Raw genomic sequence first — 109,541 nt, 5'->3', positions numbered from 1 at the left:
ATCAAGCGGCGATGCGCCGGAGCATCATTTGCGACATGGCTGCCTGGATCATGGCTTCCCCTGTTTCCGGCAGCCGTTCGTGGTCACGTCCTAGCAACGAATTGGGTCGTCGGCTTCGTGCAGATCAGCGACTGCCGTATCCGCTGCGCCGCCGCGCCGAACACCGACACGCCCGGCACGCTGCGCGAGGCGATCGGCCTCGTCGCCGTGCAGAAGCGGCAAGGTGCCGCGCTGATACTGCACACCGGCGACGTCAGCCAGCTTCCAAAGCCTGCGCAGGTCGACACCGCGCAGCAGATCATCCGCGAGGTCGGGCTCGACGCGCATCACGTCCCGGGCGAGCACGACGTGCTCATCGATGACCGTGCCGAGTTCTTCCAGCGCTTCACCCCGGGCGCGCCGCGCGGCTGGTACAGCTTCGGCCAGCAGGGCGCGCGTTTCATCGGCCTCAACAACGTGCAGGACCTCAAGGCGGGTGGTCTCGGCAACCTCGGCGCCGAGCAACTGGCCTGGCTGGAGCGCGACCCGGCCGGCCGCGCGGCGAGCCAGCCGATCGTGGTCTTTGCCCATGTGCCGCTCTGGCTGGTCAGCGCGGAATGGGGCTGGGGCACCGATGACGGCGCCCAGGCCCTGGGTTTCCTGCGTCGCTTCGACCCGGTGACGGTACTGAACGGGCATATCCACCAAGTCATGCAAAAGGTGGAGGGCAACCTGGCCTTCCACACCGCCTTCCCGCAGCCGGCGCTGGGGACTGCCCCGTCGCCTGGGCCGATCCGCGACCTGCCCGCCGGGCGGTTGCGCGCGACCCTCGGCGTGACGCGGATCGCCCGCGTCGAGGGACGCGCAGGCCTGGCCATCGCCGACACCCCGCTCGGCGCCTGACGCCGGCATCGCGGAGAGCCGAAATGCAACGACGCATCCTCCTCGCCGTCCTTGGTGGCGCCTCCAGCCTGGCTGTGACCGGCGCGCGTGCCGCCGGCGAGGCGCTGGTCACCATCGACAACTTCGCCTTCGCGCCCGCGGAACTCACGATATCGACGGGCAGCTGCGTCACCTGGATCATCGGGACGACATCCCGCACACGGTCATGGGAAGCGACGCGCCGCGCCTGATCCGCTCGCCGCCGCTCGACACCGGCGACAGCTTCGCCTTCGTTTTCCTGCAGCCCGGCACCTATCGCTGCTTCTGCTCCCTGCATCCGCACATGCAGGGCATGGTGGTGGTGCGATGAGTGCCGGCGGCAATCCTGGCTTTTCCGCCCCGATGCGGACGATGCACTGGGCGACCGTTGCGCTGCTGCTCGGCACCTATGCCCTCGCCTGGACGATCGAGGATGCCGCGACGACGGACGGAGCCTCCACCGACCAGCATACCATGAAGCCCTGGTTCGATGGCCGGCTCGACGATGCGCCGCCGGTGAAGGACCTGAAGGAGGCGGGGCTCCCGCTCGCCGGGGGCGGCCCGACTACCTTGCCGGCCGGCCGGCCGCCGCCCTGGTCTACCAGCGCCGGCAGCATGTCATCGGCCTGTTTGTCTGGCCGGATGGCGGCCGCTTCGACCGCTCCCCGGGCGCGGGCAGCCGCCGCGGCTACAACTCGGTGCGCTGGAGCCGGGGCGGCACGACCTTCTGGGCCGCTTCCGACCGCAGCGCCGAGGAACCGGCCGATTTCGCCCGACGCTGGCAGGAAGGCTGATGAACGGGTTCGCGGTCGGCGCCTGTTGCAAGCGCCTTGAGGCCTGGCCGACCCGATGCGGCCGATCCAATCCCAGACCGACCTGCGAACCGGCTCGCGTGGGTCGCTGAGGCCGCAGCCCCGGGCGGACGGTCGGTGGTGATGATAGCAGGGTTCCCTGGACATCCTTTTCGTTCGGCAAAGTGCCTTGTCGGACCTATGGCGGCGTCAGGGCCCGAGTATTGGATGACCCGCGACAAGCCCCGCCGGCCGCGGATTGGAAGAGGCTTGCCGCAATGGCAGGGAGCCGCCAGAGTCACAGTCACCAGGTGCGGGGGAGCGGAGGTCAGGATCCAGCCGGCGACCGTGAACCTCGCTTCGAGGTCGCCCCACCTGCTGTAGCGTGAGAGCCGCCGTGCGGCAGAAGAACGCATCCCGCCAACGCAACGCCGCGGCCGCAAGGAGTGGAGGACGCGATGATCGAAGCGTCAAAAAATGGCTTTGGTCGGCGGGCCTTGTCTGCACTTCTGGCACCAGCACTGCCCGGTCCGCGCGCCGCACGCGCCCAGGCTTGGCCCGACCGACCGATCCGCTTGATTTACCCATTCGGCGGCGGCGCACCGACTGAGGTCCTTGCGCGCATGGTAGCGGAGCAGATGCGGCTTGCGCTCGGCGTACCGGTCGTCTTCGATAACCGGCCCGGCGCTGGTGGGTTGATTGCAGCAGAGGCTGTGGCGCGGGCGCCGAAGGACGGGCTGACGCTGGGTTGGCTGACCTCCAGCATCCTCACCATAAACCCGCATATTTATCCGTCCCTGCCCTACCGTCCGGAGGACTTCGCGCCGCTCAGCGTTACCTATCGTGGGCCCTTGGTCCTGGCCGCGGCGAGAACGCTGCCCGGCGGCGACCTGCGCGGCACCGTCGCCACGCTGCGGACGCAGCGCGGCCTGGCCTATGCCACGGCTGGCATTGCCACGAGCCCGCATCTGATGATGGAGATGTTCCAGAGCGAGATGGGCGTGGAACTCGTGCACCTGCCCTTCCGCGGCGAGCAGCCGATCGTGACGGAGCTACTGGCAGGGCGCGTACCGCTCTTCGCGGGCTCGCTCGCCACGTTGCTGCCGCATCTGGACAGCGGCACCTTCAGAGTCCTGGCGATCTCGACGCCGGAACGCCTGGCGGCTGCGCCCGGCATCCCGACCTTTGTCGAGCAGGGCGTATCAGGCTTCGTCTGGCGCTATTGGCACGGCATGGTCGCACCGGTCGGCACGCCGGAGCCAATGCTGCAGCGGCTGAGCGAGGTGCTGACGCCGGCCATCCGCAGCGAGGCGGTGCAGGCGCGCGCCATGGCCGACATGCAGGTGGAGCCGACGACGCGCGAGGAGTTCGCCGCTCTGATCGGGCGCGACCTCGATACCTACGGACGGCTGATCCGCAGCCGGGGCATCACGCTGAACTAACAGCATCCCTCAGATCGGCGGGATGGCGCGCTTCTTCGGCGGCATCCCGCCATGCTCGCGGCCCTCGGCCTGCCGAAGCACCTCGATAATTCGGGCGCGGGTGTCGCGCGGGTCGATCACGTCATCTAGGCCGAAGCCTTCCGCCGCACGCAGCGCACCGGTGCGGGCGCGGATACCGTCGATCAGTTCCTGCCGCCGCGCTGCCGGGTCGGGCGCCGCCGCATAGTCGCGGCGATAGGCGACATCGACCGATCCCTCGATCGACATGGCGCAGATCTCGGCATTCGGCCAGGCGAAAGCCGCATCCGCTTGCATGCTGCGGCCGCCGGCCATGGCAATATAGCCAAGCCCGTAACCCTTGCGCAGCACCACTGAGATACGCGGCACCGTTGCATGCGCCCATTCGAAAGGCAGCTTGGCGCTGCGCCGGCCGAGCCCGCTGCGTTCGGCGCCGGAGCCGATCAGGAAGCCGGGCACATCGATGAGGGACACGAGCGGGATGCTGTAGGCATCGCAAAAGGCGATGAAGCGCGCGCCCTTCTCCGCCGCCGCGGCATCGATGATGCCGCCCAGCCGCAGCGACTGGTTGGCGAGGATGCCGACCGGGCGCCCGTCCAGTCGCGCCAGCGCGGTCACCATATTGGCGGCGTAGCGCGGCTTCAGTTCGAAGACGCTGTTGCGATCGGCGATGCCGGCAATGGCCAGGCGGACATCGAAGCCGCGGCGGCGGTCTTCGGGCACGAGGTGCAGCAAGGCCTCGTCGCGCCGGTCGGCGGGGTCCACGCAGGGCCGAACAGCCTGCGGCGCCCGCGCACTGGCCGGCAGGTAGGACAGGAAGCGCCGTGCTGTCTCGAAGGCCGCGGCCTCGTCCTCGACCGCGAGATCGGCCAGGCCATGCGCATGCGCCTGGGCGTCGGCGCCGCCCAGCGCGTCCTGGTCGATGTCCTCCCCGGTCGCGGCCTTGACCAGCGCGGGTCCCGCCATGCCCATGGCGGAGATGCCGCGTACCATGACCACCAGGTCGGACAGGCCGGCAAAGTTGGTTGGGCCGGCGAAGCCGGGGCCGAGCATCAGCGAGACCAGCGGGACCCAGCCGGAGGCGCGCGCCAGCGTCCGGATCAGCGGGCTGGCATGGGCGAAGCTGCGCGCATCCTGGCCGTCCTGGATGCGGTGGCCGCCGCCATCCAGCAGCATGACCAGCGGCAGGCCGCGGGCGACGGCCGTCTCGACCGCATGAACCGTCTTCGCCGTGCCCAGCCGGCCGATGCTGCCGCCCGCCACGCTGAAATCCTGCGCCACCACCACCGCCGCGCGGCCTTCGATCCGGCCGGTGCCGGTGACGACGCCATCGGCCGGCGACTGGCGGCGCCCCGCCTCGCCGTCCGGCTCGGCGGTGGCGAAGCCGCCGACCTCAAGGAAGCTGCCGGCGTCCAGCAACGCGGCGACGCGTTCGCGCGCGGTCAGCTTGCCCCGGTCGCGCTGGCGGGCGAGGGCGGCCTCGCGCGCGGCGTCCTGCAGCGAGGCGCGCGCTGCTTCCACCGCGGTCATCGCGGCGGCTCCGCCCGCAGCGACCTGCGGCAGGCCTCCAGGGCCGCGCGGGTCGCCCGCTGCAGGTCGATTGACTCGCGGTCGAGCAGCCATTGCGTCACCAGGCCGCGGATCATGCCGAGCACGACGGTGGCCTCGACTGCCGGGTCAAGTTCCGCGCGGATCTCGCCCTTCGCCTGGCCGCTGCGGATATGGTGCTCGAATGCGCGGCGATAGCCCTGGAAATAGGCGGCAAGGCGCGGGCGCAATTCGGGTACCACGGTCAGCGATTCCATCGACAGGATGTAAAGCGCGCCGACCGCCTCGGGCCCATCCATGCAGCCGCGGAAATGCGCCTCGACCCGCGCGAGAAGCCCGTCCAGGCCGCTTTCCGCCGGCATCCCGGCGAAGACATTGTCCTCCGCCCAGGCCTCCATGGCGTCGATCAGCGCCAGCAGCAGAGCGGCCTTGCTGCCGAAGCGCTCCGCCGGAAGGCCGCGGCTGAAGCCGGCTTCCAGCCCGATCGAGGCAAGGCTGGTCCCGGCCGAGCCGCCGCGGGCAACCAGGCGCAGCGCCGCCGCGAGCAGCCGTCCATCGGAGGCGGTGCGGCGGGCGAGCTGGGTGCGGCGCAGCGGCGCGTTCATTGCGGCGCGCCAAGCGGGGCGGCATCCAGCCTGTCGCGGCGGATGCGGATGCCGGCGGCCTCCCGGTCCCAGGTATCCGGCGTCAGGCCCTGCTCACGCAGCAGGTGCTTCTGCACTTTCTGGGTCGGCGTCATCGGCAGGCCATCGACGAAGCGGATGAAGCGCGGGACCATGAAATGCGCCAGCCGCGGGCGGAGGAACTCGATCAGCTCGGTGGGGGCGACGCGGCGCCCTGGCACGCAGGAGACGACGGCCAGTATCTCGTCCTCGCCATGCTCGCCCGGGACCGGCACCACCGCTGCCTCGCGGATATCGGGGTGGGCCGCGATCTCGCGCTCCACCTCGAAGGAGGAGACATTCTCGCCGCGGCGGCGAATGGCGTCCTTGATGCGGTCGACGAAGAAGAACTCGCCCGCCGCATCGCGGCGGAAGGCGTCGCCGGTATGGAACCACCCGTTGCGCCAGGCCCGCGCGGTGGCGTCCGGGTTGCCGTGGTAGCCGTGGTTCAGCGCCCAGGGCATGTCGCTCCGCAGCACCAGCTCCCCCACCTCGCCGGCTAGCAGCTCGCAGTCGTTCGCGTCCACCACGCGTGCTTGGTAGCCCGGGCGCGGCCGGCCGCAGGTGCCGGGCGTCCTGGGGTTGCGCTCGGTGAAGATCGGGCAGGACAGCTCAGTCATGTTGTAGGTGCTGTACCAGTCGACGCCGAAGCGGCGGCCGAAGTCCAGCGCTGCCTGGTTCAGCGGGATGATGACGCATTTCCGCAGGGGGTGATCGCGGTCGCGCGGCGAGGCCGGTTGGCTGGCGAGGAAGGACGCCATGGTGCCGAGCACCGTCATCGCCGTGGTGCCGGTGCGTCGCACGCTGTCCCAGAAGCTGGCGGTGTCGAAGGCGCCGACGATGGCGACGGAGCCGCCGCGCACCAGCGCGTTGAAGCAGGGCGAGGTGCCGCCGACATGGAACAGCGGCAAGGTTACCATCTGCCGGTCGTCGGCATCGAGATAGGTATGCCCTTTCGCGGCCGCCCACCATTGCGCGTAGGAACACAGCACGGCCTTGGACGGGCCAGTGGTGCCCGAGGTGAGGATGGCCGCCTGTGTGTCCCAGGGATTGATCGGCAGCGGCGGCGGCGTGGACTCCTCGCCCGCCCCGGTTAGCGCTGCCTCCGCCAGCAGCTCCAGCCCGGCGATAGGCGGCGGCGATTCGCCGACCGCCACCACCTGCCGCAGCTTCGCCGTGTCGATCTCCGCCAGCCTCGGCAGGAGCCTTGAATCGGCGACCATCAGCCTGGCGCCCGACAGCGCCACAACATGCTGCAGCAGCGCCCCGCGATAGGCGGTGTTCACCGGCATATAAACGGCGCCGAGGTAGTTCAGTCCGAACCAGGCGGCCAGGGCATGCGGCCCGTTCGGCAGCCAGCACGGCACGAAGTCGCCCTGCTTCACCCCCAATCGTTGGAAGCCGGCGGCGAAGCGCCGCGTCCAGCGGGCGAGCTCGGCATAGGTCCAGGTCGTGCCGTCGACGTCGAACAGCGCGTAGGGCCGGTCCGGCGTCGCCGCGGCGCGGCGGTCGACCAGCGCGCGGACCACGCAATCCTCCGGCGCGGGCAGCCTGGCGTCCGGCATCAGCCGGCCAGGACCAGCAGGCACTGGCCCTCCGCCACCGTCTCGCCTTCCTCCACGCGGATCTCGGCGACCTTGCCGGATCTCGGCGCAGCCACGGGGATTTCCATCTTCATCGATTCCAGGAGCAGGAGGTCGGCGCCTTCCGCCACCTCGTCGCCCACCGCGACCAGCAGCTTCCAGATGCTGCCGGCCATCTCGGAATTCACGCGGATCGCTGCCAAGGTCGGCTCCTCTCTAGTCGTCGTGCCAGGTAACGGCCTGGTCCAGCCCGGCGCGGCCGGTGCGGAAAGCGTTGGCGGGGTGGTCGGGATCGGCGAAGCCGAAGGCGATGCCGCAGACCAGCTGGCGATCCGCTGGCAGGCCGAGCTGCGCGCGGACGAAGCCGGCATGCGCGGCGATCGCCGCCTGGGCAATGCTGGCGACGCCGAGCGATTCTGCCGCCAGCATGAAATTGGCCACCCAGCCGCCGCAGTCGACGGCGCCGTAGGTGCCCAGCGCCTCCTCCGTGGTGACCAGCGCCAGATGCGGCGCGCCGAACAGGCGGAAATTCTCCAGCGCCTGGCGGGTGCGGCCCGCCATGTCGTCGCGGGCGATGCCGAGCCTGGCATAGAGGCCAAAGCCGGTTTCCCGCCGGCGGTCGCGGTAGACGCCGCGGTACTCGCGCGGGAATGGGATGTCCGGCGTCGGCTCGGCGCCGCAGGCGGCGTGGGCATGCAGCGCCGCGCGGAATCGTTCCAGCGCCGCGCCGCCGAGGATCTCGATCTGCCAGGGTTGGCTGTTGGTCCAGGACGCGGTGCGCTGCGCCATCTCCAGGATGCGGGTGATCACGCGGCGCGGCACCGGCTCCGGCCGGAAGCCGCGGCAGCTGAAGCGCCGGCGCAGCAGCGCCTCCAACGTCTCGGCCTCACTCGGCACGGATATTCGCCTCCCGGATCACCTTGCCCCATTTGGCGCGGTCGGCCGCCATGGTGCGGGCGAGGCCGGCGGCATCCTCGTAGCGCGGCGTCATGCCGCCGTCGCGCAGGCGGGCGAGGATGGTCGGGTCTTCCAGCGCCTGGGCCACCGCCGCGGCCCAACGGGCGACCACCGGCTCGGGCAGGCCGCGTGGGCCGCAAAGGCCGATCCAGCCGCTGACCTCGAAGCCCGGCACGATCTCGCCCAGCAACGGCGCCCGGGGATAGAGCGGCGAGCCGCCGGCACTCGCCACCGCCAGCAGGCGCAACTCGCCGCTGGCGACCTGACCGGCGACATCGCCGATATTGGTGATGGCGAAGCCGGTGCGGCCGGCGATGATGTCGGGCATCGCCGGCGCCATGCCGCGATAGGGCACCGGCGTCATCTCCGTCCCGGTCAGCCGCGCCAGCCAGGCCCCGGACAGTTGCTGACCGGATCCGGCGCCGGCGGTGGCGTAGCTGACCGTGCCCGGCCCGGCGCGCGCGGCGGCGACGAGCTCTGCCACGCTGTGCCAGGGCGCGTTGCCCGCCACCACCATCGCGTGCTGCGCGGCAATCATGGTCGCGACCGGAACCAGATCCTTGGGCGGATCGATCGGCAGCGCGGCGCCGGGCAACTGCGGGCTGATGGTCATGGTACCCATCGGACAGACCAGCAGGGCGTAGCCGTCGGCCGGGCCGCGCGCCACCCCTTCGGCGGCGATCAAGCCGTTGGCGCCCGGCCGGTTCTCCACCACCACGCGCTGGCCCAACAGCGGTGACATGGCCTCCGCCATCAACCGCGCGACGATGTCGAGCGTGCCACCGGCGGCGAAGCCGGCGACCAGGCGCGGCGGCCGCGCGGGAAAGTCCTGCGCCTGCGCGGCGCCGCTCAGCAGCATCAGGAACAGCAGCAGCGCGCGCATCATCCGGTCTCCCCGCCTAGGCGCTCCCGCCGCAACCGGATGCCGGCCTTGTCGCGGTCCCATGTGTCGGGGCCAAGCCCCTCGGCCCGCAGCAGATGCTTTTCCACCTTCGCGGTCAGAGTCTTCGGCAGTTCCGGCAGGATGCGGAGGTAGCGAGGCACCATGAAATGCGGCAGGCGCGGCGCGAGGAATTCGATCAGCGCGACGGGGTCGATCTGCGCGCCCGGGATCGGCGCCACTACCGCCAGTACCTCGTCCTCGGCGAACTCGCTCGGCACCGCCACCACCGCGGCTTCCCGCACCAAAGGGTAAGCGCAGATCTCCGCCTCGACCTCGAAGGAGGAGATGTTCTCGCCGCGTCGGCGGATCGCGTCCTTCATGCGGTCGACGAAGAAGAACTCACCGGCCTCGTCGCGGCGGAAGGCGTCGCCGGTATGGAACCAGCCATTGCGCCAGGCGCGGGCGGTCGCCTCCGGGTTGCGGTGATAGCCGTGATTCATGGACCAGGGTATGTCGCTGCGCAGCGCCAATTCGCCCACCGTGCCGACCGGCACCTCGCAGTCGTTCTCGTCGACGATGCGGGCGGTGATGCCGGGGCGCGGCCGGCCGCAACCGCCGATGCGGGTCGGGTTGACCTCGCTGAATATGGCGCAGGCGATCTCCGTCATGTTGAAGGTGGTCCAGACCTCGACGCCGAAGCGCTCGCGGAAGACCGCCGCTTCCTCGGTCAGCGGCACGATGGTCAGGGCGCGCAGCGTATGGTCGCGGTCCTGCGGCGTTGGCGGCGCCTTCACCAGGAAGGAGGTCATGGCGCCGAGCAGCGAGGCGCAGGTGATGCGGTGGCGCCGGACCACCTCCCAGAATGTTTGAGTACGGAATGATTCCGCGATGACGATGGAAGCGCCGCGCAGCAGGTAGCGGTAGACCGACCCCGTGCCGCCCATGTGGAACAGCGGCAGCGTCACCAAGCCGCAGTCGCCTTCCCGCACGAAGGGGAAGGCCATGCCGCTGCTGGTGTAGTGCATGTAGGAACAGAGCACCCCCTTCGACGGGCCGGTGGTGCCGGAGGTGTAGATCATGCTCTGGGTGTCCCAGGGCAGGATCGGGCGCTCGGGTGGTTCTGGCTCGCCCTCTGCCTGCAGGATCGCGGCGGCGTCGATCACCTCGAGGCCGGCAACCAGTCGCGGTGCCCCGCCGACCACGGCGATGCGGCGCAGCGTGTCCGGCAGTGCCACGTCCCGCAGCCGGTCCAGCAGGCCAGCATCGGCCACCATCAGGGCGGCGTCGGCGATGCTCAGCACATGTTCCAGGATGCGGCCGCGATAGCTGATGTTCAGCGGCACCTGCACCGCGCCGAGCCAGTTGGCGGCGAACCAGACCAGCAGTGCCTCCGGCCCGTTCGGCAACCAGACCAGGACATGGTCGCCCTGACGCACGCCCTGGCGCTGCAGTCCTGCCGCCACGGCGGCGACGCGGTCGCGCAGCGCCCGGTAGGTCCATCTGGGGCCGTTCTCGAATGTCACGCAGTCCTTGTCCGGTCGCTCCCGCACATGACGGTCCAGCAGCGGGCGGAGCACGCAACGGTCGAGCGGCGGCATGCGGCGGTCGAGCCGGATTTCAGGCAATTCGTCGGGCCAGCATGGCGCTGCACTCCTCCCGCACGGTCCGCTTGCCGCGGCCGCCTTGCCCCGAGCCTAGGCATTTTGCTGGTCGGATAGCAAGTATCTCTTGGCGCCATCGCCACGGGGCGGCAGGATGCGGCGGAACGAGAAGCCCGTCCGAAGGCGGACAAGGGAGGAAAGCGCATGCGAGGCTTCCTGCGTGTGGCCGCGGCATTGGTGCTGCTGGCCGCCGGCACCGCCCGGGCGGAATTCCCCGACCGGCCGGTGCGCATGCTCTACGGCTTCGCCCCTGCCGGGTCGGGCGACATCGCGGCGCGATTGCTGGCGGATACGGTGTCGCCCATGCTCGGCCAGCGGGTGATAGTGGAAAACCGCACCGGCGCGAACGGCATGGTCGCGGCAGAGGCTGCGGCGACCAGCCCGCCGGATGGCCACACTGTGCTGTTCTGCACGACCGGCAACATGACCATCATCACCGAGTTGCCAGATACCAGGCTGCCGGTGAACCCGGCAAAGGACCTGATGGGGATCGGCATGATGGCGCGCACCACCTTCGGGCTGGTCGTCGCACCGAACAGCCCCTGGGAAGGCGTGCGCGACATCGTCAAGGACGCACGTCGGCGTCCCGGACAGATCAGCTACGCCTCGCCCGGCGTCGGCTCGGTCCAGCACTTGGCGGGAGAACTGCTGAAGCAGAAGACGGGCACGGACATGATCCATGTGTCCTATCGCGGCTCGCAGCCCGCGCTGCTCGACCTGGTCAGCGGGCGGATCGGCTTCACCGTCACCAATCTGGGCGACACGATCGGGCAGATCCGCAATGGCGGGCTGAAGCTGATCGGCCTCGGCGACCCGCTGGCTCAAACCTTCTTCCCTGAGACGCCGCTGATCTCCCGCGACGTGCCGGGCTTCGAGACCTATGCCTGGTTCGGCCTCTGTGCCCCGCGCGGCATGCCGGCGAACGTGGTGGGGCAATGGGAAGCGGCGTTGCGCCGGGCGGTGGAGGATCCGCACGTGCGGGACAAGCTGATGGAAAACGGGCTGGTGCCGAGCTTCGCGGATTCTGCCGGGCTGAACCGGCTGATGGAGCAGAATCGCGCGACTTTCCGCGAGGTGATCCGCGCCGCGAATATACGGGCACAATGAAAAGGCAGGACAGCATGGCGGACGCAGACCAGGGTGCACCGCGCGCTACGCTGCAGGCGGTGCTCGATGCCCGCGCTGCGCTACTGGATCCGGCACGGCCGGAGGCGGTGGCGCGGCAGCGCAAGCGCGGCCGCTGGACGGTGCGGGAAGCTGTGGCAGCGCTCGCCGATCCCGGCAGCTTCGTCGAATATGGCGGGTTGGTGCGGCCGGCACTGCCCGGCATGGCCGGTGCCGCCGATGGTATGGTCATGGGCCATGCCCAGGTGGGCGGCCGTGCCGCAGATGTCGTCGGCTATGACTACACCGTCTATGCCGGCACGCAGAGTGCCAACAACCACGCCAAGATCAGCCGCATGCTGGCGCATGCCGAGCAGCACCGGTTGCCGGTGATCTGCTGGCTGGATGGCGGCGGGGCGCGGCCGCATGACATGAGGGTGGAGGGTCGTGGCGCGTCTTCGACCTTCGTGACCTTCGCGCGGCTGTCCGGCCTGGTGCCGACCATCGGCATCGTCCCCGGCCGTGCCTTCGCGGGCCATGCCAACCTGGCCGGCATGTGCGATCTGCTGATCATGACCAAGGATGGCTGCATGGGCATGGCCGGCCCGCCGCTGGTCGAAGCCGCGCTGGGGCTGAAGCTGACGCCGGAGGAGATCGGGCCCGCCGCGGTGCACGTCGCCTCCGGCGCCGTCGACGTGCTGGTGGAGGACGAGGCGGCAGCGATCGAGACGGCACGGCGCTACCTTGCCTTCTTTGGGCCCGCTACGGAGGCAGGTGAGGCACCGGATGGCGCTGCGTTGCGTGACCTGGTGCCGGAGAACCCGCGCCGAGCCTATGACGTGCGCAAGGTCATCGCCGGTATCGCCGACCGCGGCAGCGTGCTGGAACTGAAAGCGGGCTTCGGCCGTGCCATGGTCACGGCGCTGGCGCGGATCGAGGGCCGTGCGATCGGCGTCATCGCCAACCAGCCGATGTTCCTCGCCGGTGCGATCGACGGACCGGCAGCGGAGAAGGCGGCGCGCTTCGTGCAGATCTGCGACGCTTTCGACATCCCCCTGCTGGTGCTGTGCGACACGCCCGGGCTGATGGTCGGACCGGAGGTGGAGAGGACCAACCTGGTCCGCCGCAGCGCTCGGCTGCTGACCGCGCTGGCCAACGCGACGGTGCCAATTCTGACGGTGGTGCTGCGCAAGGCCTATGGTCTTGGCTACTACATCATGGGCTCCCGTCCGCTGCACCCGAGCATCCTTCTGGCCTGGCCCACTGCCGAGTTCGGCGGCATGGGACTGGAAGGCGCGGCAAGCATTATCCACCGGCAGGAACTGGAGGCGATCGAGGATCCAACGGAGCGCGCCGGGGTGCACCGCGAGCGCACCGCAGAGCTGCGCGCCTACAACACGGCCCTTGAGGTCGCGGGACGTTTCGCCTACGACGATGTGGTCGATCCGGCCGATACGCGCGGCATCCTCGGCAGGGTGTTGCGTGGTTTGCCGACAGCGCCGCACCGCACCGGCCGCAAACGGCTGATCGACCCGTGCTGAACCGCAGGAGCCATCCGAAGCCCGCCATCACGCCCGCGGGCAACCAAGCCAACTCAGGCCGAGTTCGTCAACGGTCCATGAGCAGGGCTGGCCGGTGACCAGTCCCCATCGAGTGATCCGGGTGGAGTTTTCGCGGGCCATTGCCGTGGTCCTGGTCCTGCTCTGGTCCGGAGGGCTACGCAACTCGTCTGGCTTGTTCAGCCTGATCGGCGAACGCCCGTGGGGTCAGGTTCCGCAGTGACCCATGCGGCCGTTCGTCGTTGTACTCCCCGCGCCATGCTTCCAACCTGTCATGGGGATCAGCCAGCGACAGGAACCAGGAGGCATTGAGGCACTCCGCCCGCAGCCGGTTGTTGAAGGCCTCAAGTTTGCCGATCTCATCCGCGACCTGGGCGACACCGCGGCGGACCTCGCCGAGGTGGATCGGACTCCCCCCGGCGCGCAACTGCGTGGTCGCGGGCGCCGCATTGCGGTCCTTCATGTCGCGGTATTGCCGCGGGGAGACCGGCAGGACATGATTGCGCTCTTCGCCACCTCCTGTTCAAGTTCCAGCCGCCGCATCCGTCGCCCGAGCGAGCCGCGTCAGGAAGCTACGCACGGCGGCGGCGCCATGTCCGGCAGGATCATTGCCCAGTACGGGATGGCCGATGCCAGGCAGCAACACGAACTCGGCCGGGCCGCCCGCTGCGGCAGCAACCCGTCGCCCGTGCTCGGGCGGGATGAGCGGATCCGCCTCGCCATGCACCACGAGCAGCGGCGCTCGAACCAGGGGCAGACAGGACAGGGTGTCGAAGGGGTGACGCAGCAGGGCGCGTGCGGGCAGCCAACGGTACATCGCGGCAGCCAGATCGGCGACCGACGTGTATGGTGCATCCAGCATGATCGCACGCACCGACTGCTCCATGGCCATCCGCACCGCGACGCCTGAGCCGATGCTTTCGCCACACAGGATCGGTGACGGCTCCTGCCAGGTCGAAGCGACCCATCCGAGGTAGGCCCGCGCATCCCGGAGAAAGCCTGTCTCGGATGGACAGCCTGGATTGCCGGCATAGCCGCGGTACTCCGCCAGGACCACGCCGTAGCCGGCGGCCGCGAAAGGCGCGAGAGCCGGAGCACGGTCGGCCGCATTGCCGGCATTGCCGTGAAACAGCACCAGAGTGGGCATGCCAAGCAGCGGTTCGGCTGCCCAGAAGGCGAGTTCAAGCCCGTCGCGGGTCCAAACGCGAGCCCGCCTGAACCGAACTGCGGCGAGTTCTGCGGGAATCTCGCCGAGTGGGCGCGCATCCGGTCGAAAGATCAGCTTCTCCTGCCGGCCCCAAACGGCCGCCACGGCGCATAGCCAGAGCACGGCAGCGACCAAGGCGAGGGCCAGCATGCCATCCAGCAGCGAGCGGGGGCCGAGGGCGGAAAATGCATCGGACGGCACGCGGGCGGGCCTCCTGCCCGCGGGCATATGCAGCAGCCGTGGCCAGAGCGGACGGCTTGCCGGCCAGTGTGCCAGCGCGGGCTCGCGGCAACACTGAGCTCGGGACTAACGAAGCCCGCGGCGAGCCGTTCTGGCTATGCAAATGCTTTTGATGCGGTTTGCCCCATGTCTTTCAACGCCATTCGCGGTCGGGCAAGCCGGCCCGAGGTGCTGGGCATCAGCCCGGTCGAGGCCGCAGTTCTCCCGAGCCGCGTGCTATCAGCCCTGCCGCCCGTGGCAGCGCAACATAACACCGCGGCCGGCAAGCAGCCGCTCCATGTAGCGGGTTGGCACGGCCGGTGCCTCGCAACCTTCAGCTCGCACCATCTCTGCGACGTTTGTCAGGCCTTGATGAAGGGGCAGCCGCCCTCGCTCAGCGGACGGAAGGCTTGGTCGGGCGGCACGGTCGCCAGCAGCTTCAACACGTCGTGCCGCTCCCGGCTTTCGGCCGGCGTCTTCACCTGCATCAGATGGGCCGGGTGCAGCTTGCGGCCGTCTTCGCGGATCCGGCCGGGGCCGAAGCAGTCGTCATCCGTCGGCATGGCCTTCATCCGCGCGATCACCGCCGCGCCGTCGGCCCTGGCAGCCGGCACGCCCATGTCGGCCACGGCCTTCAGGTAGTGCAGGGTCTGCGCGTAGATGCCGGCATTGGCCATGTTCGGCCAGAGCTCCGGCGATTTCGGCTTGACCCGGGCGTTGAAGGCACGGGTGCGGTCATTGAGATCCCAGTAGTAGGCCTGGGTGGTGATGAGGTTCTGAGCAACCTCAAGTCCCAGTACGCGCACGTCCGTGTCGTAGGTCAGCAGGCTGACGATGGTCATACTGCGGTTAAGGCCGAATTCTTGCGCCTGCTTGATGCAGTTCTGCAGGTCGGCCCCGGCATTGCCGAGCGCGAGTACCTTCGCGCCGGACGATTTGGCGCGGACCAGCATGGAGGAGAAGTCGGTGGTGGTGGGGAACGGGTAGAAGGTGCTGCCCAGCACCTTGCCACCGGTCGCCTCGACCACGGAGGAAGCATCCTTCACCAGCTGCTGGCCGAAGGAGTAGTCGGCGGCCACGAAGTACCAGCTCGCTCCACCGCGCTGCACGACGGCTGCACCACTGGAACGCGCCAGCATGTAGGTGTCCCAGGTCCAATGGATGTGGTTGGGCGAGCACTGTCGTCCCGTCAGCTCCGTCGTGCCGGGACCAGAAAGGAGCAGGGGCTTGTTCTTCTCCCGCGCCACGGCCGCAACGGCGAGCGAGGTGGCGGAGGTATTCACGTCCAACAGGGCGTCGACGCCTTCCCGGTCGAACCATTGCCGAGCGATGGTGACGGCGTTGTCGGCTTTGTCGAAGTGCTGGCCCAGCAGGATCTCCACGTCCCAGCCGCGGCCGGCGACGTCAAAATCCTCAAGCGCCTGCTGAGCGCAGGCCATGGATGGGCGGTTCAGATCGGCATAGGGGCCGGCAAGGTCGGTGATGATGCCGAGCTTCAGCTTCGGCCGCGCCCCGCTGCCGCCGGTCTGCGCCCAGGTCCGGGTGATGCCGCCGCTCGCCATAGCGCCGATGGACGTGCCGAGGGCGCGGCGCCTGGTAAGGGCCATGGTGGTTTCCTCCGGTGCTGTTGTGGCTCGGATGCGAAATCGTAGGGGTGGTTGGCCGGCTGGGACAAGCCAGAACCCGAGGCCTCGCAGCTCGGGGTCAAGGATTGTCGATCCAGTGCAGTGGCCGACTTGCAGCCGACAGGGTGCATTCGTCCGCGCAGTGCGGGCGGTTCCCTCTCTTCGGCATTCCTGCTTCGATCGGCGGAACACGGGAGAGGAAACACCCATGCACCTGCCGCGTCGCACGGCGCTCGGGCTGCTCGCCGCATTTCCGGCCGCCGCCCAGACCCGACCCTGGCCCAGCCGCGCCCTCCGCTGCATCGTGCCGAGCGCCCCCGGCGGCTACGAGGTCTATGCCCGCATCCTGGCGCCGCGGCTGTCGGAGCTGCTCGGGCAACCGGTGGTGGTGGACAACAAGCCGGGCGCCAACGGCACGATCGGCATGCAGGAACTGCAGCGCAGCCCGCCCGATGGTTACACCTTCATGTTCGCCCATGTCGGTGCCATCTCCATAGGGACGAGTGTCTATCCCAACATGCCTCTCGACCCGGTGGAGGACCTGGCATCCATCGCCGTCGCGGTAACCTCGCCGCTGGTCTGGCTGGTGAACCCCGCCACGCCTTTCCGCAGCCTGCCGGACATGGTCGCCCGCGTGCAGGCGGAACCGGGGATCTGGCGCTACGCCCTGCCGGCCTCGGGCAGCATCCCGCACCTGGTGATGGAGGATTTCAAGCGACGCCACCGGCTGGACCTGCCGGCGGTGCCCTATCGCAGCACGCCGCAATCGCTGCTGGCGGTTATCGCGGGCGAGGTGCCGATCGTCCTTGACAGCCTGGGCGCCAGCTCCGGTCACGTTGCAGGTGGTCGGTTGCGCGCGCTCGCGGTCACCTCGCGCGATAGGACGGAGCGGTTGCCGGAGGTGCCGACGGTGTTGGAAACCGGCCTCGATGAGCGGGAATGGGTTGCCTGGTATGCCTTCATGGCACCGAAAGGCACTCCGCCCGAGGCGATTCAGCGTTTGAACGAGGTGATCAACCGCGCCTTGCAGGAGGCACCCACCGTCGCCCGTTTCCGCGACCTTGGCGCCTTACCCCGCATCACGACCCCGGCGGAGACGCTGGAGTTCATCCGCGCGGAAAAGTCGGATTTCAGTGCCATCGCCCGTGCCGGGAAGATCCGCGTCGAATAGCGGTGCGGCGAGGTAGGCCAGGGACCGGTCGCATGCAGTAACCAAGGCGCAGGCCCGGCGAAGGGTTCACGCGACACTTGACCGAGGTCGGATCGACGCCTTGGCCTAGACCGATGCCGCGCCGCCGATTCCCCTCCCGCGCGTGTCGCCCCGGGACGATCGCGGGCCGGCGCCGCGCAACCCGCCGCCTCGGCAGGCCGTTGCCCGGGGAACGCCATGCCGGAGATGCCCTGCCGATGCCCCGCCGTCACCTCGTTCCCGCCCTGCTCCTCGCCCTGGCCGGCTGCACCGGCTCCGGCGCCAGCGGGCCGGCAACCCAGCCGCCCGGTGCGCCCGAGACGGCGCGCACCAGTGCGCTGGCCACCGCTGCCTCGGCCCTGCAGCGGGACGCGCCGGTCACGAACCTCGACGTCTATCTCGTCGGCTTCCACCCGATGCGCGACCACCCGGAGCAGCAGATGGAGGCGCACCACTTCTGCCACGTGGTGAACGAGGACCTGATGCAATGCGCGCTGTTCGACGGCAACACGCGCAACGCCAACCTGACGGGCATCGAGTTCATCATCGCCGAGCGGCTCTTCGCCACCCTGCCGCCGCAGGAGAGGCAATACTGGCACCCGCACAACGCCGAGATCCTTTCCGGCCAGCTGGTCGCGCCCGGCATCCCGGCAGCGGCCGAGCACGCGCTGATGGCCGGCAAGATGAACAGCTACGGCAAGACCTGGCATGTCTGGGACACCGCGGCGGACAGCCTGCCGCTCGGCCCGCCGCACCTCGCCTGGTCCTTCAACCGGGAAGGCGAGGCGAAGCCCGGCCTGGTCGAGGCGCGCGACCGCCGCATGGGCATCGACACCGCCGAACGCCGCCGGGCGCGGGAGGACCTGCGCCCGCTGGCGCATCCGCAGCACGGGGTCGACCTGCTGCGCGGCCGTTTCGGCCGGCCGACCCAGCCGATCCCGGGGGTCGAGGCGGCGCGGTAGGTGATGGCGCGGCGACACGACCCATCACCCCCCGTCGTCGGGAGAGCAGATTCACGCGTCCGGGCCTTCGCACCCTCCTGCGATCTGCTCTAGCCTGACGCCCAAGCAACAAGGCTGGGGAGGACGGCGTGCCGCGGATCGGACATCTCATCGGGCGGCGCGGGGCGCTGCTGGGGGCGCCGGCGCTGCTGGCCACGGCCGGCCTCCGGCCGGCGGCCGCGCAGGCCTGGCCGGGGCGGCAGGTCCGCATCGTCGTCGGCTTCGCCGCCGGCGGCGCCAACGACATCATGGCGCGGCTCATCGCCGGCAAGCTCGGCGAACGCATCCCCGGCACCGCCTTCGTGGTCGAGAACCGGCCCGGCGCCGGCACCCTGCTCGCGGCCGAGAACGTCGCGCGCTCGGCGCCGGACGGGACCAGCTTCCTTTATGCCTCGACCTCCACGCTGATCACGCTGATGGTCAACCGCGGCAGCGGGCTGGACCCGGTGCGCGACTTCGCCGCGGTGACCATGGCGCAGTCCTCGCCGCTGCTGATGGTCTCCCGCCCCGACTTCCCGGCGAGGACGCTGCCGGAGCTGCTGGCCCTCGCGCGGCAGCGGCCGGTCACCGTGTCCCATCCCGGCACCGGAGGCATCAACCACCTGGCCATGGCGCTGCTGACCCAGCGCACCGGCGTCGACTTCACCCTGGTGCCCTATACCGGCAACCAGCCGTCCCTCACCGCCCTGGTGCGAGGCGATGTCGACGTCGCGCATGACAGCTTCTTCGCCACCAAGGGCCTGCTGGCCAACGGCAGCATCCGGCCGATCGCGGTGACCAGCGCGCAGCCCGCCGCCGCCATGCCGGCGGTGCCGACCGTGGCCGCGACGGTGCCGGGCTACGAGGTGCTGTTCTGGGGCGGCGTGATGGCGCCGCGCGGGGTGCCGGAGCCGATCCTCGACCGCATGGCGGCCGAGGTGGACGCGATCCTGCACCTGCCCGATGTGGTCGAGCGGGTGAGCAGCTTCGGCGCCGATGCGGTCGGCCGCGGCCGCGCGCAGTATGCCCGGACGATCGCCGAGGACTGGGCGCGCTGGGGCGCGGTGGTGCGGGAGATCGGGCTGAAGGGCGACTGAGAAGGCCAGGGCGGCGGTGTCCTCCCTGGTCCCATCCCACGTCTGGGGGCCTGGCAATTGCCGCACGGCGGCAGCCGGCCGTCCTACTTCGGCGCTGTCGCCACCGCCTGAAAATTCGCCAGGCTGTCCTCCGCCACGCGGAACCACTGCACCTGCTCCACCCGGAAGCGGTCCCAGTGCTCGTGGACCTTCTTGAAGCGCGCGTTCTGCGCGCCGATCTCGGCATAGAGCTCCTGCGACGCCCTGTAGAGCGCCTGCATGATCTCCCGCGGATAGGCGCGCAGCTGGGTGCCCTGCGCCACCAGCCGGCGCAGCGCCGGCGGGTTGGCCACGTCGTATTTCGCGGCCGTCGCGTGGTAGGCCTCGGCGCAGGCGGTCTCCAGCATGCCCTGGTAAGCCTTGGGCAGCGCTTCCCAGACCTTCAGGTTCACCATGAAGTCGGTGTTCGGCCCGGCCTCCTGGAAGCCGGGGTAGTAGTAGAATTTCGCCACCCGGCCGAAGCCCAGCTTCTCGTCGTCATAGGGGCCGATGTATTCGGCGCCGTCGATCACCCCGCGCTCCAGCGCCGGGTAGATGTCGGACGGGGCGATCTGCTGGGGCACCACGCCGAGCTTCTGCATCACGCTGCCGCCGAGCCCGGCGATGCGGAATTTCAGCCCCTTCATGTCCTCCAGCGTGCGGAGTTCCTTCTTCGCCCAGCCGCCCATCTGCGCCCCGGTGCAGCCGGCCGGGATCTGCCAGATATTGGCCTCGGCGAAGACGTCCTTCAGCAGGTCGCGCCCGCCCGCATAGTTCAGCCAGGCGAAATTCTGCCGGCTGTTCAGCCCGAAGGGCAGCGCCGAGCCGAAGGCGAAGCTCGGGTCCTTGCCGAAGTAGAACAGCGCCGAGGTGAAGCCGCACTCGACCGAGCCCTGGCCGACCGCGTCCAGGATCTGCAGCGCCGGCACCACCTCGCCGGGGCCGGAGACGGTGATCTCGAAGGCGCCGTCCGACATCTCCCGCACCCGGCGGGCGACGATCTCGGCCGCGCCGTAGAGGGTATCGAGCGTGCGGGGGAAGCTGTTCGGGCAGCGCCAGCGGAGCTTCGGCTGGGCCGAGGCAAGCAGCGGCGCGGCGAGGGCGGCGGCGCCGGCGGCGCCGGCGACGAGATGACGACGGTTCATCGGGTGAGGATTCTCCCTGGCGCGCCCTGCCGGGCGCTTGCCGCGGAGCCTGCCGGGACCGGTGCGCTTCGGCAAGGGTCCGCGTGCGCTCAGGCAGCCGCGGCAGCGACCGTGCGCTCCCCCAGCACCAGCGCGCCGAGCAGCGCCGCGGTCGCCGGCACCGCCAGCGCGGCATCGCCCCAGGCGCCCTGCAGCAGCGCGCCCGACAGGGCGCCGGTCGCCATCGCCGCCCAGCATGCGGCCTGCTGCGCCCAGGCGCCGTGCCGGGCCCGGCCGAGCAGGGCCTGCACCAGCCCCTCCATCGCCCGTGACAGCGCGCCGGTGACGAAGGTGATGCCGCCGACGCCGGGCAGGGCGGTGTTCAGCATGCCCATGGCCGGGACCATGGCCCAGGCGGCCGGCGGCAATTCCCAGGTGCCGGCCGGAGGCGCCAGCAGGGCGGCGGTCAGCAGCGCCGCGACCAGGCCGAGCACCGCCGGGCTGCGCCAGCGGCCGGCGGCGGCGCCCAGCACCGCCCCCAGCAGCGCGCCCCCGGCGAACAGGCCGATCACGGCCGCCAGCGCCGCGGCGCGTCCGGCATGTCCCTCGGCCGCGGCGATCCCCAGCATGGTGCTGGTGCCGCTGATGAAACTGACGAAAAGCTGGTCGAAGCGCAGCCAGCCGATCGCATCGACGCAGCCGGCGAGCGCCACGAAGGGCACGGCTGCCCAAGGGTTGATGGCGGCGAGCGGCGGCACCGGAACGACAGGCTTTTCCCCACCCGGCATCCGCATTACACCGCCGCTCCTTCCGGGAGATAAGCCATGCACCGTCGCATCCTTCTCGGCGCCGCGGGCGCCGGCCTTGCCGCCACGGGCCTTGCCGCCCCCGCCCTCGCCCAATCGGCGCCGGAGGTGCGCTGGCGCATCGCCTCCGCCTTCCCGCGCAACCTCGATGTCCTTTACGGCACCGGGGAGCGGATCACCCAGCGGGTGGCGGCGCTGACCGACAACAAATTCCAGATCCGCTTCTTCGCGGCCGGCGAGATCGTCCCCGGCCTGCAGGTGCTGGACGCGGTGCAGGCCGGCACGATCGAGGGCGGCCATACCCCAGTCTACTACTACACCGGCAAGGACCCCTCCTTCGCCTTCTTCACCGCCCTGCCCTTCGGCCTGAACGCCCGGCAGAACCTGGCCTGGCTGAGCCATGGCGGCGGCGGGGAGCTCGCGGCGGAGCTGCTGCGCGACTACAACATCATCGGCTTCCCGGCCGGCGACACCGGCGCGCAGATGGGCGGCTGGTTCCGCAACGAGGTCAAGTCGGTGGACGACCTCAAGGGGCTGAAGTTCCGCGTCGCCGGCCTGGCGGGCGAGATCTTCCGCCGCATGGGCGCGGTGCCGACGCAGATCGCGGCCGCCGACATCTATCCCTCGCTCGAGCGCGGCACCTTGGATGCCGTGGAGTTCGTCGGGCCGCATGACGACGAGAAGCTCGGCTTCGTGCGGGTGGCGAAGTACTACTATGCGCCGGGCTTCTGGGAGGCGGGCGCCCACCTGCACCTGATCACCAACCAGGCCGCCTTCGAGGCGCTGCCCGCCCCCTACAAGGCGGCGATCGAGGTCGCCTGCGGCGAGGCCAATGCCGACATGCTGGCGCGCTACGACCACCTGAACCCGCAGGCGCTGCGGCGGCTGGTGGTGGCGGGCGCGCAGCTCCGCTTCTGGCCGCGCGACATCATGCAGGCGGCCTGGAAGGAGGCGCACGCCCTTTATGACGAGATGGGGGCGAAGAACCCGCGCTTTGGCAAGATCTGGGCGTCGTACAAGGCCTACCGGGACGAGGAGTACCAGTGGTTCCGGGTGGCCGAGAGCAGCTTCGACAACTTCGCCTTCCCCGCGGCGGCGCAGCCGCCGCGGTAGCCACCGAGCCGGGGCGGCGCAGCCGCCGCGGCGACCGCAGGACCCGGGGTGGCAGGGGCGCCGCGGCAACGGTCAAGGCCGGGGCGGCACGGCGGCCCCGCGAAGAACGCAGGGGCGCGCGGCGTCGGCGCGATGGACGCCGCGCCCCGCGCTCCGGTACATGGGCGCCTCCTGCCTTCGGGACCCCATCGCCTCATGGACATCGCCGCGCTGCTCTCCGCCCTCGCCATGGGGGTGCTTGAAGGGCTGACCGAATTCCTGCCGATCTCCTCGACCGGCCACCTCATCCTGCTGGGCGAGCTGATCGGCTTCCAGGGACCGCCCGGGAAGGTCTTCGAGATCTCGATCCAGCTCGGCGCCATCTGCGCCGTCATCTGGGTCTTCCGCGACACGCTGCTCGGCCTGGCCCGCGGCATGTGGCGGCCGGGGCGGGAAAGGTTCTACGTCACCAACCTGCTGCTCGCCTTCCTGCCGGCCGCCGTTATCGGCGCGACCCTGCACAAGACGATCACCGAGCGGCTGTTCAGCCCCTACGTGGTCTGCACCACGCTGATCGCGGGCGGCATCGCCATCATCCTGATCGAGCGGCTGCGGAAGGTGCCGAGCATCCGCTCGGTGCCGGAGATCGGCCCGGTGCCGGCCCTGCTGATCGGCTTCGGTCAGGCCCTGGCGATGATCCCCGGCACCTCGCGGTCCGGCGCCACCATCATCACCGCCCTGCTGCTGGGGGTCGAGCGCAAGACGGCGGCCGAGTTCAGCTTCGTGCTCGCCATCCCGACCATGCTGGCGGCCACCGCCTACAGCCTGCTGAAGGTCCGGGACCAGATCGCGCTGGAGGGCCTCGGCCAGATCGCGGTCGGCTTCGTCGCCGCCTTCGTCGTGGCGCTGGTGACGGTGCGCTGGGTGCTCTCGGTGATCGGGCGGATCGGCTTCACGCCCTTCGGCTGGTACCGGATCGTGCTCGGCGTGGTGATGCTGGCCTTCCTGCTGTCGCGCTGAAGGCAGGGCGGCCGGGCCTTCCCGGGCGGCCGCGCCGTTCCGCCCTACCCGGCGACGCTGCCCGGGTCGCAATTGCCGCCGCAGACCAGCACGCCGACCTGCGCCCCGGCCGGCGGCACCCAGGCGCCGCACAGCAGGGCGGCCAGCGCCGTCGCCCCGCCCGGCTCGGCGACCAGCCGCGCCGCCTCCCACAGCAGGCGCTGGGCGGCGCGGATGGCGGCGTCCGGCACCAGCACCGCCTTCGCCACATGATCCCTGGCCACCGCGAACATCAGCGCGCCGACCTGCCGGGCGCCCAGGCTGTCGGCCGCCAGGCCGCCGACCGGGGCCGGAACCGGGCGGCCTTCCCGCAGCGCGGTGGCCAGGGTCGGGCAGCCCTCGGGCTCCACGCTCACCACGCCTACACCGCTGCCGGCATACCATGCGGCCATGCCGCCGATCAGGCCGCCACCGCCGGTTGCCACCAGCACATGCGTCAGCCCCGGCGCATCGGCCTGGAGTTCCATGGCCACGGTGCCCTGGCCCGCCAGCACCTCCGGCTGGTCATAGGCATGGACCTGCAGCGCCCCGGTCTCCGCCGCCCGCGCCTCGCTGGCCTGGCGGGCCGCGTCGTAGGCCTCCCCGCCCACCACCAGCCGGGCGCCATAGGCCTCGATCCGCGCCCGCTTGGCCGGGCCGGTGATCTCGGGGACGAAGATCTCCGCCCTGACGCCCAGGGCGCGGGCGGCATAGGCGACCGCGGCACCGTGATTGCCGCCGGACGCCGCGATGACGCCGGCTTGCGGCAACTCGCGCGAAAGCATGCGGTTGAAGGCGCCGCGCGGCTTGAAGGAACCGCTGGCCTGCAGCAATTCCAGCTTCAATACGATATCCTGCGGCAGGCCGAGATCGCCCCCGGCCAGGCGCAGCAGCGGCGTGCGACGGATGTAGGGAGCGATACGGTGGGCAGCGGCACGGATCGCCGCCTGGTCGGGATGGCTCGACATGATGGGTCAGGGGTGGCATGCCCGATGCTGCGACGCAACCGCGGGTGCCCTTGGAACCGCCGGGGGTTTCTGCCAAGGTCGGCCGCCTGTTTGGTGGCGACCGGGATGCTGCTCCATGCCAGTTCAGTCGCCCGTGAGGCGGAAGCCGTGCTGCTGCTCGGCCCTCCGGGGTCCGGAAAGTCCGATCTCGTGCTGCGCCTGATCGACCGGGGCTGGCGGCTGGTGGCCGACGACCAAGTGGCGGTTTCGGCCGAGGCTGAGACGCTGCGCGCCGCGCCGCCGCCGGCGCTGCACGGCATGCTGGAAGTGCGGGGCCTCGGCATCTTCCGCGACCTCGCGGTCGCCGCCCCGGCGACGCTGCGGCTGGTCGCCCGGCTGGTGCCGCGGGAGGCGATCGACCGGCTGCCGGAGCCCGAGGGCTGGACCGAGGCGGGGATCACCCTGCCCGTCATCCGGCTGGATGCCTTCGCCGCCTCGGCCACCGCCCGGCTCGGCCTCGCGCTCGACGCCGCGCTCGGCCTGGCCCGGCAGCAGGCCGGCGCCTTCGAACCGCGGATGGGCGCATGAGCGAGGGGCAGCCCGGCCCGCATGCCCCCGGCGCCCGGCCGGTGGTGCTGGTCACCGGGCTTTCGGGCGCCGGCAAGGCCTCCATCCTCCGGGTGCTGGAGGACCTCGGCTTCGAGACGGTGGACAACCCGCCGCTGAAGGTCCTTGAAGAACTGGTCGAGGACGGCGAGGAGCCGATCGCCGCCGGCATCGACACCCGCACCCGCGGCTTCGTGCCGACCCAGGCGCTGGTCACCCTGGCGCGCCTCCGCCGCAACCCGGCCATCGCCGTCACCCTGGTCTACGTGACCGCCGAGGATGCCATCCTGCTGCGCCGTTACACCGAGACTCGGCGGCGCCACCCGCTGGCGCCGGGCGGATCGCTCGGCAACCGGGTGATCGACGGCATCACCCGGGAATCGGCGCTGCTGACCCCGCTGCGGGAGGCGGCGGACCTGGTGATCGATACCTCAGACCTGCCGCTGCCCAGCCTGCGCCAGATGATCGAGCAGCGCTTCCGGCCGGAGGGGACGCCGGGCCTTTCGATCCAGGTGATGTCCTTCGGCTTCCCCAAGGGCCTGCCGCGCGAGGCCGACCTGGTCTTCGACGTCCGCTTCCTGCGCAACCCGCACTACGTCCCGGCGCTGCGGCCGCAGACCGGGCGGGACGCGCCGGTCGCCGCCTATGTCGAGGGCGACCCGGATTTCCCGGGATTCTGGACCCGGCTTGTGGGCTTCATCGATCCGCTCTTGCCGCGCTACGTGGCGGAGGGCAAGAAGTACCTCACGGTCGCGTTAGGCTGCACCGGCGGCAAGCACCGCTCGGTCCTTGTGGCCGAACGCTTGGCCGCCCATCTCAGGGGCGCGGGCTGGCGCGCCGATGTGACGCACCGGGAACTTGTCCAGCGGGAGCTTGCCGGGATGGACCCGGCGGGTGATCCCGGCCACCGCACCGCGGCGCCCGAGGAGGGCCCCGACGGAGATGACGTCCCCGCAGCACAGGCCGGGACGGGGGGTCGGGAGGCCCTGACACGCACCCCATGATTGGATTGGTTCTCGTCACCCATGGCCGCCTCGCGGATGAACTCCGCCTCGCCATGGAACATGTGGTCGGCCCGCAACGGGCCGTGGCCACCGTCTGCATCGGTCCCGACGACGACATGGAACAGCGCCGGCAGGATATCCGCGACAGCGTCGCGGCGGTCGACCAGGGCGACGGCGTCGTCGTGCTGACCGACATCATGGGCGGCACGCCCTGCAACCTGGCGGTCTCGATCGCCGACCGGAAGCAGGTCGAGGTGATCGCCGGGGTGAACCTGCCGCTGCTGGTCAAGCTGGCCAAGATCCGCTCGTCCGAACCCCTGGCCGAGGCGGTCGACCACGCCGCCGCGGCCGGCCGCAAATACATCGCCGCCGCCGGCGACATCCCGAACGGGATAGCGCGGGTCAATGGCAGCGCCACCGGAGGGAACAAGCCGTGAGCCACACCGCAACCCAATCGATCGATGCCGCCACCACCCCCGGCTGCGGCGAGGGGGAGATGGTGCTGCGGCAGACGCTGACCATCACCAACAGCCGCGGCCTGCATGCGCGCGCCGCCGCCAAGCTGGTCACCCTGGCGGAGCGCTTCTCCGCCTGCGTCCAGGTCTCCCGCGAGGGCCAGAAGGTTCCGGCCTGCTCCATCATGGGGCTGATGATGCTGGGCGCCGGCAAGGGCAGCACGGTCGAGATCGAAGCCGAGGGCTGGGATGCCAAGGAGGCGCTCGAGGCGGTGGCCGGCCTGGTCGAGGCCGGTTTCCATGAAGAATGACAAGGTCGAGGCGCCCGAGGGGCTGAGCGCGAAGGGGCCGGACAAGTCCCCCGACCGCGCCGCCGAGCGCGGCCAGGAGGCGCCGCGCAAGCCATCCGCCCGGAAGACCAAGGAACAGGCGATCCGCGGCCTGCCCATTGCCCCCGGCATCGCCATCGGCCCGGTCTACGACACCACCGAGATCCCCGCCGAGGCGCCCCGCCGGACCATCCCGGCCGGGCAGGTCGAGGCCGAGCGGCAGCGCCTGGTGGATGCCACCGCGCTGTCGCGCAAGCAGCTGAACAAGCTGAAGACCCGGCTCGGCATCCTGCCCGAGGAGGCGCAGGAGGAGCTGGCGCCGCTGCTGGATGCCTATGTGCTGATGCTGGGCAATTCCCGGCTGCTGCGCGGCGCCCGCAAGCGGATCGAGCAGGGCCTGCTGGCGGCCGAGACCGCGGTGCAGGACGAGGCCGAGGCGATCGCCGCGGCGATCATGGCCAACAAGGACGACGACCGCGCCGGCCTCAAGCGCCGCGCCGACGAGGTGCGGGAGATCGCCCGCCGCCTCACCCGCAACCTGACCGCGACGCCCTTCCGCAGCCTGAAGGAGGTGCCGGAAGGCGCCATCCTGGTGGCGGAGGAGCTGACGCCGGCGGATGCCGCGCTGCTCGACCCCTCCCGCATCGCCGGGGTCGCCACCGCCGAGGGCGGCGCCGACGGCCATACCGCCATCATGCTGCGGGCGCTCGGCATCCCCTCGGTGCTCGGCTGCGTCGGGCTGACCGAGAGCGTCACCCGCGGCGACCAGGCGGTGCTGGACGGCTTGGCCGGCACCATCGTGCTGCGTCCCGGCCAGGCGGCGCTGGACAAGGGCAGGGAGGCCCTGACCGCCTTCGCCAAGGAACGCGCCAAGCTGGCCAAGCTGCGCCGCCTGCCGGCGGTGACCACGGACGGCGAGCCGGTGGAGCTGCAGGCCAACCTCGAGATCCCGGCCGAGCTGCCGCTGATCGCCCAGGCCGGCGCCCAGGGGATCGGCCTGTTGCGCACCGAGTTCCTCTTCATGAACCGCGAGGACCTGCCGGGCGAGGAGGCGCAGACTGACGCCTATGCCCAGATCCTCGAGGCCATGGGCGGCGACCCCGTGACCATCCGGGTGCTCGACTGGGGCGGCGAGAAGGACATGGAGGCGCTGGGCGAGGGCATCGCGCCGACCCATGCCGGGCCGAACCCGGCGCTGGGGCTGCGCGGCCTCCGGCTGCTGCTGAAGCGGCCGGAGCTGCTGGAGGCGCAGTTCGCCGCCATCCTGCGGGTCGCCGACCGCGGCCAGGTCCGTGTCCTGCTGCCGATGGTGACCAACCCGTCCGAGGTGAAGCAGGCGCGCGAAATCTACGAGCGCGTCGCCAAGCGGCTGAAGCGGAAGGGCGTCCACCTGCCGGACAAGCTGCCCGACCTCGGCGTGATGATCGAGACGCCGGGCGCCGCGCTGGCGGCGGACGCCATCGCGCTGGAGGCTGATTTCTTTGCGATCGGCACCAACGACCTCGCCATGTACACCCTGGCAGTGGACCGGGCGGAGGCGGAGGTCAGCCATCTGTACGACCCGCTGCACCCCGCGGTGCTGCGGCTGATGCAATTCGCCACGGAGGCCGCGCTGCGGCTGCGCATGCCGGTCTCGGTCTGCGGCGAGATGGCGGGCAACCCGCGGCTGGTGCCGCTGCTGCTCGGCCTCGGCATCCGTTCGCTGTCGATGAATGCCAGCGCGATCCCCCGCGTCAAGCAGGCGGTGCGGTCGCTCGACATTTCCGACTGCGCCCGCTTCGCCCGGCGGGTGATGGAGCAGTCGGACCCGGCGCGGATCCATGAGCTGGTCATGGGCTTCGGGACGGAGAAGCCGTAGGGCCCTGCGCCGCTGCGCCCGGCCCGCAGTCCCGGTGCGGTCGAAGGCCGCAACCATGGTTGGGCCGGTTCCGCTGCGGCGCCCGTCTCGACGGCCGGCGGCCGGCACCGGGTCGGCCCCGGGGCCGCTGCGGTCAGCGCTTCCGGGCCGGCGGCTTCGGCCGGGCCGCCGCCTTCACCCCGGCCGCCATCTGCCGCTTCGCCGCCGCCGTCATCGCCCCGCGCGCCGCCCCGCCCCAGGCATTGGCGGCGCTGAGCCAGAGGCTGAGGAAAGGGTTCTTCTTCGTCCAGGGGTTTGCCATGCCGGGGAAACGTACCGCGGCGGCCGTCGTTGCGTCGCGGCGCCTGGAAGCGCGGCAGGCTTCCGCGCAGGATGCACCACACCCTCGGCGACGGGCACGGCATGGCCAAGGACGAGCTGGACGAATTGCGCGGCGAGATCGTTGCGCTGGAAACCGCGCTGGCCTCGGCCTTCGGCGAGATCGCGGTGCTGCGCGCGGCGATCGGCGGTGGCGGCACCCCGGCCGCGCTGGCCGCCATGGAGGAGATGGCGACCCAGCTGGAGGGCTCGATGCTCCGCGGGGTGATCGGCGCGGAACAGGAAGGCCGGCCACAGGCGTCGGCGGGCTTCGAGCGGCGCATGGAGCAGATCGCCCATGCGCTGCGCAACGCCATCGCCTTCCGCGAGACGTAGCCGGCCTACCCCCCCGCCAGCATCGTGTCGGCGATCTTCTCCGCCGTCATCAGCACCGGGAAGTTGGTGTTCGCACACGGCACCACCGGGAAGATCGAGGCATCGACCACCCGCAGCCCCTCCATCCCGCGCACCCGGCCCTGGTTGTCCACCACCGCCATCGGGTCGTCGTCCCGCCCCATCCGGCAGGAACAGCTGGCATGCCAGACGCCGATCGTCGCCTTGCGGATGAAGGCCTCCAGCGCCTCCTCGTCCTCCATCACCTGGCGGAAGGTGAAGCCCTCCACCACGTAGCGGTCGATGATCCAGCTGCGCAGCGCCGGCGGCCCGTCGAGCAGGGCCGCCACTGCCTTGGTCAGCCAGCGGTTCCGTTCGTTCACCACGCCGATGGCGCGGACCTTGTCGCTATAGGCCGCCGGGAAGGGGTCGGTGGTCACCGCGGCCAGCGGGGCGGAGAGCTGCATCGCCGCCAGCATGCGGAAGCCGCTCATCAGCCGGTCCAGGTCGCGGCGGTCGGACAGCAGGTTGAACTCCACCACCGGCTCCTCCTGCCAGTCGGTGGAGGCCAGCCGCACCTGCCCGGCCTCGGAGTAGGTCTTGTTGACGAAGGCGAGCAGCGAGGCGACCTGCTGCCCCACCGCGTGCCAGGCCGACTTGCTGGCGACGGCGACGAACATGTCGCCCTTCGGCGTCTCCGGCAGCCCCGACGAATAGCGCAGTCCCAGCAGGATGTGCCGGCGCGAATGCGCATCCGTCAGCCGCGCCGGGCGGCGAATGAAGGAGGACAGCGAGATGGACGGATGGTCCATCAGCCGCTGGCCGACGCCGGGCAGCGCCGAGCGCACCTCGATTCCCATCTCCCGCAGGTGGCCGACGGGCCCGATCCCGTTGCGCAGCAGGATGGCCGGCGAATGGATGGCGCCGGAGGAGAGGATCACCTCTGCCCCGCGGAACTCCCGCGGCTGCCCCTTCACCATGGCGGAGACGCCGACGCAGCGGTTGCCCTCGAAGAGCAGGCCACTGACCTGGGTCTCGGTCGAGATGGTCAGGTTCTCCCGCGCCCGCACCTGCGCGTTCAGGTAGCCGACCGCGGCCGAGACCCGCTTCCTGCCGTCGATCGAGGCGGTGACAGGAAAGTAGCCGTCCTCGAACCTGCCGTTCTGGTCGGGCAGGTACTTGAAGCCGGCCAGGCGGAAGGCCTCGCCGGCGGCCTTGGTGTGGTCGCACCAGCGCTCGGCCGGGATGCGGGTGACGGTGATGTGGCCCTCCCGGCCGTGCCACTCATCGGCGAAGTCGAGGTCGTGCTCGACCTTCTTGAAGAAGGGCAGCACGCCGTCCCAGTTCCAGCCGGCGGCGCCGCGCGCCTCCCACTCGTCGAAATCGGTCGGCGCGCCGCGATTGGCCATCTGCCCGTTGATCGAGGACCCGCCGCCGAGCACCCGCGCCTGCTCGTACTTGCGCAGCGGCGGCGGGGCGGCGTCGGGGTTGTTGTGGGAGACGACCTGGGTGCGGACCTTGAGCTTCGTCCAGTGGAAGCGCGGGTCGAAATAGGCGGTGCCGGGATAGGTGTCCTCGATCTCCTTCGGCACCTGGCCCGGCGGCGTGTCCTGCCCGGCTTCCAGCAGCAGCACGCGGTTGGCGGACCGCGCCGAGAGCCGGTTGGCGAGCACCGAGCCGGCGGAGCCGCCGCCGACGATGATGTGGCTGTAGTCCACGCGTTTCCCCTCGAACGTCGTCCCTGGGGAATCCCTAGCATGCGCGGCGCAAGACGCCCAAGCGGCCGGCCGGCGGCATGGATCACCACCTCAGGGCGGCTGCCCGCCGGGCGGCGCCTTCGGCGGGGGCGCCTGCGGCTGGAGCTTGCTGATGATGGCGCCTATGGCGGCATCGAGCTGACGGAGCACCGCTTCCAGCGAATAGCCGAGGAAGAAGGCCCAGGCAGCAAGCGAGAGGCTGAAGCCACCGAGGTGCACCGGCACGTCCGTGCCGAACACCAGCCCGAGCAATCCGCCGAGCGTGGCCGCGAGCATCACGCGCATGAGCCCGTGCTTGCCGTCGTTCATGGCCAGGGTGTGGGTGGCGACCCGGTCGGCGATCCGCCGCAGCACGTAGACGCAGCCGCCGATGCCCCCCAGCAGCACCGGCAGGATGTAGCCACTGATCATCGCCATGCTGGCAATGGTGCGCAGCTCGGTCCGGGACCAGTCTTTCAGGCTCAAGGTCTTGTGCAGCTCGACCGGCGGCCAGGCGCAATAGGCGGGAACGGGCTTGCCGGAGGCCGCGTCCTGCTTGGGCCGGGTCGCCGAGAGCAGGTCGAACGGATTGAAGAACAGCATCTGGCAGTTCCAGGCGGCCAGGCGGGTGAAGACGAGTTCCTCCCGCAGCTTCAGCTGGGCTAGGTGGCTGCAGCTCTGCTCCGCCTGTTGCGTCCTGGCACGGCGCCACTGCGCGTTCGTCGGGTAGGACGCCAGTGCCTCCTTGTCTTCCCCCTTGGTGTCTTCGTCGAGCGTTGGAGGGTCGCAGTAAGGCACGAAGACCGGCGCATCCGGAGCGGCCGGGGCGTCGCCGGCAGCGGCCGGCGCCTCCAAGGCTACGGGCTTGCCGCCCTTGCCCTGCACGACGACCCAGTCGGTCTTCAAATTGAGCTTGGCCAGGTCGCCATAGGCGGTGGCCAGTTCCAGGCGCAGCGCGTCCAGCTGTCCGACCGTGCGGCGACCGTCGTCGAGCCCCATGAGGAGCAGGATCGACAGCAGCATCGCCACCACCAGAAGCACCACGACGCCGCCGACGCCGACGCGCAGGCACCGCCGCGTGCGCCTTGCCCCGGGCGTCGCGGCCGGGCCCGTGGCCATGAAGTCGCGGGTGACTCGGATCGTCTCGACGGTGGCAGGGAAGGCGGCCCGGCTCAGGCATTCGACGGTCGCCACCAGGTCGCGCTCCAGGCCGGCATTGGCGAGGATCGCGGCGGCGCCCTGGTTCAGGATGTCGGGCCCGGACCCGCCGAGCGGCAGTCCGGTGCCGCAGGGCACCTGCGGATTGGGGTGGCGGGCGAGGTACGCGCGCAGGATGCGGCCAGCCGCCTGCAACTCCAGGATCTGCTGAGCGGCCGTGCCCGAGGGCTGGGCGGGTGCTGTTGCGGTGCCCGACATGGCAGCCTCCCCGTGTACGACGCCGGCGTCCTGCATGCCGCTCGATCGGATCGCTCCGCCGGTTCCACCGTCCGGGTCGATCGCCGAAGCATTGGCGCCCGACGTCCTTGCATCCTATGCTGTGGCGCACATGCCGCCGGCCCAGCCCGCCCGCGCGCGCCGCCCCGCCGCCCCCGCGGCGCCGCGGTCGCCGCGTCCGGCACCAGTCGCACCTCCCCGCCCCGATGCCGCCCGGCCGCCGCGCCGCCGTGGCCGATCGCTGCTGGGCTGGCTGGTGCAGGGGCTGGTCTGGGGCGCGATCGCGCTGTTCCTGCTGCTGCTCTTCTTCGCCTGGGACCTGCCGCGGGTGGACGGCATCCCGGCCGCCACCCGCCGCCCCTCGGTCACCCTGCTCTCGGCCGACGGCGCCATGCTGGCGACCCAGGGCGACCTCTATGGGGAAACGGTGCGGCTGCGCGACCTGCCGCCCACCCTGCCCGCCGCCCTGATGGCGGTGGAGGACCGCCGCTTCCGCAGCCATTGGGGGATCGACCCGATCGGCCTGGCGCGCGCCGCACTCGCCAACTGGAGGGCGGGGGAGGTGGTGCAGGGCGGCTCCACCCTGACCCAGCAGCTCGCCAAGAACCTTTTCCTGACGACCGAGCGCACCACCCGCCGCAAGGTGCAGGAAGCCCTGCTGGCGCTGTGGCTGGAGCGCCGCTTCGGCAAGGACCAGCTGCTCGAGATCTATCTCAACCGGGTTTATCTCGGCGCCGGAGCCTATGGGGTCGATGCCGCGGCGCGGCTCTTCTTCGGCGTCCCGGCGCGGCGGGTGAACCTTTGGCAGGCGGCGATGCTGGCCGGGCTGCCGAAGGCGCCGTCGCGGCTGAACCCCCGCGCCTCGCCCGACCTCGCCGTCGCCCGCGCCTCCGAGGTGCTGGAGGCGATGGTCGAGACCGGCGCCATCACCAAGGCGCAGATGGAGGCCGAGCTCGGCCGCATGCGGATCCCGCCGCCGGCCTCCCGCCAGGCCGGCTGGTTCGCCGACTGGGCGCTCGAGGACCTGGCCGAGACCTTTCCCGGCAATGCCGACCTGGTGCTGCGGGCGACACTGAGCGCGAAGCTGCAGGCGGTGGTGGAGGCTCGGCTCGAGGCGCTGCTGGCCGGGCCCGGGGCGCGGGCCGGAGTCAGCCAGGGCGCCGTGGTGGTGCTGGACGCGAATACGGGTGCGATCCGCGCCATGGCCGGCGGGCGGGACTTCCGCGCCAGCCAGTTCAACCGCGCGACCGCCGCCCGGCGCCAGCCCGGCTCCGCCTTCAAGCCCTTCGTCTTCCTGGCGGCGCTCGAGAAGGGCATGCGGCCCGAGGACGACGTCTCCGACGCGCCGCTCAGCCTCGGCGGCTGGTCGCCCGGCAACGGCACCTGGAAGCCGCGGGGCGAGATCAGCATGGAGGAAGCCCTGGCGCAGTCGGTGAACACCGCGGCCGTCCGGGTGCTGTTCCGCGCCGGCGGCCCGCGCGCGGCGGCCGAGGCAGCGCGGCGCCTCGGGCTCGACGGCCGCTTCCCGAACGACGCCTCGATCGCCCTCGGCACCGGGGAAGTGACGCTGCTGGACCTGACTGCGGCCTATGCCGGCTTCGCCAATGGCGGGATGCGGATCACGCCCTTCGGCATCGCCGGCGCGCAGGCGACCGGCGCCGCCCTGCCGGTCCCGCGCGCGGCGCCGCGGCGGGCGATCGCGGCGGAGGACGCGGCGGCGATGCGGCGGATGCTGGAAGCGGCCGTGTCGCACGGCACCGGCCGGGCCGCTGCCGTCGGGGGCCGCAGCGTGGCCGGCAAGACCGGCACCACCCAGGATTTCCGCGACGCCTGGTTCATCGGCCTCACCGGCGGCGGTGCTGCCGGCGGCGGCAGCGTGGTCGGCATCTGGCTCGGCAACGACGATGCGCGGCCGATGGACAGCGTCAGCGGCGGCAGCCTGCCGGCGCGGCTCTTCCACGACATCACGGAGTCCGGATTATAATCCCGGTGTCGCAATCCGGCAGGAATTCCGCGCCACGCGTGGGTGCCGGTCGCGCCGCGACGCGTTAGATGCCACGTGGTAGATGGACCTGGGGCCAGGGGCGGGACCGGACGATGCAGTCGGAGGACCAGGCGCTGCGGCGCAAGGCGGAGCGGGGCATGGCGGCCGCCAGGCTGGCGCGCACCGTGCAGCACGACATCAACAACCTGCTGACCGTGATCTTCGCCAACCTCGAGATGCTGAAGCGCAGCGCGGCCGAGGGCGCGCCGCAACGCCAGCTCGGCCGGGTGGAGGAAGCCGCCCGCCGCTTCGAGGGCACCAGCCGCGCCATCCTGGCCTTCATCCGCCGCCCGGCCGGGGAAGTCGCGCCGATCCGGCTGAGCGAGGCGCTGGCGGCGCTGCAGCCGCTGCTGCAGATGATCCTGTCCGGTCCCGGCGCGCTCTCCGTCACCCTGGCCGATGCCGACCCGCCGGTGCTGCTGGAACGCACCGCGCTGGAGGAGGCGCTGCTGGCCCTGGCGGCGCAGATCGCCGAGACCCAGCCGCGCGGCCTGGCGCTGACGCTGACCGTGGCGGCCGAGGCGGATGGCGGGCAGCTGACGCTGGCCCTGCCCGCCGGCCCGGCCCCGCCCGCGCTGGAGGCGGTGGCCGAGGCCTTCCGCGCCGCTGGCGGGTCGGCGGCGGCGGAGGGGACCGGGCTGCGGCTCCGCCTGCCGCGGCACGTCCCGCCCGGCTAAAGCATTTTCCGCTCACATGCGTTCACGGCCAATGCTCTAGGTCATTGTGTTCAGAGCATCTTCACCCGATCAGGTGATCCCACCTGATCGGGATCTGCTCTAGCGCGGAGGGCGGGAGAGCGTGGACGCCGGGATCCGCCCTGACAACAAGATGCTACGGCGGCGCCGCGGTCATGTCTGAACGCAGGCCGCGGTAGCGCAGGCCGCCGCAGGGCGGCCCCCCGAAGGCATCGACCCGTCCTGCAGGCGGCAGGCCGGGACGGCCTGCCGGACCGGACACCCGGCATGCCGCCCTGGCCCGGACGACGGCGAAGCGCCTGCACCGCCCCGGCTTTGGGCAGGGCCCGCCTGTTTCCCTCGCACCCGGTTTCCCGCGCACCCCTGGCCAAACCCCCGGTTCTGCGGCCTGCTTCGCATGCGCCCCGCGCTCTGCTATCGGCGTTGGTCCCGGCGGGGCCGGGGACGCAGCGGGGCAATGCCGCATTGCGTTCCCCGGCCCTGCTGGCGCAGCATTTGCTGGACAGAACCAACAGGGACAGCCGCCCAAGGCGGCAGGAACGGGAGACAACACTATATGCAGCCCTTCGGGCTTTCCTTCGCGCGCGCCCTCGGCACCGTGGCGCTCGGCCTCGGCCTCGTCCTGCCCGGGCTTGCCCGGGCGCAGGCGCCGGCCGGCGCCGCCAATACCTTCGATGCGGTCAAGTCGCGCGGCCAGCTGGTCTGCGGCGTGAATACCGGCCTCGCCGGCTTCGCCCAGCCGGACAGCCAGGGCGTCTGGCGCGGCTTCGATGCCGAATATTGCCGCGCCATCGCCGCCGCCATCTTCGGCGACGCGACCAAGGTGCGCTTCGTCCCGACCACGGCGCAGGTGCGCTTCACCGCGCTGCAGTCGGGCGAGGTGGACGTGCTGTCCCGCAACACCACCTGGACGCTGTCGCGCGACACCTCGCTCGGCCTCGACTTCGCCGCGACCAACTTCTTCGACGGCCAGGGCTTCATGGTGAAGACCAGCCTCGGCGTGAAGTCGGCCAAGGAGCTGGAAGGCGCGACGATCTGCGTGCAGCCCGGCACCACGACCGAGCAGAACCTGAGCGACTGGTCGCGCGCCAACAGGATCAAGTTCACCCCGGTCGTGATCGAGCGGCTCGAGGAGATCGTCGGCGCCTACATCTCCGGCCGCTGCGACGCCTATACCACCGACGTCTCCGGCCTTGCCGCCACCCGCTCGGCCCAGCCGAAGCCGGACGACCACCTGATCCTGCCCGAGGTCATCAGCAAGGAGCCGCTGGCCCTCGGCGTGCGGCAGGGCGATGCCCGCTTCGCCGATGTCGTCCGCTGGACCCACTTCCTGCTGCTGAGTGCCGAGGAGTTCGGCGTCACCCAGGCCAACGTGGACAAGATGGCGAACGACCCGCGGCCCGAGGTGAAGCGCATGTTCAGCAAGGATGGCGGGCTCGGCCCGATGCTCGGCCTGCCCGAGCTCTGGGCGGTCAACGTCGTCAAGGCGGTGGGCAACTACGGGGAGCTGTTCGACCGCACCCTGAAGCCGATCGGCATCCAGCGCGGGCCGAACGCGCTCTGGACCACCGGCGGGCTGCAATACTCGCCGCCGTTCCGCTGAGAGCCTGCGGGGCCGGCCCGCGCCGGCCCCGCATCCGAGAAGCCTGACCAGGACAGAAGGGCGCGCCATGTCGCAGACCACCATCGACCCGAGGTCGCTGCGGGCCCCGCCCAGGCGGCCGCTGCGCCTGTCCTGGTCGGACGAACGCGTGCGCGCCATCGTCTGGCAGGTGCTGGTCGTCGGCGTCATCGGCGCCATCGTCTGGTGGCTCTGGTCGAATACCGTCCACAACCTCGAGGTCCGGCGCATCGCCACCGGCTTCGGCTTCCTCGGCCGCGAAGCCGGGCTGCCGATCGCCGAGAGCCTGATCGAGTACAGCCCGACCGACACCTACCTGCGGGCGCTGACCGTCGGCCTGCTGAACACGCTGAAGGTCGCCGTGGTCGGCATCGTCCTGGCGACCATCCTCGGCACCGTGATCGGCATCGCCCGGCTGTCGAAGAACTGGCTGCTGGCCAAGATCGCCGCGGTCTACGTCGAGGTCATCCGCGACCTGCCGCTGCTGCTGCAGCTGCTGTTCTGGTACGCGCTGCTGCAGGGCCTGCCCGGGCCGCGCCAGGCGCTGAACCCGGTGCAGGGCGTCTTCCTGTCCAACCGCGGGCTCAAGCTGCCCTGGATCGAATGGCAGGACGCGCATTCCTTCGCCCTGATCGCCTTCCTGCTCGGCGCCGCCGGCACCTGGCTGTACCGCCGCGCGGCGATCGCCAAGCGGATGCAGGACGGCCGGCCGCGCGCGGTCTGGCCGGTGGCGGTGGGCGCCATGCTGGTGCTGCCGGTCGCGGTCTGGGCGGCGCTCGGCGCGCCCTGGGTGGTGGACTGGCCGGCGCTGCGCGGCTTCAACTTCCGGGGCGGCCTGAACATGTCGCCGGAATACTTTGCCCTGCTGCTGGGCCTGACGCTCTACACCGCCGGCTTCATCGCCGAGATCGTCCGCGCCGGCATCCTCGCGGTCCCGGGCGGGCAGTGGGAGGCGGCGCAGGCCTTGGGCCTGCATCCCGGTCAGGTGCTGCGGCAGATCGTGCTGCCCCAGGCGCTCAGGGTGATCGTCCCGCCGATGACCAGCCAGTACCTCAACATCACCAAGAACAGCTCGCTGGCGGTGGCGATCGGCTACCAGGACATCGTCTCGATCGCCAATACCACGCTGAACCAGACGGGCCAGGCGATCGAGGGCATCGCCATCATCATGCTGGTGTACCTCACCATCAGCCTGTCGATCTCGTTCTTCATGAACTGGTACAACGCGCGCATCGCGCTGGTGGAGAGGTGACGGTGATGCGCGCATTGTCGTCGTTTGCCCTCGCTGGCCCGAGGGCCAGCCACGCTGCTGAAATCGCCTTGGTGGAGCGCTGAGCCATGAGCGACATCACGCTGGACACCGCCGCCGCCAAGGTGCCCAAGGCCGCGCCGCGCACCCCGCCGGCCAGCCAGATCGGGCTGCCGGCCTGGCTGCGGGCCAACCTCTTCTCCTCCTGGATCAACACCGCGGTCACGCTGGTGGTGGCCTATTTCCTGGTGCGCTGGGCGATTGGCTTCGTCGAATGGGGCATCGTCAACGCCGTCTGGTCGGTGCCGGACAACCAGACCCAGGCCTGCCGCGACCTGCGCGGGATTGGCGCCTGCTGGGCGGTGATCACGGAGAAGCACCGCTTCATCCTGTTCGGCACCTACCCGTATGAGGAACACTGGCGCCCCGCGCTCTGCGTCCTGCTCTTCGTCGGGCTCTACATCGTCTCGGCGATGCGGCGCTTCTGGCGCAAGGAGCTGGCCTTGGTCTGGATTGGCGTGCTGACGCTGATCGGCGTGCTGATGTGGGGCGGCGTCGCCGGCCTCACCTACGTGCCGCAGGAACGCTGGGGCGGCCTTGTCATCACCCTGATCCTGGCGACCTTCGGGCTCGCCTTCGCCTTCCCGCTGGCGATCGTCGTGGCACTCGGGCGGCGGTCCTCCCTGCCGGCGATCAAGGCGCTCTGCGTCCTTTACGTCGAGCTGATCCGCGGCGTGCCGCTGATCTCGCTGTTGTTCATGGCCAGCGTGATGTTCCCGCTCTTCCTGCCGGAGGGGATGAACATCGACAAGCTGCTGCGCGCCCAGCTCGCCATCATCCTCTTCGCCGGCGCCTACCTGGCCGAGGTCGTCCGCGGCGGCCTGCAGTCGCTGTCGAAGGGCCAGTACGAGGCGGCCGACGCGCTCGGCCTGTCCTACTGGCAGAAGACCGGCTTCATCATCCTCCCCCAGGCGTTGCGGATGGTGATCCCGCCGCTGGTGAACACCTTCATCGGCTTCTTCAAGGATACCAGCCTCGTCCTCATCATCGGCATCTTCGACCTGCTGACCGCCGGCAAGACCGCGATCATCGAACCGGCCTGGCAGGGCTTCGGCATCGAGGTCTACCTGACGGTCGGCGCCATCTACTTCGTCTTCTGCTTCGCCATGTCGAAATACAGCCAGGGCCTGGAGGCGGAGCTGAACCGCCACCGCGCGCGCTGAAGGGGATACACGATGAGCGAGACCCTGGAACACGTCGCCTCCCGCGCCCGCACGGATGCCCCGCCGGCCATCCTGCTGGACAAGGTCAACAAGTGGTTCGGCGCCCTGCACGTGCTGCGCGACGTGTCGCTGAACGTGGCGCTCGGCGAACGCGTGGTGATCTGCGGCCCGTCCGGGTCCGGCAAGTCCACCACCATCCGCTGCATCAACCGGCTGGAGACGCACCAGGAAGGCCGCATCGTCGTCAACGGCATCGAGCTGTCGGACGACGTCAAGGCGCTGGACGACATCCGCCGCGAGGTCGGCATGGTCTTCCAGTCCTTCAACCTCTTCCCGCACCTGACGATCCTCGAGAACTGCACCCTGGCGCCGATCTGGGTCCGCCGCATGCCGAAGAAGCAGGCGGAGGAGCTGGCGATGGAATACCTGGCCCGGGTCCGTATCCCGGAACAGGCGAAGAAGTATCCCGGCCAGCTTTCCGGCGGGCAGCAGCAGCGCGTCGCCATCGCCCGGGCGCTCTGCATGAAGCCGAAGATCATGCTGTTCGACGAGCCCACCTCGGCGCTCGACCCGGAGATGATCAAGGAGGTGCTGGATACCATGGTCAGCCTGGCCGAGGACGGCATGACCATGATCTGCGTGACGCACGAGATGGGCTTCGCCCGGACCGTCGCCGACCGCGTCGTCTTCATGGACCGCGGCGAGATCGTCGAGATGGGCACCCCGACCCAGGTCTTCGAGAACCCGCAGACCGAGCGGCTGCAGCTCTTCCTCAGCCAGATCCTGCGGGGGCACTGACCCCGTCCCGGGAAGCGCCGGGGACGGCAGCCTTGCAAGGCCACAGGCGGAAGCCTAAGCCTTCGCGCCGTCCTCCCCCCGGAGCGCCCGCTTGACCGCCTCCCCCTCCGCCGCCCATGCCAAGGCGGTCTCGCTTCCCCTGCTGCTCGGCGTGCTCGGCGTCGTCTACGGGGACATCGGCACCAGCCCGCTCTATGCGCTGCGCGCCGCGCTGCTGCATTTCTCCGCCGACGGGATCGAGCGCTGGGAGATCCTCGGGATCCTCTCGCTCATCATCTGGTCGCTGATCCTGACGGTCACGGTGAAGTACGTGACCTTCATCCTGAAGGCCGACAACAAGGGCGAAGGCGGCATCCTGGCGCTGATGGCCCTGGCCCAGCGGGTCGCCGGCAGCGACCGGTCGCGGCAGATCGTCATGCTGCTCGGCATCATCGGCGCCTGCCTGTTCTTCGGCGACGGCGTCATCACCCCGGCGATCTCGGTGCTCTCGGCGATGGAGGGGCTGAAGGTCATCTCCCCCGCCTTCGACCCGCTGATCATCCCCGGCTCCGTCGTCATCCTGATCGCGCTCTTCCTGGTGCAGTACCGCGGCACCCACAGCATCGGCCGGATCTTCGGCCCGGTCATGGCGCTCTGGTTCGGCTCGCTTGGCCTGCTCGGGCTGATCGAGGTGGTCCGCGAGCCCGAGGTGCTGAGCGCCATCTCGCCGCACCACGCCATCACCTTCTGCGTCCACTACAAGCTGGCCGCCTTCATCGCCTTCGGCTCGGTCGTGCTGTCGGTGACGGGGGCGGAGGCGCTCTATGCCGACATGGGGCATTTCGGCCGCCGGCCCATCCAGCTCGCCTGGACCTTCTACGTCCTGCCGGCGCTGGCGCTGAACTACATGGGCCAGGGCGCCCTGCTGCTCGGCGACGCGGCCGCGCTCGAGAACCCCTTCTTCCTGCTGGCGCCGGAGATGCTGCGGCTGCCGCTGGTGGTGCTGGCGACCGTGGCGACGGTCATCGCGTCCCAGTCGATGATATCGGGTGCTTTTTCTATTGCCCGGCAATGCGTCCAGCTCGGCTTCCTGCCGCGGCTGGTGGTGCACCATACATCGGAGACCGAGGAGGGGCAGATCTACCTGCCGCAGGTCAACTTCGCCCTGCTGGCCGGGGTGCTGGTGCTGGTGCTGTCCTTCCATACCTCGGATAACCTGGCGGCCGCCTACGGCATCGCGGTGACCGGCACCTTTGTCTGCACCAGCTCCCTGGCGATCCTGGTCTTCCGCCGGCAGTTCCGCTGGCCGGCGGCGCTGGTCGCCCTGGTTTTCGTGCCGCTGCTGATGATCGACGCGGCCTTCTTCGCCTCCAACGTGCTGAAGATCCCGGAAGGCGGCTACGTCCCGCTGGTGCTCGGCGCCGGGCTCTTCATCCTGATGCATACCTGGAAGCGCGGGCGGGACCTGCTCTTCTCCCGCTTCCGGCAGGACAGCCTGCCGCTGAAGTCCTTCCTGGCCCGGCTGCCGCAGAGCCGCACCATCCGCGTCCCCGGCATCGCCATCTTCATGACCGGCCAGGCCGACTACGTCCCCGGCGCGCTGCTGCACAACCTGAAGCACAACAAGGTCCTGCATGAGCGCGTGATCTTCGTCACCGTCCTGAACGAGGACATCCCCCAGGTCGGTCCCGACCGGCGGCGGGAGGTGACGGAACTGGCGCCCGCCATCTACCGGGTGATCCTGCGCTACGGCTTCCAGGAAAGCCCGCACATCCCGCGCGAGCTGGAGGCACTGAAGCAGGACGGCGTGCCCTACGAGGCCATGCAGGCCAGCTACTTCCTCGGCCGGGAGACGCTGGTGGCCGCCGTGGTGCCGAAGATGTCGCACTGGCGGCAATGGCTCTTCACCCTGATGTCGCGCAATGCCGTCCCGGCGACCGAGTTCTTCCGCATCCCGTCCGACCGGGTGGTGGAACTGGGCGTCCGCGTGGCGATCTGAACCGCCGCGGTCCGCGAGCGTTGCTCCGGCAGTTCGATGGTCCGCAGTCCGCCGGCTGGCGGCGCGACGGCATGGGGGGGATTGCGACGGGATGCCGATGGTGACGCTGGTCGTGGCGGCTGGCCCCGGCTTCCCGCAGGGCAGCCCCAACCACCGCTACGAGATTGCCGTGGCGCTGACCCCGGGTGGGCACCTGGACGTCGAGGCCTGGCTGGCCGACCCGAAGCCCTGGCATGCCCGGCGCATCTGGCCCGGCGGCCCGGCCCGCGACGGCGACATGCTGTTCGACCCCGATACCGAAAGCTGGTCCATCCGGCTCTTCCCCGCCCCGGGCGAGGCGGCGGACGCGCCACTGCATGCCACGATCCGCAATGCCGGGCAGCTGCGCCCCGGGGAATACGTGACCATCCGCGAGCCGGACGGGACCGAATTCTCCTACCGCGTCGTCTCGGTGGCCTGACCGCCGGCCGCCAGCCCTGCGACGGCCCCGCGCAGCAGGCGCAACCTAGCCTCGGCCGCCGCCGCCGGCCGGGCGCCGAGCGGTTCCGTCACGTGCAGGATGAAGCCTGCGGCCAGCGGCGCGGCCTCGACCGTCGCCTGGCTGGGCGGCGGGGCGGCGCGGCCCCCGAGCGCCAGCCAGCGGCCGAAGCCGGGACGGGTCCCCGCCGTCACCGCCTTTACCAGATGCCCGCCGGGCTGCAGCGCTGCCGGCGCCGCGCCGGCCCGCAGCGGCGCCATCCGCGCGGCCAGCAACGGGTCGTACTGCTGCACCGCCGATCAGGCGCCGCTCTGCCGGGCCGGGCCTGGGATCAGATCCCCTGATACGCAAAAGGCCTGGCCGCTTCCGCGGTCAGGCCTTTCGGTGAACTGGTGGAGCCAATCGGGATCGAACCGACGACCTCTTGAATGCCATTCAAGCGCTCTCCCAACTGAGCTATGGCCCCCCAGGAAGGAGGCGGCTTTTAACCCTGGCCCGGCGGGTCTGCAAGGGGCCCGGGGCCTCTTTTGCAGGGACTTTCGCAGCAGCCCCCGCGTGACTAGTTTGCCCCCCCGGCGGTTCGGCCGAAACCAGGAGAGGTGCGCATGGGCAAGGTGTTTCCGGACGCGAAGGCAGCCCTCGCGGGCCTGCTGCGCGACGGCATGATGATCCATTCCGGCGGCTTCGGCCTCTGCGGCATCCCGTCCCTGCTGATCGAGGCGATCCGCGACAGCGGGGTGCGCGACCTCACCATCGTCTCGAACAATGCCGGCATCGACGACGCGGGGCTCGGCCTGCTGCTGAAGACCCGGCAGGTGCGCAAGATGATCAGCAGCTATGTCGGCGAGAACAAGACCTTCGCCGAGCAGTTCCTGGCCGGGGAACTCGAGATCGAGTTCAACCCGCAGGGCACGCTGGCCGAGCGGATCCGCGCCGGCGGCGCCGGCATCCCGGCCTTCTACACCAAGACCGGCGTCGGCACCGAGGTCGCCAAGGGCAAGCCGACGGCCGAGTTCGACGGCGAGACCTATGTGCAGGAGCGGGGCATCGTCGCCGACCTCGCCATCGTCCATGCCTATATGGGCGATGCCGAGGGCAACCTGATCTACCGGAAGACCGCGCGGAACTTCAACCCGATGATGGCGACCGCGGCCAAGGTGACGGTCGCGCAGGTCGAGCACCTGGTGAAGCCGGGCGAGCTCGACCCCGACCACATCGTCACCCCCGGCGTCTACGTGAAGCGCATGGTCCAGTGCCCGCCGGGCTACGAGAAGCGGATCGAGCAGCGCACCGTCCGCAGGCGCGAGCCGGCCGCAGCCGGCGGCGTGGCGTAACCCCTGGTCAGCGAAGGAACGGAAACATGGCCTGGACCCGTGACCAGATGGCCGCCCGCGCCGCGCGCGAGCTGCAGGACGGCTTCTACGTGAACCTCGGCATCGGCATCCCGACGCTGGTGGCGAACCACGTCCCCGCCGGCTTCAACGTGCAGCTGCAGAGCGAGAACGGCATGCTCGGCCTCGGCCCCTTCCCCTATGAGGGCGAGGAGGACCCGGACCTGATCAATGCCGGCAAGCAGACCATCACCGCCCTGCCGACCAGCAGCTATTTCTCCTCCGCCGACAGCTTCGCCATGATCCGCGGCGGGCATATCGACCTGTCGATCCTCGGCGCGCTGCAGGTGGCCGAGAACGGCGACCTCGCCAACTGGATGATCCCCGGCAAGATGGTGAAGGGGATGGGCGGGGCGATGGACCTGGTCGCCGGGGTAAAGAAGGTCGTGGTGCTGATGGAGCACACCGCCGGAGGCAAGCCGAAGCTGCTCAAGGCCTGCAACCTGCCGCTGACCGGCGCCCGGGTGGTCGACATGGTGATCACCGAGCTCGCGGTCTTCGAGCTCGCCCGCCGCGGCGAGACCGACCTGCGGCTGGTCGAGCTGGCGCCCGAGGTGACGCTCGAGGAGGTCACGGCGAAGACCGAGGCCGGCTTCACCACCGCCCTGCGGAACTGACCGGGCGCCTCAGTCGAGGGTGATCCGCGCCTCCCGGATCACCCGCCCCCACCGCGCCAGCTCGGCGGCGAACAGGTCGCCGAGCTCGGCCGGCGGGAGCGGCATGGGCGTGGCGCCGAGCTCCGCCAGCCGCGCCGCAACTCCCGGGTCGGCCAGGCCGGCCCCGACCGCCTGGTTCAGCCGCGCCACGGTCTCCGCCGGCGTCCCGCGCGGGGCGCCGATGGCATACCAGGAGCTCGCCTCGTAGCCCGGCAGCGTCGCGGCCAGTGTCGGCAGCTCGGGCAGCGCCCCCGCCGGCTCGGCAGTGGTCACCGCCAGCGCCTGCAGCCGCCCGCCCCGGACATGGCCGATGGCGGAGGGCAGGGCATCGAACATCACCTGCACCCGCCCCGCCACCAGGTCGGCCAGCGCCGGGCCGGAGCCGCGATAGGGCACGTGCAGCAACGCGGCGCCGGATGCCTGCTGGAACAGCGCGCCCGCCAGGTGCTGCGGCGTGCCGTTGCCGGACGAGGCCATGGCGAGCTGCCCGGGCCGGGCCCGCGCCAGGGCGATGAGCTCCGCCGCTGTCGCGGCCGGCACGCCGGGGTGGACCAGCATGACCAGCGGCACCCGGGCGATGCCGGCGACAGGGGCGATGTCGCGCCCGAAGTCGAAGGGCAGCTGCGGGTAGAGCGCCATGTTGATGGCGTTCACCGGGCCGCAGAGCAGCAGCACATGGCCGTCCGGCGCCGCCTGGGCCACGGCCTCCGTCGCCAGGTTGCCGCCGGCGCCCGGCCGGTTCTCCACCAGCACGGGCTGGCCGAGCACCCCGCCGAGCCAGCCGGCCATGAGCCGGCCGACGATGTCCATCGGCCCGCCGGGGGCGAAGCCGGTCAGCAGCCGGACCGGGCGGGCGGGCCAGGCCTCCGCCCGGGCTGCCAGGGGAAGGGCGGCCAGGGGGAGGGCTGCCAGGGGCAGGGCGGCGGCAAGCAGCAGGCGGCGGGTCGGCTCCATGGCGGCGGATCTCCGGTGGGGCTGGCCGGCAGGATGGATCGGCCCAGGCATTCGGACCATCATCGGCCCGCAGCGAAATCCATATGCGGCGGATATGGCATGGAACTCCGGCACCTCCGCTACTTCGTCGCCGTCGCCGAGGAGCGGCACGTCACCCGGGCCGCCGAGCGGCTGGGCATGCAGCAGCCGCCGCTGAGCCAGCAGATCCGGGCGCTGGAAGCCGAGCTCGGCGTCCAGCTCCTGCGCCGCCGGCCGCGCGGGGTGGAGCCGACCGAGGCGGGGCTCGCCTTCCTCGGCGAGGCGCAGGCGATCCTCGCCCGGCTCGCCGCGGCGACGGCGACGGCGCGGCGGATCGCGGCCGGCGAGCAGGGCCGGCTTGCCGTCGGCGTGCCGCCCACCGCGCCCTTCCACCCCTTCGTGCCCGGCGTGATCCGGAGCTTCCGGGAGGCCTGGCCCCTGGTCACCCTGACGCTCGAGGAATGCCTGCGGGCCGAGCTGGTGGAGCGGCTGCAGGACGGACGGCTCGACATCGCCTTCTTCCGCGCCGAGGCGGCGCTGCCGGAAGGGCTTGTGCTGCACCGGCTGCTGGAGGAGCCGATGGTCGCGGCGCTGCCGGCCGGCCACCCTCTGGCCGCGGAGGCCGGGCCCGCCCTGACGCTCGCCGCGCTCGCGGGCGAGACCTTCATCGCCTATGCCCGGCAGCAGGGCCCCGCGCTGTTCGAGGCGATGCTGGCCGGCTGCCTGGCGGCCGGCTTCAGCCCGCGGCTCGGGCAGGAGGCGCCGCGCGTCACCTCGGCGCTCAGCCTGGTGGCGGCCGGGCTCGGCGTCACGCTCGTCCCCGCCTCCACCCGCCGCGTCGCGCTGGAGGGCCTGGCCTACCGGAAGCTGGCCGGGGAGGCGGTGCCGCGCGCGGTGCTGGCGATCGTCGCGCGGCGCGACGGCGGCTCCGCCGCGGCGCGCAACTTCCTGGCGCTGGTCCGGCAGGAAGCGCGCAAGGCGCGGGACTGAAGCGGTTCAGGCGAAGCGCAGCAGCACCACCAGCGCCGCCAGGATCTGCACCGCGTTGAGCGCCACGCTCAGCCGGTGCGCCGCGTCGAACCGGGGCTTCGCCGCCGCATCCCCGGCCTGCGCCGCATCCGAGAGCCGGTTGATCCGCGGCATCAGCCCCTGCCGCAGCCAGACGCCCAGCGCGGCGACGGCGGCCATCGCCAGCGCGTCCCAGCCGCGCAGGGGCAGCAGTGCCACGGCCGCGGCGGCCGAAAGGCCGAGCACCCAAAGGTAGTAGATCGGGAAGACCTGGCGAATGAAGCGCCCGGCCCATTCGGGCGGCAGCCGGGTGAAGACCAGCGGCGCGATGGCGACCGCGAAGAAGACCATGCCGCCCAGCAGCAGGGCGGTGGCGAAGAGGGCGATGCCGGAGAGGATCATGCCGGTGCCAGATGGGGCTGCGGCACCGCGGCGCAATGCGGCGCGCCAGCGACGGCGCGGCGATCACGCCGCCGCCGCATCAACCGCAACATGCTGCTCCCTGCCGATGTTACGAATTCGGTTGCCGCCGTTGGCGCGGCCCCCGCACCCTGCCTTCGCGCCGGCGACGGCGCAGGGAGGTAACAACCATGCAAAGACGCTTCATCGTCGCCGGCAGCCTGGCCGGCGCCGGCAGCCTGGCCGCACCCCGCCTCGCCAGTGCCCAGCCGCGGATCCGCTGGCGCTGCCCCGGCAGCTTTCCCAAATCGGTCGACACGCTCTGGGCCGCGCACGAGCTGTTCTGCAGGCGGGTGCAGGAGCTGACCGACGGCGCCTTCCAGATCACCCCCTTCGGCCCGGGCGAGATCGTCCCGGCGCTGCAGGTGATGGATTCGGTCGGCCAGGGCTCGGTCGAGTGCGGCTTCACCCCGGCGCTCTTCTACTACGGCAAGGACCCGGCGCTGGCCTTCGGCACCGCGGTGCCCTTCGGTCCCAGCAGCCGGCAGATGTGGTCCTGGCTGCACCTGGGCGGTGGCCGCGAGGTGATGCGCGAGGTTTATGCCGACCAGGGCGTCTGGGCGATCCCGGCGACCAACACGGGGGCGCAGATGGGCGGTTGGTTCCGGCGCGAGATCCGCACGCTGGAGGACATGAAGGGGCTGAAGATGCGCATCGCCGGCCTGGCCGGGGCGGTGATGACCAAGCTCGGCGTGGTGGCGCAGCAGCTGGCGCCCGGCGACATCTACCCGGCGCTGGAGCGCGGCGTGGTGGACGCCGCCGAGTACATCGGCCCCTACGACGACGAGAAGCTCGGCTTCAGCCGCATCGCCAAGTTCTACTACTACCCGGGCTGGTGGGAATACGCGCCCTCGACCGACATCATGGTGAACCTGAAGGCCTGGGACACCCTGCCGGCGCACTACAGGCAGGCGATGGAGACCGCGGGCGCCGAGGTCTGGCACTGGTCCATGGCGCGGTTCGACGAGCTGAACCCGCCGGCGATGAAGCGGTTGCTCGCCACCGGCACCCAGCTCCGGCCCTATTCGCGGGAAATCCTGCTCGGCGCCTACAAGGCGACCCAGGACCTGTACGGCGAGATCGCCGAGCAGAACCCGCGCTTCCGCCGCGTCTGGGACCACTGGGAGAAGCACCGCCAGGAACAGGCGCAGTGGTTCCGGGTCTCCGAGGATTCCATGGCGAATTTCCTCGCCGTGGCGATGAACCGGTAGGAAGGCTCGCGGCCCCGACTTCGCGGGCGGGGCCGCGATCCCTCAGTAGCGGTACTGCTCGGCCTTGAAGGGGCCTTCCTCGGGCACGCCGATATAGCCGGCCTGCTGCGGGCTGAGCTTGGTCAGCTTGGCGCCGACCTTTTCCAGGTGCAGGGCGGCAACCTTCTCGTCCAGGTGCTTCGGCAGCACGTAGACCTTCTTCTCGTACTTGCCGGGGTTCGACCACAGCTCGATCTGCGCCAGGGTCTGGTTGGTGAAGCTGGCGGACATCACGAAGGACGGGTGTCCCGTGGCGTTGCCGAGGTTCACCAGGCGTCCCTCGGACAGCAGGATGATGCGCTTGCCGTCGGGGAACTCGACCTCGTCCACCTGCGGCTTCACGTTGGTCCACTTGTAGTTCTTCAGCGCGGCGACCTGGATCTCGCTGTCGAAGTGGCCGATGTTGCAGACGATGGCGCGGTGCTTCATCGCGCGCAGGTGGTCGATGGTGATGACGTCGACGTTGCCGGTCGCGGTGACGAAGATGTCGGCGCGCGGCGCGGCATCCTCCATCGTCACGACCTCGTAGCCCTCCATCGCCGCCTGCAGCGCGCAGATCGGGTCGACCTCACTGACCATCACGCGGCAGCCGGCATTGCGCAGCGACGCCGCGCTGCCCTTGCCGACATCGCCGAAACCCGCGACCATGGCGACCTTGCCCGACATCATCACGTCGGTTCCCCGCCGGATGCCGTCGACCAGGCTCTCGCGGCAGCCGTAGAGGTTGTCGAACTTCGACTTGGTGACGCTGTCGTTCACGTTGATCGCGGGGAAGAGGAGCTTCCCTTCCTTCGCCATGATGTAGAGGCGGTGGACGCCCGTCGTCGTCTCCTCGGAGACGCCCTGGATCGACTTGGCGAGCCTGGCGAACCAGCCCGGCTTGGTCTGCACCAGCTTCTTGATGAGGGCGAAGAAGACCTCCTCCTCCTCGTTCGTCGCCTTGTCGAGGAAGGCAACGTCGCCCTGCTCGGCGCGCAGGCCGTAGTGGACCAGCAGCGTCATGTCGCCGCCGTCGTCGAGCAGCATGTTCGGCTCGCCGCCGTCGTGCCACTCCAGCGTCTTCTGCACGTAGTCCCAGTATTCCGGCAGGCTCTCGCCCTTCACGGCGAAGACCGGCGTGCCGGCGGCGGCAATGGCGGCCGCGGCGTGGTCCTGGGTCGAGAAGATGTTGCAGGAGGACCAGCGGACATCGGCGCCGAGCGCCTTCAGCGTCTCGATCAGCACGGCGGTCTGGATGGTCATGTGCAGGCAGCCGGCGACGCGGGCGCCCTTCAGCGGCTGCGACGGGCCGTATTCGCGCCGCACCGCCATCAGGCCGGGCATCTCGTCCTCGGCCATGGCAATTTCCTTGCGGCCCCAATCAGCCAGTGAAAGGTCCTTCACCAGGTAGTCGGCGGCTGCGGCCATGGTCTGCGTCCTCATTCTGTCGGGCGGCCCGTAGCACGGGCCAGGGTCCGAGGCCAGCAGCAAGCGCGAGACATAAGCATGTCTTTATGTCGTGAGCGGCCTTCGCCCCCGGGTCGGATCGAGACCCGCGCGCAACGCCTTGCCGAAATGCAAGCTCCCCCCCATCGTCATGGCCGATGCCCGGAACCCGGGCGCGATGGGAGGAAACCTGGAATGACGAAGCGATGGATCGCGGCCGGACTGGCCGCGGCGCTGGCCCTGCCGGCCATGGCGCTGGCCCAGCCCGCCCCCGCCCCGGCGCCGCCCGGCTGGCAGCAGGGCCGGCCGGACAGCCTGGCCGCCTCCCCCCTCGCCCCCAATGCGCCGAAGCTGACCATGACCCCGGCCGACCAGGTGCCGGTCGGCAAGCTGACCCTGCCCGCCGGCTTCAAGGCCGAGCTCTTCGCCTCCGGCATGCCGGGCGCGCGGATGATGGCGCTGGGCAGCAACGGCACGCTGTTCATCGGCACCCGCACCATCGGCCGAGTCTATGCGGTGAAGGACGGCAAGACCCATACGATCGCCTCCGGCCTCGCCCAGCCGAACGGGATCGCCTTCAAGGACGGCGCGCTCTATGTCATCGCGATCAACAAGGTGTTCCGCTACGACGGCATCGAGGGGAAGCTCGACGCCCCCGGCACCCCCACCGACCTGACCGCCGCCTTCGGCCTGCCGACCGAGGAGCACCACGGCTGGAAGTTCGCCACCTTCGGGCCGGACGGCAAGCTCTACATGCAGGTCGGCGCGCCCTGCAACATCTGCGCGGTGGACGAGAACAAGCACGCCCTGCTGCTGCGCTTCAACCCGGACGGCTCGGGCCGCGAGGTCGTGGCGCGCGGCGTCCGCAACAGCGTCGGCATGGCGCACCACCCCGCCACCGGGCAGCTCTGGTTCACCAACAACGGCCGCGACTGGGCCGGCGAGGACGAGCCGCAGGACAGCCTCGGCGTCGTGCGCGGCTTGGGCGAGCATTTCGGCTTCCCCTATTGCCACATGGGCACCATGCAGGACCCCGACGTGAAGGGCCGGCAGTGCTCGGAATTCAGCCCGCCCGCGCTGCTGCTCGGCGCGCATACCGCGGCGCTCGGCATCCGCTTCTACACCGGCGACATGTTCCCGGCCGAGTACAGGAACTCCATGTTCATCGCCCGGCACGGCTCCTGGAACCGCACCCAGCGGGCCGGCTACGACGTGGTGAACGTCACGCTCGACGCCCAGGGCAAGCCCAGCATGCGCCCCTTCATGGGCGGCCTGCTCGAGGGCAACAGCTTCCTCGGCCGGCCGACCGACGTGCAGCAGCTGCCGGACGGCTCGCTGCTCGTCTCGGACGAGCAGTCGGGCGCGATCTACCGCATCACCTATTCGAAGTGAGGATGCGGGCAAGCCTGCTGGCGGCGGCCGTGCTGGCCGCCGCCCCGTTCCTGCCCGCATCGGCCGCGGGCGACGCGGCGCGCGGCGGGGCGCTGGTGCAGGAACGCCAGTGCGGCACCTGCCACGGCGCCGCCGGCGTCTCCAGCATGCCGAACATCCCCTCGCTCGCCGGGCATACGGACGAGTTCATCACCCTGCAGCTGATCCTGCTGCGGGAGCGGATCCGCATCGCGCCGCCGATGAACGAGCTTTCCCAGGGCCTGACCGATGCCCAGGTGGAGGACATCGCGGCCCATTACATGTCGCTGCCCCCCGGCCCGCCCGCCGGCGGCACCGAAGGCGACCCGGCGCGGATGGCCGAGGGCGCGGCGCTGTCGGAGACGCTGCGCTGCGGCGTCTGCCACCTGCCGGACTACCGCGGCCGCGCCCAGATGCCGCGCCTGGCCGGGCAGCGGGAGGACTACCTGGTGCATGCCCTGGTCGGCTACCGCGACGGCACCCGGCACGGGACCGACACCAACATGAACGCCGTGATGTACGGCGTGACGGATGCCCAGGTGGCGGCGCTGGCCTACTACATGGCCCGGCAGAAGTAGCGGGAAGGTCGGGGAGGGAGACGAGCACTCCCTCCCCGACCTTCAGGATTTCAGCCGGTTGAACCCTGAAATCCGCTCAATTCGCCCGAAGATTCTTGAGGCCGATCCGGACCCTTCGGCCGCAACCCGGCGGCCGGCCTGCCCCGCTGCGCCTCCCGGCTTTGGAATTCAGGATTTGAATTTTTCAACCGCGGATTCCGCTGCTGGCGGGCAAAGCGGTGGCGTTTGCGGCTTATAGTCCTATCATCCGGGGCCGCCGAGGGCAACTCCGAAGACCCCCTTCAGCCACCAGGCCGGCCTGCCGCGGCTGGTCTTCCGCGCCGGCGCCGCCGCGTGCCGCAGCCAGGCCACCTGCACCACCCGGCGCTCCCCGACGGGGGGCGTGTGCCCGTGCCTCGGCCAGCAGCGCGCGAAGGCGCCGCGCGGGGTGAAGGTGCCGACCGGGTGGTAGCCGGGCCGCGGCAGCACGGGGAAATCCCGCCGCAGCGCGGGCAGGGCCGCGGGCCGCAGGCAGCCCGCGGCGGCGACCCAGGGGCAGGGGTCGTCCCGCCGCGGCGCGGAAGGGCGCCAGCTCCGGCGGCGGGGGGTCGTCGCGGCAGGGGCGGGGTCAGGGGCGGCCCGGGTCGGGCGCATGGCGATGGCCCTCCCGAGCATGGTCCCGGCAGGCGCCCAGGCCCGCTGCAGCAGGCCGGGTTTCGTCGAGGCCCGGTCGAATCGCCGCCAGGCCGCTCCCGGTTGTCGGCCGCCCCGCGCGGGTCTATCCCGGCCTGCGATGGACACGAATTCCACCGCCCTCCGGCCGGCCGGCCCGCTGCCCGCCTACCGCGCCCGGATCGCCAAGGGCCTGCTGAAGCCCGACCCCGCCCAGGCGCTGGCGGCGGAGACCCTGCAGGACCTTTGGCGCCGGCTGCGCGGCTACGAACCGCAGGTGGAGCCGCCCGAGCCGGACGGCTTCCTCGCCCGCTTCTTCCGCCGCAAGCCGGTGCCGGAGGCGGAGAACAGCACCCCGCAGGGCCTCTACCTCGTCGGCGAGGTCGGCCGGGGCAAGTCCATGCTGATGGACCTGTTCTTCGCCTGCGCCGAGGTGCCCCGCAAGCAGCGGATCCACTTCCACCAGTTCATGCAGGATTGCCACCAGCGCATCCACCGCTGGAAGCAGGCCCACCCGGGGGAGGCCGACCCGATCCCGCCGCTGGCCGATGCCATCGTCGCCGAGGCCGCGCTGCTCTGCTTCGACGAGTTCCAGGTCCACGACATCACCGACGCCATGATCCTCGGCCGGCTGTTCGAGGCGCTCTTCGCCCGCGGCGTGGTGGTGGTGGCGACCAGCAACACCGCGCCGGACGACCTGTTCAAGGGCAAGCCGGGGCGGGATGCCTTCCTGCCCTTCATCGCGCTCATCAAGCAGCGGCTGGTCGTGCTGACGCTGGCGGCCGAGCGGGACTACCGGCGGGAGCGCATCCGCGGCCTGCCGACCTGGCACAGCCCGCTCGGCGCCCGGGCGGAACGGGCGCTCGACGCCGCCTTCCTCGAGCTGGCCGGGGTGAAGCAGGGCAAGCGCTGCACCCTGCGGGTGCTCGGCCGGGCGGTCGAGCTGCCGGAGGAGGCGCGCGGGGTGGTGCGGGCGGAGTTCGACGACCTTTGCGGCAGGCCGCTGGGCCCGGCCGACTACCTGACGCTGGCGAGCCATGCCCATACCCTGGTGCTGGACGGCATCCCCCGCCTGGGGCCGGAGAATTTCGACCGCGCCCGGCGCTTCATCACCCTGGTCGACGCGCTCTACGAGCACCGCTGCAAGCTGGTCGCCTCGGCCGCGGCGCCGCCCGATTCGCTCTACGAACAGGGCGAGAACGCGGCGATGTTCGAACGCACCGCCAGCCGGCTGATGGAGATGCAGAGCCAGGACTACCTGTCGCTGCAGCACCTGCCCTGAGCCGTCTTGACACCACGTCGTAACATTCAGCAATAAGGATCACGGATTCGCGGCCACCCAAAAGGGAGACTCCATGCGCCTGCCGATACTGGCCCTGCTTGGCCTGATGCTCGCCACCGGCCCGGCGCTGGCCACGGCGCCCAGCCACCATCCCGCGCGGTCCGCCGCCCCGGCCAAGGCGCCGCCCGGCCCCGCCGCGCCGGCGAAAGCCCGCCCCGGCCTGGCGAAGGCGCCCCAGGCCCGGCTGCAGCAGGCCGCCTGGCGGCCCGGCGCGGCGCCCGCCGCCTGTTCCCGCAAGGCGCGGCAATGCCGCGGCGCCGGCCTGGCGCCGGTGCGGTTCGGCTGGACCCAGGGCCTGCCGCCGGCCGCCCTGGTGCAGACCAGCGGATGCCCGGACGGCACCATGGCGACGCTCGCCCGCGGCCATGACGACGTGGTCCGCTGCATGCCGATCTGATGCCGGCTCCCGGCCGGATCGCCCCCGGACGGCCGGGATTTGACCCCGCGCAAGGCATCCCCTGGGCATTTGCACCAATTGCGCCCCCGCGCCGTGCCTTGTCGCCCTGAACGGCGGGGAGTAGGAGTGCGCCGCAATATTCCAACGATCCTGACGAAGGACGGCTCATGGCCCGCAAGAAGATCGCGCTGATCGGCGCCGGCAACATCGGTGGCACCCTGGCCCACCTGATCGGCCTGAAGGAGCTCGGCGACGTCGTCATGTTCGACGTCTTCCCGGGCGTCGCCGCCGGCAAGGCGCTCGACATCATGCAGTCCGGCCCGGTCGACGGGTTCGACAGCGCCATGGCCGGCACCGGCGACTATGCCGCGATCAAGGACGCCGACGTCATCATCGTCACCGCCGGCTTCCCCCGCATGCCGGGGATGAGCCGCGACGACCTGCTGACCAAGAATGCCGGCGTGATGGGCCAGGTGGCGGAGGGCATCAAGACCTATGCCCCGAACGCCTTCGTCATCTGCATCACCAACCCGCTCGACGTCATGGTCTGGGCGCTGCAGCAGAAGTCGGGCCTGCCGGCGAACAAGGTCGTCGGCATGGCCGGCGTGCTGGACAGCAGCCGCTTCCGGCTCTTCCTGGCGCAGGAGTTCAACGTTTCGGTCGAGGACGTGACCGCCTTCGTGCTCGGCGGCCATGGCGACACCATGGTGCCGCTGACCCGCTACTCGACCGTCGCCGGCATCCCCGTCCCCGACCTGGTGAAGATGGGCTGGACGACGCAGGAGAAGATCGACGCCATCGTCGCCCGCACCGCGAACGGCGGCGGCGAGATCGTCAAGCTGCTGGAGAAGGGCTCGGCCTTCTACGCCCCGGCCGCCTCCGCCATCGCCATGGCCGAGGCCTACCTGAAGGACAAGAAGCGGGTCCTGCCCTGCGCCGTGATGCTGAACGGCGAATACGGGCTGCGCGACTTCTATGTCGGCGTCCCCGTCGTGATCGGCGGCAGCGGCGTCGAGAAGATCATCGAGGTGCAGTTCCTGCCCGAGGAGAAGAAGGCCTTCGATGCCTCCTGCGACGCGGTGAAGAAGCTGATCGAGGACTTCAAGAAGCTCGGCGTCTGAGACCGGGGGCCGGGGCACTGCCCCGGCCTTTCCTTTATCCGGCCAAGGCCGGGACTTGCCGGTAGACTGGCCACCCCGCCGCGGAGCGGCACCGAGATTTCGACCCGGCCGGCCGGCCGACCCATGCGAAGGGTGAGCGGATGAACATCCACGAATACCAGGCGAAGGAGCTGCTGCGCCGCTACGGCGTGACGGTGCTCGACGGTCATGTGGCCTGGACGGCGGAGGAGGCCGGGGCGGCCGCGGCCAAGCTGCCCGGGCCGGTCTATGTGGTGAAGTCGCAGATCCATGCCGGCGGCCGCGGCGCCGGCCGCTTCACCGACGACCCGAACGGCAAGGGCGGCGTCCGCGTGGTGAAGTCGGCCGCCGACGTGAAGGCCGCCGCCGCGGCGATGATCGGCCACACGCTGGTCACCAAGCAGACCGGGCCGGCCGGCAAGGTCGTCTCCCGCGTCTATGTCGAGGATGGCTGCGACATCAAGCGCGAGCTCTATCTCGGCCTGCTGGTGGACCGCGAGACCTCCCGCCTGACCGTGATGGCCTCGACCGAGGGCGGCATGGAGATCGAGGAGGTGGCCGAGCACCACCCCGAGAAGATCCTCAAGGTCGCGGTCGACCCGGCCTCGGGCATCTCCGGCTTCCATTGCCGCAAGCTGGCCTTCGGGCTCGGGCTGACCGGCAAGCAGGTCGGCGCCTTCACCAGGTTCGTCACGGCGCTCTACGGCGCGGTGATCGAGCTCGACTGCGCCATCGTCGAGATCAACCCGCTGGTCGTCACCGGCGCGGGCGACATCGTGGCGCTCGACTCCAAGGTTTCCTTCGACGACAACGCGCTGTTCCGCCACAAGGACCTCGAGGCGCTCCGCGACGACACGGAGATGGACCCGAAGGAGCTCGAGGCGGTCAAGAACGACCTGAACTACGTGGCGCTCGACGGCGAGATCGGCTGCATGGTGAACGGCGCCGGCCTGGCGATGGCCACCATGGACATCATCAAGCTGTATGGCTCCTCCCCGGCCAACTTCCTCGACGTCGGCGGCACCGCCAATGCGGCGCGGGTGACCGAGGCCTTCCGCATCATCACCTCGGACAGCAACGTCAAGGCGATCCTGGTGAACATCTTCGGCGGTATCGCCAAGTGCGACATGATCGCCGAGGGCATCGTGGCGGCGACCAAGGCGCTGACCCTGAGCGTGCCGCTGGTGGTGCGGCTCGAGGGCACGAATGTCGACCTCGGCAAGAAGATCCTGGCCGATAGCGGCCTCGCCATCATCCCCGCCGACAACCTGGCCGACGCGGCCCAGAAGGTTGTCGCCGCGGTCAAGGGGGCCTGAGCCATGGCGATCCTGATCGACGCCGATACCCGCGTCATGACCCAGGGCTTCACCGGGGCCCAGGGCACCTTCCATGCCGAGCAGGGCATCGCCTACGGCTCGACCTATGTCGGCGGCGTCACGCCGGGCAAGGGCGGCACCACGCATATCGGCCTGCCGGTCTTCGACACGGTGGCCGATTGCGTGGAGAAGACGCAGGCCAATGCCAGCGTCATCTACGTCCCCCCGCCCTTCGCGGCGGACGCGATCCTGGAAGCGATCGATGCCGAGCTGCCGCTGATCATCTGCATCACCGAGGGCATCCCCGTCCTCGACATGGTGCGCGTGAAGCGGGCGCTCTCGGGCTCGAAGTCCCGGCTGATCGGGCCGAACTGCCCGGGCGTCATCACCCCCGATGCCTGCAAGATCGGCATCATGCCGGGCCATATCCACCTGCGCGGCTCGGTCGGCGTGGTCTCCCGCTCCGGCACCCTGACCTACGAGGCCGTGGCGCAGACCACCGCGGCCAAGCTCGGCCAGTCCACCTGCGTCGGCATCGGCGGCGACCCGGTCAAGGGCACCGACTTCATCGAGGTGCTGGAGCTCTTCCTCGCCGACCCCGAGACGAAGTCGATCGTCATGATCGGCGAGATCGGCGGCCAGTCGGAGATCCAGGCGGCGGAGTTCCTGGCGCGCGAGAACAAGGGGCCGAACGCCAAGCCGGTGGTCGGCTTCATCGCCGGCGCGACCGCCCCGCCGGGCCGCCGCATGGGCCATGCCGGCGCGGTCATCTCGGGCGGCAAGGACACGGCCGAGGCGAAGTTCGAGGCGATGCGCCAGGCCGGCGTCCACGTGGCCGACAGCCCGGCGGCGCTGGGCTCGACCATGGTGAAGGCGCTGAAGGGTTAACGCGGGGGGCCGAAAACCGCGCGGCAGCCATGCGGGGTCGATCTGGATCAAGGCCGGGTCTGCCGCAACGCCGCCACAGTGACTATGTTATGGAGCGCGCGGCCCCCTTTCCCGGGGCCGCGCGCCTCAACGCACAGACCTGACGAAGGACGCCGGCCCGCAGAGGCCGGCACGGAGAAGACCATGGCCGGAGTGGACATCCTCGCCAGCGCGATGACGGGCGCCAATGCCGCCTATCTCGCCGACCTCTACGCCCGCTGGGTCGAGAAGCCGGGCAGCGTCGACCCGTCCTTCGCCGAACTCTTCGACGCGCTGGGCGACGACACCCGCGCCGTGCTGACCGATGCCTCCGGCGCCTCCTGGGCGCCCCGCCCGCGCGGCGGCTTCGCCCCGGAGCCCGAGGCGCCGCCGGCGCCGAAGGGCGGCAAGGCCGCCCCCGCCGCGGCCGCCGACCCGGCCGCCATCCGCAATGCCCAGCTCGACAGCATCCGCGCCCTGATGCTGATCCGCAGCTACCGCGTCCGCGGCCACCTGGAAGCGCAGCTCGACCCGCTCGGCCTGCAGCAGCCTAAGTCGCACCCGGAACTTGACCCCGCGACCTACGGCTTCACCGAGGCCGACTGGGACCGCCCGGTCTTCATCAACGGCGTGCTGGGCCTCGAGACCGCCACCGTCCGCCAGATCATGGCGGTCTGCCGGGCCAGCTATTGCGGCCCGATCGGCGTCGAGTTCATGCACATCCAGGACCCCGGCCAGAAGTTCTGGATCCAGAGCCGGATGGAAGGCGCCCCCTGGACCACCGCCTTCGACAAGGCGGGGAAGCGCGAGATCCTCGAGCACCTGACCGAGGCCGAGGGCTTCGAGGCCTTCTGCGCGAAGAAGTATGTCTCGACCAAGCGCTTCGGGCTCGAGGGCGGCGAGAGCACCATCCCCTCGGTCCAGACCGTGATCGAGACCGCGGCCAGGGCCGGGGTGAACGAGATCGCCATCGGCATGGCGCATCGCGGCCGGCTGAACATGCTGGTGAACGTGGTGAAGAAGCCCTACACGCAGGTCTTCTCCGAGTTCAAGGGCGTCGGCGCCAACCCGGACGACGTCCAGGGCTCGGGCGACGTGAAGTACCACCTCGGCACCTCGACCGACATCGAGATCGCCGGGCGGACCATCCACCTCTCGCTGCAGCCGAACCCGTCGCACCTCGAAGCGGTCGATCCCGTCGTGGTCGGCAAGGTGCGGGCGCGGCAGGACATGGCGGGCGACACCAAGGGCCGCCACAGCGTCATGGGCATCCTGCTGCACGGCGACGCCGCCTTCGCCGGCCAGGGCCTGGTCTACGAGACCATGGCGATGAGCCAGCTCATCGGCTACCGCACCGGCGGCACGGTCCACATCGTCACCAACAACCAGATCGGCTTCACCACCGTCCCGGCCCACGCCTATTCCGGGTTGTACTGCACCGACATCGCCAAGGCGGTGCAGGCGCCGATCTGGCACGTGAACGGCGACGACCCCGAGGCGGTGGTCTTCGTCTCCCGCCTCGCGGCCGAGTTCCGCCAGGAATTCTCGACCGACGTGGTGGTGGACATCGTCTGCTACCGCCGGCACGGCCACAACGAGAGCGACGAGCCGGCCTTCACCCAGCCGATCATGTACGGCCGCATCCGCGAGATGAAGACCACCCGCACGGTCTATGCGGAACGCCTGGCGGCCGAGGGCAGCGTCCCGGCCGAGGAATCGAAGGCGATCCTCGACGCCTTCAACCAGACGCTGGAGGAGGCCCACCAGGCCGCGCAGACCTTCAAGCCGAACAAGGCGGACTGGCTGGAAGGCCATTGGTCCGGCCTGCAGGCGGTCGCCGTCGGCGCCGAGGTCGAGCAGCTTCACCCGACCGCGGTGCCGCTCGAGACCCTGCGCGAGGTCGGCAGCGCGCTGTCCCAGGTGCCGGAGAGCTTCAACGTCAACCCGAAGATCGCCCGCCAGCTCGAGGCCAAGAAGCAGGCGATCGAATCGGGCGAGGGCATCGACTGGGCGACCGGCGAGGCGCTCGGCTTCGGCACCCTGCTGCTGGAAGGCCACCGCGTGCGCCTCTCGGGCGAGGACGTGCAGCGCGGCACCTTCAGCCACCGCCACGCCGTGCTGGTCGACCAGGTCACCCAGGCGGAATACGTGCCGCTGAACAACATCCGCGACCACCAGCCGCGCTTCGAGGCCTTCAACAGCCTGCTCTCCGAGTTCGGCGTGCTCGGCTACGACTACGGCTACTCGCTGGCCGACCCGCGTACCCTGGTGCTGTGGGAGGCGCAGTTCGGCGACTTCGCCAACGGCGCCCAGGTCATCATCGACCAGTTCATCGCCTCGGGCGAGACCAAGTGGCTGCGCATGTCCGGCCTGGTGATGCTGCTGCCGCACGGCTTCGAGGGGCAGGGGCCCGAGCATTCCTCGGCCCGCCTCGAGCGCTACCTGCAGCTCTGCGCCGAGCGGAACATGCGGGTCTGCAACTTCACCACCCCCGCCAACTACTTCCACGCGCTGCGCCGGCAGCTGAAGTCGAACTACCGGAAGCCCCTGGTGGTGATGACGCCGAAGTCGCTGCTGCGGCACAAGCTGGCGGTTTCCTCCCTGGCGGATTTCGGCCCGGGCAGCGCCTTCAAGTACGTCATCCCCGAGATCGACGCGATCGCGCCGGAGGAAGACGTCAAGCGCGTCGTGCTCTGCACCGGCAAGGTCTACTACGACCTGCTGCAGGCCCGCCGCGACCAGGGCGTCAAGGACGTCGCGCTGATCCGGGTCGAGCAGCTCCACCCCTTCCCCGTGAACAGCCTGAAGACGGCCCTCGCCCCGTACAAGAATGCCGAGGTGGTCTGGTGCCAGGAGGAGCCCGAGAACATGGGCGCCTGGACCTTCGTCGACCGGCGGCTGGAGAAGGTCCTGAAGGACCTGGATATCAAGGCGAAGCGGCCGGACTACGTCGGCCGGAAGGAAGCGGCGAGCCCGGCCACCGGCCTCGCCAAGGTGCATGCAGCGGAACAGGAAACCCTGGTGCGGGACGCCCTGGGGCAGTGATCCCCGGGCACCGTGCAGAGAGGCGATAGACGACGATGGCGACCGATATCCTGGTGCCCACCCTGGGCGAGAGCGTCAGCACCGCGACCGTGGCGCGCTGGCTGAAGAAGGCCGGTGAGGCCGTGGCGGTGGACGAGCCGCTGGTGGAGCTCGAGACCGACAAGGTCACGGTGGAGGTCAATGCCCCGGCCGCCGGCGTGATCGAATCGATCAGCGCAAATGAGGGCGCCGAGGTCGAGCCGGGCGCCGTGCTCGGCAGCATCGCCGCCGGCGCCGCGGCCGCGAAGTCGGCCCCCGCCGCCGCCCCCGCGGCCAAGCCGCAGAAGCCGGAGCCGGTCGCGCCCGTCGCCGCCCAGCCGAAGGTCGAGACGCCGCGCACCCCGGCCGGCCCCGTCGCCGTCCCCGGCACCCATGCGCCGCTGCCCGCCGCGGCCAAGCTGATGGCGGAGAACAACCTTTCGGCCGAGCAGGTCGGCGCCGGCAGCGCCAAGGACGGCCGCATCGCCAAGGGCGACGTGCTGGACTTCCTCAGCCGTCCCGCCGCCGCGCCGGCGGCCGCCGCCAAGCCGGCCGCGCAGCGGCCGCTGGAGGAGGGCGAGGAGCGGGTGAAGATGACCCGGCTCCGCATCACCATCGCCCGCCGGCTGAAGGAGGCGCAGAACAACGCCGCCATGCTGACCACCTTCAACGAGGTGGACATGGGCGCGGCGATGGCGCTGCGGACCGAGTACCGCGAGGTCTTCGAGAAGAAGCACGGCGTCCGGCTCGGCTTCATGTCCTTCTTCGTGAAGGCCTGCGTCGCCGCGCTGAAGGAGTTTCCGGCGGTGAACGCCGAGATCCAGGGCGACGAGCTGATCTACAAGAACTTCGTCCACATGGGCGTCGCCGTCGGCGGGCCGAACGGCCTGGTCGTGCCGGTGCTGCGCCATGCGGACCGGATGGGCTTCGCCGAGATCGAGAAGACCATCGGCTCCCTCGGCAAGCGGGTCCGCGACGGCCAGCTGAAGCTCGAGGAAATGGCGGGCGGCAGCTTCACCATCACCAACGGCGGCGTCTACGGCAGCCTGATGTCGACGCCGATCCTGAACCCGCCGCAGTCCGGCATCCTCGGGATGCACAAGATCCAGGACCGGCCGATGGCGGTGGGCGGCAAGGTCGAAATTCGCCCCATGATGTACATCGCGCTGAGCTACGACCACCGCATCGTCGACGGCAAGGAAGCCGTCAGCTTCCTGGTCCGGGTCAAGGAAAGCATCGAGGACCCGCGCCGGCTGATGCTGGATATCTGAGCCTTCGCCCAACCGGGGACGGCGCGGCAACCCCGCGCCGGCACCATGCATTTCAGCGGCACGGGCCGCACGCCTTTGCTCAATTGGGGGGAAGGGGCCGCCGCATGCCGGCCCACCCGGGAGAAGTCACATGCGTTCCTTCGATGGCCAGTTCTCCGACAACCGCCCGCTGAAGCGCACGCGGGAGGAGAAGGTCCGCCTCCTCGCCGAGCTGAAGGAGACGATGCGGACGATGAAGCCGCATACCTCGCCGGAGCTGCGGGTCTCGATCTCCGCCAAGATCAAGGAGCTGGAGGCCGACCTGGCGGCGCCGCCGCCGCCGCCGCGCGAGCGCCGGCTGCCCTCGCACCAGCAGGACCAGTTCGGCAGCGGCCCCCGCCCGCCGCGCCGGCCGCGGCCGCCGCGCGAGACATTCTGAGGAAGGTTGGGGAGGGAAAGTATCCCTCCCCAAGCCCCACCCTTCCTTTCTGTGGGTCGGGTGCCGCCGCGCGGCGAGTGCCGACCCAGAGAAATAGATGAGGGGTTGGACGCCAAAGGTGTCCAAAGGGAGAATACCTCCTCCCCGGCCTTGCTTCCTGCCGCCATGATGGCCCTCTCAGAAGGGGGACACGCCGCATGCGGCTCGAGAACAAGACCGCCATCATCATCGGCGCCGGGCAGAGCCCGGGCGAGACCATGGGCAATGGCCGCGCCACCGCCATCCGCTTCGCCCAGGAAGGCGCCCGCGTGCTCTGCGTCGACCGCGACCTGGCCTCGGCGCAGGACACCGCCGCGCAGGCCGGGCAGGGCGCCGCCGCCTTCCAGGCCGACGTGACCCGGGAAGCCGAGATGGCCGCCGCCATCGCCGAGGCGGTGCGGCTCTGGGGCCGGGTCGACATTCTGCACTACAACGTCGGCATGTCGCTCGCGGGCGGCGACGCCGCGCCCACCGAGATCACCGAGGAGGCCTTCGACCGCGTCACGGCCGTCAACCTCCGCGGCTTCGTCATGGCGGTGAAGCACGCCCTGCCGGTGATGCGCCGGCAGGAAGCCGGGGTGATCCTCTCGATCAGCTCGGCCGCGGCGGTCGAGAGCTACCCCTATGTCGCCTACAAGACCACCAAGGCGGCGATGCTGGCCTTCACCGAGCAGGTGGCGAACCAGAATGCCGGGCACGGCATCCGCTGCAACACCATCCTGCCCGGGCTGATGGACACGCCGATGGCGGTCGATACCCGCGTCCGCCACACCGGCAAGACCCGGGCGGAGGTGGCGGCCGAGCGCGACGCCAAGGTGCCGCTGCGCCGCCGCATGGGCACCGCCTGGGACGTGGCCAATGCGGCGCTCTTCCTGGCGAGCGACGAGGCGGGGTACATCACCGGGGTGGCGCTGCCGGTGGATGGCGGAAGGCTGGTGCAGATCGGGTGAAAAAGGCCGGGGAGAAGGCATTCTCCCGTTGGACGCCTTTGGCGTCCAACCCTTCATCCAGTTCTCCGAGCCTGGCACCCGCCGCGCGGCGGCAGCCGACCCATGAGAGGGAATACCTTTCCCTCCCCAACCTCGCTCACCCCGGCTTCCCCGTGCACCCCGCCGAGGTGGTCCCGATCAGCAGGCTGGTGCGGAAGGCCAGCGGCTCCCGCGGCAGGTCGCCCGCCGCGGCGCTCCGCAGCATCTCCTGCCACTTGCAGGCGAAGGCGGTCGGGCGGTGGCGGAACAGGCCGGCGGTCTCGGCGCGCAGTTCGGTGTAGTGCACCGGCTCGCGCCAGGCATGGTCGGTCGCCAGCAGCAGCAGCAGGCAGGCTCCCAGCACCACGGCGCCGAGGCCGAGCGCCCGGACCAGCGCCGCCGGCAGCGGCAGCACCAGCAGCAGCATGAGCAGGGCCGGCAGCATCAGCCGCTCCCCGGGGTTGACCACGTTCTGCACCAGGTCGGGCAGCACCGCGAAGAGCGCCAGCAGCCCGGCCGCCGCCAGCAACGGCGCCCAGGCCAGCCGCCGGCCGCGGATCGCCGCCCGCAGCCCGAGCCCGAGCAGCGCCGCCAGCCCTGCGGCGAAGGCCAGGTTGACCGCCGCCCCCGCCCAATAGACCGCCGGGCGGGTGACGATGTCGCCGCCCTCCCCGAAGACGAAGTTGTGGTAGGGGCCGAGCTTGGCGACGGTATAGAGCTTGTAGGCGAGGAAGGCCGCCGGCCCGCCGGTGGCGCTGGTCTCGGTCGCGCCGCCGCCGGCATCGGTGGCGATGTACCAGCCGGTCAGGATCGCCGCCGGCAGCAGGCCGATCGCGGTGGGGATGATCCGCCGCCGGTCCAGCAGCGCCGTGGCGCCGAGCAGGGCGCAGAAGGCGAAGAAGACCATGGCATGGGTGAAGAAGATCACCAGGCCGAAGCCCATGATGGGCCAGGGGCTGGCCCGCCGCGCCTCCGGCAGCAGGAACCAGGCGCCGAGCAGCACCATGCCGAGCTGGAAGTTGACGTAGCCGTTCCAGAAGGCGGCGTTCAGGAAGACCGCCACCAGCAGCAGCGCGGCGAAGGCGCCGGGCGCCGCCGGCTGGCAGCGCCGCCCGAGCCCGAGCGAGACGGCGACCGAGGCGCCGACCAGCCCCAGCAGGAACAGCCGCGCCGCCAGGGCCGCCGGCATCGCCAGCGACAGCAGCCCGAGCAGCAGCTGCACCGAGCTGTTCGGCACCGGCGTCGTGGCCAGGTGGATCTCGCCGATCGGCAGGCCGCGCAGCAGCCGCGCCAGCAGGTGGCCCTGGTAGGCCCATTCGGGGAAGTCCTGCAGCGGCGGGTAGGGCGCCAGCACCAGCACCGCCGCCACCAGCGCGCCGAGGCAGAGGCAGAGCCCGGTCCAGGCGAAGCCGGGCCGGGCAAAGCCGGGCCAGGGGGAGGCAGGCGCGCCGGCGGCACGGGCCAGGGCACGGGGGGCGGTCTCGGCCGCGTCGGGCAATACGTCAGGTCTCCGGGGTGGCCGGCGGAAGGCCCCTTCTCGGCGCCGCGGGGGCGCATGGCCACTGACATGCGGTTGACCGCGGGAACGCCGGGACTTCGCCCCCGCCGGGATTTCGCCCTGTCGGGATTTCGCCCCTGTACAGCCGGGGGGCGGCCGGGCTAGGCTGATGGCCATGTCGACCATCGGATTCCGTACCGCGCGAATTACCAGCCCGGCCGCCTGAGCCGCGCTGCCCATGGGGGTGGCGCGCCGCGCCGCCGGGTTCGTCCCTTCCCCTCGCGCTCATGGAACCGCCCCGATGTCCGATCTCGTCTCCGTCCGTTTCGTCCTGACCGCCGATGCCTCGCCCGGGCTGCTGCCGCGCCTGCTGCAGCCGCTGGCCAAGCGCGACCTGGTGGCGGACAGCTTCCACGCCGTCCGCCAGGGCGACGCCCTGCAGGTCGAGCTGGTGCTGGAAGCCATGCCGGCCGAGATGGTCCACCTCGTCGCCGGCAACCTCGGCCAGGTGGTCGGGGTCTGGTCGGTGGAGACGGTGCGGCCGCAGGCGCTGCGCGCGGCGGCCTGAGGCGCGCCGGGCGGCCCTGCCGCTCCGGTTTTCGTGACGCCGCCCCCTCCGGGCAAAGGGAACGTCCCTGGTTTCCTGCGGCTAAGGTGCCCATACGCCGATGGGGCCTCGGACGATGCTGTGGGACGCCTTCCCGGATGCGCTGCACCTCGCGCGCTTCCAATTCGCCTTCACCGTCACCTTCCACTTCCTGTTCCCGGCCTTCACCATCGGCCTCGCCAGCTTTCTCGCGGTGCTGGAAGGGCTGTGGCTCTGGACCGGCCGCGCCAGGTACCTCGACCTCTTCCGCTACTGGCTGAAGGTCTTCGCGGTGAACTTCGCCATGGGCGTGGTCTCCGGCCTGGTGCTGTCCTACCAGTTCGGCACCAATTGGGCGACCTGGTCGGACAAGGTCGGGCCGGTGCTGGGCCCGATCATGGCCTATGAGGTGCTGACCGCCTTCTTCCTCGAGGCCGGGTTCCTCGGCGTCATGCTGTTCGGCCTGGGGCGGGTGGGGAAGGGCCTGCATTTCTTCGCCACCTGCCTGGTCGCGGTGGGCACGCTGATCTCCGGCTTCTGGATCCTTTCGGCGAATTCCTGGATGCAGACGCCGGCGGGCTTCTCCATCGCGCCCGACGGCCGCTTCATGCCGGAGGACTGGTGGGCGATCGTCTTCAACCCATCCTTTCCCTTCCGCTACCTCCACACCATCACCGGCGCCTTCCTGACCACCGCGATGATCGTCGGCGCGGTCGGCGCCTGGCACGTGCTGCAGGACCGCTCGAACGAGCGGGCGCGGACCATGTTCAGCATGGCGATGTGGATGGCCGCCGCGGTCGCGCCGGCGCAGGCCTTCTTCGGCGACGCCCAGGGGCTCTGGGCGCTCGACAAGCAGCCGCAGAAGGTCGCCGCGATGGAGGGCCACTGGGAAACCCAGGCGCCGGCCCCGCTGATCCTCTTCGGCATCCCGGACATGGAGCGGGAGGAAACCAAGCTGAAGGTCGAGATCCCCTATCTCGGCAGCCTGATCCTGCGCCACAGCCTGGACGGCGAGATCAAGGGGCTGAAGGACTTCCCGAAGGACCAGCGGCCGACCAACGTGCCGCTGGTCTTCTGGTCCTTCCGCATCATGGTGGGCATGGGGATGCTGATGATCGCGCTCGGCGCGGTGTCGCTGTTCCTGCGCTGGCGCGGCCGGCTCTATGACAGCGCCTGGTTCCAGCGCTGGGCGGTGGCGATGGGGCCGTCCGGGCTGATCGCGGTGACCTTCGGCTGGATCACCACCGAGGCCGGGCGGCAGCCCTTCACCGTCTACGGCCTGCTGCGCACCGCCGACAGCGTCAGCCCGATCGCCGCACCCGCGGTGCTGACCTCGCTCGTGCTGTTCATGGCGGTCTACTTCGTCGTCTTCGGCGCCGGCATCTGGTACCTCTTCCGGCTCTTCCGCCACCCGCCGGAGCCGCAGGAACTCGGCGTCGAGTCCGAGCCGCCGATCCGTACCGCCGGCATCACCCCGGCCGCCTCGGCCGATCCGGACCGCGTGCACGACGCGCGGCCGCAACCGGCGGAGTAGGGGGCATGAGCGCGGAGACCATCGCCACCATCTGGGCCTTCGTGATCGCCACGGCGGTCTTCCTTTATGTCTGCATGGACGGCTTCGACCTCGGCGTCGGGATCCTGTTCCCCTGGATCCACGGCAAGGAGGACCGCGACCTCGCGGTGAACACCGTGGCGCCGGTCTGGGACGGCAACGAGACCTGGCTGGTGATGGGCGGCGGCGGCCTCTTCGCCGCCTTCCCGCTGGCCTACGCCACCATCATGCCGGCGCTCTACATGCCGATCATCATCATGCTGCTGGCGCTGATCTTCCGCGGCGTTTCCTTCGAGATGCGCTTCCGCGCGGCGACGCCGGGGCAGCACCTCTGGTGGGACCGCGCCTTCTCCGGCGGCAGCTATGTCGCGGCCTTCGCGCAGGGGGTCGCGCTCGGCGCCCTGGTGCAGGGCGTGAAGGTGGAGGGCCGCAGCTATGCCGGGGGCTGGTGGGACTGGCTTTCGCCCTTCTCGGTCGTCACCGGGCTGGCGGTGCTGGCGGGCTACGGCATGCTCGGCGCCTGCTGGCTGGTCTGGAAGACCGAGGGCGAGATGCAGGACCAGGTGAAGGCCCTGGCGCGGCGGATGACGGTGCTGACGCTCGGCTTCATCGGCGTGGTCAGCCTGGTGGTGCCCTTCCTGCTGCCGGCCTTCCGCGCCCGCTGGTTCGACTTTCCCTGGATCCTGGCGGCGCTGCCGGTCCCGGTGCTGGTCGTGGTGCTGGCCTGGCGGCTGTTCCGCGGCCTGGCCGAGGCGGGGCACAACCCCGACAACCGCCGCCTGGTCTGGCGCGACGGCATCCCCTTCCTTTGCGCGCTCGGGCTGTTCTTCCTGTCCTATACCGGGCTCGGCATCTCGATGTGGCCGATGATCGTGCCGCCGAACATCACCATCTGGGAGGCCGCCTCGCCGCGCGCCTCGCAGGTCTTCATGCTGGTGGGGGCGGCGGTGCTGATTCCGATCATCCTCGGCTACACCGCGTATTCCTACTGGCTCTTCCGCGGCAAGGTGAAGGCCGGCCACGGCTACCACTGACCGTGGCGCGGCGCCTGGGCTCCCGGCTGCTGTGGTTCGTCGCCCTCTGGGTGGCGGGGGTGGCGGCGGTCGGGGCGGTGGCCTTCCTGCTGCGGTCGGTGCTGCGGCTGTAGCGCGACGGCAGCCCCGCCCGCCCGCGCGCCGCGTCGCGGCGGACGACATGCAAGAAGCGGCCTTCCGTCCCGCCGGCGGTCCGGTCCTGGTGCGGGAAGGCCAGCCTCCGGTCGTCGACGGCGGGGAAGAGGCTCGCCCGGCCGGCCGGCTGCAGCCCGCCGTCCGGCGCGGCCGGGGCGCGGCAGGCCCCCGCCGTCGCGGCCCCCGCTGCCCTGCGCGACGGCCGGGCAGCCGCCGCGGGCCTCGGTCCACCGGCGGATCGCGTCGTGGCCGGTGGCGGCCCTTGGCCCCGGCCAGGCCGGCGTCTTCCCGCGGCGGAGTGCCTTGGGGCGATGAACCCGCGCGCGGTCCGGGTGCCCCGGGCGGGCTATTCCGCCGCGGCGTGGCCCGGCACGGCGGCGCGCCGCGGCCAGGCCAGCACCAGCCCGACCCCGCCGAGGACCAGGAGCTGCGCCGCCAGCCCTTCCCAGCTCGGCGAGACGCCGATCGCCTCGGCGACCTCGGGCAGGGAGACCGGGTTGAAGGAGACCAGCGCCTGTTCCTGGAATTCCTGGATGCCGGCCGCCACCAGCCGCGCCGCCATGAACAGCAGGAAGAGCGAGGTCGCGCGGAACAGCGGCCGGAGCGGGATGCGCACCGCGGCGCGGATCAGCAGCCACCAGAGCAGGGCGAGGCCCGCGGCGCCCGCGGCGAGGCCGGCCAGCATGCCGGCCATCGATTCCTCCGTCCCCAGCGCGGCGAGGAACAGCGCGGTCTCCGCCCCCTCGCGGAACACCGCGAGGAAGCCGATCAGCCCGAGCGCCACCGGCACCCGGTCGGCACTCAGCGCCGCCTGCGCCTGCCGGGTCAGCGCCGCGCCCCAGGCGCGCGGGTCGGCACGGCGCCAAAGGAAGCCGCCGGTCCAGAGCATCAGCCCGGCGGCAGCCAGGCAGGTGATGCCCTCGACGAAGTCGTCATGCACCCCGCCCCGCCAGGCGGCATAGGCGCCGGCGGCCAGCAGGCTGGCCAGCAGGCCGAGCCCGGCCCCCGCCCAGAGCGCGCCGATGCGCTCCGGCGCCAGCTTCCGCAGCAGGGCGGCGAGGGCGGCAAGGACCAGGATGGCTTCCAGGCCTTCCCGCAACAGGATCAGGGCGGCCTGGACGGCGATGGAGGCGGACATGGGCACCTGCAATTGCGAATGGCTCGCAAAACATAGGCGCTTTGCCGCCGGCGTCGCGTGAATTCCGCTTCAGGCCGGGTTCATCGCAGCGCGACCGGGAAAGGCGGCGGCCCCGCCCCGATGGCGGATGCCGGGCCGCGGGCCGCGCCCGCGCGGTTGCCGTTCGCCCTGGCTCAAGCCGGGCTGGCTCAAACCGGGCCGCCCCATGACGGCCGCGAGGCGAGCGGATCACGCCGGCCGGCATCCGCCCGAGAGGATGCGGCCCGGCGCTTGGTACCCGCCGGTCTCCGGCCCTATCCTGGCGACCATGCACGACATCATCATCCGCCCCGCCACGGACGGCGACTTGCACGGCATGCTGGAACTCTACCGCCACCTCAACCCGGACGACCCGCCCGTCGGCCCCGCGGCGGCCGCGGCGCCGTGGTCCTCCCTTCTCCGATCCGGGCTTACGACCGTCCTCGTGGCGGAGGAGAACGGCCGCCTGGTTTCCTCATGCACGCTCGTGATGGTGCCGAACCTGACGAGAGGCGGCATGTCCTATGCCCTTGTCGAGAATGTCGTGACGCATGCCGGGCATCGCCGGCGCGGCCTCGGGCATCGGGTCCTGGCGGCGGCGCTGGACGCCGCCTGGGCTGCCAACTGCTACAAGGTCATGCTGGCGACCGGCTCGACACAGGAAGCGACGTTGCGCTTCTACGAAACCGCCGGGTTCGAACGTGGGGGCAAGACCTTCTTCCAGGCACGGCGCCCATAGGTCCCGTTCGGACCGCATGCCGTCGAGGGCCGGAGCCGGTCCTGTCCCGACCCCGGCATGGGCACCATCCGCCGGATCTTGAGCGCCAGGGCGGTTGCCGTGAGCCGAGGCGGACGGCAGCCGCTCCGGCGGCTTGGTGCTGCGGGCATCGTCACCCGATCCGGTGGCTCCACCGGATCGGGATCTGCGCTAGGCCAGCACCGCGCCGTCCCGCAGCCGCTCGTAGGCCGCGCGCACCAGGGCCGGGCCATGCCGGCGCTCCAGCCGGCGGATGGTGAAGTGCGCCCGGGCGATGCCGCGGAAATGCTCGAGGAAGGCGAGGTTCACCGCCGCCCCGCCAGCGGCGCCGATCACCGGCGCCGCCTGGGCCGAGAGCTTGAAGGCGACCGGCGCCCCGAAGCGGGCGGCGATGGCGCCGAGGAAGCCCGGCAGGAATTGCGCGACGCCGCGGCCGACCGCGGTCTGCACCGCCTCGGCCAGCGCGACGCGGAGGGCGAAGTAGCCGCTCTCGGCATCGTCGTCGCCGGGGTTGCGGCCACCGAAGGCGAAGACCTTCAGGCACTCGGCCTGGACCAGGGGGTCGGCCAGGTCCTCCCCCTGCTCGGCGGCGGCGGCGGCGACCTGGCGCAGCAGCAGGGTGGTGGAGACCGGCAATTCCAGCAGCGTGCCCGGCAGGCCGAAGGCGCCGCCGGCCATGCCCGAGGCCGCGATCAGCCCGCGATGCAGCCAATCGTTCGGCAGCGGCCCGGCCCGCCCGGGGTCGCTGCGGAGCGCCGCCTGCATGGCGGCTTCGAGGGCCCGGCGCACGGCATCGTCGAGGCCGCGCTGGGCGACCTCCGGCAGGCGGCGCTTCAGCGCCTCGACCGAGCCGCCGACCAGGGCGGCGAGGCGGACGGGCAGCGAGGTGCCCTCGAGCACCACCACGGCGGAGTCGAGCTCGGCCAGGGCGGCTTCGGGCAGGGTGACGGTGGGAAGGTGGCGGTCGGTGTCGTTCATGATGATGGCAGAACCCGGGCGCGCAGGATCGGTTCGCGCAGCGTCAAGATGGGGTCGCGCCGGCGCTCCCGGAAGGCCGCGGCGCCGCCGGCCGGAGCGCCTGCGCCAGGACGGGTGCCGGCCGGGACGGCCCATCCGGCGCGTTGCAACCCATGCGGATCGTTGGCTAGTCTCGGCGAAACGGTGCGGCGGGCGGGGCCGGGCGCGGACCGGCCGCGCGGCACGGATATCGGCGGGAGGAAGGCATGACGGTGCAGGCGCTTGGCTACCTGTCGCTCGGCTCGGCCAGGGTGGAGGACTGGACCGGCTTCGCCACCGGCCGGCTCGGCCTGCAGGCGGTGGACCGCGGCGGGGCGCAGCGCGCCTTCCGCATGGATGACCGCCGGCAGCGCCTGCTGATCGACGGCACCCAGCCGGAGGGCGAATGCGTCATGGGCTGGGAGGTGGCGGATGCCGCCGCGCTCGACGCCCTGGCCGCGCGGCTGGACGCCGCCGGGACGCCGGTCCGGCGGGAGAGCGGGGCGCTGGCGGCGCAGCGCTGCGTCGGCGGCCTGATCTCCTTCGCCGATCCGGCCGGCAACCGGGTGGAGGCCTTTCACGGCGGGCAGGTGGCGGATGCGCCCTTCCGCCCGGGCCGCGACATCGCCGGCTTCCGCGCCGGGCCGCTCGGCATGGGCCACGTGCTGATGATGGTGCCGCAGGTGGCGCCGGTGCTGGCCTTCTACCGCGGCCTGCTGGGCTTCCGCATCAGCGACTACGTCGAGGCGCCGGTCACCGCCTATTTCCTGCACGTCAACGCCCGGCACCACAGCCTGGCGATCGTCGAGGGGCCGGGCCGGGCGGCGCACCACCTGCTGGTGGAACTCTATTCCTTCGACGATGTCGGCCATTGCTACGACCTGGCGCAGCAGGAGGAGGGGCAGGTCGCGGTGAAGCTCGGCCGCCACCCCAACGACCTGATGACCTCCTTCTACATGCGCACGCCCTCGCCGCTGCTGGTGGAATACGGCTGGGGCGGGCGGGAGGTGACGCCGGGGTGGCAGCCGCAGGCGATGACCAGCGTCGGCAGCCTCTGGGGCCACCAGGGGCTGTTCGAAAGCCTAGCCGATGGCCCGCCGCCGCCGGAGGCGCCGCCGATGCCGGCCCAGGCGGCGCGGCGGGCGCCGCTGCAGGTCATGGACGGCAACTACGTGCGGATGAGCGGCGTCTGCCCGTGGTGGGATTCGCTGGCGGCCGCCGCGCCGGTTGCGGCGGCCGTGCTATAGGATGTAGCGGCTGAGGTCGGCGCTGCCCGCCAGCGGCCCGACCTTTTCCTGCACATAGGCGCCGGTCACCGGCACGCTCTCCCCCCGCCGGTCGGAGGCGGTGAAGCTGATCTCCTCCAGCAGCCGCTCGAGCACCGTCGCCAGGCGGCGGGCGCCGATGTTCTCGACCTTGGCGTTGATGTCGGCGGCCAGGTCGGCGATCACGTCGACCGCGTCCTCGGTGAAGTCGAGGCTGAGCCCCTCGGTCCCCAGCAGCGCCACGTATTGCTTGACCAGGCTGTGCTCCGGCTCGGTCAGGATGCGGCGGAAATCCTCCCGCGTCAGGGCCGAGAGCTCGACCCGGATCGGCAGCCGGCCCTGCAGCTCCGGTAGCAGGTCGGACGGCTTCGACAGGTGGAAGGCGCCGGAGGCGATGAAGAGGATGTGGTCGGTCTTCACCGGCCCGTGCTTCGTCGTCACCGTGGTGCCCTCGATCAGCGGCAGCAGGTCGCGCTGCACGCCCTCGCGGGAGACGTCGCCGCCGCGCACGCCGTTCTCGGAACCCCGCGCGATCTTGTCGATCTCGTCGAGGAAGACGATGCCGTTGTTCTCGGCATTGGCCACGGCCTCGCGGGTCAGCTGCTCCTGGTCGACCAGCTTGTCCGCCTCGTCCTTCAGCAGGACCTGCCGCGCCTCGGCCACCGTCATCTTGCGCGGCTTGGTCTTGCCGCCGAACATCTTGCCGAGCATCTCCTGCATGTTCTGCATCTGCAGGCCCTGCGCGCCCGGCAGGTCGATCATCCCGAGCGGCATGCCGCCGCCGGCATCGCTGACCTGGACCTCGATCTCCCGCGTCTCCAGCATGCCCTCGCGCAGCATGCGGCGGAACTTCATCCGGGTCTCGCCGGAGGCGCCCTCCCCCACCAGCGCGGTCACCAGCCGCTCCTCGGCCGCCAGCTCGGCCTTGGCCTGCACGCTCCTGCGCGACGCCTCGCGGGTCTGGGTGATCGAGACCTCGATCAGGTCGCGGACGATGCTCTCGACGTCGCGGCCGACATAGCCGACCTCGGTGAACTTGGTGGCCTCCACCTTCAGGAAGGGGGCATTGGCCAGCTTGGCGAGGCGCCGGGCGATCTCGGTCTTGCCGCAGCCGGTCGGGCCGATCATCAGGATGTTCTTCGGCACCACCTCCTCGCGCATGCCCTCGGGCAGCTGCTGCCGGCGCCAGCGGTTGCGCAGCGCGATCGCCACGGCCCGCTTGGCGTCGTTCTGGCCGACGATGTAGCGGTCGAGCTCGGAGACGATCTCGCGCGGGGAGAGGTTGACGGCTTCCACGGTCATCTCACGCAGCTTCCAGGGTTTCGAGCACGACGTTGCCGTTGGTGTAGACGCAGATGTCGCCGGCGATCCGCATGGCGCGGCGGCAGATCTCCTCGGCCGAGAGCCCCTCGACCGGCAGCAGGGCGCGGGCCGCGGCCAGCGCGTAGTTGCCGCCGGAGCCGATGCCGATCACCGCGTCCTCCGGCTCCAGCACGTCGCCCTGGCCGGTCAGCAGCAGGCTCCGCTTGCCGTCGGCGACGGCCAGCAGCGCCTCCAGCCGCCGCAGGTAGCGGTCGGAGCGCCAGTCCTTGGCCAGCTCGACGCAGGCGCGCTCGAGCTGGTCGGGGAAGCGCTCGAGCTTGGCCTCGAGCCGTTCCAGCAGGGTGAAGGCATCGGCGGTGGCGCCGGCGAAGCCCGCGAGCACGCGGCCATTGGCGATGCGGCGGACCTTGCGGGCATTGCCCTTGACCACGGTCTGGCCGAGCGAGACCTGGCCGTCCCCGGCCATGGCGACGGTGCCACCCTTGCGGACGGAGAGGATGGTGGTGCCGTGCCAGCCCAGCGGGTCCGGCGCGGCGGAGCTATGGAAAGCGGACATGGCGCCGCATGTGGGCCTTTAGGGGCGCCTGGGCAACGGCCCCGCGGCCGGATGACCGAACAGGCTACCGGCCGCCCCCGGCCGGCGCCCGCGTCAGGCGCGGCAAACCCCTCCCGCCGGCGGGCGGCCCGAGCAGCCGGTCCTGGGTGCGCCGGACGACGCCGTAGCATTCGCAGCAGGCGCTCTCGAGGCCGGGGCGGTCGGTGACCTCGATGCAGCCGCGCTCGTAGTGGATGAAGCCCGCCTTCTGCAGCTGGCCGGCCGCAACCGTGATCCCGGCGCGGCGCACCCCGAGCATCATGGACAGGAACTCGTGCGTCATGGGGAATTCGGCCCCCTCGACCCGGTCATGCGCCATCAGCAGCCAGCGCGCGAGCCGCTGCTCGGTCGGGTGCCGCCCGTTGCAGGCCGCCGTGCGCGCCACCTGGCCGTGATGCACCAGGGCGTAGCGCAGCAGCAGCCCGTGGAAGGCGGGGAACTCCTCCAGCGCCGCGCGGAAGGCCTCGGCCTCCATCCGGAGGAAGGTGCCGGGCGCCTGCACCATGGCCTCGACGTCGTCCCGGTCGGCCCCCAGCAGGAGGGGCAGCCCGATCATGCCCTCGGCGCCGACCAGCCCGACCTCGGCGGCGTCGCCGTCCTCCATCTCGGCCAGCATGGAGACGAAGCCGGTCTCGGGGAAGAGGACCGCCGCGATGGGCTCGTCCGGCAGCTGCAGGACCCTGCGGCAGGGCAGCGCGACGGCGTCGAGCCGCGGCCGCAGGCGCGCCAGGTCCCCGGGCGCCAGGGCCGCGAGCAGCCGGTTGCGCGGGGCGGCGAGGGATCGGTCGGCAAGGTGCAAGGAAGCCTCCTGCGACGCGGTGTCGGCGGGAGCACTGGCCTCTCTCTGTCGCCCGCGCCGGGGGGCGCTGCGGACGATGCGCGGACCATGCGCCCGCAGGGCCCCGGGTGTCCGCACGAAACCGCACTGTCCCCCGGTGCTTTCGCCGGGCGTCACCCTGATCCGGGCCGGTTCCGCCGGCCCGATGCCGCCCCCTTCCCACCTGCCCGTTGCGACCCCCCGCCCCGAAGCGTAGGAAGCGGCCATGAGCGCCGCCCGCACCGCCACCGTCAGCCGCACCACGGCCGAGACCGACATCCGCGCCACCGTCAGCCTCGACGGCACCGGCCAGGTGCGGGTCGCCACCGGCATCGGCTTCCTCGACCACATGCTGACCGCGCTCGGCCGCCACGCCCTGCTCGACCTCGCGGTCGAGGCCAAGGGCGACCTCCATATCGACTTCCACCACACGACCGAGGATGTCGGGATCGTGCTCGGCCAGGCGCTGAGAAAGGCGCTCGGCGACAAGCGCGGCATCCGCCGCTACGGCCAGTCCCTGCTGCCGATGGACGAGGCGCTGGCCGAGGCCGCCATCGACATCTCCGGCCGCCCCTTCCTCGCCTGGTCGGTCCCTTTCGCCCGCGACAAGGTGGGGGAGATGGACACCGAGCTGTTCGAGGAGTTCTTCCGCGCCTTCGCCTTCAATGCCGGCATTACCCTGCATGTGACCTTGAAGGCCGGCACCAACGCGCACCATGTCGCTGAGGCCTGCTTCAAGGCGCTGGCCCGTGCCCTCCGCATGGCGGTGGAGACGGACCCGCGCAGTCCCGATGCAGTGCCCTCCACGAAGGGGGTCCTGGAGGCCTGATGCGCATCTGGACCGTCCACCTGCCGCGCGGTGCCGCGACGCCGGCCCGGGCCCGGCGCATGCCCGTCCTGGTGCGGGAAGGCTTCGCCTGGGGCGCCTTCCTCTTCGCCCTGCCCTGGCTGCTGCTGCACCGGCTCTGGCTCGAGGCGATCGGCTATCTCGGCCTGGTGCTGCTGCTGGCCGCCTTCGTGCCGGAGGCGGCGGCGCTGCCCGTGGCGCTGGCCCTGCAATTCCTGATCGGCGCGCATGCCCAGGACCTGCGCCGCGCGGCGCTCGCCCGGCGCGGCCGGCCCGCGGCGCATGTGGTCGCCGCGGCGGACCAGGACGCGGCGCTGGCCCGGCTGCTCGATGCCCGGCCGGACCTGGCGCGGTCGTTGCCGGCATGAGGGTCGCCGTCGTCGATCCCGGCTCGGGCAACCTCGCCTCGGTGCTGCGGGCGCTCGACCGCGCCGCCGGCATGGCCGGCATCACGGTGACCGCCGCCGTCACCCGCGACGCGGCCGAGGCCGCGGCGGCCGACCGCCTGGTGCTGCCCGGCCAGGGCGCCTTCGCCGCCTGCATGCGCGGCCTGACGGCCCTGCCCGGCATGGTGGACACGCTTGAGCGCCAGGTCGCCGCCGGCACCCCCTTGCTCGGCATCTGCGTCGGCATGCAGATCATGGCGGAGCGCGGCCTGGAGCACGGCGTCACCGCCGGGCTCGGCTGGATCAAGGGCGAGATGGCGCCGATGGCGCCCAGGGGTCCGGAGGGCGCGCCGCTGCCCCTGCCGCAGATGGGCTGGAACACGCTCGACTTCCGGGCCGGGGCTCATCCGCTCCTCGCGGGAATAACACCCGGCGAGCACGCCTATTTCGTTCATTCCTATGCCTTGAGCGCCTATCGTGCCGAGGAGGTGCTGGCGACCACCGACTATGGTGGGCCCGTCGTTGCCATCGTCGGGCGCGGCAATGTCGCCGGCACGCAATTCCATGTCGAGAAGAGCGCCTCGGTGGGCCTGCGCATCCTCGCCAATTTCCTCCGGTGGACGCCATGAGCAACCCTCGCGGCCCGGCCGACATGGCCGAAGCCCTCCTGCCGCCGCAGCCCGAGCTCTCGGTCGAGCGGGTGGCCGAGCTCGACGACCACGACATGGCCGAGCTCTGCGAGGCGACCGACGCCGCGATCATCGAGGGCGGCGGCTTCGGCTGGGTCGAGCCGCAGGGCCGCGCCGCGCTGCAGCGCCACTTCCGCGGCGTGCTGCTGGTGCCGGAACGCGAGCTGTTCATCGCCAAGCTGGACGGCATGGTGGTCGGCAGCGCGCAGCTGGTCCGCCCGCCCCGCAACAACGAGGCGCAGGCCTTCGGCGCCACCCTTACCCACGCCTACATCGCCCCCTATGCCCGCGGGCATGGCCTGGCCCGGCTGCTGATCCGCCGGCTGGAGGAGCGCGCCGCCTCGCTCGGCCACCGTGTCGTGAACCTCGACGTGCGGGAGACGCAGTCCACCGCCATCGCGCTGTTCGAGGCCCTGGGCTATGAGCGCTGGGGCACCCACCCCGCCTATGCGCGCGTCGATGGGCGGACGGTTGCCGGCCACTACTACTTCAAGCTTCTGGAGCCCGGCCGCGGCCGCAGCACCGGGAAGGTGATGGGTCGCTAACGGCCTGACCGCGATACCCGCAGCCGCGCTGCGGGGGGCGCGGACCGGCAGGCGACTGAGAACGCAGGCCAGGGGCGCGATCCGCAGGGCGCCGCCACTGGCGGCGCGCTTCGGAATCGGGACAATAGTCACATGGCATTGACGCTCTATCCCGCCATCGACCTCAAGGGCGGGCAGGTCGTGCGCCTCAAGCGCGGCGACATGGCGCAGGCGACGGTTTATTCGGCCGAGCCGGGGGCGCAGGCGCGGAAATTCGCCGCGATCGGCTTCCCCTGGGTGCATGTGGTGGACCTGGACGGCGCCTTCGCCGGCCGCCCGGCCAATTCCGCCGCGGTCGAGACCATCATCGCCGCCATCCCGCGCGTCCCGGTCCAGCTCGGCGGCGGCATCCGCAACATGGAAACGGTCGAGGCCTGGCTGGAACGCGGGGTGCGCCGCGTCATCCTCGGCTCGGCCGCGGTGAAGGACCCGGACTTCGCCTTCGCCGCCTGCCGCGCCTATCCCGGCCGCGTCGCCGTCGGCATCGATGCCCGCGGCGGGCTGGTGGCGACCGAGGGCTGGGCCGAGGTGTCCACGGTGCCGGCCACCGACCTCGGCAAGCGGTTCGAGGATGCCGGGGCGGCGGCCATCATCTACACCGACATCGACCGCGACGGCATGCTGGGCGGGGTGAACCTCGAAGCGACGCTGGCCATGGCCCGCGCCGTGCGGCTGCCGGTGATCGCCTCGGGCGGCGTCGCCTCGCTCAACGACCTGGCCTCGCTGGCCGCGGTGGCCTCCGAGGGGATCGAGGGCGTGATCATCGGCCGCGCGCTCTATGACGGCCGGATCGACCCGGCGGCGGCGCTGGCGCTGGTCGCGTCGCGCTGAAACACTTCGGCACCCCCTGCCTTCGCGCCGCCATGCCGCGGCCCTGACCCCGCCGCGCCGCATGGGCATCCTCCTGATCCTGGCTCCTCAGGAGGGTGCCGCCATGAAGATCAGGACCGCGTTTCTCGCCGCCCTTGCCTCCCTGCCGCTGCTTGCCGGCGCCGCTTCCGCCCATGATGGCTGGGGTGGCGGCGGCCGGGGCTACGGCCGCCCCGCCTACGGCTATGACCAGGGCTGGCGCGAGCACGAGGCGCGCCGCAACTGGGCCGAGGCCCGGCGGGCCCGCGAATGGGCCTGGCAGCGCCACCGGATGCGGGAGGAGCGCCGCTACGAGCCGCCGCGCGGCTATGGCTGGGGCCCGCGCTGGTAGGAAAAGATTGGGGAGGGAAACAGGTGTTCCCTCCCCAAACCCCACCCTTCCCTTTTGTGGGTCGGGCAGCCACCGCGCAGCGAGTCCCGACTCAGAGAAACAGAGGAGGGCCAGGGAGGATACTTCCGCCCTGGCCTTGCCTCACCTCCGGCGCAGCGCGAAGGGCAGCGTCAGGAAGCCCAGCACCACCGCGAACCACAGCGTCGCGAGCCGCACCAGGATGGTGGTGACGATGGCCGCCGCCTCCGGCACCTCGACCAGCCGCAGCAGGCCGAGCAGGCTGAAATCCGCCGCCCCGAGGCCGCCCGGCATCAGCGAGACCGCCCCGGCCACGGCCGAGAGACAGAAGACCAGCATGCTGCCGCCGAGCCCCATCGCGGTGCCCAGCGCATGCAGCACCAGCATCAGCACCAGGCATTCCGCCAGCCAGCCCAGCAGGGAAAGGCCGAGCGCCGGCCAGAGCACCGCGGGCCGGCCGATCGCCGGCAGGGTGGCGCAGACCTCCCGCGCCCGGGCAAACAGCTTCGGCGCCCGGCGCACCCGGCGCTCCACCCAGTCCACCACCTGCAGCAGCAGCCCGGCATGGGTCAGCGCCGCCAGCAGCGCGACGCAGACCACCGCCAGCACCGCGGTCACCGCGACGTACTGGCTGGTCAGCGCCGCACCGGCCAGGGCGAGCAGGCAGATCGCCACCATGTCCATTACCCGGTCGCCGGCCAGCAGCGGCATGCTGCGGGTATAGGGCACGCCGTGGTGGCGGTTGAGCAGCCAGAGCCGCACCACCTCCCCCACCTTGCCCGGGGTCACGGTCAGGGCGAAGCCGGCGAAGAAATAAAGCAATTGGGCGCGGGCCGGCGCCGCCACGCCGAAGGCGCGGCCGAGCACCACCCAGCGCGCCCCGCGCGCCAGGTAGTTGCAGAAGGACAAGCCCAGGCAGGCGGCGATGGTCACCGGGGAGAGCAGCGCCGCGGCGGCGGCGGCATCGCTGTCCCGCGCGAACCACAGCACCAGGCCGCAGGCGGCGAGAAAGGCGGCCAGCGTCGCCGCGGTGCGCGCCAGGGCGCGGCCCAGCCGGGGCGGCGCGCCGGCCTCCCGGTCCTGCGGCAGGGAGGCGGCCTCGGCGGGGGGCGGGGAGAGGATATTGCGTTGCACCACCCCGCCATAGCGCCGGAGGCGACCGCGCGGCGCTACACTATGGCGCCAGCGGCATGGAAGGGGTTCCGGATGCTCCAGGCACCGGCATTGCCGCGGGCGAAGCCGGCATGGGCCGGCGGCAGCGCGAGGAAAGGCGGCCGGCGCTCGGCGCCGACGGCGCGGGATGCGCCGGTCGGGGCATTGCGGCAACCCAGGATTGTGCAACCCTGGAAAAGCCGACTTCATGCCACGTGACCTGCCCCGGACGCCCGGTCGCGACCGCCCTTTCCGGCGGCCGGCGCGATCCCCCGATCCGTGCTTGACCCCCGGCGCATTCCGCCGCAAGCGCACCTCCCGCGCCGCTGGGCGCACCCTATTCCTGCACAGGTGGACCCGTGCTCGCACTCCGCGTCATCCCCTGCCTCGACGTGAAGGACGGCCGCGTCGTGAAGGGCGTGAACTTCGTCTCGCTCCGCGATGCCGGCGACCCGGTGGAACAGGCCCGGGCCTACGACCGGGAGGGCGCGGACGAGGTCACCTTCCTCGACATCGGCGCGACGCACGAGAACCGCGACACCATGTATGACGTGGTCTCCCGCACCGCGGCCGAGGTCTTCATCCCGCTGACCGTCGGCGGCGGCGTGCGCTCGGTGGAGGACGTCCGCCGCCTGCTGCTGGCCGGCGCCGACAAGTGCAGCATCAACAGCGCCGCGGTGGCCGAGCCCGGGCTGGTCACCCGCGCGGCGGAGGCCTTCGGCAGCCAGGCGATCGTCGTCGCGATCGATGCCCGCCGCGTCGCCGAGGGGCGGTGGGAGGTCTTCACCCATGGCGGCCGCCGCGGGACCGGGATCGACGCCGTCGGCTGGGCGGACCGCATGGCCGCAGCCGGGGCGGGCGAGCTGCTGGTGACCTCGATGGACCGGGACGGCACCAAGTCGGGCTTCGACCTCGACCTGCTGCGGGCGATCCGGTCCCGGGTGAACCTGCCGCTGGTCGCCTCGGGCGGGGTCGGCACGGTCGGGCATTTCGTCGAGGGCGCCCTGGCCGGCGCCAGCGGCCTGCTCGCGGCCAGCGTCTTTCACTACGGGGAGTACCGCATCGCGGATGCCAAGGCGGCGCTGGCCGCCGCCGGCCTGCCGGTGCGCCCCCTCGCGGAGGCTGCCTGAATGGGCAAGGACACCACCAAGACGGCGAAGAAGAAGCTGACCAAGGCGCGCGTCGCGCTGCCGCTGGCCGCCGGCGCGCCGACCAAGGCGAAGAAGAAGCCGGCCAAGAAGCGCGCCCTGCTGCCGCTGCCGGCCAATGTCGCGGCCAAGGCGAAGAAGCCACCCAGGGCGGTCCGCAAGGCGGAAGCACGGCACCTGCTGCCGCTGGACCTGGCGGTGACCGGCGGCGACGCCACGGTGCTCGACCGGCTCTGGCAGACGGTGGAGAACCGTCGCGCGGCGGGCGACGTGGAAGCCAGCCATTCCGCCCGGCTGCTGGCGCGCGGCACCGCCAAGGTCGCCCAGAAGCTGGGCGAGGAAGCGGTGGAATGCGTGATCGAGGCGGTGCAGGGCAACCGCGCCGAGACGATCCTCGAGAGTGCCGACGTGCTCTACCACCTGCTGGTGGTCTGGGTGGATGCCGGCATCCGGCCGGAGGAGGTCTGGGCCGAGCTGCGCCGGCGGGAGGGGATCAGCGGCATCGCCGAGAAGGCGGCGCGGCCCAAGGGGATCGTGCGGGCGGCGCGGACGACCAAGCTGCCGTGAAGGCCGGGGGAAGGCGTTCCCCCGGATCCCCATCTGTTTCTCCGAGTCCGGCAGCCACCGCGTGGCGAGCGCCGGCCCAGGGAAAGGAAGGGAGGGACCTGGCGAGGGAATGCCGTTTCCTCCCCGGCCCTGCCTTGCTGCCACCACCGAGGGACCCACCGACATGTCCGTCACCGGCCTGCCGCCCTACGACGACGCCAATATCTTCGCCCGCATCCTGCGCGGCGAAATCCCCTGCAAGCGGATCGCCGAGGACGAGCACGCCCTCGCCTTCCACGACATCGCGCCGCAAACGCCGGTGCATGTGCTGGTGATCCCGAAGGGCCGCTGGGTCAGCGCCGCCGACTTCCATGCCGGCGCCGGGGATGCCGCGATCGCCGGTTTCTGGCGGATGGTCTCGGCGGTGGCGAAGGGGCAGGGGCTGGAGGCGACGGGCTACCGCATCCTGTCCAACATGGGCCAGGACGGCGGCCAGGAAGTGCCGCATTTCCACGTCCATGTCTTCGGCGGCCGCCGGGTCGGGCGCATGGTGCCGCTGTGAGGTGCCGGTGGACTTGTCACCGTGCCGCTGGTTGTCCCACGGATCCCAAGCGGTAACGCTCCGGTTGCGGGAGAACACCTGCAGGGCAGCCAGATCATTCCGGGCGGCCTTGCCCAACGCCGATCAGCGACGCAGCCAGTGACAACCCGACTGGCACGGCGATCCGATCGCGCCGAGGAAATCGCCGAGGCAATCCAGATGCCGGGTCCGCAAGGCTAGCCTGCTGTCCTGAGCGGAGTCGCCGGCGCAAGAAAAGCCGCCGCGTGCATCGGGTCGGGCCACCATGGGTTTGCGCCGTCCCGGTGAACATCAACGAAGCTTCCGCGTGAGGCGTCCCCCGATGCCCAGAACCCATCCGGCCTTGGGCGCCGGCGGTCCGGCACCAGGGGATCGAACTGGCCCGTGCCGGACGCGATCCGGCCGGATTTGCCCACGGATCCGCGCCCTCCGCCCAGGGCCTCGCCTTATCCGGAAGGCAGGCCAGGATGCGGTGATGGCAACCCCAGGGCGAGGGCGCACATGGCCGGGCCGTGTGGCGCACGCTCCGCGTCCTGCGCGCCGCACGTGCCGACAGGGCCGGCGGCGGGACTGGCCCCGCGAGACGGCGACATTTTGCCGACGACGGAAGATGGAATAGGCTTCCGGCGCTGATGGCGGCTGACGTGCCAACTGGGGGAAAGAAAGCCATGTCCCGAACCGCGGAAGCCAGAAGCCTCTGGTTCATGAATGGCCATGTCACCGTGCATCTCGCCAGGGCAGAGCATAAAGGCGGCTTCTCGATCACGGAGCATAGAATGCCGGCCGGCTTCGGGCCGCCCTATCACGTGCACCATGATGAAGACGAGACCTTCTACCTGCTGGACGGCGAGATCCGCTGCAAGCAGGCGGAGCGTATCCTGCATGCCAAGGCGGGGGATGTGGTTCACCTCGCCCGGGGCATCCCGCACGGGTTCAAGGTCCTGTCGCCAGGCGGCGCGCGCGTCCTCATCGTCAGCACGGGCGGGTTCGAGGCCATGCTGCGCGCAGCCTCGGTCGTGGCGCCGTCGGATAGCCTGCCCGAGCCGCAGGAGCCGACCCCGGAGATGCAGGCCCGGCTGGCGCAGATCTGCGCCGAGAACGGCATCGAAGTGCTGGGCCCGCCGATCGGCTGAAGCCCCGGCCGGCTCGACCATCGGCGTATTGCCGATGACGGCATCGCCCGGCATTCCCGTGAAGCCGCATGCGGAAGACGGAGAGCCGCAACGGGAGATGGACCTGCGGCACGGCGAGGCCCGCCCCGGGCGCGTCCGCCAGCGTCTCGAGGGCGCCGCGCACCGGGCGGCGGATCTCCGGCGCGCCGGGACCGGCGACGGGCGGGCAGCGTCCGCGCAGGACGAGCGGCCCAGGCGGGCGATCTCCAGGACGGTCATGCCGCGAGTCCGGAAGGCCGCCCGGCCCGGGCCTGCCGTCGCGCGTCCTCACGCCGGCCGGGCGAGATGCCGCCGGAGCAGGGCCATGTTGCGCCGATTGGCGCGGAAGAAGACGTCGCCGACCGCACCGGCCACCGGTACCGCGCTGATCAACCCGTCCAGCCCCACGTTGCCGACCATGCGCAGCACCGTCCCGGTCGAGACGCCGAGCCGGCGGGCCTCCCAGATCAGGTAGCCGGAGAGCACCGTGGACACGACCGGCCCCAGGCCGGGCAGCAGGCTGAGGAGCGCGTCCGCCCCGAAGCGGATGCCGGTGCCGGGGATGCGCCAGCGGCTGTCGAGCAGGTCGGCGATGATTTCCAGCCGGGCAGGGGACCGCAGGTTCGGTGCGGCGCGCGGCGCCGCGGATGCGTCGAGGGTCGGGTGGCGGATCATGGGGACCTCAAGGGGATGGGCTTCAGAACGCCGCAGGGCCGGCCCCGGCGGCACGGTCATGGCCGTGGCTGCCGGTCCTGGAGCGGGCGGTCCCCGGCCTGGGCAGGGGATTGCCTTCCTGCGGTCCTTGGCGCGCGGTGCGTCGACGCGGACGCCGTCCCGGCGGGACGACCTGCGACCGCGCCGGCACGCTCACGCGCCCTTGCCGGCCTGCGGGTGCTCCAGGAAGAAGCGGAGCATCTCGCGCGACGCATCGGGGCCGCGCGGGTCGGTATAGGACCCGGCGGGGCTGCCGCCGGACCAGGCATGCCCGCCGCCGTGCACCAGCCATTGCTCGAGCACCGGCTTGCCGCCGGCGTCGGTGTGCAGGGTGCGGGTGTAACGGTGGCCCCCCTGCACCTGCCCGCGCAGCACTTCGGTCCGAAGGTCGCCGGATGCGGCGGACTGGGCGATGACCTGGTCGGCGTTGCGCGGGTTCACCGTATGGTCCTTGTCGGCATGGAACACGATGGTCGGCACGATCCGCCGGTGGTCGTCGGGGGTCACGCCGCGATGTGCCTGCTGCGCCGCCGGGGCGCCCTGCCGCATGGCGGCGAAGGCCGAGGGCATGTCGCGCGCCGCGCCGCAGGCCAGCCCGGAATGCACGCCCACCGCGGCGTAGAGCTCGGGATAGGCCTGCCCCATGATCGCGGCCGCCGCACCGCCGGCGGACAGCCCGGCGACATAGACCCGCCGCGGATCGACCGCGTGGTCGCGCATGACCTGGCGGGTGATGCCGGCGATCAGCGCGGGCTCGCCCAGGTCGCGCCGCTGGTCGCCGGGGCTGAACCAGTTCCAGCATTTCTGCGCATTGGCGGCCTGGGTCTGGCCGGGATAGACGACCAGGCAGCCATGCTCCTCGGCCAGCGCGTTCATCCGCGTGCCGGCGGCGAAGTCGTCGGGCGACTGGGTGCAGCCGTGCAGCATGACGACCAGTGGCACCGGCTGGCCGCGATGGCGGCCGGGTATGTAGAGCTTGTAGCCACGGCTTCCGGCGTCGTTGGCGAAGCTGCCGGCCACGAACTGGGCGCCGTCCGGCAACGGCCCGGCCGCGCGCGCCACCGGACCCTGCGCCAGTCCGCCGAGGCCCTCCGCCAGGCCGCCTTGGCCGATCTGGTCGAGGAAGCCACGCAGCGCCTCCGGCATCTGCCGCGGCTGCGGCATCGTGGCCGCGCCCAGGCCACCGCTGGGCCAGCGCCCGGCTGTTGCCTTGCGGAGGTCCGGAGCGGGCGCGGGACCCGACGCCTCGCCCGTCTCGGGATCGACGTCGAACATGCGGGGCTGGCGCCCGGCCGCCGGTGCCGTGGTGTCCTGCGGCCCGGTGGCCGCGCTGTCGTCCGGCGCCTCGCCACGGAACAGGCGCTGCAGCAGCGCGGAGGCTTCGGTCAGCTTGCCTTCGCGGGTGAGGCGGGTCGCCTCGAGCATGTGGTTCGGGGGTATCGCGTTCATGTCTGGTGCCTTCAATGCGTGGATGCGGGTCAGCCCTGGTCGCAAGCGGACCCGGCCTGCATCCCGTCGGGGAATGCCGGTGGTGGAAGCGGGTGGTCGCCGTCCGATGCGGGACGGCAGTCGGCGGGACGCGGTGCGGCGGGGGCCGATCAGCGGGTGCGGTCGGCGAGCGCGGCCTTCACCGCGGCGCTGGCCTGCAGCGCGCCGAGGACCGAGATCGAGGCGATGGTCGCCTGGGCGAGTTCCGGCGTGACATCGGCCGCGATGCTGGCGAGGCCCAGCACCCGGATGTCGAGCCGCTGCCCCGCCGCGCGCACCGCCTCGAGATCCGCGCGGCTGAAATGCCGCAGCCCGAGATCCAGGCTTTTCCGGGCGACCGACTGCCTGGTCGCGTCGGCATGCCGTTCGACCTGGTTGCGGATCGCGGTGCGGATGAAGTCCGTGCGGTTCGAGTAGAAGCCGTCCTGGACCAGCAGGTCGATATGGCCGAGATCGACGTAGCCGAGGTTGATGGTGATCTTCTCGGTGTCGCCGCCGGTCCTGGGCCGCAACTCGTGCACATTGTCGGCCATCCCCACAACATCCCCCTACCATCTGTGTGGATGGTATATGGAGGGTGCCCGGGCCCGTTCAAGGCGGAACCCCCTGCCACCGAGGTCTCGTCCGCGTGCTCTGCTCCCCGCGGGCATGCTGGATCGGGTTCCGCCGGCCGACCGCGACCGGTCCGCCGGGACCAAGCCTTGCCTGCCGGGAGGGGACGCGCGGCGCCGACCGCGCGACCGTCACCCGCGCCGCAACCGGGCATGGCCGCGGCAGCACCGCGGCGACGCCCTGCGCGACGGCGGGCATCGTCGCCCCCGGCCCTCGCTATCCTCGGTCGATGCCCCAGAACGCCGCGATGCGGCGAGCCGCCGACAGGCCGGCATCGACCACCCAGGGCCCTTCGCATTCGCCGTCCGCGCGACGCGGGTCGACCGGGAAGCCGTGCCCCATATCCGCGATGGTCCAGAGCTCGACCGCGGCGCGGCCCGGCCTGCCCCAGGCCCGGCACCGGATGCCGGGCGCCGGCGCGGTCTCGGTGGTGGGCGACGCGTCGAAGCCGTGCAGCGCGGCCCACTGGGCGGCGAGGGCCTCGGCATTGGCCGGGTTCACCGTGCGGTCGCGGCCGCCCTGCCAGATCGACAGGCGTGGCCAGGACCGCGCCGGGCGGGCGGGGACGGCGACCTGGATGGCGGCCGCCAGGGCGGTGCGGCTGCGGTAGGGGTCGGCACGGTGCATGCGCAGGAGCGCCATGGCGGAACTGCTCGCCGAGCCGACCGGCATGCCGGCTATCGCGGCCCCGGCGGCGAATGTCGCGGGGTAGGCGGCCAGCAGCGCCGCGGCCATCGCCCCGCCGGCGGACAGGCCGACGACGAACACCCGTCGCCGGTCGGAGCGGAAGCGCCTGGTCGCGACAGCCACCATCTGCCGGATCGACCCGGCCTCTCCGCCGCCGCGCCGTGCATCGACGGGGCGGTGCCAGTTGAAGCAACGGCCGCGGTTGTTCTCGGCCGTCTGCTCCGGCAGGACCAAAGCGCAGCGGAGGCGCCGGGCGAGGGCCAGCCAGCCCGCACTGGCGGCGAAGCCGGCGGCGTCCTGCTGGCAGCCATGCAGCACGACGATCAACGGGGCGTCCGGCGGCAGCCGGGCCGGCGCGTAGACCAGCATGCGCAGCCCTCCGGGATTCGAGCCGAAGTCGGCGACCGCGGTCACCCGGTCCACGGCGGCCGTCTGCTTGGCGTCCTTCGGTGCCGGACGCCAGATCGACAGCAGCGCCGACATGGTCCTTGTCGCCCGTTGCAGGTGACCCGTGACGGGGTGCCTGCTGCGCGGAGACTTCATCGGCCGGGTTGTACCCCGCCGCGGCGCCTGTGGGGCTGGGAGCTGGATCGCGGCGGATCGGGCGGACATCCGGCGCCGGCATCCTGCGACGCGGCAGGCCCTGCCCGGCGCATCATGGCCGAGCCCGGCTCGATCCTGCTCAGCAGACGAGCCGGCTGAGCCCGGCCTCGATGGCGATGACGCAGCCGCTGGAACAGGCGGTGGCCAAGCCATGGGTGGCTGCCTCGCCCAGCAGGTCGGCCACGGTGTCGGTCCGGGCCATGTGTCGAGCCCCTGATGTGGCGTCTGCCTCTCAGGCCGCCGCCGTCACCGCAGACGATGGGGGCATGCGGGACGCAGGGCCGACCCGTCGACGGGATACCGCCGGTCCGCCGGATGGATGGGCCCCGGCCGAGATGGTGCCGCCGGCTGTCGGAGCACCGGGGCCGGCACCCGCGCGTTGCCGCCGCCGGTGCCATGGGCCCCACCTCCGGTCGCGCGGTGTCCGGCGAAGCGTCGTTGCGGCAGCCGCGCTAGCGGCACCGCGCGCAGGTCATCAAGCCGCGCTTTTCGCGTGCCGGCGAGACGAGGTAGCCGCAGCGGATGCAGTTCGCGCCGCTGTCGTCCACGGCGAAGGGATCGGCGAAGGCGCGTGGGGTCGATGCCGTTCGCTTCACCGGCCGTTCCGGCTTGGCGACCGGCGGCCGGGACCGCATGCCCGCCGGGATCTTGCCGGCCGGTTCGGTCGGCTCGACCGGCCGCAGCAGCGGTTCCCAACCCGGCATGAGATGGCCGACCGGCGCGACGGGGGCCGCGGTAGGCGCGGGATCTTCGGCCGACGGCAGGGCCAAGGCCGAGCGGCCCTGGTCCCCCTCGGGCCAGGATGCGGAAGGCGCCGGCTCTGCCGGGGCTGCCATGCCGCCCGATCTGCGGTGGACGACCTCGACCACGCGGCTCTGCCCGGCAACGGCACCACGCCGCCGCGAGGTGACGTGCAGGAACTGCTTATCCTCCGCGGAGCGGGGGCGCCCAGGGGTGGTCATGCGGGAAAAGACGCGATCAGCTTCAGACATGTGGCTCCGGGCTTGCGGATGCGACCAGGGCCGGTGAGAGCGACACCAGGACCCGGGGCAATGAACAAGGCACTGCATTTAACATGGAAACGGATCGCGGGTTGTGCCGGGCCGCGGCAGTTATTTCATATTATCTTGCCGTGATGCACGCCTCCGACGGCAATCGGTGCCGCAGGATGCATGTTTCATTCAGCATGTGCCAAGGCGCTTGCCCGATCGGGGCCCCGCGTCGCGTCGGCACGCGCCGCATTGCGCCTCGGGGCGATGCCGTTCACGGGATTCCCGAGCGATGCTTCACGCGGGACATCTGCGGTGAAACCCGTTCGTCGGGCACACTCGGCACGGCTTGCCGACGACCCGCTCGCCCACTCCTCGCGCGGCGCGTCAAGCCGACAGCAAGCCATGCGGGGACTGGGCGCCATCCCGCACGGCGGGCTGCTGGACCGGATCGCCGCCCGACACCTGCCTTCGCCGCGCGTCTGCCAGGAGCAAGCGGGGAGGCCCGGCGCGCTGCTGGCGCAGCGGCGACAGGGCGCCTTCCCGGCCGCGGCCAATGTCGACCTGCACCCGGCATGGGCCATGCTTCGGTGGTGCGAGTGCCACAGCCTCATCGCCCCGGCGGAGGGGCCCGGCGGCTGATGGGTGATGCCGGACTCATACCGAGGGGCACGAAGGCCATCCCTTCGTGCCCCTCGGACGCCGGGCGCCGTGCCCCCGCACGGCTCGAATTCGCCGCACCGGCGGCAGGTGCCGTTCGGCGCCTCGGCCCTGCGGGCCGCAGGTCGGGACGCCGTGCGTCAGGTACCGTTGCTCGTCGGCCAGGCTGGACACCCGCGACCGGCCCGCCGGAAGGGGAGCCCGCCGGCCGGCGGGCTCCCCTTCCTGAGTTGCCCGCGATGGCGCGCACCGGTGGTGGCCATCCGATCCCGCGGAAGGCGCGGCGGGCCCGCGCTTCCCGGCCCGAGCCCTACTCGACCGCCGCCGTGCCGGCGGAGGTGATGGCCGCAGCGGGTAGCGGCGGGACGACGCGGATGCGGTGCCTGTCGGCCGACATGACGAAGCGTCTCGCCGGATCGGTCGCGACGAGCCGCTCGAAAGCAAACCGGGACAGAATATGCCCTTCGGCCTTGAGGGCGCGAAGGACATAGGGCACCTCCGCCCAGCCTTCCTCGTCGACTTGCAGCCCCGCAACGGAGACATGGCCGCAAAGAGCGTGGAAGGCGAAGTCGCCGCTGCTGGTGGCATCGGAGAGTGGTGCGTTCATGGGCCAGGTCCGCATATCGATGCCGCGGCATATTCAATGGATCATTCAACCATAAGTTAATAAAATCCTGGAACGCGCAACGGAGTCCGTTTCCGCATTGGTCGTGAGGGGACGAGGCCTCGGTGCGAGGACGGCCGTGGCAGGCATGTTGCGGCCCGGGCAAGGCGGCTTCGGCTTGAAGGGGGCCGATGGCCGGTTCGCCAGCGGACGGGGACCTGCCATCCTCGCAGCGAACCAAGCCCATCGAAGGCGGTGCGGTCCTGGACGGAGCCCCCCGCACCCCGGCGTCCATGCCCCAACCGTCACCCTTGCACGACGCTTCCGCGCGGTTGCGTCGGCACTGCTGCGGCGCACCGAATGCCCCGGCTCGACATGGACTCGGGACAGGCCAGGCCTCTGGTCGCCGAACGACGCCGCGCGGCAGGATCACGCTTCCTCCAGAAACTTCGTAAACCTGATCCGCTGGTTGCCATCCGGTAATCCGCTTGGTAGGCGGTCCCTGTTCATTGATGTGCGACGTGTGGGTTGCCCCTGCATTCCGCGCAGGAAGTCTTGGCTCTGCTCGCGCGTCCCTGTCGCGCTCCCAGACTGTGGCGGGCATCGGCCAGTTCGCGCCGGGCGCAAGCCGAGGCCACCGGACCGCGGATGGGAGACAGCGATGGGGATCACAGACCACCTCGCCGTGGCCGATGTCATTCTCGATCTCGATGCCACGAGCAAGCGTGGTGTCCTCGAGCGCTTGGCAAGCGAGGCGGCTCGCCGGTCGGAGCGCGACGAAACCGAGATCCTGGACGCCCTTCGCGAGCGCGAACGGCTAGGATCCACGGCGCTTGGCCGGGGCGTCGCGCTGCCGCATGCGCCCCTCAAGGGCAATCCTCCGCCGCTGGCCTTGTTCGCGCGGCTCCGGCGCCCGATCGACTTCGAGGCGCGGGACGAAGAGCCGGTGGATCTCGTCATCCTTGTCCTGTGGCCCGAAGCGTCGCTCGAGGGCTTCCTGCCGACCCTGTCGGACACCTGCCGTTCGCTCCGGGAACCTCAGGTGCTCCGGCACCTGCGCTCCGCCAAAGCGGCGGAAGACGTGGTGGCGCTCCTGGCCGGCCCGTCCCCGGCGGCGACGTGACGCCGCAAGGCGCCGATCCGACGCACGCTCCGCGAACCGGACACTGACACACCGCGATGCCCGATACGCTGCTTCTCCTCACCCTGGTGGTCCTGCCTTTCGTCGGAGCCATCGCGGCCGGCCTGCTACCCACCCATGCCCGGAACACGGCGGCGGCCATGGCGGGCAGCGTCGCACTCATCGGCCTGCTGATGGTGTGGGCTGCCTACCCGACCGTCTCGGACGGCGGCGTGGTGCAGGCGACGTTCGCCTGGATGCCGAGTCTCGGGCTCAACCTGACGCTGCGTCTCGACGGCCTCGCCTGGCTCTTCGCCGGGCTGGTGACGGGCATCGGCGCGCTCGTGGTGCTCTATGCCCGCTACTACATGGCCGACGCCGATCCGGTGCCGCGCTTCTTCGCCTTCCTGCTCGCCTTCATGGGCGCGATGACGGGGGTGGTGGTGTCGGGCAACCTGGTGCAGCTGGCCTTTTTTTGGGAATTGACGAGTCTCTTCTCCTTTCTGCTGATCGGCTACTGGCACCATACCGCCTCGGCGCGCGACGGCGCCCGGATGGCGCTCACCGTTACCGCCACGGGCGGGCTTGCCCTTTTCGCAGGCGTGCTGGCGCTGGGCCACATCGTCGGCAGCTACGAGCTCGATGCGGTGCTCGCCGCGGGCGACCGCATCCGGGAGCATCCGCTGTACGCGACCGCGCTGGTGCTGATCCTGCTCGGCGTGATGACCAAGAGCGCGCAATTTCCCTTCCACTTCTGGCTGCCGAACGCGATGGCGGCGCCGACGCCGGTCTCGGCCTACCTCCACTCGGCGACGCTGGTGAAGGCGGGCATCTTCCTCATGGCGCGGCTCTGGCCGGTGCTGGCGGGCACCGAGGCCTGGTTCCTGATCGTCTGCACGGCCGGCCTGGTAACCATGCTGTTCGGCGCCTACGTCGCCATCTTCCAGAACGACCTGAAGGGGCTGCTGGCCTATTCGACCATCAGCCATCTCGGGCTGATCACCCTGCTGCTCGGCCTGAACAGCGAGCTCGCCCTGGTCGCGGCGGTGTTCCACGTGCTGAACCATGCCGCCTTCAAGGCGTCGCTCTTCATGGCGGCGGGCATCATCGACCATGAGACAGGCACGCGCGACATCCGGCAGCTGTCGGGGCTGAACCGGTCCATGCCCTTCACGGCGCGGCTCGCCCTGGTCGCGGCGGCAGCGATGGCGGGCGTGCCGCTGCTCAACGGCTTCATCTCCAAGGAGATGTTCTTTGCCGAGGCGATTTCGGCCGACGCGCCGCTCGGCCTCGCCAACATGCTGCCCTTCGCGGCAATGCTCGGCAGCGCCTTCAGCGTCGCCTATTCGCTCCGCTTCATCCACGGCGCGTTCTTCGGCCCCGACCCGGTGGACCTGCCGCGCGCCCCGCACGAGCCGGCGACCTGGATGCGCTTCCCGGTCGAGATCCTCGTGCTGACCTGCATCATGGTCGGCATCCTGCCGGCCGCAACGGTCGGGCCTTTCCTCGCCATCGCCGTGCGCTCCGTGCTGGGGAACGACGTGCCGGACTACAGCCTGTCGGTCTGGCACGGGCTGAACCTGCCGCTGCTGATGAGCTTCCTCGCCCTGGCCGGCGGCGTCGCTCTGTACCTGCTGCTGCAGCGGCGGCTGCGGAGCGACGTCGAGGGCGAGCCGCTGCTGCACCACCTCGAGGGGCGGCGCATCTTCGAGCGCGCCATGGTGTTCCTCTCCTGGCGGCTGGCGCGCCGGGTGGAAGGGATCGCCGGCACCCGCCGGCTGCAGCCGCAGCTGCGGCTGATCCTCGCCATCGCCTTCCTGGCCGGGGGCGCGGCGGTCTGGCAGCGCGGCTTCGGGCCGGGCAACCTGCCCTCCACGCCGGTCGACCCGGTCCTCGCGCTGATCTGGGCGGCGGGCGGGACCTGCGCGCTCGGCGCCGCCGTGCTGGCCAAGTTCCACCGCTTCGCGGCGCTGATCCTGGTCAGCGGCGTCGGCCTCGCGGTGGTCCTGACCTTCGTCTGGTTCTCCGCGCCGGACCTGGCGCTGACGCAGCTCACCGTCGAGGTCGTCACCACCGTGCTGCTGCTGCTCGGCCTGCGCTGGCTGCCGCAGCGCCGGCGCGTCCCGGGCGAGCGCGGGCCGGAGGTGCTGACCCTGACCCGGCGGTTGCGCGACCTCGGCATCGCGGTCGGCGCCGGCGGCGGGCTGGCGACGCTGTCCTACGCCGTGATGACGCGCACCCCGCCCGACCTGCTGGCGCTCGACTTCCTCGCCCGCGCCTATACCGAGGGCGGCGGCACCAACGTGGTCAACGTCACGCTGGTGGATTTCCGCGGCTTCGACACGCTGGGCGAGATCTTCGTGGTCGCCGCGGTCGCGCTGGCCACCTACGCGCTGCTGCGCCGCTTCCGCCCCGCGCCGGACAGCCTCGAGGCCCCGATGCAGCAGTTGCACCAGCATGCCCTGGCAGCAGCCCGGCCGGCCTCGGGCGAGGCGCGGCCGACGGCCGACTGGCTCCTGGTGCCCGCCGTTCTCGCGCGGCTGCTCTTCCCGGTCATGCTGCTGGTTGCCGTCTTCCTGCTGCTGCGCGGCCACGACCTGCCGGGCGGGGGGTTCTCGGCCGGCATGGTCGTGGCGATCGCGGTGATCCTGCAGTACATGATCGGCGGCATCGAGTGGACCGAGGACCGGCTGAGCTGGCTGCGGCCGCAGGTGTGGATCGGCGCGGGCCTGCTGCTGTCCGTCGGCACCGGGGTGACCGCCTGGGCCTTCGGTCGGCCTTTCCTCACCTCCTATTTCGCCTATGTCGAGCTGCCGGTGATCGGCAAGGTTCCAGCCGCCAGCGCCCTGGCCTTCGATATCGGCGTCTTCGCCCTGGTGGTGGGCGCCACCCTGCTGATGCTCGTCGCCCTGGCCCACCAGTCCGTGCGCGGACGCCGCGCGGCGTCGCCGGCGTCGGCACCCGCGGCGCGGTTCCTCGCCACGGTGGGGGAGGACTGATGCAGCTTGTCGTCTCCCTGGCGATCGGCCTGCTGGCGGGCTCCGGCGTCTGGCTGCTGCTGCGGGCGCGCACCTTCCAGGTCATCATCGGCCTGGCGCTTCTGTCCTACGCGGTGAACCTCTTCATCTTCTCGACCGGTGGGCTGCGCACCGGCGCCGAGGCCATCCTGCAGCCCGGCGAGGTGGGGAGCCTGGCCCGCTACGCCGACCCGGTGCCACAGGCGCTGGTGCTGACCGCGATCGTCATCGGCTTCGCCACCACGGCGCTGCTGCTGGTCGTGCTGCTCGCGGCGCGCGGGCTGACCGGGACCGACCACGTCGACGGGCGGGAGCGGGAGCGGTGACCGGCTGGACCGACCACCTGGTGATCGCCCCGATCGTCGTGCCGATGCTGGCGGGCGCCGTGATGATCCTTGCGGGCAACCGCTGGCGCGGGCTGGCCGCCGGGCTTGGCCTCGCCTCGACGATCGCGCTGCTGGCACTCTCGGCCGCCCTGCTGGTCCTGGCGGATGCGCCGGAGGTGCGGGTCTACCGGCTCGGCGACTGGCCGGCCTCCTTCGGCATCGTGCTGGCGCTGGACCGGCTCTCGGCGATGATGGTGGCGCTGACCTCCGTCCTCGGCTTCGCCGCCTTCGTCTTCTCGCTGGCCCGCTGGCACCGCGCGAGCGTGCAGTTCCACCCGCTGTTCCAGTTCCAGCTCATGGGGCTGAACGGCGCCTTCCTGACCGGCGACCTGTTCAACCTCTTCGTCTTCTTCGAGGTGATGCTCGCGGCATCCTACGGCATGGCGCTGCACGGCTCCGGCACCGCGCGGGTCCGGGCCGGGCTGCACTACATCGTCATCAACCTCGTGGCGTCGCTGCTCTTCCTGGTCGGCGTCAGCGTCGTCTATGGCATCGCCGGAACGCTCAACATGGCCGACTTGGCCATCCGGCTGCGCGGCGTCGCGGCCGCGGACCGGGCGCTGCTGGAGGCCGGGCTTGCCGTGCTCGGCATTGCCTTCCTGGTCAAGGCCGCGATGTGGCCGCTCGGCTTCTGGCTGCCGGGCACCTATGCCGCAGCCAGCGCCCCGGCGGCGGCGATCCTCTCCATCCTCAGCAAGGTCGGCATCTACGCGGTGTTGCGCGTCTGGCTGCTGCTGTTCGGCGACGGCGCGGGCGGTTCCGCGGGATTCGGCGGCACCTGGCTCACCCTCGGCGGCCTGCTGACGCTCGGCTTCGGCTCGGTCGCGGTGATGGCGAGCCAGAACCTCGCGCGCCTGGCCGGGGCGAGCGTGCTCGTCTCCTCCGGGACGCTGCTGACGGCGATCGGCCTGGGGAGGGCAGAGGTCACCGCCGGCGCGCTGCTCTACCTCGCCGGCTCGGTGCTGGCGATCGGCGCCTTCTTCCTGCTGATCGAGCTCGTCGAGCGCGGCCGCGACATCGGCGCCGACGTGCTGGCCGTGACGCGCGAAGCCTTCGGCACCGGCGAAGACCAGGAGGATGGCGAGCCCGGGGAGCGGGATGCGGTCGGCGTGCCGATCCCCGCGGCGGTGGCGACCCTCGGCGTCTCCTTCCTGGCCTGCGCGCTGCTGCTGGCCGGCCTGCCACCCTTCTCCGGCTTCCTGGCCAAGTTTGCCATGCTGTCGCCGCTGCTGGCGCCGGGCGGCGGCCCGCCGCCGGCGATGGCCTGGGTGGTGACGGCTGCGCTGATCCTTTCGGGGCTCACGACGGTGGTGGCCATGGTGCGCGCCGGCATGGATGCCTTCTGGATTTCCCCGTCCGTGATCCCGGTCCGCGTCAGCGTGGTGGAGTTCCTGCCCGTGGCGCTGCTGCTTGCGCTCTGCGCCCTGCTGACGATGGCCGCCGGCCCGGCCTTCGACTATGCCGCCGCGGCGGCGCAGGCGCTGCACGATCCGGCCGGCTACCTGCGCGCGGTGCTGCCGGCGGCGGCAGGCCCGAGATGAGGCGCATCCTGCCGCATCCGCTGATCGCGCTCGGGCTGCTGCTGTCCTGGCTGGTGCTGGCCGGGAGCGCCTCGCCCGGCGCCGTCCTGCTCGGCGGCGCCATCGCGCTCGCCGGCTCCTGGGCGCTGGCCTCGCTGGCGCCGCCCCGCCTGCGGCTGCGCCGCCTGGCCGTGCTGCCCGGCCTCCTGCGCGACGTACTGGCAGAAGTGGTGCGCTCGAACGTCGCGGTGGTGCGGATCATCCTCGGCCGGTCGGTCGCAGGGACGCGGCGGCCCGGCTTCGTCCACATCCCGCTCGACATGCGCTCGCCCCAGGGTCTGGCGGCGCTGGCCTGCATCCTCACTGCGACGCCCGGCACGGTCTGGGTGGAATACGATTCCACCGAAGGCACCATGCTGCTGCATGTCCTCGACCTGATCGACGAAGCGGAGTGGGTGCGCATCGTCAAGGAGAGATGGGAACGGCGCCTGATGGAGATCTTCGAATGAGCGTCGCGCTGCTCGCCTGGGCCGTCCTGCTGGCGCAGTTGCTGCTGCTGGCGGCGATGGGCTGCGCCGTGGTCCGCCTGCTGCTCGGGCCGCGGGCGCAGGACCGCGTGCTGGCGCTCGACACGCTCAACGTCAACGCGGCGATGCTGCTGCTGGTCTTCGGCATCCGCACCGGCAGTTCACACTACTTCGAGGCGGCGCTGCTCATCACGCTGCTCGGCTTCGTCGCGATGGTGGCGCTCGCGAAGTTCCTCATGCGCGGTGAGGTGATCGAATGACCCATGCGGCCGACCTGCCCGTCTGGGCGGCACTGGTCGTGGCCCTGCTGCTGCTGCTGGGCGCCGGGCTCGCGCTCGTCGGCTCCTTCGGCCTGCTGCGACTACCGGGCTTCTACGAACGCGTCCATGCGCCCACCCTCGGCACCACGCTCGGGATCGGCAGTGTACTGGCGGCCTCGATGCTGTTCTTCTCGCTGCTGCAGACGCGCTTCGTCCTGCATGAGATCCTGATCGCGGTGTTCATGGTCGTCACCACGCCCGTCGCGCTCATGCTGCTGGCCCGCGCCGCGCTCTACCGCGATCGGGTCGAGAGAAGCGGGGCGGTGCCACCGCCGCCGGGCTCTCGGTGATCGGCAGCAACGAGTGCCGGCCGATCTGGCCCCGGCCGCGTCTGGCGGGACGGGCCGTCGCCTTCGCACCGGCACCCGGCCGGTCACCAGCACTGCCCAGGTCCGCGCCGCTGCCCGGCAAAACCTTCCGATCATAAACGCAACCGGTGATCAGGCGGAGACCGGCCGCCACCAGGATGCCGTCCCGGCACCGGCAGCCAGGCGAGCGCCTGCGGCTGGTGCAAGGACCGGGCTGATGCCGGCGCCGCGCCGCGGCACCGTCCGCCGGCAAGCACGAACCGCCCGCCAGGCAGTCAGAACCTCAGGGTCAGCGCCGGGATGTAGCTGATGGCCGCCAGCAGGGCGATGGCTACCCAGAAGAAGGGCCACAGCGCCTCCACCGTGTCGCTCATGCCGGAGCCGGCGATGGCGGAGGAGATGAACAGCGTGGTGCCGACCGGCGGGGTGTAGAGCCCGATCCAAGGTTTAGGATCATCATCAGGCCGAGTTGCAGCGGGTCCAGCCCGATCTGCTGGGCCAGCGGCACGAAGATCGGTGCCAGCAGCAGGATGGCCGGCGCCAGGTCCAGCGGTCCGCCGATGACCAGCATGATGACGTTCATCGCCAGGATGATGAGCCAGGGGTGTTGCAGCGTTTCGGCCACCCAGGCGGCGAAGCGCTGCGGCACCTGGTCGTAGGTGAGGATCCAGCTGGCCGCCGCGCTGCCCATGATGACGAGCATGACGATGCCGGTGGCGATGCCGGCATCCACCATGGCCTTGCGGAACCGCGCCCAGGACATGTCGCGGTAGAGCAGGATCGAGGCGACGAGCGCGTAGAGCACCGCCATGACCGCGATCTCGGTCGGCGTGGCGAAGCCGAAGCGCGGTGCGATCAGGATGAGTACGGGCAGGACCAGCGCCGGCAGGGCGTAGAAGCCCAGCCGCAGCGTGCGTCGCAGGCCGAAGGGCTCCGCGCGGCCCTCGACGTGCAGCCGCCGCGCTTCCCACCAGCACACCGCCATGAAGCCGGCGGCCATCAGCAACCCTGGCACCACGCCTGCCATGAACAGGTCGCCGATCGAGACATTGCTGACCACGGCGTAGAGGATCATCGGGATCGAGGGCGGGATGAGGATGTCGATCACCGCCGCGGTCGCGTTGTTCGCCGCGCAGAGCCCGGCGGGGAAGCCCTGCCGCCGCTGCCAGGGGATCAGCACCGAACCCAGCGCAGAGGCATTCGCCACTGCCGAGCCGCTGGCCCCGCCGAACACCACGAACCCACCACGGTGGTGGACAGCGCGCCGCCGCGCAGCCGCTGCATCAGCTCGCTGGTGAAGCGCAGCGGCTCCTCGCCCGGCTTGCCTTCCATGATGAGCGTGCCGGCGAGGATGAAGAAGGGCAGCGCGAGCATGGGGAAGGACTGGGTCTGCTGGAACATCTGCTGCGCCACCAGCATCAGCGGCGGCCCGCCGTCCCAGAGCAGCGCCAGGCCGGAGGCGATGACCAGCGCATGCGCCACCGGCACCGCGGCGAAGGCGAGCAGGCAGAAGGCGAGCACGAGGACGAGGCTCATGCCGGTTGCTCCTCGGGCATCGGCTGCGGCATCGCCTCCGGCCCCAGCAGGGCGACGCGCAGGGCGACCGAGACGCTGGAGGCCGCCAGCAGCACGCAGCCGCCGGCGATGGCCCAGTAGCCGTAGGAGGTGGGCAGCCGCATCACCGGGCTGAGCTCCACCGCGACGATCCCGGCCACCGCCAGCGCCTGCTGCGCCAGCACGCCATCGGCGAGGACCACCAGCAGGCCGCCGAGCAGCAAGGCCTGCCGGCTGCGACGGCCGAGGCGTCCCGGCAGCCATTCCACCGCGATATGGCCGCCGCGCTGCACCGCCAGCGCCACGCCGGCCATGATGAACCAGGGGAAGAGCTGCTGCGGCAGCTCTTCCGCCCAGTCCAGCCCGCCGCTGGCGAGCAGGCAGCGGGCGATGACGTTGGCCGTCATCACCGCCATCAGCAGCGTGCCGAACAGCAGCATCACCGCATGGCAGCACGGCGCGACGGCACGGTCGAACGCTGCCGCCCCAGCAGCGCCCGTGCGGCCATCTCAGGCGGCCGCCGTGGCGGCGGCCCGCAGGCGCTTGACGAACTCGCCGATGGGGCGCTGCTCCCAGCGGTCCAGCACCGGCGCGGTGGCGGCGCGGAACGGCGACTGGTCGGCCTGGTTCACCGTGACCGCCGGGTTGGCGCGGTATTCGGCCAGCAGCTTGGCATCGGCTTCCTGCATCAGCCGGCGGTTCAGCGCCGTCGCCTCCTGCGCCGCCTCCCGGATCAGCCGCCTGTCGGCGTCGTTCAGCCGGCCCCAGGCGATGCGGGAGGCGAGGAAGGGCGAGCATTCCCACTTGTGGCCGGTGAGCGAGATGAAGCGGTTCACCTCGTGCAGCTTGGCCGTGTGGATGTTGGCGAGCGGGTTTTCCTGGCCGTCCACCACGCCCTGCTGCAAGGCAACGTAGAGCTCGCTGAAGTTGATCTGCTGGGTCGCGGCGCCCAGCGCCTGGAAGGTGTCGATGGTCGCCGGATCCGCCGGGGTGCGGATCTTCATGCCGCGCAGGTCGTCCGGCGTCTCGATGGACTTGCGGCGGTTGGTGATGTGGCGGATGCCGTTGTCCCACCAACCCAGCGAGACGAGGCCGATCCCTTCCAGCTTGCGGACCACCTCCTGGCTCACCGGTCCGTCGAGGGTGCGGAAGGCGGCGGTGGAGGTGCCGAACAGGAAGGGCAGGCCATAGGCCGCCAGTTCCGGCACCACGGAGGAAATCGGCCCCTGGCTGTTCACCGACATGTCGAGCGTCCCGGTGCGCAGGCCGGTGAGCATGGCCAGGTCGTCGCCCAGCTGCGCCGAACCGGCGACCCGCACCTCGATCCGGCCGTTGCTGCGTTCGCGCAGCAGCCCGGCGAAGTGGTCCGCCGCCACGCTGCGCGGGTTGCCGGGGGCGGTGGCATGGCCGAGGCTGAGCCGGACCTGGTTCTGCGCCCGCAGCACGCCTGGTGCCGCCAGCAGGCCGGCGCCGGCGAGGCCGAGCAGCCCGGCCCGGCGGGTGATGGTGACGCTGTTCGTCATGTCGTTTCCCCTTCTTGTCGTTGCTATCGGCCGGCCCGGATGCGGGCCGGGTCAGTCCATGGCCAATCGGTTCCGGCGGCGGAGTTCCTGGATAATGGCGCTGTGGTCGAGGTCGCCGTCGCCATGCGCGACCATGTCGGCGAAAAGGCGGTCCACCAGCCGCAGCACCGGCAGGTCGAGCCCCAGCGCGGCACAGAGGCCGAGCGCGGTGCCGGTGTCCTTCACCTGGTACTTCGCCGGCCCGCCGGGGACGAAGTCGCGCCCGATCATGCGGAGCGCGTGCTGGCGCAGCACCGTCGATTCGGCGAAGCCGCCGAGCAGCGCGTCCCGCACCCGGCCCGCGTCGGCGCCGCCGCGCTCGGCCAGCAGCAGCGCTTCCGCCACCGTGGCGATGCTGCCGGCGACGATCACCTGGTTGGCCAGCTTTGCGAGTTGCCCGGCGCCGGCGGGGCCGACATGGGTGGCGCGGCCGAGCGGGCGGAAGACCGGCAGGGCGCGGGCGAAGTCCGCCTCGGCCCCGCCGGCCATGATGGAGAGCGTGCCCTCCCGCGCGCCGCGCTCGCCGCCGGACGCCGGGGCGTCCAGGGATGCGACGCCGCGGGCCGCGGCCAGTCCGGCGTGGCGGCGCGCGGCTTCCGCCGGGATGGAACTCATCACCGCCAGCAGGCTGCCGGGGCGCATCGCCGCCAGCACGCCGCCGGCCAGCAGCACCGCGTCGCAGACCGGGCCGGAACCGAGCATGCCGATGACCACCTCGGCCTCCGCCACCGCCGCCAGCGGGGTTGCCGCCAGGGCCACGCCATGCCCGGCCAGCGCCGCGGCATTCCCGGGCGACCGGTTCCAGGCGCCGACGGCATGCCCGGCCTCGGCCAGGCGGCGGGCCATGGGCCAGCCCATGATGCCGGTGCTGAGGAGGCCGATGCGCATGCTGCTAGCCATGCTGCAGGGCGGCGAAGCGCCCCGGGCGCTCCTGCGGGGGCGGCGCCGGGAAGCCGGCGCGGAACCGCGCGAGGTGGGCGGTCCCGAGATGCGCGTCGAAGCCGGCGCGGCCGCCATGGGCCTCGTGGAACACCACCTGGCCCCGCTCGGTCTCGGGCAGCACCACGTCGAACTGACGGCAGCCCGGTTCGTCCGCCGCCGAATGGCGGGCGTCGTCCCTCGCCATCGCCGGGCAGGCGTCCAGGCAGCCGGGGCGGACGGCGAAGCCGCTCAAGCGCCCCGCTCCATCTCCTGCCGCAGCGCCACCACGTCGAGATCGCTGACCATCTCCACGTCGTCGAAGCTGACCACGTTATCCTTCGCCACCGCGCGCTTCAGCCGCACATGGTGCGCGAGGCCGATGGGCAGCGCCTTCGCCGCCAGGCTCTTCTTTGCCGGGATGGCATTGGCCCAGACCGCGAAGCCGCCCTCGCCGTCCAGCATCTCGCCGGGCTTGAGGTCCCGCTTCGCGGTGGCCACCGCATCGCCGCGGAATTCCTTCGGCGTGCCGGTCGGCTCGTTGCGCAGCACGGCGGAAAGCACGCTGACACTGGTTTCCAGCCCGATCATGTGGAAGGGCCGCCACATCGAGCCGTACCAGCCGGACTTGTCGACCAGCAGGCCGTATTGCTGGAAGCAGGCGCGGGTGTATTCGTTGTTGGCGCGAAAGGTGACGAAGACGCCGTACTGGATGTTGTTGAACACCACGCGGCCATCCGGCTCGTGGCTCGCGGCGATGTCCACCAGCCCCGCCTTCGGCAGCCGCCCGCCCTCGCTCGCCGGCTTGAACACCTGCGCCAGGTCCTGCAGCCCGGTGGGCGGGAAGGCCAGGCCGTCGTCCGGGCAGTCGAGCCCGGTGCCGTTGGCCACCGCCGCCATCTCGATGGCCGCCTTGGTGCCGTCGGTGAAGGAGTTGTACATCTTCGGATTGAAGTCGCCCTTGGCCACTTCCTCGTCCGTCCAGCCGAAGAAGCCCCACACCGTATCCGGCGTGGAATACCGGTAGCGCGGCTCGAAGTTCATGCCCTTGCCGGCCGAGACCAGTTCGAAGCCGCAGGACCGCACCCAGTCGACCAGTTCGCAGATGATGGCGGGCTGGTCGCCATAGGCCATGGAGTAGACGAGGTTTTTCGCCCGCGCCCTGGCGGCCAGCAGCGGGCCGCAGAGCACGTCGGCCTCGACGTTCACCATGATGACGTGCTTGCCGCCCTCGATCGCCGCCAGCGCATGGCGCACGCCGGCGATCGGGTGGCCGGTCGCCTCGATGATGCACTCGATGCCCTCGAAGGCCGCCAGCTTGCCGGCGTCGTCCAGCACGCAGGTGCCGCCCGAGTGCAGCGCATCCGCCAGCGTCGGCGCGGCATAGCGTTCCGCCGGCCAGCCGACGCGGGCGAGCGAGCCCCGTGCCTTGCCGACATCGAGGTCGGCGACGCCGACCACGTGGAAGCCGGGGATGCGCTGCGCCTGGGCCAATACCATCGAGCCGAACTTGCCGGCGCCGATCAGGCCGACGCGCACCGGGCGGCCGCCGGCGGCACGCATCTGCAGCATGGTCGAAAGGTTCACCCGGTTTCCCCCTTGTTGCCGCGGCCGGCGTGTCTCGCCGGCCCGTTCCGTGTCCGTGACCGGACGGTAGAGAGGCGGGTCGTTTAGCTCAAACGAGTTTTTCGGGCTGATAGTGAAGCTGGACTAATGATTTCACTGCGCCAGCCAGAGGTCGCGCTCGGTCCGCAGCCAGCCGAGGAAGGCGCCCACCTGGCTGCGGCGCAGCCTGTCATGCGGGCAGACCAGCCACTGCGTCATCCGCGTCGCCGCCGGCGGCTGGCGCACCGGGCAGGTCAGCCTGCCCTCGCGCAACTCGCGCTCCATCATCAGCTCGCTTTCCAGGGCGATGCCGATGCCGTTCGCCGCGGCGTCGATCGCCATGTGGCTGCGGTCGAACAGCACGCGCCGCCAGCTCGCAGGGCCGGGTACGCCGGCCAGTGCGAACCAGCGGCCCCACTGCATCTGCGACTTCACCGAATGGATCAGCCGGTGCCGCGGCAACTCCTCCGGCGCCAGGCTGCCGGGCGGGCAGAAGGCGGGGGCGCAGACCGGGAGGAAGCGCTCCTCGGCGATGCCCTCCACGAACAACCCGGGCCAATTGCCCTCGCCGTGGCGGATGTCGATGTCCACCGCCTCGCGCGCGAAGTCGGTCGGCTCGTTGGTCGCGTCCAGCCGGAGGTCGATGTCAGGATGCGCGTCGAGGAAGCGGCCGAGACGCGGCAGCAGCCATTTCGTCGCCAGGGTCGGCGTGACCCGCACGGTGAGCGAGCGCGAGGAAAGATAGCCGCGGATCGCCTGGGTCGCGTCGGCCACGCGGTCGAGGTTCTCGGCGATCATCTCGAAGTAGCGCTCGCCCGCCTCGGTCAGCGTTGCCCGCCGGCCGGACTTCACCATCAGCGCGGTGCCGAGGTGCACCTCCAGCGCGGAAATCTGCTGGCTGACCGCAGAGGGGGTGACGCCGAGCTCCTGCGCCGCGCGCGCAAGACTGCCAGCGCGCGCGGCGGCGTGGAACACGGTGATGGCACGCAGCGGAAGATGCATGAGGCGGGAAGACTAACGCGCCGCTGGAACGATGCCAGGGGATTTGCGGGCCTGCACCGCCAAGGCGGGGCGGGCATCGGGACGGCCTGCCGCCCTTCCTGGTCAGCCAGGGCCGGGTATGGCTGGTCCGCGTTCAGGAAACCGGGGGCCCCCGGCAGATCACCGGGGAGGACGCATCCCGGCTGCCCCGTCCCTCGCGGCCCCGCGCAAGGTAAAGCCGGGCGACCGTACCCGGATGGTCGGTCGCGGCCTCCGGGCCAGCCATCCCCAACCGCAGCCGCCACCCCTGCCTGGCCAGGCCGGCGCGGATCAGGCCGCTGCATTCTCCGCCGCGATCCTGTCCAGCACGGCCGCCATCTCGTCCGGCAGCGCGACTTCTGCGGCGGCCAGGTTTTCCCGCAGATGGACAACGGAGGCGGTGCCGGGGATCAGCAGGATATTGGGCGAGCGGCGCAGCAGCCAGGCGAGCGCGACCTGCATGGGCGTGGCGCCGAGGCGTCCCGCCACCTCCGACAGCGCGGAGGATTGCAGCGGGCTGAAGCCGCCGAGCGGGAAGAACGGGACATAGGGGATGCCGTCGCGGGCGAGGTCGCCGATCAGCGCATCGTCGCCGCGATGCGCCAGGTTGTACTGGTTCTGCACGCAGGCGATCTCGCAGATGCTGCGCCCCTCGGCCACCTGCGCCGGCGTGACGTTGCTGAGGCCGATATGGCGGATCAGCCCCTGCCGCTGCAGATCGGCCAGCACCGCGAGCGGCGCCGCGATCGATCCCTCGGCCGGCCCGTGCACGTCGAGCATGCTGCGGAAGTTCACGACATCCAGCACCTCGAGGCCGAGATGGCGCAGGTTGTCGTGCACCGCCTGGGTCAGCGCCTCCCGCGAGGCGGCCGGGAGCCAGGCCCCCCGGTCGTCCCGCCGGGCGCCGACCTTGGTGACGAGGGTGAGCCCGGCGGGGTAGGGCGCCAGCGCCTCCCGGATGATCCGGTTGGTCTCGTGCGGGCCGTAGAAGTCGCTGGTATCGATGTGGTCGACCCCGCCGGCGACCGCTGCGCGCAGCACGGCGACCGCCGCCTCGCGGTCCTTCGGCGGCCCGAAGACGCCGGGCCCGGCGAGCTGCATGGCGCCGTAGCCGAGCCGCCGCACGCGGCGGCTGCCGAGCGGATGGGTCCCGGCCTGGTCGATGCTGGTCATGCTGGCGCTCCTTGCTGAGGCCCTGAAGCTAGGTCCTGTTGCGCTGCGCGATAACGGGGCACAATCCGCACACCCCGTGCAGGAATACGAACGATGCGCGCCGACCTCGGCGACCTTCAGGCTTTCCTCGCCGTGGCGCGCGCCGGGGGCTTCCGCGAGGGCGCAAGGGCCGCCGGCACCAGCGCCTCCGGCCTGAGCGAGGCGGTGCGCCGGCTGGAGACCCGGCTCGGCGTCAGGCTGCTGCACCGCACCACGCGCAGCGTCCGGCCAACCGAAGCGGGCGCGCGCCTGATGGAGCGGCTCGGCCCGGCAATCGGCGAGGTGGAAGCCGCGCTGGACGTGGTCAACGGCTTCCGCGACCGGCCGGCGGGCACGCTCCGGCTCAACGTCCCGGTCAGCGCGGCGCGGCTGGTGCTGCCCCGCATCGTGCCGCCCTTCCTCGCGGCCTATCCCGAGATCCGGCTGGAGGTCATCGCCGAGGACAGCTTCGTCGACGTGCTGGCCGCGGGCTGCGACGCCGGCATCCGCTACGACGAGCGGCTGGAGGCGGACATGATCGCGGTGCCGATCGGGCCGCGCGTCCAGCGCTTCGCCACCGCCGCCGCCCCGGCCTACCTGCGCCGCCACGGCCGGCCGCAGCATCCGCGCGACCTGCTCGGCCATGCCTGCCTCGGCGGCAGATTCGCAAGCGGCGCCATGATCGTCTGGGAGTTCGAGCGGGGCGGCGAGGTCGTCAGGATCAATGCCGCGGGGCCGCTGCTCGTCAGCGCCGGCGCGGCGACCGACCTTGCCGTGGCGGCCGCGGTCGCCGGCACCGGGATCGTCGCGCTCTTCGAGGACTGGCTGCGCCCGCACCTCGACAGCGGCGCACTGGAGCCTGTGCTTGAGGCTTGGTGGCCGTCCTTCCCCGGGCCGTTCCTCTATTTTCCCGGCCGCCGCCTGGTGCCGGCCCCGCTCCGGGCATTCGTCGACTTCATCAAGGCCGCGGCCGGACCGACCACGTCACGCCAGGGCTGACCGTGCCGGCGATGACCGGCCCGGACGCGACCCTGCAACGCAGCCCGGCACGCTGGACGCGGACGGTTCGGTGCTGGCCTGGCGAGACCTAAGAGCGTCTAGCCCGACCGCCTGGTTTGCCTCGGCCAGATGATGCTGGCGGGGAGAGCGTTGCAGGCGAGGTGGATGTGCTCGCGCCGTTCGTGGCGGATGGTGAGGCGGCGAAAGCGGACCATCCAGGCGAGCATCGGCTCGACCTTCCAGCGGTGCCGCCCAAGTCTGCTGCTGTCCTCGACGCCGCGGCGCGCAATGCGCGCGACGATGCCACGACGGCGGCACTCGTCGCGGCGGAAGCGATGGTTGTAGCTCTTGTCGGCAGGCAACCTGCCGGGGCGGCAACGCGGCCTGCCGCCAGGTTTGCGGCGCCGAACCGGCGGGATCGCATCGAGCGTGGCGGCCAGCATCTCGCTGCCGTTGCGGCTAGCCGGGCTGAGCGTCAGGCCAGGTGGCGTGCCGTGGCCGTCGACCACGATATGCCGCTTGGTGCCCGGCTTGCCGCGATCCGGCGGGTTCGGGCCGGTCGCTGCACCCCCCTTTTCGCCGGGACAGACGCGCTGTCCAGCGATGCTCTTGTCCAATCCAGCTTGTCGGCGCCGTGCAGGCGCTCGAGCAGCACCAGATGCAGGCGGGACCAGACGCCAGCCGCCTGCCAGTCCCGCAGTTGTCGCCAGCAGGTCAGGCCCGACCCGCAGCCCATCTCCGCCGGCAGCCTCTCCCAGGGGATCCCGCTGATCAACACGAACAGGATCCCGGCCAGGGCCGGTCGGTCCGAGACAGGCTTCCGGCCGCCATTCCGCCGAGGCCGCTCCGGCGGCGGCAGCGGCGCGATCGCCGCCCAGAGATCATCGGAGACGAGGGGCTTCGCCATCCCCCACCAACGCAGCACGGCACGTCTTGTTGGATGCTCTGTAGGGACTCTGCCCGCTGCGCCTTTCCTGTGACTGCCGACCCCCACGGTATCGGCCCTGATGGCAGGGTGCGGATACGCTGCCAGCTGACGATGGCGGATTCGGTTCGACTTTCGGCCGGCTGCCAGGACCAGACGCTCGAGATGTCCCGCTGGTCCACCCACCGCGCTACTGCCGGGTACCGCCCGGCGCGGAGCAGGCGGCCTGCGGTCCCTGGAACAAGCCTGCATGCCGCGATCACCCTTGCCAGGCTCGTGATCCCTGGCACCGCGTAAGCGTGCCGCCGCGCACAGCGGCCACGGGCCTCGCCGGACGAGCCTGTCGGCGTCCGTGCATCGAAGCTCTCGCACCGGTGGCACACGGCAGTTGCCGGGGCGGCGGCCACGGGCTCGTCGAAACCCCAAACTCCAAAAGGAGGCCACACCCATGCCCGACACCTTGAGGTTCCAGGCACTCGAGCTAGCCGCCAAGGACCTTTTCGTATTCGACTGGCATGACCTCGGTACGCCTTGGCCCGATCTGGTTTTCACGGCCGGCGAGCAGCTGAAGGTCCCCGTGTTGATCGACGAAGGCGTCCTCGGCGGCGGCACGCTGATCGACGGCATTCCCGCGCCTGATCTGATCCACGAGTTCAACCTACTCGGATAGCCACCGGGGTGAGCGCGCGAGATCCATTTACTCGGCTCGCGCGCCACTCCGGAAGCCGGCGTTGGCGGAAGGCGCGGCCTACCCGTCAGCCAGTTCGCATTGGCCAGCCCCAGACAGAGGAGGTTTCCGATGGGTGAGCAGCTCCGATGCGCGCCGCCACACACGCTCCAGGTTCACGTGACGCGGCGCTGCAACCTCAGGTGCCTCCACTGCTACTCGTCCTCTGGACCGGAGGCCCGCGGTGAGATGTCGCTCGATCTCCTCCGCAGCGCACTCGACGACGCCTCCGAGCTTGGTTACGGCGTGGTCGCGGTGTCAGGCGGCGAGCCGCTGCTCTACCGGCCGCTGTCGGATCTACTCGCTCACGCCCGCCGGCGCGGCCTCGCCACGGCGGTGACGACCAATGGGATGTTGCTGGACAGGCACCGTCTCGAGCCGCTGAAAGGGGTCCTCGCCTTCGTCGCCGTCAGCCTCGACGGTGCGCCCGCGGCACACGACCGTATGCGTGCCCGCCCGGGTGCCTTCGCGGCAATGGCCGAGCGGCTTCCGGAGCTGCGCGCCTCCGGCATCCCGTTTGGCATCTTGTTTACTCTTACCAACGAGAACGCGGAGGACCTCGCCTGGGCCGCTGACTTCGCCGTAGCGAACGGAGCGGTGGCGCTGCAGGTCCACCCACTCAGCCTGACGGGCCGCGCCGCCGAGATCGACCTGGCACCCCCTGACGCAGCACTCGCGATTCGCGCGGCGCAGCTTGCGGCGGAGGCGCGGGACCGCCACGGAGGTCGCCTGCGTATCGTGGTCGACTACGTGCCGTGGCTTAGGGTCCCGACCGACGGTCCGGCGCCCGCCCGTGCGGGAGGAGGCAATAAGCGGTTGTTCGCCGACCTGGTGTCCTCGCTGGCCATTGAAGCGGACGGGACGGTGATCCCGATCGGGCACGGCTTCGCCCGCGACCACGCTCTTGGTAACCTCAGCAGCGCGCGGCTATCAGCGTTGGCGGACCGATGGATCGCCACAGGGGCTCACGAGCGCTTCCGGGAGCTCGTCCGTCGAGTGGCAACGGCGGCTGCCGCGCCCGCGGCACCGCCGCTCATAAACTGGGCTGATGCGATGCGGCGCGCCAGCGTCGCCGAGTACGTGCTGTCGCCCGCTGTCGACTGAGTTCGGCAAGAACCGACCATCACATGCGACATCGAACCCGCGATAAATTTCGCCTACCCCGGCTTCGTCGGGACTTGCCGCAATCCCGGCTGGCCGCCGGGCTAGGTCGTGCCACCGGACTTCGTCGCCTGCGAGGGAAGCGGGGCGCGGAGTGGCTGGGCGACGCCGTAGAACTGTTGTCGAGGTTACCGGGCCGAGGTGATGCGTTTGCTCCGGCCCGGCATGGCGCAATAGTCCGACATGATCCCATCCGGCGGCCGACCTCAGCTCATCCGCGCGTTCGGGTTCGGCGCGACGATGAGGCCGAGCGGCCAGCCAAGGTAGAAGCGCTGGTCGTCGTCTATTCCTTTGCCTGCTCTGTCTGACCAGGGTGGCAGCTGAAGACCGGCTCGAAGCCAGCCGAGTTGCAGCGGATGTGCGCGCGTCGGTGTCCACGGAAGTGAGCTGGTACTAGCAGGCGGTTGGCTTCCACCGCATCCTCAAGGAGGCCGCGCCGGGTCGCCGCAGCAATCCGCGGGTCCGCACAGAATGCCGTCGAGACTTCGGGATCGATGATCTGCACGGGACTATGCAACGCATCGCCACAGAAGATCGCCCGGGCATCTCCGCGATCGACCCGCAGCCCTAACTGATGGGCCGTGTGACCGGGAAGGTGGGTCAGCGTCAGCCCCTTCGCAACGTCATAGCCGTCGTCCACAAGGTCGACCAACCCGGCCTCCACCACTGGAAGCACGCTGTCCTCAAGTGCTAGGACATGCATGGCTGGTGCGCTTCCTGCGTCGCGCTGCGCCATCCAATTATTGATCCGGCCTGGGCGGTCTTGAAGGCGAGTAGGATCCGTCCAGGTTGGGGGCATGAAGCATGTGGACATCCGCAAGCTGCCGGCGGCGGCGCAAGAGGAACGTCGGCGACAGGTGATCGGGCTGCGCCAGGCCGGCCTGACCTATGGTGCGATCGCGGCGCAGGTTGGGCTGACCCAGACCGGGGTGTTCGACATTTGCAAGCGGTATGCGGAGCGAGGTGCGGCTGGGCTGAAGACCGGGCAGCGCGGGCCCGAC

110 protein-coding genes, 1 tRNA gene and 2 pseudogenes are annotated in these 109,541 nt (G+C 71.3%); 67 read left to right on the top strand and 46 right to left on the bottom strand.

Annotation, left to right across the window (positions count from 1 at the left end; translation table 11 throughout):
* The first annotated feature begins 117 nt into the window (after positions 1–117).
* The 4 genes from E2C06_RS14025 (at position 118) to E2C06_RS14015 (ending at position 3,133) form a co-directional block, all read left to right on the top strand.
* Complete coding sequence (locus E2C06_RS14025) at positions 118–882, top strand: metallophosphoesterase family protein (RefSeq protein ID WP_206664543.1); 765 nt, start codon at positions 118–120, stop codon at positions 880–882.
* Positions 883–905: 23 nt separating this feature from the next.
* A complete protein-coding gene (locus tag E2C06_RS38740; RefSeq protein WP_206664542.1) occupies positions 906–1,112 on the top strand; it encodes a cupredoxin domain-containing protein in 207 nt (68 codons plus the stop codon).
* Positions 1,088–1,231: a cupredoxin domain-containing protein gene (locus E2C06_RS38735; protein ID WP_206664541.1), complete on the top strand. Its 144-nt coding sequence runs from the start codon at positions 1,088–1,090 to the stop codon at positions 1,229–1,231. The genes E2C06_RS38740 and E2C06_RS38735 overlap by 25 nt, the downstream gene beginning before the upstream one ends.
* A gap of 1,083 nt (positions 1,232–2,314) precedes the next feature.
* A complete protein-coding gene (locus tag E2C06_RS14015; RefSeq protein ID WP_165982386.1) occupies positions 2,315–3,133 on the top strand; it encodes a Bug family tripartite tricarboxylate transporter substrate binding protein in 819 nt (272 codons plus the stop codon).
* A 9-nt stretch (positions 3,134–3,142) separates the two neighbouring features.
* Here the strand turns inward: E2C06_RS14015 and E2C06_RS14010 are convergent, their stop codons facing one another.
* The 7 genes from E2C06_RS14010 to E2C06_RS13980 are packed head-to-tail and all read right to left on the bottom strand — an operon-like array spanning position 3,143 to position 10,382.
* Complete coding sequence (locus E2C06_RS14010; RefSeq protein WP_165982385.1) at positions 3,143–4,681, bottom strand: acyl-CoA carboxylase subunit beta; 1,539 nt, start codon at positions 4,679–4,681, stop codon at positions 3,143–3,145.
* Positions 4,678–5,304, bottom strand: a complete 627-nt coding sequence (locus E2C06_RS14005; protein ID WP_133289225.1) for a TetR/AcrR family transcriptional regulator — start codon at positions 5,302–5,304, stop codon at positions 4,678–4,680. Before E2C06_RS14005 ends, E2C06_RS14010 begins: the two co-directional genes overlap by 4 nt.
* Positions 5,301–6,926 (bottom strand): AMP-binding protein, encoded by a 1,626-nt coding sequence (locus tag E2C06_RS14000; protein WP_133289224.1) that lies wholly within the window; start codon positions 6,924–6,926, stop codon positions 5,301–5,303. Before E2C06_RS14000 ends, E2C06_RS14005 begins: the two co-directional genes overlap by 4 nt.
* On the bottom strand, positions 6,926–7,147 hold the full coding sequence (locus tag E2C06_RS39380) for an acetyl-CoA carboxylase biotin carboxyl carrier protein subunit (protein WP_241671278.1): 222 nt from the start codon (positions 7,145–7,147) through the stop codon (positions 6,926–6,928). Before E2C06_RS39380 ends, E2C06_RS14000 begins: the two co-directional genes overlap by 1 nt.
* Before the next feature lie 13 nt (positions 7,148–7,160).
* Positions 7,161–7,841: a nitroreductase gene (locus E2C06_RS39375; protein WP_241671277.1), complete on the bottom strand. Its 681-nt coding sequence runs from the start codon at positions 7,839–7,841 to the stop codon at positions 7,161–7,163.
* Positions 7,831–8,787: a Bug family tripartite tricarboxylate transporter substrate binding protein gene (locus E2C06_RS13985; protein WP_165982384.1), complete on the bottom strand. Its 957-nt coding sequence runs from the start codon at positions 8,785–8,787 to the stop codon at positions 7,831–7,833. The genes E2C06_RS39375 and E2C06_RS13985 overlap by 11 nt, the downstream gene beginning before the upstream one ends.
* Positions 8,784–10,382, bottom strand: coding sequence for an AMP-binding protein (locus E2C06_RS13980; protein WP_133289221.1), 1,599 nt, complete (start codon positions 10,380–10,382; stop codon positions 8,784–8,786). Before E2C06_RS13980 ends, E2C06_RS13985 begins: the two co-directional genes overlap by 4 nt.
* A gap of 207 nt (positions 10,383–10,589) precedes the next feature.
* On the opposite strand from E2C06_RS13980, the gene E2C06_RS13975 reads away from it, so the two are divergent.
* Together E2C06_RS13975 and E2C06_RS13970 are read left to right on the top strand one after the other, a co-directional pair.
* A complete protein-coding gene (locus tag E2C06_RS13975) occupies positions 10,590–11,552 on the top strand; it encodes a Bug family tripartite tricarboxylate transporter substrate binding protein (RefSeq protein ID WP_133289220.1) in 963 nt (320 codons plus the stop codon).
* Between the two features lie 14 nt (positions 11,553–11,566).
* Positions 11,567–13,090 carry an acyl-CoA carboxylase subunit beta gene (locus E2C06_RS13970; protein ID WP_165982383.1) on the top strand — a complete coding sequence of 508 codons (1,524 nt, stop codon included), beginning with the start codon at positions 11,567–11,569 and terminating at the stop codon, positions 13,088–13,090.
* A 175-nt stretch (positions 13,091–13,265) separates the two neighbouring features.
* On the opposite strand, the pseudogene E2C06_RS39370 reads toward E2C06_RS13970, so the two are convergent.
* The 3 genes and pseudogenes from E2C06_RS39370 to E2C06_RS13955 form a co-directional block, all read right to left on the bottom strand.
* Positions 13,266–13,457: pseudogene (locus E2C06_RS39370) on the bottom strand (integrase core domain-containing protein); the annotation flags it as partial.
* Positions 13,458–13,631: 174 nt separating this feature from the next.
* Entirely contained in the window at positions 13,632–14,516 is an 885-nt protein-coding gene (locus tag E2C06_RS13960; RefSeq protein WP_165982382.1) for an alpha/beta hydrolase, read from the bottom strand.
* Between the two features lie 380 nt (positions 14,517–14,896).
* Complete coding sequence (locus E2C06_RS13955) at positions 14,897–16,141, bottom strand: ABC transporter substrate-binding protein (RefSeq protein WP_133289217.1); 1,245 nt, start codon at positions 16,139–16,141, stop codon at positions 14,897–14,899.
* A gap of 226 nt (positions 16,142–16,367) precedes the next feature.
* Between E2C06_RS13955 and E2C06_RS13950 the strand changes: the two genes are divergently transcribed.
* From E2C06_RS13950 to E2C06_RS13940, 3 genes are all read left to right on the top strand, one after another.
* Complete coding sequence (locus E2C06_RS13950) at positions 16,368–17,330, top strand: Bug family tripartite tricarboxylate transporter substrate binding protein (protein WP_165982381.1); 963 nt, start codon at positions 16,368–16,370, stop codon at positions 17,328–17,330.
* Between the two features lie 236 nt (positions 17,331–17,566).
* Positions 17,567–18,310 (top strand): OBAP family protein, encoded by a 744-nt coding sequence (locus E2C06_RS13945; protein ID WP_133289215.1) that lies wholly within the window; start codon positions 17,567–17,569, stop codon positions 18,308–18,310.
* A gap of 128 nt (positions 18,311–18,438) precedes the next feature.
* Positions 18,439–19,425, top strand: a complete 987-nt coding sequence (locus E2C06_RS13940) for a Bug family tripartite tricarboxylate transporter substrate binding protein (protein ID WP_133289214.1) — start codon at positions 18,439–18,441, stop codon at positions 19,423–19,425.
* 83 nt (positions 19,426–19,508) lie between these two features.
* Here E2C06_RS13940 and E2C06_RS13935 read toward each other — a convergent pair whose 3' ends face one another.
* Together E2C06_RS13935 and E2C06_RS13930 are read right to left on the bottom strand one after the other, a co-directional pair.
* The gene (locus E2C06_RS13935) at positions 19,509–20,588 is read right to left on the bottom strand and encodes a TRAP transporter substrate-binding protein (RefSeq protein ID WP_133289213.1); all 1,080 of its coding nucleotides are present in this window, start codon (positions 20,586–20,588) and stop codon (positions 19,509–19,511) included.
* 89 nt (positions 20,589–20,677) lie between these two features.
* On the bottom strand, positions 20,678–21,361 hold the full coding sequence (locus tag E2C06_RS13930) for a DUF1275 family protein (protein ID WP_133289212.1): 684 nt from the start codon (positions 21,359–21,361) through the stop codon (positions 20,678–20,680).
* A 30-nt stretch (positions 21,362–21,391) separates the two neighbouring features.
* Between E2C06_RS13930 and E2C06_RS13925 the strand changes: the two genes are divergently transcribed.
* Positions 21,392–22,486, top strand: coding sequence for a TRAP transporter substrate-binding protein (locus tag E2C06_RS13925; RefSeq protein WP_133289211.1), 1,095 nt, complete (start codon positions 21,392–21,394; stop codon positions 22,484–22,486).
* A gap of 195 nt (positions 22,487–22,681) precedes the next feature.
* Positions 22,682–23,485, top strand: coding sequence for an undecaprenyl-diphosphate phosphatase (locus E2C06_RS13920; protein ID WP_133289210.1), 804 nt, complete (start codon positions 22,682–22,684; stop codon positions 23,483–23,485).
* 44 nt (positions 23,486–23,529) lie between these two features.
* Here E2C06_RS13920 and E2C06_RS13915 read toward each other — a convergent pair whose 3' ends face one another.
* A complete protein-coding gene (locus E2C06_RS13915; RefSeq protein WP_133289209.1) occupies positions 23,530–24,471 on the bottom strand; it encodes a threonine/serine dehydratase in 942 nt (313 codons plus the stop codon).
* A gap of 105 nt (positions 24,472–24,576) precedes the next feature.
* Between E2C06_RS13915 and E2C06_RS13910 the strand changes: the two genes are divergently transcribed.
* The 5 genes from E2C06_RS13910 to ptsP are packed head-to-tail and all read left to right on the top strand — an operon-like array spanning position 24,577 to position 28,702.
* Entirely contained in the window at positions 24,577–25,038 is a 462-nt protein-coding gene (locus E2C06_RS13910; RefSeq protein WP_133289208.1) for an HPr kinase/phosphorylase, read from the top strand.
* On the top strand, positions 25,035–26,060 hold the full coding sequence (gene rapZ, locus E2C06_RS13905; protein WP_133289207.1) for an RNase adapter RapZ: 1,026 nt from the start codon (positions 25,035–25,037) through the stop codon (positions 26,058–26,060). The genes E2C06_RS13910 and rapZ overlap by 4 nt, the downstream gene beginning before the upstream one ends.
* Positions 26,057–26,497, top strand: a complete 441-nt coding sequence (locus tag E2C06_RS13900; RefSeq protein ID WP_133289206.1) for a PTS sugar transporter subunit IIA — start codon at positions 26,057–26,059, stop codon at positions 26,495–26,497. The genes rapZ and E2C06_RS13900 overlap by 4 nt, the downstream gene beginning before the upstream one ends.
* A 59-nt stretch (positions 26,498–26,556) precedes the next feature.
* A complete protein-coding gene (locus tag E2C06_RS13895) occupies positions 26,557–26,826 on the top strand; it encodes an HPr family phosphocarrier protein (protein ID WP_133289240.1) in 270 nt (89 codons plus the stop codon).
* Positions 26,816–28,702 carry a phosphoenolpyruvate--protein phosphotransferase gene (gene ptsP / locus E2C06_RS13890; RefSeq protein WP_133289205.1) on the top strand — a complete coding sequence of 629 codons (1,887 nt, stop codon included), beginning with the start codon at positions 26,816–26,818 and terminating at the stop codon, positions 28,700–28,702. Before E2C06_RS13895 ends, ptsP begins: the two co-directional genes overlap by 11 nt.
* Before the next feature lie 133 nt (positions 28,703–28,835).
* On the opposite strand, the gene E2C06_RS37565 is transcribed toward ptsP, so the two are convergent.
* On the bottom strand, positions 28,836–29,003 hold the full coding sequence (locus E2C06_RS37565) for a hypothetical protein (RefSeq protein WP_165982380.1): 168 nt from the start codon (positions 29,001–29,003) through the stop codon (positions 28,836–28,838).
* A gap of 71 nt (positions 29,004–29,074) precedes the next feature.
* On the opposite strand from E2C06_RS37565, the gene E2C06_RS13885 reads away from it, so the two are divergent.
* Positions 29,075–29,395, top strand: a complete 321-nt coding sequence (locus E2C06_RS13885) for a hypothetical protein (RefSeq protein ID WP_133289204.1) — start codon at positions 29,075–29,077, stop codon at positions 29,393–29,395.
* A 5-nt stretch (positions 29,396–29,400) separates the two neighbouring features.
* Here E2C06_RS13885 and E2C06_RS13880 read toward each other — a convergent pair whose 3' ends face one another.
* Positions 29,401–31,110 carry a GMC family oxidoreductase gene (locus E2C06_RS13880; protein ID WP_133289203.1) on the bottom strand — a complete coding sequence of 570 codons (1,710 nt, stop codon included), beginning with the start codon at positions 31,108–31,110 and terminating at the stop codon, positions 29,401–29,403.
* Between the two features lie 90 nt (positions 31,111–31,200).
* Complete coding sequence (locus E2C06_RS13875) at positions 31,201–32,544, bottom strand: hypothetical protein (protein ID WP_133289202.1); 1,344 nt, start codon at positions 32,542–32,544, stop codon at positions 31,201–31,203.
* 130 nt (positions 32,545–32,674) lie between these two features.
* Between E2C06_RS13875 and E2C06_RS13870 the strand changes: the two genes are divergently transcribed.
* The 8 genes from E2C06_RS13870 (at position 32,675) to E2C06_RS13835 (ending at position 42,630) form a co-directional block, all read left to right on the top strand.
* Positions 32,675–34,546 carry a transglycosylase domain-containing protein gene (locus tag E2C06_RS13870; protein WP_133289201.1) on the top strand — a complete coding sequence of 624 codons (1,872 nt, stop codon included), beginning with the start codon at positions 32,675–32,677 and terminating at the stop codon, positions 34,544–34,546.
* Positions 34,547–34,659: 113 nt separating this feature from the next.
* On the top strand, positions 34,660–35,283 hold the full coding sequence (locus E2C06_RS13865; protein WP_133289200.1) for a histidine kinase dimerization/phospho-acceptor domain-containing protein: 624 nt from the start codon (positions 34,660–34,662) through the stop codon (positions 35,281–35,283).
* Positions 35,284–35,857: 574 nt separating this feature from the next.
* Entirely contained in the window at positions 35,858–36,904 is a 1,047-nt protein-coding gene (locus tag E2C06_RS13860) for an amino acid ABC transporter substrate-binding protein (protein ID WP_133289199.1), read from the top strand.
* A 67-nt stretch (positions 36,905–36,971) separates the two neighbouring features.
* Positions 36,972–38,174, top strand: coding sequence for an amino acid ABC transporter permease (locus tag E2C06_RS13855; RefSeq protein ID WP_133289198.1), 1,203 nt, complete (start codon positions 36,972–36,974; stop codon positions 38,172–38,174).
* An 86-nt stretch (positions 38,175–38,260) separates the two neighbouring features.
* Positions 38,261–39,394 (top strand): amino acid ABC transporter permease, encoded by a 1,134-nt coding sequence (locus tag E2C06_RS13850; protein ID WP_133289197.1) that lies wholly within the window; start codon positions 38,261–38,263, stop codon positions 39,392–39,394.
* Positions 39,395–39,406: 12 nt separating this feature from the next.
* The gene (locus tag E2C06_RS13845) at positions 39,407–40,192 is read left to right on the top strand and encodes an amino acid ABC transporter ATP-binding protein (RefSeq protein ID WP_133289196.1); all 786 of its coding nucleotides are present in this window, start codon (positions 39,407–39,409) and stop codon (positions 40,190–40,192) included.
* Positions 40,193–40,283: 91 nt separating this feature from the next.
* A complete protein-coding gene (locus E2C06_RS13840) occupies positions 40,284–42,170 on the top strand; it encodes a potassium transporter Kup (RefSeq protein ID WP_241671276.1) in 1,887 nt (628 codons plus the stop codon).
* A 91-nt stretch (positions 42,171–42,261) separates the two neighbouring features.
* Complete coding sequence (locus E2C06_RS13835) at positions 42,262–42,630, top strand: hypothetical protein (protein WP_133289195.1); 369 nt, start codon at positions 42,262–42,264, stop codon at positions 42,628–42,630.
* On the opposite strand, the gene E2C06_RS13830 is transcribed toward E2C06_RS13835, so the two are convergent.
* On the bottom strand, positions 42,606–42,941 hold the full coding sequence (locus tag E2C06_RS13830) for a hypothetical protein (protein WP_133289194.1): 336 nt from the start codon (positions 42,939–42,941) through the stop codon (positions 42,606–42,608). The two genes, E2C06_RS13835 and E2C06_RS13830, sit on opposite strands and share 25 nt — an antisense overlap.
* 97 nt (positions 42,942–43,038) lie before the next feature.
* Positions 43,039–43,114 (bottom strand) — tRNA-Ala (locus E2C06_RS13825).
* A 139-nt stretch (positions 43,115–43,253) separates the two neighbouring features.
* On the opposite strand from E2C06_RS13825, the gene E2C06_RS13820 reads away from it, so the two are divergent.
* Together E2C06_RS13820 and E2C06_RS13815 are read left to right on the top strand one after the other, a co-directional pair.
* Positions 43,254–43,982, top strand: coding sequence for a CoA transferase subunit A (locus E2C06_RS13820; RefSeq protein WP_133289193.1), 729 nt, complete (start codon positions 43,254–43,256; stop codon positions 43,980–43,982).
* Positions 43,983–44,008: 26 nt separating this feature from the next.
* On the top strand, positions 44,009–44,656 hold the full coding sequence (locus E2C06_RS13815; protein ID WP_133289192.1) for a CoA transferase subunit B: 648 nt from the start codon (positions 44,009–44,011) through the stop codon (positions 44,654–44,656).
* 9 nt (positions 44,657–44,665) lie between these two features.
* On the opposite strand, the gene E2C06_RS13810 is transcribed toward E2C06_RS13815, so the two are convergent.
* Positions 44,666–45,649: a tripartite tricarboxylate transporter substrate binding protein gene (locus tag E2C06_RS13810; protein ID WP_133289191.1), complete on the bottom strand. Its 984-nt coding sequence runs from the start codon at positions 45,647–45,649 to the stop codon at positions 44,666–44,668.
* Positions 45,650–45,748: 99 nt separating this feature from the next.
* Here E2C06_RS13810 and E2C06_RS13805 point away from each other — a divergent pair, with 99 nt between their 5' ends.
* On the top strand, positions 45,749–46,657 hold the full coding sequence (locus E2C06_RS13805) for a LysR family transcriptional regulator (RefSeq protein WP_133289190.1): 909 nt from the start codon (positions 45,749–45,751) through the stop codon (positions 46,655–46,657).
* A gap of 6 nt (positions 46,658–46,663) precedes the next feature.
* Here E2C06_RS13805 and E2C06_RS13800 read toward each other — a convergent pair whose 3' ends face one another.
* Positions 46,664–47,077: a DUF4149 domain-containing protein gene (locus E2C06_RS13800; protein WP_133289189.1), complete on the bottom strand. Its 414-nt coding sequence runs from the start codon at positions 47,075–47,077 to the stop codon at positions 46,664–46,666.
* A gap of 188 nt (positions 47,078–47,265) precedes the next feature.
* On the opposite strand from E2C06_RS13800, the gene E2C06_RS13795 reads away from it, so the two are divergent.
* A complete protein-coding gene (locus E2C06_RS13795; RefSeq protein WP_133289188.1) occupies positions 47,266–48,345 on the top strand; it encodes a TRAP transporter substrate-binding protein in 1,080 nt (359 codons plus the stop codon).
* Between the two features lie 42 nt (positions 48,346–48,387).
* Here the strand turns inward: E2C06_RS13795 and ahcY are convergent, their stop codons facing one another.
* Positions 48,388–49,791, bottom strand: coding sequence for an adenosylhomocysteinase (gene ahcY, locus E2C06_RS13790; protein WP_133289187.1), 1,404 nt, complete (start codon positions 49,789–49,791; stop codon positions 48,388–48,390).
* A 213-nt stretch (positions 49,792–50,004) separates the two neighbouring features.
* Here ahcY and E2C06_RS13785 point away from each other — a divergent pair, with 213 nt between their 5' ends.
* Both E2C06_RS13785 and E2C06_RS13780 read left to right on the top strand, forming a co-directional pair.
* A complete protein-coding gene (locus tag E2C06_RS13785) occupies positions 50,005–51,201 on the top strand; it encodes a PQQ-dependent sugar dehydrogenase (protein ID WP_241671275.1) in 1,197 nt (398 codons plus the stop codon).
* A gap of 2 nt (positions 51,202–51,203) precedes the next feature.
* Positions 51,204–51,797, top strand: coding sequence for a c-type cytochrome (locus E2C06_RS13780; RefSeq protein WP_133289186.1), 594 nt, complete (start codon positions 51,204–51,206; stop codon positions 51,795–51,797).
* Positions 51,798–52,040: 243 nt separating this feature from the next.
* On the opposite strand, the gene E2C06_RS13775 is transcribed toward E2C06_RS13780, so the two are convergent.
* Positions 52,041–52,430: a hypothetical protein gene (locus E2C06_RS13775; protein WP_133289185.1), complete on the bottom strand. Its 390-nt coding sequence runs from the start codon at positions 52,428–52,430 to the stop codon at positions 52,041–52,043.
* A gap of 139 nt (positions 52,431–52,569) precedes the next feature.
* Between E2C06_RS13775 and zapE the strand changes: the two genes are divergently transcribed.
* From zapE to E2C06_RS13730, 9 genes are all read left to right on the top strand, one after another.
* Positions 52,570–53,730 carry a cell division protein ZapE gene (gene zapE, locus E2C06_RS13770; RefSeq protein WP_206664538.1) on the top strand — a complete coding sequence of 387 codons (1,161 nt, stop codon included), beginning with the start codon at positions 52,570–52,572 and terminating at the stop codon, positions 53,728–53,730.
* Between the two features lie 73 nt (positions 53,731–53,803).
* On the top strand, positions 53,804–54,187 hold the full coding sequence (locus E2C06_RS13765; RefSeq protein WP_133289184.1) for a hypothetical protein: 384 nt from the start codon (positions 53,804–53,806) through the stop codon (positions 54,185–54,187).
* Between the two features lie 167 nt (positions 54,188–54,354).
* The gene (gene mdh, locus E2C06_RS13760; RefSeq protein ID WP_133289183.1) at positions 54,355–55,308 is read left to right on the top strand and encodes a malate dehydrogenase; all 954 of its coding nucleotides are present in this window, start codon (positions 54,355–54,357) and stop codon (positions 55,306–55,308) included.
* A 140-nt stretch (positions 55,309–55,448) separates the two neighbouring features.
* On the top strand, positions 55,449–56,642 hold the full coding sequence (gene sucC, locus E2C06_RS13755; protein WP_133289182.1) for an ADP-forming succinate--CoA ligase subunit beta: 1,194 nt from the start codon (positions 55,449–55,451) through the stop codon (positions 56,640–56,642).
* A 3-nt stretch (positions 56,643–56,645) separates the two neighbouring features.
* Complete coding sequence (gene sucD, locus E2C06_RS13750; protein WP_133289181.1) at positions 56,646–57,530, top strand: succinate--CoA ligase subunit alpha; 885 nt, start codon at positions 56,646–56,648, stop codon at positions 57,528–57,530.
* 183 nt (positions 57,531–57,713) lie between these two features.
* Positions 57,714–60,593, top strand: a complete 2,880-nt coding sequence (locus tag E2C06_RS13745; protein WP_133289180.1) for a 2-oxoglutarate dehydrogenase E1 component — start codon at positions 57,714–57,716, stop codon at positions 60,591–60,593.
* A 35-nt stretch (positions 60,594–60,628) separates the two neighbouring features.
* Complete coding sequence (gene odhB, locus E2C06_RS13740) at positions 60,629–61,882, top strand: 2-oxoglutarate dehydrogenase complex dihydrolipoyllysine-residue succinyltransferase (RefSeq protein WP_133289179.1); 1,254 nt, start codon at positions 60,629–60,631, stop codon at positions 61,880–61,882.
* 130 nt (positions 61,883–62,012) lie between these two features.
* Positions 62,013–62,300 carry a hypothetical protein gene (locus E2C06_RS13735; RefSeq protein WP_133289178.1) on the top strand — a complete coding sequence of 96 codons (288 nt, stop codon included), beginning with the start codon at positions 62,013–62,015 and terminating at the stop codon, positions 62,298–62,300.
* A gap of 197 nt (positions 62,301–62,497) precedes the next feature.
* Positions 62,498–63,289, top strand: a complete 792-nt coding sequence (locus E2C06_RS13730) for an SDR family NAD(P)-dependent oxidoreductase (protein ID WP_133289177.1) — start codon at positions 62,498–62,500, stop codon at positions 63,287–63,289.
* Between the two features lie 136 nt (positions 63,290–63,425).
* Here the strand turns inward: E2C06_RS13730 and E2C06_RS40305 are convergent, their stop codons facing one another.
* Positions 63,426–64,805, bottom strand: a complete 1,380-nt coding sequence (locus E2C06_RS40305) for a hypothetical protein (protein WP_133289176.1) — start codon at positions 64,803–64,805, stop codon at positions 63,426–63,428.
* Between the two features lie 301 nt (positions 64,806–65,106).
* Here E2C06_RS40305 and E2C06_RS13720 point away from each other — a divergent pair, with 301 nt between their 5' ends.
* The 3 genes from E2C06_RS13720 to cydB all read left to right on the top strand — a co-directional run bounded on the left by E2C06_RS13720 (position 65,107) and on the right by cydB (position 67,977).
* On the top strand, positions 65,107–65,373 hold the full coding sequence (locus tag E2C06_RS13720; RefSeq protein ID WP_133289175.1) for a hypothetical protein: 267 nt from the start codon (positions 65,107–65,109) through the stop codon (positions 65,371–65,373).
* 115 nt (positions 65,374–65,488) lie between these two features.
* Positions 65,489–66,925: a cytochrome ubiquinol oxidase subunit I gene (locus E2C06_RS13715; protein ID WP_133289174.1), complete on the top strand. Its 1,437-nt coding sequence runs from the start codon at positions 65,489–65,491 to the stop codon at positions 66,923–66,925.
* 5 nt (positions 66,926–66,930) lie between these two features.
* Positions 66,931–67,977, top strand: coding sequence for a cytochrome d ubiquinol oxidase subunit II (gene cydB / locus E2C06_RS13710; RefSeq protein WP_133289173.1), 1,047 nt, complete (start codon positions 66,931–66,933; stop codon positions 67,975–67,977).
* A gap of 481 nt (positions 67,978–68,458) precedes the next feature.
* On the opposite strand, the gene E2C06_RS13700 is transcribed toward cydB, so the two are convergent.
* Positions 68,459–69,250, bottom strand: coding sequence for an FTR1 family protein (locus E2C06_RS13700; RefSeq protein WP_133289172.1), 792 nt, complete (start codon positions 69,248–69,250; stop codon positions 68,459–68,461).
* 256 nt (positions 69,251–69,506) lie between these two features.
* Here E2C06_RS13700 and E2C06_RS13695 point away from each other — a divergent pair, with 256 nt between their 5' ends.
* Entirely contained in the window at positions 69,507–70,007 is a 501-nt protein-coding gene (locus E2C06_RS13695; RefSeq protein ID WP_241671273.1) for a GNAT family N-acetyltransferase, read from the top strand.
* 189 nt (positions 70,008–70,196) lie between these two features.
* Here E2C06_RS13695 and E2C06_RS13690 read toward each other — a convergent pair whose 3' ends face one another.
* The gene (locus E2C06_RS13690; protein WP_133289171.1) at positions 70,197–71,003 is read right to left on the bottom strand and encodes an EcsC family protein; all 807 of its coding nucleotides are present in this window, start codon (positions 71,001–71,003) and stop codon (positions 70,197–70,199) included.
* A gap of 245 nt (positions 71,004–71,248) precedes the next feature.
* On the opposite strand from E2C06_RS13690, the gene E2C06_RS13685 reads away from it, so the two are divergent.
* Positions 71,249–72,268, top strand: a complete 1,020-nt coding sequence (locus tag E2C06_RS13685; protein WP_133289170.1) for a VOC family protein — start codon at positions 71,249–71,251, stop codon at positions 72,266–72,268.
* On the opposite strand, the gene hslU is transcribed toward E2C06_RS13685, so the two are convergent.
* The 3 genes from hslU to E2C06_RS13670 form a co-directional block, all read right to left on the bottom strand.
* Positions 72,263–73,582, bottom strand: coding sequence for an ATP-dependent protease ATPase subunit HslU (hslU, locus tag E2C06_RS13680; RefSeq protein ID WP_277751826.1), 1,320 nt, complete (start codon positions 73,580–73,582; stop codon positions 72,263–72,265). The two genes, E2C06_RS13685 and hslU, sit on opposite strands and share 6 nt — an antisense overlap.
* A 7-nt stretch (positions 73,583–73,589) precedes the next feature.
* A complete protein-coding gene (gene hslV / locus E2C06_RS13675) occupies positions 73,590–74,165 on the bottom strand; it encodes an ATP-dependent protease subunit HslV (RefSeq protein ID WP_133289168.1) in 576 nt (191 codons plus the stop codon).
* Positions 74,166–74,229: 64 nt separating this feature from the next.
* Entirely contained in the window at positions 74,230–75,003 is a 774-nt protein-coding gene (locus E2C06_RS13670; RefSeq protein ID WP_241671271.1) for a Crp/Fnr family transcriptional regulator, read from the bottom strand.
* Between the two features lie 244 nt (positions 75,004–75,247).
* On the opposite strand from E2C06_RS13670, the gene hisB reads away from it, so the two are divergent.
* The 6 genes from hisB (at position 75,248) to E2C06_RS13640 (ending at position 78,728) form a co-directional block, all read left to right on the top strand.
* On the top strand, positions 75,248–75,850 hold the full coding sequence (gene hisB, locus E2C06_RS13665) for an imidazoleglycerol-phosphate dehydratase HisB (RefSeq protein WP_133289167.1): 603 nt from the start codon (positions 75,248–75,250) through the stop codon (positions 75,848–75,850).
* Positions 75,850–76,236 (top strand): DUF2628 domain-containing protein, encoded by a 387-nt coding sequence (locus E2C06_RS13660; protein ID WP_133289166.1) that lies wholly within the window; start codon positions 75,850–75,852, stop codon positions 76,234–76,236. The genes hisB and E2C06_RS13660 overlap by 1 nt, the downstream gene beginning before the upstream one ends.
* Positions 76,233–76,883, top strand: a complete 651-nt coding sequence (gene hisH, locus E2C06_RS13655) for an imidazole glycerol phosphate synthase subunit HisH (protein ID WP_133289165.1) — start codon at positions 76,233–76,235, stop codon at positions 76,881–76,883. The genes E2C06_RS13660 and hisH overlap by 4 nt, the downstream gene beginning before the upstream one ends.
* Positions 76,880–77,488: a GNAT family N-acetyltransferase gene (locus E2C06_RS13650; protein ID WP_133289164.1), complete on the top strand. Its 609-nt coding sequence runs from the start codon at positions 76,880–76,882 to the stop codon at positions 77,486–77,488. The genes hisH and E2C06_RS13650 overlap by 4 nt, the downstream gene beginning before the upstream one ends.
* Positions 77,489–77,620: 132 nt before the next feature.
* Positions 77,621–78,358 carry a 1-(5-phosphoribosyl)-5-[(5-phosphoribosylamino)methylideneamino]imidazole-4-carboxamide isomerase gene (hisA, locus tag E2C06_RS13645; RefSeq protein ID WP_133289163.1) on the top strand — a complete coding sequence of 246 codons (738 nt, stop codon included), beginning with the start codon at positions 77,621–77,623 and terminating at the stop codon, positions 78,356–78,358.
* Positions 78,359–78,461: 103 nt separating this feature from the next.
* Complete coding sequence (locus tag E2C06_RS13640) at positions 78,462–78,728, top strand: hypothetical protein (RefSeq protein ID WP_133289162.1); 267 nt, start codon at positions 78,462–78,464, stop codon at positions 78,726–78,728.
* Positions 78,729–78,869: 141 nt separating this feature from the next.
* Here the strand turns inward: E2C06_RS13640 and E2C06_RS13635 are convergent, their stop codons facing one another.
* On the bottom strand, positions 78,870–79,880 hold the full coding sequence (locus E2C06_RS13635) for a lysylphosphatidylglycerol synthase transmembrane domain-containing protein (RefSeq protein ID WP_165982379.1): 1,011 nt from the start codon (positions 79,878–79,880) through the stop codon (positions 78,870–78,872).
* Positions 79,881–80,257: 377 nt separating this feature from the next.
* Here E2C06_RS13635 and hisF point away from each other — a divergent pair, with 377 nt between their 5' ends.
* From hisF to E2C06_RS13615, 4 genes are all read left to right on the top strand, one after another.
* Positions 80,258–81,028 carry an imidazole glycerol phosphate synthase subunit HisF gene (gene hisF / locus E2C06_RS13630; RefSeq protein WP_133289160.1) on the top strand — a complete coding sequence of 257 codons (771 nt, stop codon included), beginning with the start codon at positions 80,258–80,260 and terminating at the stop codon, positions 81,026–81,028.
* Positions 81,029–81,613: a phosphoribosyl-ATP diphosphatase gene (locus E2C06_RS13625; protein ID WP_133289159.1), complete on the top strand. Its 585-nt coding sequence runs from the start codon at positions 81,029–81,031 to the stop codon at positions 81,611–81,613. It begins immediately after the preceding gene.
* A gap of 163 nt (positions 81,614–81,776) precedes the next feature.
* On the top strand, positions 81,777–82,154 hold the full coding sequence (locus tag E2C06_RS13620) for an HIT domain-containing protein (protein WP_133289158.1): 378 nt from the start codon (positions 81,777–81,779) through the stop codon (positions 82,152–82,154).
* A gap of 650 nt (positions 82,155–82,804) precedes the next feature.
* Entirely contained in the window at positions 82,805–83,305 is a 501-nt protein-coding gene (locus E2C06_RS13615; protein ID WP_133289157.1) for a cupin domain-containing protein, read from the top strand.
* 306 nt (positions 83,306–83,611) lie between these two features.
* On the opposite strand, the gene E2C06_RS13610 is transcribed toward E2C06_RS13615, so the two are convergent.
* From E2C06_RS13610 to E2C06_RS13590, 6 genes are all read right to left on the bottom strand, one after another.
* Positions 83,612–83,998 carry a DUF4112 domain-containing protein gene (locus E2C06_RS13610; RefSeq protein WP_133289156.1) on the bottom strand — a complete coding sequence of 129 codons (387 nt, stop codon included), beginning with the start codon at positions 83,996–83,998 and terminating at the stop codon, positions 83,612–83,614.
* 192 nt (positions 83,999–84,190) lie between these two features.
* Positions 84,191–85,486 (bottom strand): extracellular catalytic domain type 1 short-chain-length polyhydroxyalkanoate depolymerase, encoded by a 1,296-nt coding sequence (locus E2C06_RS13605; RefSeq protein WP_133289155.1) that lies wholly within the window; start codon positions 85,484–85,486, stop codon positions 84,191–84,193.
* A gap of 149 nt (positions 85,487–85,635) precedes the next feature.
* Positions 85,636–86,058: a CopG family transcriptional regulator gene (locus tag E2C06_RS13600; RefSeq protein ID WP_133289154.1), complete on the bottom strand. Its 423-nt coding sequence runs from the start codon at positions 86,056–86,058 to the stop codon at positions 85,636–85,638.
* A 295-nt stretch (positions 86,059–86,353) separates the two neighbouring features.
* Positions 86,354–87,307: an extracellular catalytic domain type 1 short-chain-length polyhydroxyalkanoate depolymerase gene (locus tag E2C06_RS13595; RefSeq protein ID WP_133289153.1), complete on the bottom strand. Its 954-nt coding sequence runs from the start codon at positions 87,305–87,307 to the stop codon at positions 86,354–86,356.
* 199 nt (positions 87,308–87,506) lie between these two features.
* On the bottom strand, positions 87,507–87,629 hold the full coding sequence (locus tag E2C06_RS40300) for a hypothetical protein (RefSeq protein WP_277751824.1): 123 nt from the start codon (positions 87,627–87,629) through the stop codon (positions 87,507–87,509).
* A gap of 250 nt (positions 87,630–87,879) precedes the next feature.
* Positions 87,880–88,419, bottom strand: a complete 540-nt coding sequence (locus E2C06_RS13590) for a hypothetical protein (protein WP_133289152.1) — start codon at positions 88,417–88,419, stop codon at positions 87,880–87,882.
* A gap of 402 nt (positions 88,420–88,821) precedes the next feature.
* On the opposite strand from E2C06_RS13590, the gene E2C06_RS13585 reads away from it, so the two are divergent.
* The gene (locus tag E2C06_RS13585; protein ID WP_133289151.1) at positions 88,822–89,058 is read left to right on the top strand and encodes a hypothetical protein; all 237 of its coding nucleotides are present in this window, start codon (positions 88,822–88,824) and stop codon (positions 89,056–89,058) included.
* 328 nt (positions 89,059–89,386) lie between these two features.
* Here the strand turns inward: E2C06_RS13585 and E2C06_RS13580 are convergent, their stop codons facing one another.
* Positions 89,387–89,683 (bottom strand): RNA 2'-phosphotransferase family protein, encoded by a 297-nt coding sequence (locus E2C06_RS13580; RefSeq protein ID WP_133289150.1) that lies wholly within the window; start codon positions 89,681–89,683, stop codon positions 89,387–89,389.
* 658 nt (positions 89,684–90,341) lie between these two features.
* Between E2C06_RS13580 and E2C06_RS13575 the strand changes: the two genes are divergently transcribed.
* From E2C06_RS13575 to mnhG, 7 genes are read left to right on the top strand one after another with little or no spacing between them, the layout of a single operon-like run.
* Complete coding sequence (locus tag E2C06_RS13575; protein ID WP_133289149.1) at positions 90,342–90,803, top strand: PTS sugar transporter subunit IIA; 462 nt, start codon at positions 90,342–90,344, stop codon at positions 90,801–90,803.
* A 56-nt stretch (positions 90,804–90,859) separates the two neighbouring features.
* The gene (locus E2C06_RS13570; RefSeq protein WP_133289148.1) at positions 90,860–93,799 is read left to right on the top strand and encodes a monovalent cation/H+ antiporter subunit A; all 2,940 of its coding nucleotides are present in this window, start codon (positions 90,860–90,862) and stop codon (positions 93,797–93,799) included.
* On the top strand, positions 93,799–94,143 hold the full coding sequence (locus E2C06_RS13565) for a Na+/H+ antiporter subunit C (RefSeq protein WP_133289147.1): 345 nt from the start codon (positions 93,799–93,801) through the stop codon (positions 94,141–94,143). The genes E2C06_RS13570 and E2C06_RS13565 overlap by 1 nt, the downstream gene beginning before the upstream one ends.
* On the top strand, positions 94,140–95,744 hold the full coding sequence (locus E2C06_RS13560) for a monovalent cation/H+ antiporter subunit D (RefSeq protein ID WP_133289146.1): 1,605 nt from the start codon (positions 94,140–94,142) through the stop codon (positions 95,742–95,744). The genes E2C06_RS13565 and E2C06_RS13560 overlap by 4 nt, the downstream gene beginning before the upstream one ends.
* A complete protein-coding gene (locus E2C06_RS13555) occupies positions 95,741–96,232 on the top strand; it encodes a Na+/H+ antiporter subunit E (RefSeq protein ID WP_133289145.1) in 492 nt (163 codons plus the stop codon). Before E2C06_RS13560 ends, E2C06_RS13555 begins: the two co-directional genes overlap by 4 nt.
* Positions 96,229–96,510, top strand: coding sequence for a K+/H+ antiporter subunit F (locus E2C06_RS13550; protein ID WP_133289144.1), 282 nt, complete (start codon positions 96,229–96,231; stop codon positions 96,508–96,510). The genes E2C06_RS13555 and E2C06_RS13550 overlap by 4 nt, the downstream gene beginning before the upstream one ends.
* Positions 96,507–96,860: a monovalent cation/H(+) antiporter subunit G gene (mnhG, locus tag E2C06_RS13545; protein ID WP_133289143.1), complete on the top strand. Its 354-nt coding sequence runs from the start codon at positions 96,507–96,509 to the stop codon at positions 96,858–96,860. Before E2C06_RS13550 ends, mnhG begins: the two co-directional genes overlap by 4 nt.
* Before the next feature lie 293 nt (positions 96,861–97,153).
* On the opposite strand, the pseudogene E2C06_RS13540 reads toward mnhG, so the two are convergent.
* From E2C06_RS13540 to E2C06_RS13505, 8 genes and pseudogenes are all read right to left on the bottom strand, one after another.
* A pseudogene (locus E2C06_RS13540) lies at positions 97,154–98,414 on the bottom strand (TRAP transporter large permease).
* Positions 98,411–98,872: a TRAP transporter small permease gene (locus E2C06_RS13535; protein WP_241671280.1), complete on the bottom strand. Its 462-nt coding sequence runs from the start codon at positions 98,870–98,872 to the stop codon at positions 98,411–98,413. The pseudogene E2C06_RS13540 and the gene E2C06_RS13535 overlap by 4 nt, the downstream one beginning before the upstream one ends.
* Before the next feature lie 69 nt (positions 98,873–98,941).
* On the bottom strand, positions 98,942–99,955 hold the full coding sequence (locus E2C06_RS13530; RefSeq protein WP_133289141.1) for a TRAP transporter substrate-binding protein: 1,014 nt from the start codon (positions 99,953–99,955) through the stop codon (positions 98,942–98,944).
* Between the two features lie 51 nt (positions 99,956–100,006).
* The gene (locus E2C06_RS13525) at positions 100,007–100,882 is read right to left on the bottom strand and encodes an NAD(P)-dependent oxidoreductase (RefSeq protein WP_206664535.1); all 876 of its coding nucleotides are present in this window, start codon (positions 100,880–100,882) and stop codon (positions 100,007–100,009) included.
* A gap of 4 nt (positions 100,883–100,886) precedes the next feature.
* Positions 100,887–101,168, bottom strand: coding sequence for a putative quinol monooxygenase (locus tag E2C06_RS13520; protein ID WP_206664534.1), 282 nt, complete (start codon positions 101,166–101,168; stop codon positions 100,887–100,889).
* Positions 101,165–102,499, bottom strand: coding sequence for an NAD(P)H-dependent oxidoreductase (locus E2C06_RS13515; protein WP_133289139.1), 1,335 nt, complete (start codon positions 102,497–102,499; stop codon positions 101,165–101,167). The genes E2C06_RS13520 and E2C06_RS13515 overlap by 4 nt, the downstream gene beginning before the upstream one ends.
* Before the next feature lie 132 nt (positions 102,500–102,631).
* The gene (locus E2C06_RS13510) at positions 102,632–103,519 is read right to left on the bottom strand and encodes a LysR substrate-binding domain-containing protein (RefSeq protein WP_133289138.1); all 888 of its coding nucleotides are present in this window, start codon (positions 103,517–103,519) and stop codon (positions 102,632–102,634) included.
* Positions 103,520–103,828: 309 nt separating this feature from the next.
* On the bottom strand, positions 103,829–104,710 hold the full coding sequence (locus E2C06_RS13505; protein ID WP_133289137.1) for an aldo/keto reductase family oxidoreductase: 882 nt from the start codon (positions 104,708–104,710) through the stop codon (positions 103,829–103,831).
* 93 nt (positions 104,711–104,803) lie between these two features.
* Between E2C06_RS13505 and E2C06_RS13500 the strand changes: the two genes are divergently transcribed.
* Complete coding sequence (locus E2C06_RS13500) at positions 104,804–105,727, top strand: LysR family transcriptional regulator (RefSeq protein WP_133289136.1); 924 nt, start codon at positions 104,804–104,806, stop codon at positions 105,725–105,727.
* A gap of 98 nt (positions 105,728–105,825) precedes the next feature.
* Here the strand turns inward: E2C06_RS13500 and E2C06_RS13495 are convergent.
* Positions 105,826–106,634 (bottom strand): IS5 family transposase gene (locus E2C06_RS13495; RefSeq protein ID WP_370451434.1). Its coding sequence is split into 2 segments (ribosomal slippage): positions 105,826–106,304 and positions 106,304–106,634, totalling 810 coding nucleotides; the frame shifts between segments, so codons are not numbered across the junction.
* 466 nt (positions 106,635–107,100) lie between these two features.
* On the opposite strand from E2C06_RS13495, the gene E2C06_RS13490 reads away from it, so the two are divergent.
* On the top strand, positions 107,101–107,322 hold the full coding sequence (locus E2C06_RS13490; protein WP_133289134.1) for a hypothetical protein: 222 nt from the start codon (positions 107,101–107,103) through the stop codon (positions 107,320–107,322).
* A gap of 129 nt (positions 107,323–107,451) precedes the next feature.
* Complete coding sequence (locus E2C06_RS13485) at positions 107,452–108,483, top strand: radical SAM protein (RefSeq protein WP_133289133.1); 1,032 nt, start codon at positions 107,452–107,454, stop codon at positions 108,481–108,483.
* Positions 108,484–108,823: 340 nt separating this feature from the next.
* Here E2C06_RS13485 and E2C06_RS13480 read toward each other — a convergent pair whose 3' ends face one another.
* On the bottom strand, positions 108,824–109,276 hold the full coding sequence (locus tag E2C06_RS13480; protein ID WP_165982378.1) for an MBL fold metallo-hydrolase: 453 nt from the start codon (positions 109,274–109,276) through the stop codon (positions 108,824–108,826).
* A 61-nt stretch (positions 109,277–109,337) separates the two neighbouring features.
* Between E2C06_RS13480 and E2C06_RS13475 the strand changes: the two genes are divergently transcribed.
* The coding region (locus tag E2C06_RS13475; RefSeq protein WP_133289131.1) for a helix-turn-helix domain-containing protein at positions 109,338–109,541 on the top strand (204 nt) is incomplete at its 3' end.

The sequence above is a fragment of the Dankookia rubra genome (assembly GCF_004355005.1).
Taxonomy (GTDB): domain Bacteria; phylum Pseudomonadota; class Alphaproteobacteria; order Acetobacterales; family Acetobacteraceae; genus Paracraurococcus; species Paracraurococcus ruber_A.
The sequence above is the reverse complement of the archived record's forward strand: the minus strand, read 5'-3'. Positions and strand labels throughout refer to the sequence as shown.

What these genes read in the sequence shown, in the direction of transcription:
- E2C06_RS13925 (WP_133289211.1), top strand. Translation starts at nt 21,392, where the DNA reads ATGCACCGTCGCATCCTTCTCGGCGCCGCGGGCGCCGGCCTTGCCGCC.
- E2C06_RS13935 (WP_133289213.1), bottom strand. Translation starts at nt 20,588, where the DNA reads ATGAACCGTCGTCATCTCGTCGCCGGCGCCGCCGGCGCCGCCGCCCTC.
- E2C06_RS14015 (WP_165982386.1), top strand. Translation starts at nt 2,315, where the DNA reads ATGGTAGCGGAGCAGATGCGGCTTGCGCTCGGCGTACCGGTCGTCTTC.
- hisB (WP_133289167.1), top strand. Translation starts at nt 75,248, where the DNA reads ATGAGCGCCGCCCGCACCGCCACCGTCAGCCGCACCACGGCCGAGACC.
- E2C06_RS13615 (WP_133289157.1), top strand. Translation starts at nt 82,805, where the DNA reads ATGGCGGCTGACGTGCCAACTGGGGGAAAGAAAGCCATGTCCCGAACC.
- E2C06_RS38740 (WP_206664542.1), top strand. Translation starts at nt 906, where the DNA reads ATGCAACGACGCATCCTCCTCGCCGTCCTTGGTGGCGCCTCCAGCCTG.
- E2C06_RS13865 (WP_133289200.1), top strand. Translation starts at nt 34,660, where the DNA reads ATGCAGTCGGAGGACCAGGCGCTGCGGCGCAAGGCGGAGCGGGGCATG.
- E2C06_RS13500 (WP_133289136.1), top strand. Translation starts at nt 104,804, where the DNA reads ATGCGCGCCGACCTCGGCGACCTTCAGGCTTTCCTCGCCGTGGCGCGC.
- E2C06_RS13795 (WP_133289188.1), top strand. Translation starts at nt 47,266, where the DNA reads ATGCAAAGACGCTTCATCGTCGCCGGCAGCCTGGCCGGCGCCGGCAGC.
- cydB (WP_133289173.1), top strand. Translation starts at nt 66,931, where the DNA reads ATGAGCGCGGAGACCATCGCCACCATCTGGGCCTTCGTGATCGCCACG.
- E2C06_RS13780 (WP_133289186.1), top strand. Translation starts at nt 51,204, where the DNA reads ATGCGGGCAAGCCTGCTGGCGGCGGCCGTGCTGGCCGCCGCCCCGTTC.
- E2C06_RS13875 (WP_133289202.1), bottom strand. Translation starts at nt 32,544, where the DNA reads ATGTCGGGCACCGCAACAGCACCCGCCCAGCCCTCGGGCACGGCCGCT.
- E2C06_RS13480 (WP_165982378.1), bottom strand. Translation starts at nt 109,276, where the DNA reads ATGGCGCAGCGCGACGCAGGAAGCGCACCAGCCATGCATGTCCTAGCA.
- E2C06_RS13620 (WP_133289158.1), top strand. Translation starts at nt 81,777, where the DNA reads ATGTCCGTCACCGGCCTGCCGCCCTACGACGACGCCAATATCTTCGCC.
- E2C06_RS13800 (WP_133289189.1), bottom strand. Translation starts at nt 47,077, where the DNA reads ATGATCCTCTCCGGCATCGCCCTCTTCGCCACCGCCCTGCTGCTGGGC.
- odhB (WP_133289179.1), top strand. Translation starts at nt 60,629, where the DNA reads ATGGCGACCGATATCCTGGTGCCCACCCTGGGCGAGAGCGTCAGCACC.
- E2C06_RS13695 (WP_241671273.1), top strand. Translation starts at nt 69,507, where the DNA reads ATGCGGCCCGGCGCTTGGTACCCGCCGGTCTCCGGCCCTATCCTGGCG.
- sucC (WP_133289182.1), top strand. Translation starts at nt 55,449, where the DNA reads ATGAACATCCACGAATACCAGGCGAAGGAGCTGCTGCGCCGCTACGGC.
- E2C06_RS40300 (WP_277751824.1), bottom strand. Translation starts at nt 87,629, where the DNA reads ATGGCCCGGACCGACACCGTGGCCGACCTGCTGGGCGAGGCAGCCACC.
- E2C06_RS13975 (WP_133289220.1), top strand. Translation starts at nt 10,590, where the DNA reads ATGCGAGGCTTCCTGCGTGTGGCCGCGGCATTGGTGCTGCTGGCCGCC.
- E2C06_RS13785 (WP_241671275.1), top strand. Translation starts at nt 50,005, where the DNA reads ATGACGAAGCGATGGATCGCGGCCGGACTGGCCGCGGCGCTGGCCCTG.
- E2C06_RS37565 (WP_165982380.1), bottom strand. Translation starts at nt 29,003, where the DNA reads ATGGCAAACCCCTGGACGAAGAAGAACCCTTTCCTCAGCCTCTGGCTC.
- E2C06_RS13885 (WP_133289204.1), top strand. Translation starts at nt 29,075, where the DNA reads ATGCACCACACCCTCGGCGACGGGCACGGCATGGCCAAGGACGAGCTG.
- E2C06_RS13555 (WP_133289145.1), top strand. Translation starts at nt 95,741, where the DNA reads ATGAGGCGCATCCTGCCGCATCCGCTGATCGCGCTCGGGCTGCTGCTG.
- E2C06_RS13820 (WP_133289193.1), top strand. Translation starts at nt 43,254, where the DNA reads ATGGGCAAGGTGTTTCCGGACGCGAAGGCAGCCCTCGCGGGCCTGCTG.
- E2C06_RS13900 (WP_133289206.1), top strand. Translation starts at nt 26,057, where the DNA reads ATGATTGGATTGGTTCTCGTCACCCATGGCCGCCTCGCGGATGAACTC.
- E2C06_RS13860 (WP_133289199.1), top strand. Translation starts at nt 35,858, where the DNA reads ATGCAGCCCTTCGGGCTTTCCTTCGCGCGCGCCCTCGGCACCGTGGCG.
- E2C06_RS13505 (WP_133289137.1), bottom strand. Translation starts at nt 104,710, where the DNA reads ATGACCAGCATCGACCAGGCCGGGACCCATCCGCTCGGCAGCCGCCGC.
- E2C06_RS13970 (WP_165982383.1), top strand. Translation starts at nt 11,567, where the DNA reads ATGGCGGACGCAGACCAGGGTGCACCGCGCGCTACGCTGCAGGCGGTG.
- E2C06_RS13700 (WP_133289172.1), bottom strand. Translation starts at nt 69,250, where the DNA reads ATGTCCGCCTCCATCGCCGTCCAGGCCGCCCTGATCCTGTTGCGGGAA.
- E2C06_RS13870 (WP_133289201.1), top strand. Translation starts at nt 32,675, where the DNA reads ATGCCGCCGGCCCAGCCCGCCCGCGCGCGCCGCCCCGCCGCCCCCGCG.
- E2C06_RS13625 (WP_133289159.1), top strand. Translation starts at nt 81,029, where the DNA reads ATGGGCAAGGACACCACCAAGACGGCGAAGAAGAAGCTGACCAAGGCG.
- zapE (WP_206664538.1), top strand. Translation starts at nt 52,570, where the DNA reads ATGGACACGAATTCCACCGCCCTCCGGCCGGCCGGCCCGCTGCCCGCC.
- E2C06_RS13845 (WP_133289196.1), top strand. Translation starts at nt 39,407, where the DNA reads ATGAGCGAGACCCTGGAACACGTCGCCTCCCGCGCCCGCACGGATGCC.
- E2C06_RS13565 (WP_133289147.1), top strand. Translation starts at nt 93,799, where the DNA reads ATGCAGCTTGTCGTCTCCCTGGCGATCGGCCTGCTGGCGGGCTCCGGC.
- E2C06_RS13510 (WP_133289138.1), bottom strand. Translation starts at nt 103,519, where the DNA reads ATGCATCTTCCGCTGCGTGCCATCACCGTGTTCCACGCCGCCGCGCGC.
- E2C06_RS13915 (WP_133289209.1), bottom strand. Translation starts at nt 24,471, where the DNA reads ATGTCGAGCCATCCCGACCAGGCGGCGATCCGTGCCGCTGCCCACCGT.
- mnhG (WP_133289143.1), top strand. Translation starts at nt 96,507, where the DNA reads ATGACCCATGCGGCCGACCTGCCCGTCTGGGCGGCACTGGTCGTGGCC.
- E2C06_RS13895 (WP_133289240.1), top strand. Translation starts at nt 26,557, where the DNA reads ATGGTGCTGCGGCAGACGCTGACCATCACCAACAGCCGCGGCCTGCAT.
- E2C06_RS13575 (WP_133289149.1), top strand. Translation starts at nt 90,342, where the DNA reads ATGGGGATCACAGACCACCTCGCCGTGGCCGATGTCATTCTCGATCTC.
- E2C06_RS13810 (WP_133289191.1), bottom strand. Translation starts at nt 45,649, where the DNA reads ATGGAGCCGACCCGCCGCCTGCTGCTTGCCGCCGCCCTGCCCCTGGCA.
- E2C06_RS13985 (WP_165982384.1), bottom strand. Translation starts at nt 8,787, where the DNA reads ATGATGCGCGCGCTGCTGCTGTTCCTGATGCTGCTGAGCGGCGCCGCG.
- E2C06_RS13490 (WP_133289134.1), top strand. Translation starts at nt 107,101, where the DNA reads ATGCCCGACACCTTGAGGTTCCAGGCACTCGAGCTAGCCGCCAAGGAC.
- sucD (WP_133289181.1), top strand. Translation starts at nt 56,646, where the DNA reads ATGGCGATCCTGATCGACGCCGATACCCGCGTCATGACCCAGGGCTTC.
- E2C06_RS13640 (WP_133289162.1), top strand. Translation starts at nt 78,462, where the DNA reads ATGAAGATCAGGACCGCGTTTCTCGCCGCCCTTGCCTCCCTGCCGCTG.
- E2C06_RS13595 (WP_133289153.1), bottom strand. Translation starts at nt 87,307, where the DNA reads ATGTCGGCGCTGCTGTCGATCTGGCGTCCGGCACCGAAGGACGCCAAG.
- E2C06_RS14010 (WP_165982385.1), bottom strand. Translation starts at nt 4,681, where the DNA reads ATGACCGCGGTGGAAGCAGCGCGCGCCTCGCTGCAGGACGCCGCGCGC.
- E2C06_RS13690 (WP_133289171.1), bottom strand. Translation starts at nt 71,003, where the DNA reads ATGAACGACACCGACCGCCACCTTCCCACCGTCACCCTGCCCGAAGCC.
- E2C06_RS13765 (WP_133289184.1), top strand. Translation starts at nt 53,804, where the DNA reads ATGCGCCTGCCGATACTGGCCCTGCTTGGCCTGATGCTCGCCACCGGC.
- ahcY (WP_133289187.1), bottom strand. Translation starts at nt 49,791, where the DNA reads ATGGCCGCAGCCGCCGACTACCTGGTGAAGGACCTTTCACTGGCTGAT.
- E2C06_RS13610 (WP_133289156.1), bottom strand. Translation starts at nt 83,998, where the DNA reads ATGATCCGCCACCCGACCCTCGACGCATCCGCGGCGCCGCGCGCCGCA.
- E2C06_RS13650 (WP_133289164.1), top strand. Translation starts at nt 76,880, where the DNA reads ATGAGCAACCCTCGCGGCCCGGCCGACATGGCCGAAGCCCTCCTGCCG.
- hisA (WP_133289163.1), top strand. Translation starts at nt 77,621, where the DNA reads ATGGCATTGACGCTCTATCCCGCCATCGACCTCAAGGGCGGGCAGGTC.
- E2C06_RS13730 (WP_133289177.1), top strand. Translation starts at nt 62,498, where the DNA reads ATGCGGCTCGAGAACAAGACCGCCATCATCATCGGCGCCGGGCAGAGC.
- E2C06_RS13835 (WP_133289195.1), top strand. Translation starts at nt 42,262, where the DNA reads ATGCCGATGGTGACGCTGGTCGTGGCGGCTGGCCCCGGCTTCCCGCAG.
- hslV (WP_133289168.1), bottom strand. Translation starts at nt 74,165, where the DNA reads ATGTCCGCTTTCCATAGCTCCGCCGCGCCGGACCCGCTGGGCTGGCAC.
- E2C06_RS13535 (WP_241671280.1), bottom strand. Translation starts at nt 98,872, where the DNA reads ATGCTGCTGTTCGGCACGCTGCTGATGGCGGTGATGACGGCCAACGTC.
- E2C06_RS13580 (WP_133289150.1), bottom strand. Translation starts at nt 89,683, where the DNA reads ATGAACGCACCACTCTCCGATGCCACCAGCAGCGGCGACTTCGCCTTC.
- E2C06_RS13660 (WP_133289166.1), top strand. Translation starts at nt 75,850, where the DNA reads ATGCGCATCTGGACCGTCCACCTGCCGCGCGGTGCCGCGACGCCGGCC.
- E2C06_RS13775 (WP_133289185.1), bottom strand. Translation starts at nt 52,430, where the DNA reads ATGCGCCCGACCCGGGCCGCCCCTGACCCCGCCCCTGCCGCGACGACC.
- E2C06_RS13910 (WP_133289208.1), top strand. Translation starts at nt 24,577, where the DNA reads ATGCTGCTCCATGCCAGTTCAGTCGCCCGTGAGGCGGAAGCCGTGCTG.
- E2C06_RS13585 (WP_133289151.1), top strand. Translation starts at nt 88,822, where the DNA reads ATGCGGGGACTGGGCGCCATCCCGCACGGCGGGCTGCTGGACCGGATC.
- E2C06_RS13735 (WP_133289178.1), top strand. Translation starts at nt 62,013, where the DNA reads ATGCGTTCCTTCGATGGCCAGTTCTCCGACAACCGCCCGCTGAAGCGC.
- E2C06_RS13590 (WP_133289152.1), bottom strand. Translation starts at nt 88,419, where the DNA reads ATGTCTGAAGCTGATCGCGTCTTTTCCCGCATGACCACCCCTGGGCGC.
- E2C06_RS14005 (WP_133289225.1), bottom strand. Translation starts at nt 5,304, where the DNA reads ATGAACGCGCCGCTGCGCCGCACCCAGCTCGCCCGCCGCACCGCCTCC.
- E2C06_RS13600 (WP_133289154.1), bottom strand. Translation starts at nt 86,058, where the DNA reads ATGGCCGACAATGTGCACGAGTTGCGGCCCAGGACCGGCGGCGACACC.
- E2C06_RS13855 (WP_133289198.1), top strand. Translation starts at nt 36,972, where the DNA reads ATGTCGCAGACCACCATCGACCCGAGGTCGCTGCGGGCCCCGCCCAGG.
- E2C06_RS13945 (WP_133289215.1), top strand. Translation starts at nt 17,567, where the DNA reads ATGCCCCGCCGTCACCTCGTTCCCGCCCTGCTCCTCGCCCTGGCCGGC.
- mdh (WP_133289183.1), top strand. Translation starts at nt 54,355, where the DNA reads ATGGCCCGCAAGAAGATCGCGCTGATCGGCGCCGGCAACATCGGTGGC.
- E2C06_RS13805 (WP_133289190.1), top strand. Translation starts at nt 45,749, where the DNA reads ATGGAACTCCGGCACCTCCGCTACTTCGTCGCCGTCGCCGAGGAGCGG.
- E2C06_RS13980 (WP_133289221.1), bottom strand. Translation starts at nt 10,382, where the DNA reads ATGCCGCCGCTCGACCGTTGCGTGCTCCGCCCGCTGCTGGACCGTCAT.
- hisH (WP_133289165.1), top strand. Translation starts at nt 76,233, where the DNA reads ATGAGGGTCGCCGTCGTCGATCCCGGCTCGGGCAACCTCGCCTCGGTG.
- E2C06_RS13745 (WP_133289180.1), top strand. Translation starts at nt 57,714, where the DNA reads ATGGCCGGAGTGGACATCCTCGCCAGCGCGATGACGGGCGCCAATGCC.
- E2C06_RS13485 (WP_133289133.1), top strand. Translation starts at nt 107,452, where the DNA reads ATGGGTGAGCAGCTCCGATGCGCGCCGCCACACACGCTCCAGGTTCAC.
- E2C06_RS38735 (WP_206664541.1), top strand. Translation starts at nt 1,088, where the DNA reads ATGGGAAGCGACGCGCCGCGCCTGATCCGCTCGCCGCCGCTCGACACC.
- E2C06_RS13550 (WP_133289144.1), top strand. Translation starts at nt 96,229, where the DNA reads ATGAGCGTCGCGCTGCTCGCCTGGGCCGTCCTGCTGGCGCAGTTGCTG.
- E2C06_RS13955 (WP_133289217.1), bottom strand. Translation starts at nt 16,141, where the DNA reads ATGGCCCTTACCAGGCGCCGCGCCCTCGGCACGTCCATCGGCGCTATG.
- E2C06_RS13950 (WP_165982381.1), top strand. Translation starts at nt 16,368, where the DNA reads ATGCACCTGCCGCGTCGCACGGCGCTCGGGCTGCTCGCCGCATTTCCG.
- E2C06_RS13570 (WP_133289148.1), top strand. Translation starts at nt 90,860, where the DNA reads ATGCCCGATACGCTGCTTCTCCTCACCCTGGTGGTCCTGCCTTTCGTC.
- E2C06_RS13930 (WP_133289212.1), bottom strand. Translation starts at nt 21,361, where the DNA reads ATGCGGATGCCGGGTGGGGAAAAGCCTGTCGTTCCGGTGCCGCCGCTC.
- E2C06_RS13815 (WP_133289192.1), top strand. Translation starts at nt 44,009, where the DNA reads ATGGCCTGGACCCGTGACCAGATGGCCGCCCGCGCCGCGCGCGAGCTG.
- E2C06_RS13920 (WP_133289210.1), top strand. Translation starts at nt 22,682, where the DNA reads ATGGACATCGCCGCGCTGCTCTCCGCCCTCGCCATGGGGGTGCTTGAA.
- ptsP (WP_133289205.1), top strand. Translation starts at nt 26,816, where the DNA reads ATGAAGAATGACAAGGTCGAGGCGCCCGAGGGGCTGAGCGCGAAGGGG.
- E2C06_RS13525 (WP_206664535.1), bottom strand. Translation starts at nt 100,882, where the DNA reads ATGCGCATCGGCCTCCTCAGCACCGGCATCATGGGCTGGCCCATGGCC.
- E2C06_RS13685 (WP_133289170.1), top strand. Translation starts at nt 71,249, where the DNA reads ATGACGGTGCAGGCGCTTGGCTACCTGTCGCTCGGCTCGGCCAGGGTG.
- E2C06_RS13530 (WP_133289141.1), bottom strand. Translation starts at nt 99,955, where the DNA reads ATGACGAACAGCGTCACCATCACCCGCCGGGCCGGGCTGCTCGGCCTC.
- E2C06_RS13850 (WP_133289197.1), top strand. Translation starts at nt 38,261, where the DNA reads ATGAGCGACATCACGCTGGACACCGCCGCCGCCAAGGTGCCCAAGGCC.
- E2C06_RS13715 (WP_133289174.1), top strand. Translation starts at nt 65,489, where the DNA reads ATGCTGTGGGACGCCTTCCCGGATGCGCTGCACCTCGCGCGCTTCCAA.
- E2C06_RS13605 (WP_133289155.1), bottom strand. Translation starts at nt 85,486, where the DNA reads ATGAACGCGATACCCCCGAACCACATGCTCGAGGCGACCCGCCTCACC.
- E2C06_RS13720 (WP_133289175.1), top strand. Translation starts at nt 65,107, where the DNA reads ATGTCCGATCTCGTCTCCGTCCGTTTCGTCCTGACCGCCGATGCCTCG.
- E2C06_RS14000 (WP_133289224.1), bottom strand. Translation starts at nt 6,926, where the DNA reads ATGCCGGACGCCAGGCTGCCCGCGCCGGAGGATTGCGTGGTCCGCGCG.
- rapZ (WP_133289207.1), top strand. Translation starts at nt 25,035, where the DNA reads ATGAGCGAGGGGCAGCCCGGCCCGCATGCCCCCGGCGCCCGGCCGGTG.